Below are 114,233 nucleotides of genomic sequence, written 5' to 3'. Positions count from 1 at the left end.
ATAGGTGTGGATGTGCAGGCCGTCGAGGTCGAGGTCGGCTTCGACGGCCTCGCCGGTGGAGGCAGCCAGTGCGCGCGTGCGCGAACTCGGCAACGGCGTGCAGAACAGGTCGCCGGCGCGACGCAGCGTGGCCTGCGGGCGCAGCAGGCCGCCCAGCCGGAAGCCGAGGCGCAGCCATTGATAGCGGGCGTACAAACGAACGATCGTGCTAATTCTGGCGGGAAAAGCAGGCATGGCGCACCTCGTGGGGATACCGGGTGTGGGGACTCAGGGGGAGTTGGCGGCGATCCACCGCTCGAACGCGGCATCGCCATGGCGCCGGGCACGCGGGTAACCGAACAGGCCCGATTCGTGCAGCATCGCAAGGGGTATCGCGTAGAGTTCGAACGCGTACTGGTCGGTGTCGCCGTCGCGCAGGTGGCCGCAATCGATCGCAAGCTGCGCGGCGCGCTGCAATGCATCGCGCCAGCGTGTTTCGTTGCGCAGGACCTGGTCGCGCAGGGGGCCGGGGCGGTCGTCGTACTCGGTGACCGAACCCACCAGCACGCAGCCGCCGACCTCGAGCCGGCCCCACTCGAACCAGTTGCGCATGATCGCGCGCAGCCGCGGCAGGCCGCGCGGCTGGGCCAGCGCAGCGACCAGAACGAATTCGCCGAAGCGGGTCGCGGCGGATTCCAGCACCGCCAGCTGCAATTCCTCGCGCGAGCCGAAGTGCGCGAACACGCCGCTCTTGGACATGCCAACCGCCTGTGCCAGCGGGCCGATCGACAGGCCTTCGATGCCTGCGAAGCGGGCGATGTCGTAGGCCCGGTCGAGGATGGCCCCGCGGGTTGCGGCGCCTTTGGAGGTAGCGGTCAGGCTGGTCATGGCGTGCAAATTAGCACGATCGTTCGGTTTATTTTAACCGTTCATCGGGACAGGCCTACCAGCCAAACGAGAGAACGCGAGAAGAAGTTGCCTTATCCAATTGAATTGATTGAACTCAATTGCAAGAAGCGGCCGCGGCGGCGCCCGGAGCACGGATCCGGAAGGTCGCCAGGCCAGGCGGGCGCTAGTCGCGATAGCGCCTGAGCAGGTCACCGTAGGCGTCGATGCGGCGGTCGCGCAGGAACGGCCAGATGCGGCGCACGTGTTCGCTGCGGCCCAGGTCGACGTCGCAGACCAGCACGGTCGGGTCGCCGCCGGCTTCGGCGACGAATTCGCCCTGCGGCCCGAGCACGTGGCTGTTGCCCCAGAAGTCGATCCCCGATGCGCCCAGCGGCGAAGGCTCGTGGCCGACGCGGTTGCACGACAGCACCGGCAGGCCGTTGGCCACGGCATGGCCGCGGTGGCTGAGGATCCAGGCGTCGCGCTGGCGGTCCTTTTCGGCCTGGTCGTCGTCCGGGTCCCAGCCGATGGCGGTGGGGTAGAGCAGGATTTCCGCACCGGCCAGCGCCATCAGGCGCGCCGCCTCCGGGTACCACTGGTCCCAGCACACCAGCACGCCGAGGCGGCCGACGCTGGTGTCGATCGGTTCGAAGCCCAGGTCGCCGGGGGTGAAGTAGAACTTCTCGTAGAAACCCGGATCGTCGGGAATGTGCATCTTGCGGTACTTGCCGGCGGTCGAGCCGTCGGCGTCGAAGACCACCGCGGTGTTGTGGTACAGGCCGGTGGCGCGCTTTTCGAACAGCGAGCTGACCAGCACCACGCCGTGCTGCTTCGCCAGCGCTGACAGCCGCTCGGTGCTGGGGCCGGGAATCGTTTCCGCCAGGTCGAATTCGTCCACCGACTCGTGCTGGCAGAAATAGGCGCCGTTGTGCAGTTCCTGCAGCAGCACCAGCTTCGCGCCCTGGCGCGAGGCCTCGGCCACGCGCTGCTCGATCACGGCGAGGTTGTCTTCGGCGCCACCGTGGTTGCGTTCCTGCACCAGGGCGACGGGGAGGGTGGTCTTCTTCATGTCCACGCAGTTCCGGAGGGAACGGTCATTGTAGGTCGGGGCTACGTGCCCGACGTGAGCGTGCCGGGGAAACGGGCATGTCCGCAGTCCGGGATGCTCGGATTCGGATGTCCGGTGATCATTCCCACCGGTGTCGGGGGCGTAGCCCCGACCTACGTCAGGCCGTGCGGAAGTTGCATCGTGAGGCAGTGCAGGCTCCCGTTCTGCCAGATCAGGGGGCGGCAGGGGACGGGGACGATCTCGCGGCCGGGGAACGCTTCGCCGAGGACGCGCGCGGCCGCGGCGTCGGCATCGTCGCCGTAGGCGGGCATCAGCACCGCGCCGTTGATGACCAAAAAGTTGGCGTAGCTGGCAGCCAGGCGGCGGCCGTCGTCTTCGATCGGCTCCGGCCACGGCAACGGGAACAGCCGGTAGGGCCGTCCGTCGCGGGTCCGCAGCGCGGCGATCTCTTCGGCCATCGCCTGCAGTTCGGCGTGATGCGAGTCGGCCGGGTCGTCGCAGGCCTGGAAAACGATGGCGTCATCGGGCGCGAAGCGGGCGAGGGTGTCGATGTGGGCGTCGGTGTCATCGCCCTCGAGGTAGCCGTGGTCGAGCCACAGCACGCGGTCCTGGGCTAGCCAGCCGGCCAGCCGCTCGCTCAGTTCGGCGCGCGTGGCCTTCGGGTGGCGCTCGTGCAGGCACTGCCAGGTGGTCAGCAGCGTGCCGTCGCCATCGGTGTCGATCGCGCCACCCTCCAGTGCAAAATCAATGCTTTGCCGGTAACTGTTGAGAAATGTCTGCGCTTTGTCGAGGGACTCGACCAGACGATCATCTCGGCTGGCCTCGAACTTGCCGCCCCAGCCGGTGAAGCGGAAATCGAGCAGGCGGAAGCGATCGTCGTCGCGCAGCGTGATCGGGCCGGAGTCGCGGAGCCAGGTGTCGTCGTATGCGACCGGAAGGAATTCGACCCGGTCCATGTCGACCCGCGCCGACGCCAGCCGCGCGCGAGCGTAAGCCTCGACGTCGTCGTCGGCCACGCACACCAGCGCGCGCTGGAAGCGGGTGATCGCCGCGACCAGTGCGATGTAGGTCTCCTCGACCTCGGCGAGCCGCTCGGCCCAGTCGGTGCCGGCATGTGGCCAGGCGATGAGGATGGCGGACTGGGGCTCCCACTCGGCAGGGAAGCGCAGCCTGGAATCGGACATGGAAACCTTCTGCATGCACTCCTGCACGCAGCGATGCAGGCAGGGAGCGGGTGGGGCCGCCTCAGCGGATGGCGGGCTTGGGGCCGACCTCGTTCGGTGCGGCCTTGCGCGCGACCGCATCGATGACGCGGTTCTTCTCGAAATAGACCACGAAGCCCGGGTAGATCCAGCGGTTGATCGTGGGCCATTGGCGCTTCTGCCCGCCGCGGGCGTCGAGCTTCTCGCTGGGGGCGCCGAACCGGGCTTCGACCTGGGCCATGCTCATGCCGCGGCTGGGCATGGCGGCCTTGTTCTCCTGTTGCACGCGATCGACCAGCAGGACCTCTGCGGACGCCGCGCCGGCCAGGCACAGCAGGGCGGCAGCGGACAACGAAATCAGGATGCGCGGCATGACGGACTCCCCCAGAGGCTCGAAAGATGAATGCCGCTGCGTTTTAGCAGATTCCGGCGCGGGCGGGGGAGAACTGCGGAGCTGACTGGGCACGACGTCACGCCCAGGGCCGCGAATTCCGGCCATGCGGCAGGGATGCCGAAACCGGCGCGGGGCGCGGGGCCGATGCCTGCCTGCTCGACGGGAGACGGCAAAAGGCCGCATTTCTGCGGCCTTTCACTGCAACACGCATGCGCTGCCCGGCAAGGCCGGGAGGATGCCTCAGCGCTGGCGCGCCTTGAAGCGCGGGTTGCTCTTGCAGATCACGAAGACCTTGCCACGGCGACGCACGACCTTGCAGTCGCGGTGACGGGCCTTCGCCGATTTCAGGGAGGACAGGACCTTCATGACATACCTCTAAAGACGATTGGGACGAGCAAGCCCGCCATTCTAATGGGTATTCCCCCGTCCATTCAAGCGCTTGCGCAGGTTTTTCTCGTGCGCCGCGGGCACCTGGCGGCATGCGGTCTATAGAATGCCGCGGAATATCGCAGACATGGGGAGAGGCGAATGACGGCAGGCGAGGTTCCGGTCCTGACCATCGACGGGCCGTCCGGCTCGGGCAAGGGCACCATCAGCCGGGCCGTGGCCCGGCGGCTGGGCTGGCATTACCTGGACTCGGGCGCGCTGTACCGGGCGGTCGGCGTGGCCGCGGGCTGGGGCGACCTCGACCTGGACGACGCCAGCGCGCTGGTGCGCTGCACCTTCGACACCGCGATCGATTTCCGCGAGGTCCCGGACGGGGATCTCCGGGTACTGGTCAACGGCAACGACGCCACCGACGAGCTGCGCACCGAAACCGCCGGCGCCGCGGCCTCGGCCATCGCCGCGATTCCCGAGGTCCGGGCCGCGCTCAAGGACCGCCAGCGCGCGTTCCGCCGGCCGCCGGGCCTGGTGGCCGACGGTCGCGACATGGGCACGGTGATCTTCCCCGACGCCCGGTTCAAGGTCTTCATGACCGCCAGTGCCGAGGAAAGGGCCGAAAGACGCTATAAGCAGTTGAGTGACAAGGGAGTTTCCGTTACATTGGCCGGTCTGCTACGCGAGATTCTTGCCCGCGACGCCCGCGACGCCAGCCGCGCGGTGGCGCCGCTGCGACCGGCCGAAGACGCCGTCCGCATCGATACCACCGGCATCGGCATCGACGAAGTGGTCGAGCGAGTACTGAAAATTGTAGGCGCGTAGCGCCTACTCCGAATTCCTTCCCCTTCAAGGGGAAGGCAAGGATGGGGATGGTTTTCCGTGACGGTGCCGCGTGCTCCGTACTCAAACCCACCCCCACCCCAGCCCTCCCCCTGAGGGGGAGGGGGCAACAAGCCAGTTCTTCAGTTGAGGAAATGGTGCACCAAGGCCCCGACGGCTCGCCGCCGGGTTTTCCAACCACAACACTCACGGCCAGGCGCAATCCCGCGCAAGCCGACAACGGGTGGACCGGCAAGCGCAATCGGGCTTCCGGTCTGTGTCATCAACCGAGTATTTTCCAAATGACCGAATCATTCGCAGAACTGTTCGAACAGAGCCAGACCAACCTGGCCAAGCTCAAGCCCGGCGCCATCGTCAGCGGCACCGTGGTCGACGTCCGCACCGACGTGGTCGTCATCAACGCCGGACTCAAGTCCGAAGGCATCGTGCCGATCGAACAGTTCCGTAACGACGAAGGCGAGATCGACGTGGCCGTGGGCGACACCGTCAAGGTGGCGCTGGACAGCATCGAGAACGGCTTCGGCGAGACCGTGCTGTCGCGCGAGAAGGCCAAGCGCGCGATGGTGTGGGACGAGCTCGAGGAAGCCCTCGAGAACAACGAAACCATCACCGGCCGCATCAGCGGCAAGGTCAAGGGCGGTTTCACCGTCGACATCAAGGACGTCCGCGCATTCCTGCCCGGCTCGCTGGTCGACGTGCGCCCGGTCCGCGACCCGGTGTACCTGGAAGGCAAGGAGCTGGAGTTCAAGCTCATCAAGCTCGACCGCAAGCGCAACAACGTGGTCGTCTCCCGCCGCGCGGTGGTCGAGAGCGAGCATTCGGAAGAGCGCGAGCAACTGCTCGAGAAGCTGGTCGAGGGCGCCGTGCTCAAGGGCGTGGTCAAGAACCTCACCGACTACGGCGCATTCGTGGACCTGGGCGGCATCGACGGCCTGCTGCACATCACCGACATGGCCTGGAAGCGCGTGCGCCATCCGTCGGAAGTCGTGGAAGTCGGCCAGGAGCTCGACGTCCGCGTGCTGAAGTACGACAAGGAGCGCAACCGCGTCAGCCTCGGCCTGAAGCAGCTGGGCGAGGATCCGTGGGACAACATCGCACGTCGCTACCCGTCCAACACCCGCGTGTTCGGCAAGGTCTCCAACGTCACCGATTACGGCGCGTTCGTCGAGATCGAGCCGGGCGTCGAGGGCCTGGTGCACGTGTCCGAGATGGACTGGACCAACAAGAACGTCAACCCGTCCAAGGTGGTGCAGGTCGGTGACGAGCTTGAAGTGATGGTGCTGGACGTGGACGAAGAGCGTCGCCGCATCTCGCTGGGCATCAAGCAGGTCACGTCCAACCCGTGGGAGACTTTCGCGGCCATCCACAAGAAGGGCGACAAGGTCGAGGGCCAGATCAAGTCGATCACCGACTTCGGCATCTTCATCGGCCTGGACGGCGGCATCGACGGCCTGATCCACCTGTCCGACATGAGCTGGAACTCCACCGGCGAAGACGTCGCCCGCGAGCTGAAGAAGGGCGACACCCTCGAAGCCGTGGTGCTGGCGGTCGACCCGGAGCGCGAGCGCATCAGCCTGGGCGTCAAGCAGCTCGAGCAGGATCCGTTCGGCCAGTTCATGGCGGCGCATCCGCGCGGCAGCAAGGTCAGCGGCACGGTCAAGGAAGTCGACGCCAAGGGCGCGGTGATCGAGCTGGCCGATGGCGTGGAAGGCTACGTGGCCGCCCGCGACATCGCCGAGGAGCGCGTCGAGGACGCCAGCCAGCGGCTGAAGGTCGGCGACACGATCGAGGCCAAGTTCACCGGCATGGATCGCAAGGGTCGTTCGCTGCAGCTGTCGATCAAGGCCAAGGACGAGGCCGAGACGGCCGAGACGCTGGCCGAATACAGCAAGGCATCGTCTTCCTCCGACGCTTCCAGCGGCACCACCAAGCTCGGAGCGCTGCTGCGCGAGCAGCTCGAGAACAAGTCCGAGTAAGCGGTACTGCGGTGGCCCGGCTTCGGCCGGGCCACCGATCGGCCTGCCACCACGATGACCGTGTCCATGACCAAATCGGAACTGATCGAAATCCTTACCCAGCGCCAGGGCCACCTGAAGGCCGAGGATGTCGACATGGCCGTGAAGTCTTTGCTCGAAATGATGGGCGGATCGCTGGCCCAGGGCGAACGCATCGAGATCCGTGGTTTCGGCAGTTTTTCCCTGCATTACCGGCCGCCCCGTACCGGCCGCAATCCCAAGACCGGCGACGCGGTTGCGCTGCCGGGCAAGTACGTCCCGCATTTCAAGCCGGGGAAGGAACTGCGCGAGCGCGTCAGCGACGTCATGCCATTGCCACCGGACGAGGACTGAGCCGGCGGACTGACCGGGTCCTGCGCGTCGTCTAAGCTCTGGGCTCCCGGCGTCCACAGGCCCATGCCATGCGATTGATCCGATTCCTCATTGCCCTGCTGTGCATTGCCGCCGGCGTCGTCGTCGGGGCGCTCAATCCGCAGCCGGTTTCGCTGGACCTTGGATTCACCACGCTGCAGGGCACGCTTGGCGTTTCGATGCTGCTTGCGCTGCTGGCCGGTGCCATTGCCGGCGGCCTGGTGCTTGCCGCCTCGGTGGTGGTGCCGCTGCGGCAGCAACTGCGGCGCGAGCGTGCACGGAATGCCGCGGCACCCGGAAAACCCCACATCGGCGACTCCTGACATGGACTTCATCACCCAGTGGTTCTGGCTCTTCCTGCTGCTTCCCGTGGCTGCGCTCAGCGGCTGGGTGATCGGCCGCCGCGGCGGCGAGCGCCACAGCGACACCCAGGTCAGCCGGCTGTCGACGACCTACTTCCGCGGCCTGAACTACCTGCTCAACGAACAGCCAGACAAGGCGATCGAGCTGTTCCTGCACATCGCCGAGCTCGACAAGGACACTTTCGAAACCCAGGTCGCGCTCGGCCACCTGTTCCGCCGCCGCGGCGAGGTCGACCGTGCCATCCGCCTGCACCAGGGGCTGGTGCAGCGCCCGGACCTGAGCGACCAGCAGAAGGTGCAGGCGCTGCTGGCGCTGGGCGAGGACTACATGCGCTCGGGCCTGCTCGACCGCGCCGAGACAGTGTTCACCGACCTTGCCAAGATCGACCAGCGCGCGCCGCAGGCGCTCAAGCACCTGATCGGCATCTACCAGTCCGAACGCGACTGGCCCAAGGCGATCGAGAACGCCTCGCGCTACGAGGCCGCCACCGGCGAGCCGATGGGCAAGCTGGTCGGCCAGTTCGAGTGCGAGCTGGCCGAGCGCCTGCGCGCAGCCGGCGATGCCGACGGCGCGCGGGCAGCGGTGGCGCGCGCTTATGCCGCCGACTCCAACCTCGTGCGCGCCGGCATCATGGAAGGGCGCATCGAGGTCGACGCGGGCAACGACGTGGCCGCGATCCGCGCTTTCGAGCGCGCCGCGCGGCACGATCCTGACTTCCTGCCCGAAGTGTTGCCGCCGCTGCTGGCGGCCTACGAGCGCACCGGCGACGCGCCGGGCGCACGCAACTTCCTGTCGGAGATGAGCGAGCACTACCGCGGTATCGCGCCGGTGCTGGCGCTGACCCGGCTGGTCGAGGCCGAAGACGGCGTCGCCGAGGCCCGCGCCTATCTTGCGCGCCAGCTCAAGGACCGGCCGTCGGTACGCGGCGAGGCAGCACTGATCGACCTCACGCTCGCCGCGGGGGCCGACCCGGCCGCGACGCTCGCCGACCTCAAGCACATCACCGACCAGTTGCTGGTGCGCAATCCCAGCTATCGCTGCAGCCGTTGCGGCTTTGGTGCGCGCAGCCATCACTGGCAGTGCCCGAGCTGCAAGGAGTGGGGCACGATCAAGCCGCTGCTGAACTACGCGGTGGTCTGACACTTTTGGCCTTGCCCGTTCTACCGGTGGCCGCCTGGCTCGCGCTGCTGCTCGGCATCAGCCTGGCCGCGACGCTCGCCGCGCGCGGTTACGCACTGCGGCGCGACCTGCTCGACCACCCGGGCGAGCGCCGCAGCCACGTCGTGCCGACCCCGCGCGGCGGTGGCATCGGCATCGTCCTGTCCATGTTCGTCGCCATGGGTTTGCTCGCGTACGCGGACGACGGGCAAGTGCTGGAGATGGCGCTCGCTGCGACCGGACTGCTGCTGGTCGCCGGCATCGGCTGGCTCGACGACCATCGGCCGCTGACACCGTGGTCGCGGCTCGCGGTGCATGCAGTCGCGGCCTGCCTGCTGGGCGTCGTGGCGATCGATGCCGGCGGCCAGTTCGCGTTGGCGTTGTTTGCGTTCGTGCTGGCCATGGTGCTGGTCAACATCTGGAATTTCATGGATGGGATCGACGGCATCGCCGCGCTGCAGGCGCTGGTCGCCGCCGGTGCGTATGCGCTGCTGGCCGGCGATGCGGCCTCGCGCTGGATGGCGCTGGCGCTGGCGGCCGCGTGCCTGGGCTTCCTCCCGCTGAACCTGCCCCGGGCTCGGATCTTCCTGGGTGACGTCGGCAGCGGCGCGCTGGGATATGTACTTGCGCTGGTGGTCGTGCTGGCGGCCGCCGGCGGTGGCAGCGAGGCGTCTTCGCCGGCGGCGTGGATGCTGCTGCTCCTGCCGCCCTCGGCCTTCCTCGTAGACGCTGCGTTGACACTGGCTGCGCGCATCTTGCGCGGTGAACGCTGGTGGACACCGCATGTCGCGCACGCCTACCAGCGCTGGGCGAAGGCGCTGGGCCGTCATATGCCGGTCACTTTCGCCTATGCGGCATGGGCGGTCGCGGGTGGCTTGCTGGCCCTTGGCATTCGTGATCTGCCCGTTGCGTTTATCATGTGTGCCGGCAGCGCGTGGTACCTGGGGGGAGGGATCCTGTGGCTGCGGCTACAGTCGCATTACGGTCGTAAGTCGGGATTGCCAGGAAGACAGAGCGGATGACTGCTTGGAAAACACGGGTTGGTGCGGCGCTGCCCCGGGCGGCGATCGTGGCGCACGACCTGTTCATGGTCTGGCTGTGCTGGGTCGGGCTCAACCAGTTCCGCTACTCGATGGAGATCGTCTCCCTCGACCTGCCGTTCTGGTCGCCGGAAGTGCTGCTGATCCTGTTCGCGCAGGGCCTGGTGTTCTGGAAGGTCGGCCTGTATCGCGGCGTCTGGCGCTTCGCGAGCCTGCCGGACCTGCTCAACATCCTCAAGGCGAGCCTTGCTGGCCTGCTGGCCATCGTGCTCGCGCTGTTCCTCTACAACCGGCTCGAACTGGTGCCGCGCTCGGTGCTGGCGCTGTATCCGATCGTGCTGACGGCGCTGCTGGGCATGCCGCGGTTGCTCTATCGCAGCTGGAAGGACCACGGCTTGGCCCGTACCGACAAGGCTGCGATCCGCGTGCTGATCCTGGGCGCCGGGCAGGCCGGTGAAACCCTGGTGCGCGACCTGCGGCGCGCCGGCGCCTACCAGCCGGCCGGCTTCCTCGACGACGCCGCCAAGCTGCGCGGAAGCTACCTGCAGGGCCTGCCGGTGCTCGGCAGGATCGAGGACGTCGACAAGATCGCTCCCGAGGTCGCGGCCAAGCTGATCGTGATCGCCATGCCGTCGATCGACGCCGCCGCGATGCGGCGCGTGGTCGAGGCCTGCGAACGTACCGGCCTGCCGTTCCGCACCGTCCCGCGGCTCGACGACCTGCTCGAAGGCCGTTCGCTGCCCGGCGAACTCAAGGAAGTCGCGATCGAGGACCTGCTCGGCCGTCAGCCTGTAACGCCGGACTGGAAGTCGATTCGCGGCTGGCTGGGTGGTCGCAGCGTTCTGGTCACCGGCGCAGGCGGGTCGATCGGCCTGGAGCTGTGCCGGCAGTGCGCCAAGCACGGCGCGCGCCAGATCGCGCTGCTCGAGATCGACGAGCTGGCGCTGATTACCGCCGAGGCGGAACTGCGCCGCGACTTCCCGCAGATCCAGTACGTTCCGGTCCTGGGCGACTGCGGCGATCCCGCCGTGGCCAGGTACGCGCTGGAGCAGTCCAGGCCTGACGCCGTCTTCCACGCCGCCGCCTACAAGCACGTGCCGGTGCTCGAAACCCAGCTGCGCGAGGCGATCCGAAACAACGTGCTCGCCACCGAAACCATGGTCGAGCAGAGCCTGCAGGCCGGTGTCGGCACGTTCGTGCTCATTTCCACCGACAAGGCCGTCGACCCGGCCAACGTCCTGGGCGCGAGCAAGCGCCTGGCCGAGATGATCTGCCAGGCGACGGCCGATTCGCTGACGACCCGGTTCATCACCGTGCGCTTCGGCAACGTGCTCGATTCGGCCGGAAGCGTGGTGCCGCTGTTCCGCGAGCAGATCCGCAGCGGCGGGCCGATCACGGTGACCGATGAGGAGGTCACCCGCTACTTCATGACCATCCAGGAAGCCTGCCAGCTGATCCTGCAGGCCTCGGCGATCGGCTCGCAGCAGGCGGTCTACACCCTGGACATGGGCGAGCCGGTGCCGATCCGGTTGCTGGCCGAGCAGATGATCCGCCTGGCCGGCAAGCAGCCGGGGCGCGACATCGCCATCGTCTACACCGGCCTGCGCTCGGGCGAGAAACTGCACGAGACCCTGTTCCACGCGGACGAACGCTATCGCCCGACCGCGCATCCCAAGATCCTCCAGGCCGAGGCGCGCGAGGTCATCTCCGACCGTATCCACGGGGTTTGCGCGCGCCTGCGCGACGCAGCCGCGCGCTACGACACCGATGAACTGGCCACGCTGCTGCGCGAGGCCGTGCCCGAATTCATCCCCGCCGATTCCCCGCAGCTGCCGCGCAAGGTGGGTACGGTGGTGGCATTCCCCGCAAGAGCATCGCGCAGGACATGACGAAACGAATCAGGAAGGCCGTTTTCCCCGTGGCGGGCCTGGGGACCCGTTTCCTCCCCGCCACCAAGACAGTTCCCAAGGAGATGTTGCCGATCGTCGACAAGCCGCTGATCCAGTATGCGGTGGACGAGGCGATCGAGGCCGGTTGCGACACGCTGATATTCGTCACCAACCGCTACAAGCACGCCGTCGCCGACTATTTCGACAAGGCCTACGAACTCGAACAGAAGCTGGAGAAGTCCGGCAAGCACCGACAGCTGGACCTGGTCCGCAACGTGCTGCCCGAAGGCGTGCGCGCGGTGTTCGTGACCCAGGCCGAGGCGCTGGGGCTGGGCCACGCGGTCTTGTGCGCGAAGCCGGTCGTCGGCGACGAACCGTTCGCCGTGCTGCTGCCAGACGACCTGATCTGGAACAAGGGCGGCCCCGGCGCGCTGAAGCAGATGGCGGACCACGCCGAGGCCAACGGCGCCGGCGCGATCGCGGTCCAGGATGTTCCGCGCGAGCAGACCGCCAGCTACGGCATCGTCGCGACCGACGATTTCAGCGAGCGCTCGGGCAGGATCCGGCGCATGGTCGAAAAGCCGAGCCCGGAGACCGCGCCCAGCACGCTGGCCGTGGTCGGGCGCTATGTGCTGCCGGCGGGTATCTTCGACGCGCTGGAAAAGACCGGCCGCGGCGCCGGCGGCGAGATCCAGCTCACCGACGCGATCGCCAGCCTGCTAGACACCACGCAGATCGATGCCTATCGCTTCCGCGGCACGCGTTTCGACTGCGGCACCCATTTGGGGCTGGTCGAGGCGACGATCCGCTTCGCGCTCGACCACGAGAAGATCAGCGACGCCGCCCGCGACAGCATGGCGCGGACGCTGCATGAGCTGGGTGTGATCGACCTCGACTGACGCTCGACTCCCTCCTCTTGAAGGGGAGGGTCTGACGCTCAACTCCCTCCCCTTCAAGGGGAGGGCTGGGGTGGGGATGGGTTTGACTTCCGGCTGAGGTTGCGAAGTTACCTCGGCCTCACGGAAACCCATCCCCATCCTTGCCTTCCCCTTGAAGGGAAAGGAGTTCGTTCAGTGCAGTCGCGATACAGCCGCGACCGCGACTTTTCATCCCATCCTTGCCTGTCCGGCCACGCGCAGCGCGCGTGGTCTTCATCGTCGCGCGAGCCTGCGGCTCGCAAGCGCTCCTTTTCACCCCTTGAAGGGGAAGGAACTGAGTGCAGGCGCTACGCGCCCGCGAGTCTCAAAGGGCCTCGAAGATCCCCGCCGCACCCATGCCGGTGCCGATGCACATCGTCACCATGCCGTACTTCTGCTGGCGACGGCGCAGGCCGTGGACGATGGTGGCGGTGCGTACCGCGCCGGTGGCGCCGAGCGGATGACCCAGCGCGATCGCGCCGCCGAGCGGGTTGACCTTGTCGGGATCCAGCTCCGAATCGCGGATCACCGCCAGCGCCTGCGCGGCGAAGGCTTCGTTGAGTTCGATCCAGTCCATCTGGTCCTTCGTCAGGCCCGCCTGCTTCAGCGCCTTGGGGATCGCGGCGATCGGCCCGATGCCCATCACTTCCGGACGCACGCCGGCCACCGAGAACGACACGAACCGCGCCAGCGGCGTCAGCCCGTAGTCCTTGATCGCCTGCTCGGAGGCCAGCAGCACCGCGCCGGCGCCGTCGCTCATCTGCGACGAGTTGCCGGCGGTGACCGTGCCGCCGAACTGGCCGTTGCGGAACACGGGACGCAGCTTCGCCAGGCCCTCGGGCGAGGTGTCCGGACGCGGGCCTTCGTCGTTTTCCACCAGCAGCTTCTTCTGGCGGATGGTATTGCCGCCCAGGTCCGGCTGGCGCGAGACCACTTCGTAGGGTGTGATCTCGTCGCGGAACTCGCCGGCCTTCATCGCCGCCAGCGCCTTCTGGTGCGAAGCCAGCGCGAACGCGTCCTGGTCCTCGCGCGAGACCTTCCATTCCTCGGCCACCTTCTCGGCGGTGATGCCCATGCCGTAGGCGATGGCGACGTGGTCGTCCTTGAACACGCTCGGCGACAGCGCGACCTTGTTGCCCATCATCGGCACCATCGACATCGACTCGGTGCCGCCGGCCAGGACCAGGTCGCTGTTGCCGAGCCGGATCTGGTCGGCCGCCAGCGCCACGGCCTGCAGGCCGGAGGAGCAGAAGCGGTTGATGGTCTGCGCCGCGATCGTGTTCGGCAGGCCGGCCAGCAGCACGCCGATGCGCGCCACGTTCATGCCTTGCTCGCCTTCGGGCATGGCGCAGCCGATGATCGCGTCCTCGATGCGGTTGACGTCGATGCCCGGCGCCTGCGCGACCACGGCCTTGAGCACGTGGGCGAGCATGTCGTCCGGACGGGTGTTGCGGAACACGCCCTTGGGCGCCTTGCCCACCGGGGTGCGGGTGGCGGCGACGATGTAGGCGTCCTGGATCTGTTTCATGGCTTTCTCCGAAAGCCGGGATTTGGGATTCGGGATTTGGGATTCGAAAAGCGCATCCCGTTGTCCGAACGATCCCCCGTACCCGGCGGAATGTGGTGTTGGCGGGAATCCGGAATCCGATCTCGCGAATCCCGAATCCCCAATCCCGCGCAACGTCAGTTGCGCAAAGGCTTGCCGGTCTTGAGCATGTGCCCGATACGCGCCTGGGTCTTTTCCTGCTGCGCGAGTTCGACGAAGTGCTTGCGCTCCAGGCGCAGCAGCCATTCTTCGTCGACCACCGCGCCGCGATCGACTTCGCCGCCGCACAGCACGGTGGCGATGCGGGTGGCGATCTCGTCGTCGTACTCGCTGATGAAGCGGCCCTCCAGCATGTTGACCAGCAGCATGCGGAAGGTGGCGATGCCGACGTCGCCGGCGACGCGGATGCGGCGGGCGGGCAGGGGCGGGCGGTAGCCGCTTTCGGCCAGTGCGCGCGCCTGCTGCCTGGCGACGTAAAGCAGTTCGTGGGCGTGGAAAACCACCTTGTCCTGGTCGCGCAGCAGGCCGAGTTCCTTCGCCTCCATCGCCGACGTCGACACCTTGGCCATCGCCACGGTCTCGAACACCTTCTTCAGCTCGGCGAACACGTCGCCGTTCGGGCCGGCGGCCTGGGAAGCGCGCACGGCCAGTTCCTTCAGCCCGCCACCGGCCGGCAGCAGGCCGACGCCGGCCTCGACCAGGCCAATGTAGCTCTCCAGGTGCGCGACCGTGCGCGCCGAATGCATCTGGAACTCGCAGCCACCGCCCAGCGCCAGTCCGCGCACCGCGGCCACCACCGGCACCAGCGAGTACTTGATTCGCTGGCTGGTGGCCTGGAAGTTGGCGACCATCGCCTCGAACGCATCCACCTTGCCCGCCTGCAGCAGGCCCAGCGCGCCGGCCAGGTCCGCGCCGGCGGAGAACGGTTCCTTCGGCTGCCAGATCACCATGCCGGCGAAGTCGCGCTCGGCGCGCGCGACCGCTTCCTGCAGGCCGTCGAGCACCTGGTCGGACACGGTCTGCATCTTGGTCTTGAACGAGGCCACGGCGATGTCGTCGCCGTCCGTCCAGAGGCGGATGCCGTCGTTCTCGAACACGGTTTCGCCCTGCGGGAACGATTCGCCCAGCAGCGGATCGGGGAAGCGTTGGCGCTTGTAGACCGGCAGGGTGGAGCGGGGCAGGCGGGCATTCTTGCCGGGGCTGTAGCTGCCCTCGGCCGAATGCACGCCGTCGCGGCCGTCGAACACCCAGTCCGGCAGCGGCGCGTCGCTCATCGCCTTGCCGGCGACGATGTCGTCGGCGATCCACTGCGCCACCTGCTTCCAGCCCGCGGCCTGCCAGGTCTCGAACGGCCCCAGCGACCAGCCGTAGCCCCAACGGATTGCCAGGTCCACGTCGCGCGCGGTCTGCGCGATGTCGGCCAGGTGGTAGGCCGAGTAGTGGAACAGGTCGCGGAACACGGCCCACAGGAACTTCGCCTGCGGGTGTTCGCTGGCGCGCAGCGCGGCGAACTTCGCCACCGGGTCCTTGGTTTTCAGGATCTCGACGACTTCATCGGCGGCCTTGCGATCCGCCGGCCGGTAGTCCTGCTGTTTCAGGTCGAGGACGAGGATGTCCTTGCCGACCTTGCGGAAGATGCCGGCACCGGTCTTCTGGCCCAGCGCGCCCTTCTCGATCAGCGCCGTGAGCCACTTGGGCGACTTGAAGTACTTGTGCCACGGATCGTCGGGCAGGGTGTCGGCCATCGTCTTGATGACGTGGGCCATGGTGTCCAGGCCGACCACGTCCGAGGTGCGGTAGGTCGCCGACTTCGGCCGCCCGACCAGCGGGCCGGTCAGGGCGTCGACCTCGTCGAAGCCCAGGCCGCTCTCGGCGGTGTGGTGGATGGTCGACAGGATCGAGAACACGCCGATCCGGTTGCCGATGAAGTTGGGGGTGTCGCGGGCGTAGACCACGCCCTTGCCGAGCGTGGTGGTGAGGAAGGTTTCCAGCCCCTCCAGCACCGCCTTGTCGGTGCCCTTGGCCGGGATCAGTTCGGCCAGGTGCATGTAGCGCGGCGGGTTGAAGAAGTGCACGCCGCAGAAGCGGTGGCGCAGCTTTTCCGGCAGCACTTCGGCCAGCTTGTTGATGCCCAGGCCCGAGGTGTTGCTGGCCAGCACGGCGTGGTCGGCCACGAACGGGGCGATCTTTTCGTACAGGTCCTGCTTCCAGTCCATGCGCTCGGCGATGGCCTCGATGATGAGGTCGCAGTCCTTGAGCTTCTGCAGGCCGACCTCGTAGTTGGCCGGCACGATGGCCGCCGCCAGCGACTTCGAGGCCAGCGGCGCCGGGCTGAGCTTGCCCAGGTTGCCGATCGCCTTGAGCACGATGCCGTTCGGGTCGCCTTCCTTGGCGGGCAGGTCGAACAGCACGGTATCGACGCCGGCGTTGGTGAGGTGCGCGGCGATCTGCGCGCCCATGACGCCCGCGCCGAGCACCGCGGCCCGGCGTACAAGCAGTTTGTCAGACATTTACTCTATCTCCTTGAAAATAAAAATATTCAGGCCGCGGATAAAAGCCGCTCAACGCCGATCAAGGCGCAGGAACCAGCTTTTGATCCGTGTCATCCGTGCGAATCCGCGGCAAGTCAGCTCTTGAAGCCGGCTGCGGCAAACCGGATCAGCTCCTGCGCGGCCTTGCTCCGATGGCTGGTATCGCTGACGCCGGAGGGGCGTTTGATCAGACCGAAATCGGCCATGGCGTAGGTCAGGGCGCCGGCCAGGAAGTCCAGGCGCCAGTACAGCTGTTCCTTGGTCAGCTCGGGAACGCAGGTCGCGATGGCCCGGGCGAAATCGCGCAGCACGTGGCCGTAGCGCTCGGACAGGAACTTGCGCAGGCCGTCGTTCTTCTCGGCGTACGCCCGCGCAATGACCCGGATAAAGGCGCCGCCGCCGTTGCGGTCCTGGGCCAGCGCCAGGGCGGGCTCGACGAAGGCGGCCAGGATCGGCTCCAGTTCACCGGGCGACTGTTCCTGCGCCTGCTTCAGGAGCGCCAGGCGCTGCGCGCTCATGTCGTCCATGCGCCGCCGGAACACTTCGGTCACCAGGTTCTCCTTGCTGCCGAAGTGGTAGTTGACCGCCGCGATGTTGACGTCGGCCCGGCTGGTCACCTGGCGCAGCGAGGTACCGCTGAAGCCGTGCTGGGCGAACAGTTCCTCGGCGGCGCCGAGGATGCGGTCCTTGGTCGAGAATTGGGTGTTGGCCATCGGCTCCCCGGAAGACGAATCAAACGCTTGTTTGATCGTAGTCCCGGGGGCGCCCCCGGGTCAAACGCCGGCCTCGAATAACAGGTGCGGGGAGGCGGGCTTTCGTCTAGAATTGCCCGCAGCCAAGTCGGCTAAACCCGCGTCCGTACGCGGGTTTTTCCATGTTACCCTTTGGGTCGCACCGCCCTGCGGCCCGCCTGACCGGAGAAAATCCCATGGCGCTGGAGCGCACCCTCTCGATCATCAAGCCCGACGCCGTCGCCAAGAACGTCATCGGCGAAATCTATTCGCGTTTCGAAAAGGCCGGCCTGAAGGTCGCCGCCGCGAAGATGAAGCACCTCTCGCGCAAGGAAGCCGAAGGCTTCTACGCCGTGCACCGCGAGCGCCCGTTCTTCAACGCGCTGGTGGAGTTCATGATCAGCGGCCCGGTGATGATCCAGGTGCTCGAAGGCGAAGGCGCGATCGCGAAGAACCGCGAACTGATGGGTGCGACCAACCCGAAGGAAGCCGACGCCGGAACGATCCGCGCCGACTTCGCCGATTCGATCGACGCCAATGCGGTGCACGGTTCGGACGCGCCGGAAACGGCTGCCGTCGAGATCGCGTACTTCTTCCCCTCGACGGACGTTTACGCACGTTGATTTTTTGCCACGGATTACACGAATGAACGTGGATGGAGCAAACGCGAAGACAGGCCGGGCGCGCGACGCGCTCCGCGGTCGTCGCTTTGACTCGTGGCATTCGTGTCGATCCGTGGCAAGCGTTTTGATTTCCGAAGTCCAGTGAACGAAACAGTCGCCAAGCAGAACCTCCTGGACCTCGACCGCGCGAGGCTGGAAGACTTTTTCGCCGACACGCTCGGCGAGAAGCGTTACCGCGCGCACCAGGTGATGAAGTGGATCCACCATCGCCACGTCACCGACTTCAACGAGATGACCGACCTGGGCAAGGCGCTGCGCGCCAAGCTCGAAACGCATGCGGAAGTCCGCGTGCCGCAGGTCCAGTTCGAGAAGCCCTCCGCCGACGGCACTCACAAGTGGCTGCTCGGCATGGACGGCAAGAACGCCATCGAAGCGGTGTTCATCCCCGACAAGGGGCGCGGCACGCTGTGCGTGTCGTCGCAGGTGGGCTGCGCGCTCAACTGCCAGTTCTGTTCCACCGCCACCCAGGGCTTCAACCGCAACCTGTCCACCGCCGAGATCATCGGCCAGGTGTGGGTCGCCGCGCGCCACCTGGGCAACGTGCCGCACAAGCAGCGCAAGCTCACCAACGTGGTGATGATGGGCATGGGCGAGCCGTTGATGAATTTCGACAACGTGGTGCGCGCGATGAGCATCATGCGTGACGACCTGGGCTACGGCCTGGCCAACAAGCGCGTCACGCTGTCGACCGCCGGCATGGTGCCGATGATCGACCGGTTGGGCGAGGAGAGCGATGTGTCGCTCGCGGTGTCGCTGCATGCGCCGACCGACGAGCTGCGCAGCGAGCTGGTCCCGCTCAACCGCAAGTACCCGATCGAACAGCTGATGGACGCCTGCGTGCGCTACGCGCTGCGCAAGAAGGGCGAGTCGGTGACCTTCGAGTACACGCTGATGAAGGACGTCAACGACCAGCCCGAGCACGCGCGCGGGCTGCTGCGCCTGATGCGCGACTTCGACCGCCGCGTGCAGATGAAGGACGCGGCCAAGGTCAACCTGATCCCGTTCAACCCGTTCCCGGGCACGCGTTTCCAGCGCCCGGACGAGGAGGCCATCCGCGGCTTCCAGAAACTGCTCAACAACGCCGGCATGATCGCGCCAGTGCGGCGCACGCGCGGCGACGACATCGACGCCGCCTGCGGCCAGCTCAAGGGCCAGGTCGCCGACCGTACCCGCCGCCAGGCCGAGCACAACAAGCGGCTGCAGGCACAGGCCGCCAGTGTCCCCGCCGGAGGCGCCGATGCGGCCGCTTAGCGCCATCGCCTGCGTGGTCGCACTGGTGTTGCTGGCGAGTGCCTGTTCGCGCCTGACCTTCATCAAGCCGGACATGGGCAGCCGCGATTACGAAGACCTCACGCCTGACTACGAGTTTCGCGACACCCCTGAAACAAAACGCCGCACGGAAGTGCGCGGCCACCTCGCGCTGGCGACCAACGCGCTGCGCCGGGGCCTGCTGGACGAAGCCGCGAAGGAGGCCGGGGCGGCGCTGGAGATCGATGAGCGGTCTGCCGATGCCAATACGCTGCTGGCCGTCGTCGAGGACCGGCGCGGCAACAACGAGCGCGCAGGGGGCTACTACGCCCGCGCCGCGGAGTTGGCCCCGGAGCAGGGCACGGCGCTGAACAACTACGGCGCCTGGCTGTGCGGCAACGGCCGCGCGGCCGAGTCGCTGGCCTGGTTTGACCGGGCGCTTGCCGACCCCATCTACCGCCAGCGCGCTTCCGCGCTTGCCAACGCAGGCTCCTGCGCCCTCAAGGCCGGGCAGACGGCCAATGTCGAGCGCAATTTGCGCGAAGCGCTGTCGCTCGACCCCGTCGATGCGACCGCGCTCGAGGCGTTGGCCCGCTACCAATACCGGAACGGTCATTACATGGACGCGCGCGCGTTTTCGCAGCGGCGCCTGGCGGCTGCCCCGGCAACGCCGGCCGTGCTCCTACTTGCGTCACAAATCGAAGAAAAACTTGGCGACAGGGCAGCCGCCGCTCGTTATGTTCAGCGTTTGCGGGCGGAATTCCCGCAATCGGGGACGGTCCAATCCGGGGGAAGCAGTCAATGATGCCGCCCAACCAGAGCCTGGCGGACAATGAACACGCCTGTGGCCAGCGCCTGCGCGCCGCGCGCGAAGCAGCCGGGCTGAGCGTGGCCGAGGTCGCCTCGCGCCTGAAGACACCATCGCGCTTCATCGAGGCGCTCGAGGCCGAGGAATGGGACCGCATCGGTGCGCCGGTGTTCGTGCGGGGGCAGCTGCGCAGCTACTCGCGCCTGCTCGGCCTGCCGGTCCAGCCGGTGCAGATGGCTTCGGGGGTCGCGCCGATCGAACCGACCCCGCTGGTGTCGCGGACGCACACGCCGCGCATGCAGCGCATCGCCGACCAGGTCGGTGGGCGCCTGGTCTACATCGTCATCACCGCGCTGATCATCCTGCCGGTCTGGGTCGCCACCCAGTCGCACATGGCCGGCGTCCAGGAGGCGGCGCCGCTTGATCTGCCGGCGGACAAGCTGGCAGTGAGCGCAGAACGTCCGAAACCCGCTTCCAGCGAGCCGTCGACCGTGGTCGCCTCGATGGCCTCGCTGCCACAGCGCCACGCGGCCGCAGCACCGGCGCTGTCGCTGCGGTTCTCCGGCGACAGCTGGGTACAGGTGGTCGCGCCCGACGGCCGCAGCATCGAGCAAGCCCTGCTCACGGCGGGCGACACCCGCAGCTACGCGGCCGGCGAAGTCGGCCACCTGGTGCTCGGCAACGCTTCGGCGGTCGAACTGCGCATCAGTGGCGACGTCCAGGACCTGGAGCCCTACATGCGCGCGAACGTGGCGCGCTTTACGGTATCCTCTGACGGTTCCCTCGCGCCGGTCTCCAACTGACCCGCAAGCGGGTCCAGCGAGTTCCTGCGTTCCGGCAACGGCGCATGAATCCAGCCACGACCAGCCGGCCCCGTGCCCGGCTGGTCTGGTAGTGTCGGCCCGCCGCGGCCAGCCCCTTCCACACACGCCCTGCGCGCGTCGCCGGGCGGGAGAAACGCAGCTTCCCCATGGCAATTGACGATCTGCTCGACGAACACGAACAAAGCGAACGCGTCCTGGCCTGGTTGCGCAGCAACGGCGCCGGCCTCATCGGCGGCGTCATCCTCGGACTGGCGCTGATCATCGGTTGGCAGTGGTGGGGCAGCCGGCAGGCCCGTGCCGACATGCAGGCAGGCAACGATTACCAGGCGATGCTCGACAGCCTCGCGGCCAAGGACATCACGAAGGCGCAGTCGCAGGCCGCCGCCCTCGGGGACACGCCCTACGCGCCGCTGGCGGTGCTCGACCTGGCCAAGGCGCAGGTCGACGCCGGGCAGCGTGATGCCGCCATCGCCACGCTCCGCGGCGCGGAATCGCCGAATCCCGCCCTGCAGCAGATCCTGCGCCAGCGCCTGGCGCGGCTGCTGATCGACGCAGGCAAGGCAGGGGAAGCCCTGCAGGTGCTGGGCGACGCGGACGATCCGTCCAGCCTCGAGGTCCGCGGCGACGCCCACGTGGCGCTCGGCAAGCGCGAGGAAGCACGCAAGTCCTATTCCGAAGTCCTGGCCAAACTCGATGTCGCTTCGCCGGGACGCCGCCTGGTCGAACTCAAGCTCACCGACGTGGGCGGGTCGCCCGCCAAGCCCGAGGCGTCGATCTGATGAAGCCTGACCTGAAGAAGCATGGCCCGATGAACCATACGATGACCACGACCCGCAGCAGGGCCGCACGCGCGGCCGGGGTGCTGCTGTGCGTATTCGCACTCGCCGGCTGCAGCACGATCAAGGGCTGGTTCGACGGCAAGGACAAGGACAAATCCGCCGAGCCGTCGGAACTGACCGAATTCGCGCCCACCGCGACCGTCACCGAGCTGTGGTCCGCCAAGGCCGGCAAGGGCGAAGGGCTGCTCGGCGTCCGCCAGGCGCCGGCCATTGCCGATGGCCGCGTTTACGCGGCGGCGGTCGAAGGTGGCGTGCAGGCGTTCGACCTGCAGACCGGGGCCACGCTGTGGAGCTTCGATTCGGACCTCGCACTGTCCGGCGGCCCCGGCGTCGGCGACGGGCTGGTCGTGGTTGGCAGCCTGGAGGGCGACGTGATCGCGCTCGATGCGGCCACCGGCGCCGAGAGGTGGCGGGCCAAGGTTGCCAACGAAGTCATCGCTGCGCCTGCGGTCGGGCAGGGCATGGCTTTCGTGCGTTCCAACGATGGCCGCGTCACCGCGTTCGACGCGGCCACCGGCGAGCGTCGGTGGTTCTGGGCCCATGACATGCCGCTGCTCACCGTTCGCGGCAACGACGCACCGTCGCTCGGCCCGGGCTATCTGTTCGTCGGCAACGACGACGGCACCGTGACCGCGCTGGCCGTGGCGGACGGCCATGAAATCTGGAGCCAGGTGATCGCCCAGCCCGACGGGCGCACCGAACTCGAGCGCATGGCCGACGTCGACGGCACCCCGGTGCTGGACGGCGCGACCCTGTATGCCACCAGCTTCAAGCGCCAGACGCTGGCGATCGAAGCGCCGAGCGGGCGTCCGATCTGGGCGCACGACAGCGGCGGTCCGGGCCGGGTCGGCATCGCGCCGGACCGCGTCGTGGTGACCGATCCCGACGGCATCGTCTGGGCACTGGACAAGAACAGCGGCAGCGCACTGTGGTCGCAGCCGGCAATGGCGCGCCGCAGCCTGACCTCGCCCGCGGTCCAGGGCAACTACGCGGTCGTCGGCGACTACGATGGCTACCTGCACTGGCTCAGCCTGGACACGGGCGAACTGGCCGCGCGCACCCGCGCCTCCAGGGACGCCCTGCGTGCTCCACCGGTCGTGGTCGACGGCATCCTCGTCGCCGAAGACACCGATGGTGGGCTCAGCGCCTATCGCGTCGAGTAAAGCCGGGTATGGCGGCGGGAATGGAGAATCGAAAAAGAAGCTCCCCACCGCTGGCCCCGTGAAGGCTTTCCGCCGACCTCATTACTACCGTCAACAAGGTTCAAGCATGGGAAACAGGTAGCTGGTGCAGTCGCGAGTCGCCATCGATTCCCGATTCCCGCTCTCAATCCCGGCCCCTCCCATGCTCCCCCTCGTCGCCCTTGTCGGTCGTCCAAACGTCGGTAAATCGACGCTGTTCAACGCGCTGACGCGTACCCGCGATGCGCTCGTTCACGACGAGCCCGGCGTCACCCGCGATCGCAACTACGGCGTCTGCCGGCTGGTCGAGGACCGGCCGTTCGTGCTGGTCGACACCGGCGGCATCGCCGGCGAGAACACCCACCTCGAAAGCGGCAATCTTGCCGGCGCCACCGCGCGCCAGGCCCGCGCCGGAGCGGAAGAGGCCGACCTGGTGCTGTTCGTGGTCGACGGCCGCGAAGGGCCTTCGGCGCTGGACGACGACATCCTGCGCTGGCTGCGCAAGGCTGGCCGGCCGACCTTCCTGGTGGTCAACAAGACCGACGGCGTCGACGCGCGCGCGGCGCTGGCCGAGTTTTCCCGCTACGGCTTCGACGATGTGTTCGCGGTTTCGTCCGCGCACCGGCAGGGCATCGATCCACTGCTGGAAAAAGTACTCGAGCGACTGCCTCCCGATGGCGACGCCGCCGTGCCGGACGACGATCCCGAACGCGTGCGCGTGGCCTTCGTCGGCCGTCCCAACGTAGGCAAGTCGACCCTGGTCAACCGCATCCTCGGCGAGGAGCGGATGATCGCCTCCGACGTCGCCGGCACCACGCGCGATTCGATTGCAGTCGATCTCGAACGCGACGGCCGCAAGTACCGCCTTGTCGACACCGCCGGCATCCGCCGCAAGTCGAAAGTGGACGAGGCGGTGGAAACCTTCTCGATCATCAAGACCCTGCAGGCGATCGAACAGTGCCAGGTCGCGGTGATCATGCTCGATGCCAGCGAAGGCGTGACCGAGCAGGACGCCAGCGTGCTTGGTGCGGTGCTCGACGCCGGCCGCGCTCTGGTGGTCGCGGTCAACAAGTGGGACGGCCTGAGCGACTACCAGCGCAGCCAGGTCGAGGCCCTGCTGTCGCGCAAGCTGGCCTTCGTGCAGTGGGCCGAAGCCGTGCGCATCAGCGCCAGGCATGGGTCCGGGCTGCGCGAGCTGTTCCGCGCCATCCATCGTGCGCATGATTCGGCCACGCGCAAGTTCAGCACGGCCGAGATCACTCGCGCACTCGAGATCGCCTACGAGACCAACCCGCCGCCGGTGGTGCGCGGCCACGTCGCCAAGCTGCGCTTCGCCCATCCGGGCGCCGAGAACCCGCCGACGTTCATCGTCCACGGCACCCGCCTGAAGACCCTCTCCGAGACCTATCGCCGCTATCTCGAGAACTTCTTCCGCAAGCGCTTCAAGCTCGTTGGCACGCCGGTGCGCTTCGTGTTCAAGGAAGGCGAGAATCCGTACAAGGACAAGAAGAACGTCCTGAGCGAGCGTCAGGTGGCGAAGAAGAAGCGCCTGATCCGCCACGTCAAGCGCAAGTAGGTCGGGGCTACGCCCCCGACGACGACGCGGCTCCAGCGCAGCCGCCGGCAGGAGGGGCGGCAGCCGCGAACCCCCGACGTTCCAACGCGGCGCGAAAGCTCGCGCCTGCCGCCGCTCCTGCAGGAATCGAGGACGGCCTATCCTGTCGTCATGACTGCACACCTCGTTCCCGCCCCGCACGACGGCATCACCCTCGGCATCCTCGCCGGCGGCCGCGCCACGCGCCTGGGAGGGCGCGACAAGGCCTGGCTGGAGCGCGCAGGCAAGCCGCTGGTGCTGGCGCTGGCGCAGCGACTCGCACCGGAAGTCGTCGCCACCCTCGTCAGCGCCAATCGCAACGCCGAGCACTACCTGTCGCACGGATTGCGCCCGATCCACGACCGCATCGCGGACATCGGCCCGCTCGGCGGGATCGAAGCGCTGGCCGCCGCATGCCAGACGCCGTGGCTGCTGACGGTGCCCGTGGACGTGGTCGACGTGAACGATTGCCTGGTCCGCAGCCTGCGCGCGGCCGGCCCGCGCGGCGCATGGGCCGAGGACGACGATGGCCCGCAGCCGCTGGTCGCGCTGTGGCGCGTCGAGATCCTGCGCATCGAGGCGGCGAAAGCGCTGGCGTCCGGCGGCGACTTCGCCGTACATGCACTGCAGGCGCGCATGGGGATGGCGCCTGTGCGCCTTGCCGGACTGCGTTTCGGCAACCTCAACACGCCCGACGACCTCGCCGTCGCCGGCATCACGCCCTGATCAGGACGGCTGGACATGTTCCCGACCCGCATTTCCTTCGACCAGGCGCGCACGATCATCGAACGCGTTGCGCAAGCGCACCGCATGCCGGTCGAACGCATCGCGCTGGCGCGCGCCCACGGCCATATCCTCGCGCGCGAGGTGATCGCCGGCATCGCGCAGCCGCCGTTCGACAATTCCGCCATGGACGGTTTTGCCCTGCGGCACGCGGACCTGGGTGGCGAAGCCGGAATCACGCTGCAACTGGTCGGCGAACAGTTCGCCGGACCCACGCTCGAGCTCGGCGTCGGTGCCGGCCAGTGCGTGCGCATCACCACCGGCGCGCCGCTGCCTGCGGGCGCGGACACGGTCGTGATGAAGGAAAACACCCGCCTCGAAGGCGATCGCGTCGTCATCCTCGCCGCGCCGAAGCCCGGCCAGCACGTGCGCAGGGCAGGGGAGGACTCGCGGGCCGGCGAACGCGTGCTCGAAGCCGGCGACACGCTGACTCCCGCCCGCATCGCGCTCGCCTCGTCGCAGGGACTGGCCGAACTCGAGGTCGCGCGGCGCCCCACGGTCGCCGTGTTCACCACCGGCGACGAACTGGTCGAGCCCGGCCTGCCGCTCGAGCCGGGCCAGATCTACAACTCCAACCGCGAACAGCTGATGGGCCTGCTGCGCGCCGACGGCCTGGAGCCGGTTGCGTGGCCGACGCTGCCCGACGATCCGGCGCAGGTGGAATCCGCGCTGCGCCACGCCGGCAATGCCTTCGACGTGGTGCTGACCTGCGGCGCGGTCTCGGCCGGAGAGAAGGACCACATTCCGGCGCTGCTGCAGGCACAGGGCGACGTGCATTTCTGGAAAGTGCGAATGAAGCCCGGGATGCCGGTGCTGTTCGCAAGCGGGGGCAGTCTCGGCGACGCGCTGTTCCTCTGCCTGCCGGGCAACCCGGTATCGGTGCTGGCGACGTACCTGGCGCTTGGGCGGCCACTGCTGGACCGGATGCAGGGCAGGGCGGCGCCGCGCCCGCAGTGGCATGCGCGCCTCGCCGCGCCGTGGAACAAGGTGCATGAGCGGCTCGAGTTCCTGCGCGGGCGACTGCGCTCGTGCGCGGATGGCAGCCTGGAAGTCGAGCCGAACCCCGCCGATGGCTCGCACCGCATGCGTGCGGCCGCTGATTCGGACGCGCTGATCGTGCTTGGGGAGGGCGCGCGCGAGTATCCGGCCGGCGCGGTGGTCGACGTGCTTCCGTATTGATTCGTATTGCCCCGGGTTGACCCGCCGCGCGGACACCCGACCGGCGGTCGAACCCGGCGATGGAACACAGCGGTCCGGCCGACCACATCCACTTTTTCCGCGATAATCGCCCCATGGCGACTCCGGAAATCACTCCCCGCGAAGCACACTTGCGGCAATCGCAGGGCGCCGTGCTTGTCGACGTGCGCGAGGACCACGAGCGCGAGCTGGGCATGGCCGAGGGCGCGCGCGGCATCGCCCGGGCCGAACTCGAGGAAGACCCGACCTTCCACTTCGCCGACCACGATACCGAGCTGATGCTGATCTGCCAGAGCGGCGGGCGCTCGATGCTCGCGGCCGAAGTGCTGCAACGCCTTGGCTACCGCAACGTCGTTTCCGTGCGCGGTGGCACGCTGCGCTGGACCGCGGACGGCCTGCCGCTGACCCGGCCGGAGACGGACGTCGAGATCGACCACGACTTCCACGATCGCTATTCGCGCCACCTGCTGCTGCCGGAAATCGGCATGCGCGGGCAGCGGCGACTGGAGCTGGCGCGGGTGCTGATGATCGGCGCCGGCGGGCTCGGGTCGCCGGCCGCGTTCTATCTGGCCGCCGCGGGCGTGGGCCACCTGCGCATCGCCGACGACGACGTGGTCGACCGCAGCAACCTGCAGCGCCAGATCCTGCATGCCGATGCCGACATCGGCATGCCCAAGGTCGATTCGGCCGCGACGCGCCTGTCGGCGCTCAACCCGCGGACCGAAATCGAGACGGTGGCCGAGCGCGTGACGTCGGCCAACGTCGAGCGGCTGCTGGAGGACGTGGACGTGGTCCTCGACGGCGCCGACAACTTCCCCGTGCGCTACCTGCTCAACGATGCCTGCGTGAAGCTCGGCAAGCCGCTGGTGTACGGTGCGGTGCACCGGTTCGAGGGCCAGGTGAGCGTGTTCGACGCCGGTCGCCAGCGCGGCGTGGCGCCGTGCTACCGCTGCCTGTTCCCGGAGCCGCCGCCGCCTGAGGCCGCGCCCAACTGCAGCGAAGCCGGGGTGCTCGGCGTGCTGCCCGGCGTGGTCGGGATGCTGGAGGCCACCGAGGTGCTCAAGCTGCTGCTGCACGTCGGCGACCCGCTCACCGGGCGGCTGCTGCACTTCGACGCGCTGTCGATGCGCTTCCGCGAAACCCGGCTGCCGCCGGATCCCGACTGCCCCCTGTGCGCCCGCGGCCGCCCATTCCCCGGCTACATCGACTACGCCGCGTTCTGCAGCGGCGCCTGATTCCTCCTGGCACCCATGCCAGCGCGAACCCGGTAGGAGCGGCTTCAACCGCGAGCTCCTCCCTGGATATCGCAATCCAGAAGAACTCGCGGCTGGAGCCGCTCCCACGAGGTCGTCAAGACGTGAACGAACACGCCGGCCATCTGCATTACGCTGCGCACTGGTCAGCAGGATGCAGGCAGCAATGACGGCAGCCAACCTAACGAAACTCCTGCTCGCCTGTGCGTCATGGCTCGCGCTGGCCTTGCCGATACCGGCTGCCGCCGCCGACCCATGCCCCCTGCTGCGCGCGCAGACCGCATCCCCCGTGGTGGCCACGCGCATCGCCGCGGCGGCCTGCGAGGAGCACCAGCTCTGGTACCGCCCCTTCATCGACCTCGATGGCCACTACGCCGGCTCGCGCGTGCGCGAAGCGGAGACCGGCCTGCTCGCCAACGGCCAGCCGGCGTGGCTGCGGGTGGTGGAGTACTGGCGCGGCAGCGGCCTGCTGGGAAGCGCGGCCGGACGGCCGGGTGCGAGCGACTGCCGCTACGCCGGCATGAGCCAGTATGTCTCGCCGTCGTGCCGTGCGTTCGTGGTCGACACGCCGTGGTCGGCCGCGTTCGTCTCCTGGGTGATGCGGCGCGCGCAGGTACCCGGCTTCAATGGGTCTGCCAGCCACGTGAACTACGTGCGCGACGCCTACCGCGACCCGTCCGGCAACGCCTACCAGGTGGCCAATCCCGCATCCGCCCGCCCGCAGCCCGGTGACCTGCTGTGCTACGTGCGGGTCGCCTCGCGCATCTACGGCTTCGGTGGCCTGGCCGGACTGCTGAGCGGCAACGAGGCAGGGCTGGGCATGCACTGCGACATCGTGGTCGCAGCAGATCCCGACAACGACGGGATTGCCTACCTGGTCGGCGGCAACGTCCTCGACGGGGTGACGATGCGGCTGCTGCGGCTCACGCCGGGCGGCCAGTTCGCCGACCTGCCGATGCGCTCGGCGGGCGCGCCCGCATGTTCGCCGGACGCGCCATCGGCCTGCAACGCCAGTCGCCAGGACTGGGCGGTGCTGCTGCAGCTGCGGCCGGGGGCGCAGCTTGCGAGGCTGCCGGCGCCGCCGATGCTGGTGCCGTCCGGCAGTCCGCAGCCGCAGGCATCGCCGCAGTGCTGCGTGAACTGCGTGGTCGGCTCCGGCGTCCCGCGCTGCCCGGCCGGCACGCCCGCGCCCGTGCGTCCAGCGCCGATCCGACCCGCGCCAGCGCCGCCCGCCGCACCGGGCAAGTGCTGCGTGAACTGCGTGGTCGGCTCCAACATGCCGCGCTGTCCGGTGGGAACATCGCCAGCCCCGTAGGAGCGGTGGATGCCGCGATCGCTTGGTGCGCGACGGCTTCGCGGCTTTCCGCCGCTCCTACGAGGTGGGAGGCGGGAGGCGGTTGCGCTCAGCCCTTGCCCGACTGCAGCGCCGCGAAAGCAGCCAACTGGGCTGGCGTCGCCTCGCGTTGGTGCCTGTCCTTCCACTGCGGGAAGGGTTCCCCGTAGACCGCTTCGCGCGCCTGCTCCTTCGTCAGCCCGATGCCGCGTTCGGCGGCAGCCTCGCGGTACCAGTCGGCAAGGCAATTGCGGCAGAAGCCGGCGTCGATCATCAGGTCGATGTTCTGCACGTCCGGCCGTTCGCGCATCAGGTGCGCGAGCAGGCGGCGGAATGCGGCAGCCTCGATGGCGGTGGTGTCGGCGGGAGTGTCCTGGTCGGTCATCGCGTTCGCGTCGAAGCGGGGGAATCGGGGACAATAGCGCTTTCGCCGCACCCAGGCCGCCGCGCATGACCGAACCGACCACCGCCCGCATCCTCGACGGCAAGGGGATTGCCGAGGACCTGCTCGACTCGCTCAAGGTGCAGGTCGATGCGCGCCTGGCGGCCGGCAAGCGGAGGCCGGGGCTGGCGGTGGTGCTGGTGGGCGGCGATCCGGCCTCGCAGTCCTACGTGCGCAACAAGCGCCGCGCCGCGCAGAAAGTCGGTATCCAGGCTTTCGACCACGATTTCCCGGATGGCGCCAGCGAGGCCGAGCTGCTGGCCCTGATCGACCGCCTCAACGCCGACCCGGCCGTGCACGGCATCCTCGTGCAGCTGCCGCTGCCGGGCATCCCCGACGCCACCCGCCTGATCCACCGCATCGACCCGCGCAAGGACGTCGACGGCTTCCATCCGGAGAACGTCGGCCACCTGGCGCTGCGCCAGTTCGGCCTGCGCCCCTGCACGCCGCGCGGCATCACTACGCTGCTGGCCTACACCGACAGGCCGGTGCGCGGGCAGAGCGCGACGATCGTGGGCGTGTCCAACCACGTCGGCCGGCCGATGGCGCTGGAGCTGCTGATCGCCGGCTGCACCACCACCGCTTGCCACAAGTTCACCCCGCCGGACGTGTTGCGCCGGCACGTGGGCGAGGCCGACATCCTGGTGGTGGCCGTCGGCCGTCCCGGGCTGATCCCCGGCGACTGGGTCAAGCCGGGCGCGGTGGTGATCGACGTGGGCATCAACCGGCTCGACGACGGCCGCCTGGTGGGCGACGTCGGCTTCGCCGAGGCGGCGCAGCGGGCCAGCTGGATCACCCCGGTACCGGGCGGGGTGGGGCCGATGACCGTCGCCACCCTGATGCAGAACACGCTGGAAGCCGCCGAGGCCGCGGACGCGGGCTGACGCCTTGGGCTCTCGTGGGAGCGGCTCCCACCGTGTTTCGATGGGCTCCGCCCCCTCCGGATCGCCCCGCATTCGCGATACAATGCCGTGCTTCACCCCACCGGCACTCCCATGCTGCGCATCCAGGCTGAAGCACTGACCTACGACGACGTTTCGCTCGTCCCCGCCCATTCGACTGTCCTGCCCAAGGACGTCTCCCTCGCCACCCGGTTGACCCGCGACCTGCGCCTGAACATGCCGATCATCTCGGCGGCGATGGACACGGTCACCGAATCGCGCCTGGCGATCGCAATGGCCCAGCTCGGCGGCATCGGCATCGTGCACAAGAACATGAGCGCCCAGCGCCAGGCCGAGGAAGTGGCGCGGGTCAAGAATTTCGAGGCCGGCGTGATCCGCGAACCGTTCACGGTCGGTCCGCAAACCACGATCGGCGAAGTGCTCAAGCTCACGCGTGCGCGCAACATCTCCGGCGTGCCGGTGGTCGACGGCGGGCAGCTGGTCGGCATCGTCACCGGGCGCGACATGCGTTTCGAAAGCAAGCTCGACGATCCGGTGCGCAACGTGATGACCCGCAAGGAGCGCCTGGTCACAGTGCGCGAGGGCGCAAGCGAAGAAGAAGTGCTGCAGCTGCTGCACAAGCACCGCATCGAGAAGGTGCTGGTGGTCAACGACGGCTTCGAGCTGCGCGGCCTGATCACCGTCAAGGACATCCAGAAGGCGCACGACAACCCCAACGCCGCCAAGGACGCCTCGGAGAGCCTGCTTGTCGGCGCCGCGGTCGGCGTGGGCGGCGACACCGAGAAGCGCATCGAACTGCTCGCCGCTGCCGGCGTGGACGTGATCATCGTCGATACCGCGCACGGCCATTCGCAGGGCGTGCTCGATCGCGTGGCCTGGGCCAAGAAAAACTACCCGAAGCTGCAGGTGGTCGGCGGCAACATCGTCACCGGCGACGCCGCGCTGGCGCTGATGGATGCCGGCGCGGACGCGGTGAAGGTTGGCGTCGGCCCCGGTTCGATCTGCACCACGCGCGTGGTCGCGGGCGTGGGAGTGCCGCAAGTGACCGCGGTCGACATGGTCGCCGAAGCCCTGCAGGACCGCATCCCGTTGATCGCCGACGGCGGCATCCGCTATTCGGGCGACATCGGCAAGGCGCTGGTGGCCGGTGCGTCGACAGTGATGATCGGCGGCCTGTTCGCCGGCACCGAGGAAACCCCCGGCGAAACCGAGCTCTACCAGGGCCGCAGCTACAAGAGCTATCGCGGCATGGGTTCGCTGGCGGCGATGGAGAAGGGGTCAAAGGACCGCTATTTCCAGGACAGCAGCGACGCCGACAAGCTGGTGCCCGAAGGCATCGAGGGCCGCGTCCCGTACCGCGGTCCGCTGAGCGGCGTCGTGCACCAGCTCGCGGGCGGCCTGCGTTCGACCATGGGCTACGTTGGCTGCGCGACCGTCGAGGAAATGCGCAGCAAGCCGAAGTTCGTGAAGATCACCGGCGCCGGCCAGCGCGAGAGCCACGTGCACGACGTGCAGATCACGAAGGAACCGCCGAACTATCGCGCCGGCTGACGCCGGCCCGCGGGATTCGGGATTGGGGATTCGGGATTGGCAAAGCAACAGCAGGAACTGAGAAAAGGCATGGCGAGCGTTTCCGAATCCCGAATCCCGGCTTCCAACAGCCGAACGGCTGGTCATCCCGAATCCCGGATTCATGACGACAAGCTCCTCATCCTCGACTTCGGCGCGCAGTACACGCAGCTGATCGCGCGCCGCATCCGCGAGCTGGGCGTCTACTGCGAAATCTGGGCCTGGGACCACGACCCGGACGAGATCGCGAAGTTCGCGCCGAAGGGCATCATCCTGTCGGGCGGCCCGGAGTCGACCACCGGGCAGTGCGCACCGGCCGCGCCTGCGCAGGTCTTCGACAGCGGCTTGCCGCTGCTGGGCATCTGCTACGGCATGCAGACGATGGCCAAGCAGCTCGGCGGCGAGACCGAAGCCGCCGATGCGCGCGAGTACGGCCATGCCGAAGTGACACTGGTCGCCGCCGACCGCCTGTTCGAAGGGCTGAAGGACCACCCCGGCACGCCGCCGCGGCTGGACGTGTGGATGAGCCACGGCGACCACGTGTCGAAGGCGCCGCCGGGCTTCACCGTCACCGCGCGCACCGATCGCGTGCCGGTCGCCGCATTCGCCAACGACGACAAGCGCTGGTACGGCGTGCAGTTCCATCCCGAAGTCACGCACACCAAGTCCGGGCAGGACATGCTGCGCCGCTTCGCCGTCGACATCTGCGGCTGCGCGACGCTGTGGACGGCCGCCCACATCATCGACGACCAAATCGCGCGCGTGCGCGAGCAGGTGGGCGGGGACGAGGTGATCCTCGGCCTGTCGGGCGGCGTCGATTCGTCCGTGGTCGCGGCGCTGCTGCACAAGGCGATCGGCGACCAGCTGACCTGCGTGTTCGTCGACACCGGCCTGCTGCGCTGGCAGGAAGGCGACCAGGTCATGGCGACCATGGCCGAGCACATGGGCGTGCGCGTGATCCGCGTCGACGCGCGCGACCGCTATTTCGACAAGCTCAGGGGCGTCACCGACCCCGAAGCCAAGCGCAAGATCATCGGCAACCTGTTCATCGAGATCTTCGACGAGGAATCGGCGAAGCTGAAGAACGCCCGCTGGCTGGCGCAGGGCACGATCTACCCCGACGTGATCGAGTCGGCCGGCAGCAAGACCGGCAAGGCGCACGTGATCAAGAGCCATCACAACGTCGGTGGCCTGCCGGACAACATGAAGCTCGGCCTGGTCGAGCCGCTGCGCGAACTGTTCAAGGACGAGGTGCGACGCCTGGGCGTCGAACTCGGCCTGCCGCGCGAGATGGTCTACCGGCATCCGTTCCCGGGCCCGGGCCTGGGCGTGCGCATCCTCGGCGAGGTGAAGCCCGAGTACGCCGAACTGCTTGCGCGCGCGGACGCGATCTTCATCGACGAACTGCGCAAGGCCGACCTGTATGACAAGACCAGCCAGGCATTCGCGGTGTTCCTGCCGGTGAAGTCGGTCGGCGTGGTCGGCGACGCACGCGCCTACGAGTGGGTGATCGCGCTGCGCGCGGTGGAAACCATCGACTTCATGACCGCGCACTGGGCGCACCTGCCGTACGACTTCCTCGGCCGCGTGTCCAACCGCATCATCAACGAGGTGCGCGGCGTCTCGCGGGTGGTCTATGACATCAGCGGCAAGCCGCCGGCGACGATCGAGTGGGAGTAGTGCAATATGCCACAGCTTGTATCGTAGTAAATACAATAAATTAGCGTACTTTTCTCAAGATTTCATGAGCATTGTCGATTTTCCAGAACCTCGCTCGTCGTCCCGGTAAGAGGCGCCAATGGGGCGGGCTCAAACCAGGAGAGAGACGATGCGCGTCATGGTGTTTGTCAAAGCCACTGAAATCGGCGATATGAGCACTCCCACGCCCGAAGCGCTCGAGGCGTTCGAGGCAATGGACCGGTTCAACGAAGAGCTGGTCAAAGCCGGCGTCTTCGTTGCCGCAGCAGGCCTGAAGAATGGCGCGGAAGCGAAGCGGATCACCTACGATGGAACCGAGCTCGCAATCATCGACGGGCCGTTCACCGAGAGCAGGGAACTGGTCGCCGGCTTCGAGATTTGGGAGGTCCGGGACATGAAGGAAGCCCTGGCCTGGGTAAAGCGTGCACCGTTGACTGCGGACAGCATCATGGAAATCCTGCCGTTCTACGAGGCCGAAGACCTGACCGGGTTCGTGACGCCCGAGGAGCTGGCGACACCTCGTGGCGGAGAGCGCGGCAAGCTCGGCGTTGCCTGATGCGGTTGGCTGGCAACGTTGTCAGTCAGCATCCCGGCGGGCTGCACAACGGATTTTCCGCAAGCATGCGAACAATGGAATGGACATGGGCACCGCCTTAGACGAATCCTGGATGCGGCGGGCGCTCGAACTGGCCGATCGCGCCGAACGCGAGGACGACGAGATCCCGGTCGGCGCGGTGCTGGTCGATGCGACGGGCAACGTGGTGGGCGAGGGCTGGAACCGCAACATCGGCGAGCATGACCCCACCGCGCACGCGGAGATCGTGGCGATGCGCGAAGCGGGCAGGGCGCTGGGCAACCATCGCCTGATCGGCTGCACGCTGTATGTGACCCTGGAGCCGTGCGCGATGTGCGCGATGGCGATGGTGCATGCGCGACTGGCGCGGGTGGTCTTCGGTGCACGCGACCCGAAGACCGGCGCGGCCGGCAGCGTGTTCGACCTGCTGGCCGACCCGAGCCACAACCATCGCGTCGAGGTACTCGGTGGCGTGCTCGGCGACGAGGCCGGCAGGCGGCTGACCAACTGGTTCCGCCGCCGTCGCGGGCAGGCGCCGCTGACCTGAGCGCAGCGGCCACTGCCGACGGCGCTATGATGTCGCGTTGATTCGGCAGCAAAGGACATCCATGGCAGGCAATGGCGCTCACGACGGCAGGTTGATCTGGATCGACCTGGAAATGACCGGGCTCGACACCGATCGCGACTCGATCATCGAGATCGCAACTGTGGTGACGGATTCCGAACTCAACATCCTCGCCGACGGTCCCGAGCTTGCCATCTCCCATCCGCTGTCCACGCTGGAGGCGATGGACGACTGGAACCGGACCCAGCACGGCAAGTCGGGGCTGTGGCGCCGCGTGCTGGAAGAGAGTGTGCCGATGGCCGAGGCCGAAGCGCGCACGCTGGAATTCCTGCAGCAGTGGGTCGGGCCGGGACAGTCGCCGATGTGCGGCAACTCGATCTGCCAGGACCGCCGCTTCCTGCACCGGCTGATGCCGTCGCTGGAACGACACTTCCACTACCGCAACCTTGACGTGAGTACGATCAAGGAGCTTGCGCGTCGCTGGGCGCCAGAGGTGCTTGCGGGCGTGCGCAAGGAGTCGTCGCATACTGCGCTGAGCGACGTGCGTGATTCGATCGCGGAGCTGAAGCATTACCGCACGGCGATGGGCGTGTTCGGCGCGCCGCACTAGGCGCATCCTTGCCAAGACAGTGTGGGAGCGGCTTCAGCCGCGAGCTTTCCGCTGACAACGAATCGCCAGTAAAAGCCCGCGGCTGAAGCCGCTCCCGCAACAACAAGAGAGGCCGGCTGTTCGCCGGCCTCGCATCGGCTTCCGTCAGGCCGAAGCCTTGGACTTGGCCAGCTTCAGCCAGGTATCGACCACGGTGTCCGGGTTCAGCGACACCGACTCGATGCCCTCGTCCATCAGCCACTGCGCCAGGTCCGGGTGGTCGCTCGGGCCCTGGCCGCAGATGCCGACGTACTTGCCCTTGGCGCGCGCGGTCTTGATCGCCATCGACAGCAGCTTCTTCACCGCCGGATCGCGCTCGTCGAACAGCGAGGCGACGATCGACGAGTCGCGGTCCAGGCCGAGCGTGAGTTGGGTCAGGTCGTTGGAGCCGATCGAGAAGCCGTCGAAGATCTCCAGGAACTCTTCGGCCAGCAGCGCGTTCGACGGCACCTCGCACATCATGATGATCTTCAGGCCGTCCCGGCCCTGCTTCAGGCCGTTGTTCTCCAGCACCTCGACCACGCGGCGGCCCTCATCCAGCGTGCGCACGAACGGGATCATCACCCAGACGTTGTCCAGGCCCATGTCGTTGCGCACCTTGCGCACGGCGCGGCATTCCAGCGCGAACGCCTCGGTGAACGACGGATCGACGTAACGGCTGGCGCCGCGGAAGCCGATCATCGGGTTTTCCTCGTGCGGCTCGTAGCGCGCGCCGCCGAGCAGGTTGGCGTACTCGTTGGACTTGAAGTCGCTCATGCGCACGATCACCGGCTTGGGATGCACCGACGCGGCGATGGTGGCGATGCCCTCGGCCAGGCGGTCGACGTAGAACTCGACCGGACCGGCGTAGCCGGCGATGCGCTCGTCGATCTTCTTCCGGATCTCGGCGTCCTGGTCGTCGTATTCCAGCAGCGCCTTGGGATGCACGCCGATATGGCTGGCGATGATCATTTCCAGCCGCGCCAGGCCGATGCCGGCGTTGGGCAGCTGGCCGAAGTCGAACGCGCGCTCGGGGTTGGCGACGTTCATCATGATCTTCAGCGGCGCCTCGGGCATCGAGGTCAGGTCGGTGGTGATGCGCTCGAAGGGCAGGGTGCCGGCGTAGATGAAGCCGGTGTCGCCCTCGGCACAGCTCACGGTGACCTGCGCGCCGTCCTCGATCGTGTCCAGCGCGTTGCCGGTGCCGACCACGGCGGGCACGCCCAGCTCGCGGGCGATGATCGCCGCGTGGCAGGTGCGGCCGCCGCGGTTGGTGACGATGGCCGCGGCGCGCTTCATCACCGGCTCCCAGTCGGGGTCGGTCATGTCTGCTACCAGCACGTCGCCCGGCTGCACGCGGTTCATGTCGTCGAGCGAGCGCACCACGCGGGCCACGCCGCTGCCGATCTTCTGGCCGATGGCGCGGCCTTCGCAGACCACGTCGCCGCGATTTTCCAGCTGGAAGCGTTCGATCTGGGTCGCCTTGGCGCGCGACTTCACCGTCTCCGGGCGCGCCTGCACGATGAACAGCTTGCCGCTGACGCCGTCCTTCGCCCATTCGATGTCCATCGGGCGCTGGTAGTGCTTCTCGATCACCAGCGCCTGCTTCGACAGCTCGTGCACGTCTTCGTCGGACAGCGAGAAGCGGTTGCGCAGTTCGGCCGGCGTGTCCTCGGTACGCACGCGCTCGCCCGGCACGTCGGAATAGACCATGCGGATCTGCTTGCTGCCCAGCGCGCGGCGCAGGATCGCCGGCTTGCCCGCGGCCAGCGTCGGCTTGAACACGTAGAACTCGTCCGGATTCACCGCGCCCTGCACGACCATCTCGCCCAGGCCGTAGCTGGAGGTGACGAACACCACGTCGCGGAAGCCGGACTCGGTGTCGAGCGTGAACAGCACGCCCGAGGCGCCCACGTCCGAGCGCACCATCAGCTGCACGCCGGCGGACAGGAACACGTCCTCGTGCTTGAAGCCGTGGTGCACGCGGTAGGCGATCGCGCGGTCGTTGTAGAGGCTGGCGAAGACTTCCTTGACCTTGTGCACCACGTCGTCGGCGCCGGTGACGTTGAGGAAGGTTTCCTGCTGGCCGGCGAAGGAGGCGTCTGGCAGGTCCTCGGCGGTGGCCGAGGAGCGCACGGCGACCGCGATGTCGCCGCCGCCGTTGTCGCTGCAAAGCTGCGCGTAGGCCTTGCGGATGTCGGCGTCGAGCTCGGGCTGCAGCGGCGCATCGATGACCCAGCCGCGGATTTCCTTGCCGGCCGCGGTCAGCGCCGGCACGTCTTCCACGTCCAGCGGGGCCAGGCGGTCGAAGATGCGTTGGTGCAGGGTGTTGTGGGCGATAAAGGCCTTGAATGCGTCCGCCGTGGTCGCGAAGCCGCCCGGGACCGAGACGCCGAGCCCGGCGAGTTCGCCGATCATCTCGCCGAGCGAGGAATTCTTGCCGCCGACCTGGGCCAGGTCGGTCAGGCGCAGGTCGTGCAGCCACAGGATGTTTTTGCTGGAAGCGAGGGCGCTCAAGACGGGCACTCCGGGTTGTGCAGGCGGTGGAGGAAACGGGGAAAGGCGGGCAGGGCCGGCCGAAGTTGGCTATTTTAGCAACCCAAGACACCGCGGCGCTCGCCGCCCTGGCCAGGAAAACGTTTACGCATGTCCGATACGCGCCCGGTTTTCTACGTTTCCGACGGCACCGGCATCACTGCCGAGACGATCGGCCACAGCCTGCTGACCCAGTTCGCCGACACCCGCTTCAGCACCGACCGCATTCCCTTCGTCGACAGTCCGGAGCGGGCGCGCGAGGCCGCCGACCGAATCCGCGCCAAAGGTGAGTCGGCGGGAATCCGGCCCGTCGTGGTGAGTTCCTGCGTCGACCCGGAACTCACGAACCTGATCTCGGAGAGCGGGGCGCTGGTCCTGGACATCTTCGCGCCGTTCATCGGGCCGATGGAGCGCGAGTTGGGCCAGCAGCGCAAGTCGTCGGTCGGGCAGGCGCACGGCATGGTCGATTTCGAGACCTACCATGCGCGCATCAACGCGATGAACTACGCGCTGACCCACGACGACGGCATCGCGATCAACTACGACGACGCCGACGTGATCCTGGTGGCGGTCTCGCGCGCGGGCAAGACGCCGACCTGCGTGTACCTGGCGCTGCACTACGGCGTGCGCGCGGCGAACTACCCGCTGACCGAGGAAGATCTCGAGCACGACCGCCTGCCGCCGCGCCTGCGTCCGTACCGCGACAAGCTGTTCGCGCTGAGCATCGACCCGGTCCGCCTCCAGCAGATCCGCCAGGAGCGACGCCCGGACTCGCGCTACGCGAAGCTGGAAACCTGCAAGCGTGAGGTGGCGGCAGCCGAAGCCCTGTTCCGGGCCGAACGCATCCCGGTGCTGAGCACCACGCACAAGTCGATCGAGGAAATCGCGAGCACCGTGCTGACAACGCTCGGCATCCAGCGCGGCATGTTCTGAGGCCCGCCGCCGCGTCCACGCCTGTCGTATCGGCGTCCGGAACATGCACGCGAAGAGTACTCACGTTAGGCGCGACGCTGCATTCCGTCAATGCTGCCGCGTCCCCGCTTGTACGTGTAGCATCGGGGCATGTCCCGCGTCCCCGTCACCGATCGTGCTGCACGCATTCCGAAGCTGAGCCGCTTCGGTTGGCTGATGGGCCTGTACGCGGAAAACTTCACCCGGATGACGCGGCTGTTCGAACCGGCCGACCTTGCCCCCGGGCGCTACATGTCCTCGATCGGCGACGGCCTGGACCTGTGCGTCGACGTCATCGAGCAGCATCCGTACACCACCGAGCTGCGCCTGACCTACGGACTGCAGGACCCGGTGACCGGCGAGCCGGACCCGTCGGCCTTCCTGCGCCTGTACCGCGACGCACGCCAGGTGGAGGCAACGCACTGCTACGTCGGCCGGCGCTGGCAGGACGTGATCGGCATGTATCCGCCGCCGGCGGAAGTAGTGGGTCATCGCATGCGGATGAACACCTTCCTCGGCAAGTGGCTGCAATACCTGGCCGAAAGCGGCCACGGCGTGGCAACGCTGCGCCGGATCGATCCCGAAACCGAGGCAGCCTGAGACGCCAGTCACGGACTTAATGCTTCGTTCACGGCCTTTACGCCCCGCAAACATCCGGCTGCTAGCATCGCTCCCCAACGCGCCTGAATGCGCAGGAGGAGACACCCCGATGACCAAGCTCGACAAACCGTTGCGACGCGAAGTGCAGATCGGCGACAAGGCCTACACCCTCACCATCGACCCCGACGGCCTGAAGCTGGTCGAGAAGGGGCACCGCAAGGGTGTCGAAGTCAGCTGGGCCTCGCTGGCCAGCGGCGAAGGCGAGGGCGCATCGCAGCCTTCGATGTAGGCAGCGCAAGAGCTTGTCGTGATCCTGGAAGGCCCGCCACGCGCGGGCCTTCCTGCGTCATGGCAACCGCAAGGTTGCCCAGGCCTTCCCGCGGATCAGCGCAGGCTCCCGCGGACCGTCTGGCCTTCCCAGCCGTGCAGGGCCACGAGCACGGTTTCACCCGTGCGCAGCCGCACGCTTACGCCGCACGGTGCACCGGATGCCTGGTGCTGTTCGGCGGCCCGCCTGCTGGCGAATCCGATCGCCTCGAGTTTGCTCGGCAGGACCTGCAGCGCCCGGCCTTCGAAGCTCACCACCCAGCCGGCGAGGGCAGGTTCGATGGTCACGATCGATCTGTTCATGGAAGCGATTCCCGCAGGGAAGTGTGCCCCGGCCCAGCCTGGCGACTTGCTCAAGGTCGCGACCTTCATCCATTGCGAGCGGCATCCGCTGCCATTGCACGGTCGTGCTGCCGGGGCGCGCCCAACATGGGCGATCTCCGGTCCCGGCGCAGTCGGCGGATGCCGCGATGTGGTGTAGGGGAATTCCTACTACGTCTTCGGGACATGCCGGCAACCGCGCCGCGATGACGGAAGCTGCTTCAACTACCCGGGTCAACGTGGCCGATGCATGCGGCCGGTCACTCCGACGGGAGCAGCCGGGCCCGCCGATTCCTTCACGAAACGACCTGGTCCTTGGCACGAGGAGTGACTGCGAGCTGTGCGCCAAAACCGACAAGGGCCGCCTTGCGGCAGCCCTTGCGGTCGAATCGATGGCGTCCCCACGGGGATTCGAACCCCGGTGTCCACCGTGAAAGGGTTTGAATTGGAGTCCGCGGACGTTCCCGCAAATTCGCTGGAGTCCGGCTGTATCCCTTGTCCTGCTTGACTTTGGCGTTCATCGGCGTACGGTGGAGACCGTGGGCGTCCGGACCGGTGTTTTACCGCACTTTACCGCAGATGCCCTTACTCCACCGGTCCACGGTGGTCACCGAAACAGGGGCAGGGCGTGGCGCGCAAGCCGACCAGCAATCGCCAGACCGGGGTCCGGATCGCCACGGCCGAAGCGCGCGCCAAGCTGCCGACGAGGCGTGAGCCGTACTGGGTTGAGATCGCCCCAGGCACCGCCATCGGCTACTACAAGGGCGAGCGTGACGTCGGGTGGTTCGTTCGCCAGCGGATCGCCGGCGCCTACCGCAAGCAGCGGATCGGCACGCCAGACGACGGGGTGAAGGCAGACGGGGACGTGGTGCTTTCCTATCGGCAGGCGGTGGAGCGAGCCGTAAACCTGCAGCTGGAAGATCGGCAACCGTTGCCGCGGCACTACGGCGACGGCCTGACGATCAATCAGGTGGTCGCGGCCTACTTCGAGGAGCATCTGGCCGGGAAGGGCTCAGAGTACGATTCCAAGCGATCCTGGGCGCTCCACGGGGCCGACTCGATCGGTAAGCGACTGGTGGCCGCCACGGACGCCCCGGCGCTCAGGAAGTGGCACAGGGCGCTGGCAGCCAAGCCGCCGACCCGGCGCGGCAAGGTGCTGGAATACGACCCCGCGGACCCGGAGCAGCAGCGTGCGCGCCGGTCGACCGCCAACCGCATCCTGACGATCGTCAAGGCCGCGCTGAACTACGCTTGGCGCAACGACCAGCTGCCGGCGGACCAACCGACCTGGTGGGCCAAGGTCGAGCCGTTCGAACTCGGGGACGACCCGCCGCCGCGGATGCTCGAGCGGGACGAGATCAAGCGTCTGCTGAACGCCGCGCAGCCCGACCTCCGGAAGCTGTTGACCGGTGCCCTCATGACGGGTGGCCGGAGGGGCGAGCTCTTCGCCCTCCAGGCACGCGACTACAGCCCCGACCACGGCACGGTGCGGATCTACCAGTCCAAGACCGGGAAGACCCTCCTGCAGCCGCTGACGGCTGAAGGTGCGGCGTTCTTCGACGACGTCACAGTCGGCAAGGCACCCACAGACTTGATCTTCACCCGGGCCGATGGGTTGCCGTGGGGGCGGAATGACATCATCCGGCCGATGCGGGCCGCTGTCGAAGCAGCGAAGCTTGAGGATGTGAGCTTCAAGACCACGCGCGCGACCTACGGGAAGCTGCTGCTGCAGGCCACGAAGGATATCGAGATGGTCGCCAAAGCTTTGGGCCACAGCGATAGCCGCATCACGCGCCGGCATTACGCGCAATACCTGCCGAACGAAATCGCAAAGGCCGTGGCCAAGATGCCGCGCTTGGGCGTGTCGATCGGCGACAAGGTTTCTCCATTTACTGGTAGGAAGCGGCGGGCCGGCTAGCGCCGCCAAACCATCATTCTTGATCGCTATTACGCGAGGTGGCCTCATGAGCGCGACGATTCTTCAATTTCGGAAACCGAGCCAATCGACCAGGCCCGGACCTTCGGCGCAGCGGGAGGACAGCGAATACGCGCGCCTGCGAGAAGTGTTGTTGGGTCTGCCAGGTGTGCGTGCAGCTCGGTCTGAAGATCCGAAGGCGAATCTCCCTCGAGACGTTCTCCTAGACCAGCTGCGTCATGAGTTTCCAAATTGGACGCAGCAACGCCTCGATCGGCAGGCGAGTCTACTTCAGCGCATGAATGAAGTACTTGCACAAGCTGTCTCGATTGTTCCAGAAAGGCAGTAGGAGTGGATTCCCGTGAAACATTCGAGCCGAACGGAGCGTGTGGAGCATATTCAGGAACTCCTTTCCACCGCCACCGGGGTGGCGGAGCTGGCCATGGATGGCAACAAAGAGGCTCTCAGAATGTGGGCGGCGCTCATTGCCGACTATCTTCGGAATCAAGCTGACGGTACCAATAGCCTTCGGGGGTTCCCCGAGGGGTACGCAGAGTCCGACGCACGTGACTGCCTTTTCCAACTGGTCGAATCCCTTGAGCGCATACATCGCGGGGAGGAGCCAAACAAGGCTTTCGGATGGCGCCGAGAGCGAGCTGGCAGGCCGCCTCAGGCAGTCTCTGACCACCGCCGAGCAACGGAGGATGACGACCGCCTTGCAGAAGTTGAACACCTCATGGCACGACGCGGGCTCAGTCGGGATGCGGCGTGCGAGGAGGTCGCCAATCATTACGGGGACAGTCCAGAGCGATTGATTGGACTCGCAAAGCGCAATAAGTTGAAAAGTCAAGGCCGATAATTAGATCGGTTTGTGAACTTCACCACATACCCAACCGTGCACAGACTGCCGCCTGTGTCCTACGGAGTGCGGTGAACAAATGAAGGCAGCAGCGAACAAATCGCCCACCTCATACGGTTATGGGCCACTCGTCGTCGAGTGCAAGCGCCGCGGTATTAGCCGCACGATGGCTTACGAGCTTCGGAGGTGCGGGCTCATCGAAACCTTCAAGATCGGCGCAAGGCGCATGGTCAAGATCGATAGCCTGGAGTCGTTGCCAGATCGGCTGCAGCAAGCGGCTGCGAATGACGGCGGCTGACCGACTGTCGTTGGAGAACTGATGCAGCCCCCGCGCCCCCGGGTTGGGAATGAACGCGCGCGATCGCGCGCCTCGCGATCATCGCGGGCGTGGGGCGGAGGGCACGTCAAGGCCGGGCTTGGGTCCTCCCTGGCGACCCTCCACGGGGGTAATTCGGACCCCATTTCCGGTGTAGTTAGCACGCCGTGGAATTACTGAAACTGGAGAAATCAGCATGAGCTACAACTTCGCGAGAGATATCGACAGGTTCTATGAGGAACTGATCGCCGGACAACTCGGCGTGAGAGCGCGGCCAGCACGGACGATGGATGCTTTCGAACTCTACAGGCTTTGGGCGCATCGGAATGGGTTGCCGCCGACTTCGAGCCCGCGCCATTTCGTGACGTCATTGATAACACGGCACCCCGTCACGTCGCACAAAAAGCGTTTCGCGTTGGGTTCCACGATCGGCCAGGGGGGGGTGCTCTATCTGGCGGTGGTCAATCCGCCAGCGCGCACTGGGTTCGAAGCAGATTGGCTGGGAGAGCATGTCTTGGCATTCGCTACTGACGTTGCCGCGTACCAGGCGCGCGCACTCGAACCGGAAGCGTCCCATGAAACGCGGCAGGCATCCCATGCGTAGCGATGTGCAGCGTGGGAAGCGACGTGTGAAGCGACGTGTGAACCCAAAAACCCAAGCAGGACGGGCGATGTTCAGCGTGGGAAGCCAAATTGGCTCCCATGCGGGCGCGCGCGCGCCTGCGCCCGGGCGCCCGGGCGCCCAGGCGCGCGCGCGCCTAGGCGGAGGGTTCACATGCTTCCCACGCTGCACATCGCAGCAGTGGCGTGGGTTTGCGGGCGTCGCCTGGGTGCACACGTCGCTTCCCACGCTGCACAACCGCGCAGATCGCGCGCGCGGTTCGTTCTTTTCTCTTTTCCGAAAAGAGAAAAGGATGAAGGACGCCACTCATGCCGGCCAGCCGGCCACCGCCACAACCTGGCATTGGCTGCTTCGATGGCTGGGTTGCGTGCCGGTGAGTACAGAGTGTGAAATTGCAGCGCTTCCTCTTCAAACCCGGGGCGCGGGGCGAGAGGCGAAAGCCGCGAGCCGCTGGCCGGATGATGACCTACCCCCAGGTGGCGAGGCGCGGAAATGAGGTCGTCTGAGATGCGGGTGAATCTTCCAGCATTGCCGGATCCGGCAGTCTTCAGCAATGCCGACCACAGCGTCGTCACCGCGGATGGCGGCGCACTACTCACCTACGATCCTGCAACACGTGCTGCTTTCATCTATGCAATCGAGTCGCGGCGCTGGACTATCCAGGCGCCCATCGAGTTCGAGATGTTCGTGGCGACTGCTGCCCTTGCCGGATATCGCCTTAGCGATTCGCCTGAGACGAAACGTTGGCTGGAATGCGGGAACCGCAGCTGCCGTCCCGTCCCCACCGTGGTCAAGCACTGATCCCGGAATGGGCACGATCGTAGGCGACACGCTGGCGCGTCTGCGAGTGTGCCGAGACTCCGGTTTGGCAACACCCCCCGAACTGCGTGACGCCGCGATCGAGTGCCTGGAGCGCTACGCAGACGCGGAGCAGGTACGAGCCCAGCGAGACACCCTGATCCGTCGTGCGGCGCTACTGCTGCCGCCTGCGGCACCGTATCGAACCGCCGGTGTATTGGCCTGCGAAGCCAGAGCTATGAATCGGCGGTGGCATGAGCTGCGCACCAAGCTTCCGCAACAGCCGTTTGGATCCCCCCGCGACTACTTGCACGCCGCTAGGCTGCTGTCCGAGTTGCCGACATCCCAACGTCAATTCTACCGGGTGCTGCTGGCTGCCAACGACGCTGACATGGTGGGGGCTGGCGGTGTCAGCGAGGTTACGGCCACGATCGCTTCATGACGATAACGCTCACGTTCTACGACGAAATCCGTACCGGCGACGCCGAGCGGGTACTCGGCAAGCTTTCGGCTTACCCGGGTGAGCCAGTAGAGATGCGGATCAACTCACCTGGTGGCGATCTCCACGAAGGCCTGGCGCTCTTCAATGCTTTGAAGCCCCGCAAGCCTACCGTCTACATCGACGGCGTGGCCGCTTCTTGCGCAAGCCTGATTGCCATGGCTGGTGCCAAGATCATTGCAGCAGAGAACGCGCTGATCATGATCCACGATCCGTGGACTTCGCTCAGCGGAAATGCGGGCGACTTCCGAAAGAATGCCGAGCTTCTGGATAAGCATCGAGACGCCTCGCTCGTTGCCTATGCGCGCACCGGAATCACCAGGGACCGATTGACCGAGATGCTCGCCGCAGAGACCTGGCTGAACGCCGAAGAGGCTCTCGCATTGGGCTTCGTTGATGAGATTGCCGAGCCGCTTCGCTACGCAGCCCATTCGCCGGCGTGCTTCGCCGGTTACCGCAACACTCCCAAGGAACTGACCATGCCCGACGACAATACGCAGGGGGCGCCCGTGGCGCCTTCGACTCCATCGCACAAAGCACAGGGCGCCGACGTACAGGCCACCACAATCGACGCGCTGCGTCAGCGCAACGAAGCCATCATGGTGATGGGGGAGAGCTTCAAGGGGAATCCCGGTGTCCAGGACCTGCTAATAAAGGCGTTGGCAGATCCGGCATACACGGCCGAAAGATTCGGCCAGCGGGTGCTGATGCTGCTGGGGCAGGACGCCGAACCGCTGGCAAACTATCGCGGTGACAGCGCGGTTCCGGCGAGTGGTGATGATTTCATCGCGGCCGCAAGCGATTGCCTCGCGATCCGGGCTGGCGTGAGGATCGAGAAACCGCACCCAGGCGTCCGGGATGTCCGCGGCATGGGTATGCAGGAGATCATGCGCGCCTGCGTGAGCCGAAGCGGAAGTAGCCGCGACTTGGCCGGGGGGCAACGTTCGTTGGTCAAAGCAGCGCTGACCACGTCCGATTTTCCCTCGATCCTGGAGAACTCACTCAGCAAGATCTTGCGCGCCGGATACGAAGAAGAACCGTCGACGTTCGAGGCGTGGACGCGTTTCGTCACGGTGCCCGATTTCAAGCCGCAGTCGCGTCCAATCCTGGGTAGCGCTCCCGAGCTGCTGCAGGTCCTGGAGGGCGCGGAATATACCTATGGCTCCCTCGACGAAGACAAGGCGGTGCCATACCAGGCGCGAAAGTTCGGGCGCCTTGTCCAGCTCACGTGGGAGGCACTCGTCAATGACGATCTAGCCGCCTTCACGCGGATGACACAGGCGCTGGGACAGGCCGCTTCGCGCTCCGAAGCAGATTTCATCTACGACACCTTCGGGGAGAACTCCGGCAGCGGCCCGGAAATGCAGGACGGCACGACCCTCTTCCACGCTTCGCACGGCAACCTCGCGGCCAGCGCAGCGGCGGTGGACGCTGATGCGCTCGGGGCAGCGCGCATCTTGCTGCGGCGCCAGACCGCCATTGGCGGCGGCGCCATGAATCTGCCGCCGCGGTTCCTGCTCGTCGCCCCAGAGCACGAGCAGGATGCGGAGACTCTCTTGGCCGCGGCCGCGCGATCGCTATCGCAGGGATCGGATAACGCGCTGGTCCCTGCCTGGCTGGCGAAGCTCGAGTTGGTTGTTGAGGCGCGGCTCGCAGACTCTGCGATCTACCTGCTCACCGGCCCCGGTTCGGTCGATACGTTCGAGCGCGCCTGGCTGGAAGAGGACAACGGCCCGGTCATCTCCGAAAAGGATGGGTTCGAGACCGACAACAAGACCTACAAGGTGCGCCACGTGTTTGGTGGGCGCTGGCTCGACTGGCGCGGCGCGGTGAAGGTGCCGATCGCCTAACGCAAAAAGGATCGGCACTTGGGCGCCGATCTTCCACTGCGGATCTTCCTCTTCGTTCGATCCGTGGTGCCGGGGGAGCCCCGCGGACCAGCTGGCGGTGTCCGTAACAACACCAGCAGTCGGGGCGCCCTGTCCTCAGCGTGACTCGACAAAGAAGGCCCGGCTCTGGCCCGAAAGCTAGGCCGGGCCTTCATTCTTCAGGAGCGAGAAATGGCGACAGCCGGTCCGAATTTGCGCGTACGAATCTCCGCCGATTTGGCTGACCTGAAACAAGGCCTCGGCCTGTTGCGCGGCGAGCTGGCCAAGGTCAAGAGGCAGTCGGCGCAAGTAGCGCCGGATACTTCGAAGTGGTCGGCCGGGCTAGCTGCGGTGCGCCGCCAGTTGGTGGGCATCGCGACGGTCTACACGGCGATGCGTGCCGTGGGCAGCTTCGTGCGGATGGCAGACGAGGCCGCGAACCTGTCTGGCCGGCTGCGCCTGGTGACGAAGTCGCAGGACGAGTTCAACCGCGCGCAGCAGCAGACCTTTCGCATTGCGCAGGACACGTCGGCCGAGTGGGGGTCGATTGTCCAGCTCTATACCCAACTGGCACAGACCACGGGCATGGGGCAGGAGAGGATCCTTGCGCTCACCAAGGTCGTCAGCCAGGCATTCGTGGTGTCGGGTTCGAATGCTCAGGAAACCGCGAATGGCTTGCGCCAACTTCAGCAAGCCATGGCCGGCGGCATTCTTCGTGCCGAAGAGTTCAACACGATCAATGAAACAGGGTCGCGGATTGTCCAAGCGCTTGCGGACCACTTCGGCATCGCTTTCGGTGATGTTCGGAAGTACGTCAACGCTGGAAAGGTCAGTTCTGAGGACTTCGCCGCCGCGCTGTTGAAGGCAAGTGGCGAGATCCAAGACGATTTCAACAAGATGCCGTTGACGGTCGAGCGCGCCACCCAGCAGGTGCGCAACGCGTTGCTGAAGCTGGTCGGCGACACCGACCAGGCCTCCGGCGCCAGCGCCGATCTGGCCGAGGCGATTGCCGGTCTCGCCCGCGTCCTCGAGTCGGACGACACCAAGCGCGGCTTCGGCGAGATGGTCAATGGATTGGCCGCCATCATCACCGCCGCCACCGCCGCCGCCAACGCAGTGGGCCGGGTCTCGTCCAAGCTCGACGAGCTGACGGGGGCGAGCCTGCCCGAGTGGGTGAAAGTGCTGCTGCTTGCCGGCACCGGTAACTTTGCCGGTGCCGGCGCAGCGCTTGCTCGTGCCCGGATGCCCCAGCCCGCAACGCCCGCGGGAGCCGGTGCCGCAGGCAATGCCGGTGGCGGTGGTGGCGCCGCACAGGCGGTGCAGACCACCACCAATGCCATCGGCGGCCTCGCTGATGCCTCCGCGCTTGCGCGCGATGCCATCGCCCGCCAGATGGCGCTGCTCGAGCAGTCGCTGGAAGACGGCGAGGTCGGGCTGGTCGAGTTCTACGGACGGAAGAAGGAGCTGCAGCTCGCCGACATCGACCTGCAGATGCGCGCCGCCCAAGCCGACGCCGCCGCGGCGAAGACCAGCGAGCAGCGTGCCAAGGCACTGACCGAGCTGACCAAGCTACAACGCGAACGTGCCGCTATCGGCCCGGCCACCGCCCGCGAGTTGCAGGGAGCCCAGGAGTCGCTGGCGAAGGAGGTGGGTGACATCTACACCCGTCTGCTGGAGGCCAACGGCGAGACGGGGAGGGCGCGCATTGCCGAGCTCGAAACTGAGTTCCAGGCACTGATCGTGCGCCTCCAGGCCGAGGGTGACACCGCTGGTGTGGCTATCGTCCGCAAGCTGATCAACATCGAAGCGGCGGGGGCACAGATCGATCAATTCCAAGCCGAGATGCAGCGCATCATGGGCGGGCTCGGTGACAAGGAGACCGCTGTTGGTGAGCAGGTGGGCGCCGGCATGATGGGCTCTGTTGAGGGCGAGCAGACATTGCAGGCGGCCCGCTCGACTTCATTGGAGCAGTTGCTCGCGCTCAAGCAGAAGACCATTGAGTATCTGGCGACCCTTGACCCCGCCAGCCCTGCGGCTGCAAGCGCGCTGAGCTTCATGACGGTGCTCGATACCAACATCGCCACCGTCGCGTCGTCGATGGACAGGTTCAGGAACCAGATCAAGGACGTCGCGACTGACGCGCTCACCAATCTGTTCATGGATCTTGTCGAAGGCTCCAAGAGCGCCGGCGACGCCCTGAAGGACTTTGTGCGCGGGTTCGTGTTGGCGATGGCCCAGATCGCCGCCCGGGCCTTGGCGACGTACCTGGTTCTGCAGGCGATATCCGCAATTTCCGGCATCCCGGTCAGCGTCCTGGCGGGCACAACGGCTACCGTAAAACACGGCGGCGGCATCGTCGGCGAAGGAGGCCGCAGGCGCTACAACCTTTCGCCGCTGCTGTTCGGCGCCGCCCCGCGCTACCACAGCGGCGGCATCGCCGGCCTCGCCCCGAACGAGGTCGCGGCCGTCCTTGAGAAGGGCGAGGAAGTGCTCACGCGGAACGACCCGCGCCATCGTGACAACGGCGGCGGGCAGGGCGGCGGCGCCGTAGTCAAGCAGCCCATCGTCGCCATTGGCGATCGCGCCGTTGCCGACGCGCTGGCCGGCGCCGCGGGCGAAGACGTGATAATCACTCATGTTCGAAACAATTGGCAGTCGCTCAGCCGCGGTGCATGACCCCAAAACTGGAGAACATCGGATATGGCCAAGCCCGGCGAGTTGCTGACTGAAGTTCCGGACGCTCATGGCAATGAGCGAATCTATCTAGTCCTGCCGGATGAGAGGAAGCTGCCCCTGCCGTTCTTTTACCGAGCGGAGGAGTTCGCACTGCCGGGGAATATGGAGATCCATGACGGCGGCGAAATGTTCGCGCTTTACGATGAGCTCACGCGAACTGGCGCCATCTACAGCGGAGAGTCCTGGACTATGTGGCAGCCCGTCACCCGCGCTCAATTCTTCGGCGAGCAGGTCCCGAGCTGGCGGACCATGGCGAGCTTGCGAGCGGGCCTCTTCGGTGAGCAGTAGCGGGAATCATGCCGTGAGACTGCTATCCCGATCATGACGGAATGAATTCCGATAACGATAGACCGAGCTGGCCGACGTCTGCCAATGACCCATTGGGCCATCTGATCCCAGGTCCGGACCCGCGTACGCTTGAGGAACGCGAGGCAGCACAGCGCAAGGAGAACGCCAGGCGCAAAGGCCGGCGGACCAAGGACTGGTGGAAGAAGTACCCGCCGACAGACTTGCGGTAGGGATGCGCGGAGAGTTACCGCACCGCTACCGCAGAAACGCAAAAGGCCCCGTCTCCGGGGCCTTTTGCGTTGTAAGCCATTGAAAAATATGGCGTCCCCACGGGGATTCGAACCCCGGTGTCCACCGTGAAAGGGTGGTGTCCTAGGCCTCTAGACGATGGGGACGTGTAGCGTGTCCAGCAACGTTAACGTAAAGCGATTTGGTGGAGCCAGGCGGGATCGAACCGCCGACCTCCTGCATGCCATGCAGGCGCTCTCCCAGCTGAGCTATGGCCCCACACGCTGGAAAGCGCGCAAGTTTAGCGGCCGCTTTCGGACAGCGCAAGCCGCCCGGTGAACGATTTCATTCCAGTCGCGTCCGTCCCAGTCGCAGGGCGTTGCCGACCACCGACACCGAGCTCAGGCTCATCGCCAGCGCCGCGATCATCGGGCTCAGCAGCAGGCCGGTGAACGGGTACAGCACGCCGGCGGCAATCGGCACGCCGAGCGAGTTGTAGGCGAAGGCGAATCCGAGGTTCTGCTTCATGTTGGCCACCGTGGCTTCCGACAGCTGGCGCGCGCGCACGATGCCGCGCAGGTCGCCCTTGACCAGGGTGACCTGCGCGCTGGACATGGCCACGTCGGTGCCGGTGCCCATGGCGATGCCGATGTCGGCGGCGGCCAGCGCGGGGGCGTCGTTGATGCCGTCGCCGGCCATCGCGACCCTGTGGCCCTCGGCCTTCAGCCGCTGGACGAGGTCGAGCTTGTCCTGCGGGCGCACCTCGCCGTGCACTTCATCGATGCCCAGCCGGCGCGCCACGGCGTTGGCGGTGGCTTTGCCGTCGCCGGTGGCCATCACGATACGCAGGCCGGCTGCGTGCAGCGCGTCGATCGCCTCCTGCGTCGAGGCCTTGACCGGATCGGTCACCGCCAGCAGTCCCGCGGCCACGCCGTCGACGGCCAGGAACATCACGCTCGCACCTTCGCGGCGCTGGTTTTCCGCCAGCTCCAGGAGCGGGGCAGGGTCGCCCCCGATCTCGCGCATCAACTCGGTGTTGCCGATCGCCACGCTGCGGCCGGCGACCGTGCCGCGGACGCCGATGCCGGTCGAGGATTCGAACCCTTCCGGCGCCGCCAGGCCCAGGTCGCGGCGGTGCGCCTCGGCGACGATCGCTTCGGCCAGCGGGTGTTCGCTGGCCTGGTCGAGGCTCGCGGCCAGCCGCAGCACCTCGGTCTCGTCGAATCCGCCGACGCCGATCGCCTTGCCGAAGGCCGGGCGGCCTTCGGTGAGCGTGCCGGTCTTGTCCACGACCAGGGTGTCGATCCTGCGCAGGTTCTCGATCGCCTCGGCGTCGCGGAACAGCACGCCCGCCTGCGCGGCACGGCCGGTGGCGACCATCACCGACATCGGCGTGGCCAGCCCGAGCGCGCACGGGCAGGCGATGATCAGCACCGACACCGCGTTGAGCACCGCGTAGGTCCACGACGGCTCCGGCCCGAACAGGCCCCACACGAGCAGGGTGGCGACGGCGGCCGCCAGCACGGCGAGCACGAACCAGAACGAGACCTTGTCGGCCATGCGCTGCATCGGCGCGCGCGAGCGCTGCGCCTGCGCCACCAGCTGCACGATCTGCGACAGCACCGTCGCCGAACCGACCTTCTCGGCGCGGATGACGAGACTGCCGGTGCCGTTCATGGTCGCACCGATGACGTTGGCGCCGGCACTTTTCGCAACCGGAACCGGTTCGCCGGTCAACATCGACTCGTCGACGTTCGACTGGCCTTCGAGCACCTTGCCGTCCACCGGCACCTTTTCGCCGGGGCGCACGCGCAGGCGGTCGCCAACGTGGACGTGGCCCAGTTCGATGTCTTCCTCGGTCCCGTCGTCGCGCAGCCGGCGCGCGGTCTTGGGCGCGAGTTGCAGCAGGGCCTTGATCGCCGCCGAGGTCTTCGAGCGGGCACGCAGTTCCAGCAGCTGGCCGAGCAGGGTCAGCGAGACGATCACCGCCGCCGCCTCGAAATACACGCCGACGCGGCCGTGCTCGCGGAAAGATTCGGGGAAGACGCCGGGCGCGATCGTGGCGACCACGCTGTAGACGAAGGCAGCGGTCACGCCGATGCCGATCAGCGTCCACATGTTGGGGCTGCGGTTGCGGATCGACTGCACGCAGCGTTCGAGGAACGGCCAGCCGGCCCAGAGCACCACGGGCGCGGTGAGCGCGAGTTCGATCCAGGTCCGGGTTTCGATCGGCAGCCATGGCAGATGGTGGCCGAACATCGCCAGCATCATCACGACGGCCGACAGCGGCAGCGTCCACCAGAAGCGACGACGGAAGTCGATCAGCTCCGGGTTTTCGCCGTCGTCCAGGCTGGGCATTTCCGGCTCCAGCGCCATGCCGCAGATCGGGCAGGTGCCGGGGCCGTCCTGCACGATCTCCGGGTGCATCGGGCAGGTATGGCGGGTACCGGGTGGCGGGGGCGGCAGGGGCTCGGCCTGGTCCGGCTGCAGGTAGCGCTGCGGGTCGGCGAGGAACTTCGTCCGGCAGCCTGCGCTGCAGAAGTGGTAGTCGGTGCCGTCGTGGGTGGCATGGTGCGGGGTGGTTGCCGGGTCTACGGTCATGCCGCAGACCGGGTCGATGGCCTTGCCGGCGGCATGGACCGCGTGATCGTGCGTAGTCATGTCCGCGCGCTCCGGCCGGCCGCGTCGCTTTCGGTGGGATCGGTCGTCAGGGCGGCCATGATCGGGCAGGTCTCCAGCGGGCCGTGGCCGGGGCAGGCATCGACCAGGCCACGCAAGGCGTCACGCATCCGGGTCAGTTCGGCCAGGCGCTCTTCGACGACTTCAAGTTTCCTCGCAGAAGCATTCCGCATCTCATTCATATCATTTGAATAATTGCCACTTATCGCCATCAGTTCACCTATTTCGTCAAGAGTGAAACCAAGGGTCTTGGCACGGCGGATGAAGTTCAGGCGGGTGACGTCGTCCTGCGCGTACTGGCGGTAGCCGCTGGCGCTGCGCGCCGGCTCCGGGATCAGGCGCTGGCGTTCGTAGTAGCGGACGGTGTCGATGGGCACGCCGGCCTGGCGTGCGAGCTGGCCGATATTCATGGCGATCTCCTGAGGCAGGGCGCCATGATAGACCCTTGACCTTGGTCAAGAGTCAAGGGTTTGGCGAAAGCGTGCTCGTAAATCCCGACTCAGAACCAGAAGCGGACGCCGGCCACCCAGCCGTGCTCGCTGGCATCGCCACCCGAGGCCTCGATAGCGTCGGCGGTGCCGCCGAACCGTCGTGTCCAGACATGGCCGACATACGGCGCGAAGCGGCGGCTGAACTCGTAGCGCAGGCGCAGGCCGAAGCTGGCGTCGCTCAGGCCCTTGCCAATGTGGTTCTCGTCGTCGTCGCGGCTGTAGAGGTTGGCTTCGAGCTTCGGCTGCAGGATCAGCCGGTTGGTCAGCAGCACTTCGTACTCGCCCTCGAGCCTGGCGGCCAGGCGCCCGGACGCGCCGATGTAACCGGTCGCCTCGACCTCGAACTTGTAGGGCGCCAGTCCCTGCACGCCGATCGCGGCCCAGTCGCGGTCGCGGCCGGCGGAGTTCGAGTCGTGGCGCAGGCCGATGGTGCGGTCCCACCATGGGCCGGTGGCATGGCTCCAGAACAGCTCGGTGGTGGCGTGGTCGAGGTGGCCGTCGTGGCGCGCGCCTTCGCTGCGCAGCCAGAGCTTGTCGAAGTTGCGGCCGATGCCGGCGCGCAGGTCCCAGCCGAACATGTCGTCCTTGCCATACTCGAGTTGATCGCCACGGAACACCGCGATCAGCGGGTTGTCGTCCATGTGATCGCGCATGTCCATGGCTTCGAGGTCGGCGGGGAAGGCTGCGGCGCGCTCGGCTGCGGTGGGGGCAGGGAAGGGCGAGTACGTTTGCGGCGAGGTGGCTGGCGAGTGGTTGCCATGATGTGCGTGAGACTCGTCTTCCTGTGCCTGGGCGGCATCGTGCTTCACGTGATGCGCATGGGCATCGTGCTGTGCGACCGCGGGCAGGGCGGCTCCGGCGATTGCGACTGCCAGCAAGGCGAGGACGGGGGGCCTCATTCGACGCGTACCTCGCGGAACATGCCCAATTCCATGTGCAGCAGCATGTGGCAGTGGTAGGCCCAGCGCCCGATCGCGTCCGCGCTGACACGATAGCTGCGCACGTGCCCGGGCGGCACGCTGATCGTGTGCTTGCGCAGGTGGAAGTTGCCGGCTTCGTCCTCCAGGTCGCTCCACAGGCCGTGCAGGTGGATCGGGTGCTCCATCATCGTGTCGTTGACCAGCACGATGCGCATGCGCTCGCCGTAGTTGAGGCGGACCGGCTCGGCCTCGGAGAAGCGGATGCCGTCGAAACCCCAGACGTAGCGCTCCATGTTGCCGGTCAGGTGCAACTCGACGGTGCGCGACGGCTCGCGCGGGTCGGGATCGTCGAAGGCGCTTTTCAGATCGGCGTACGTGAGGACCTTGCGGCCATTGCCGCGCAGGCCGATGCCGGGATCATCGAGCGCGCGTGACGGAGTCATCGTCTGCATGTCGACGGCCGGGTTGCCGGTTTCGCTGGCCGGGTGCGAGATCATCGTGTTCGCGCCGCTGGCGCCGTGCATTGAATGATCCATCTGCATTGCGGCATCGCGCGGTGCTGCGTGCCCCATGGCAGCGTGGTCCATCGTCGCATGGTTCATCGAAGCCTCGTCTTTCGAAGCACCGTGGTTCATCGCGGCATGGTCGTGCGCGGAAGGCGGCGCCGGCTTTCCTGCTTCCGGCGCGTCCATCTTCATGCCGTGGTCGGACATGTCGTGACTTGCATGATCGCCATGCCCCATGTCGGCCATGGTCAGGATCGCGCGCGGATCGAGGGCGGGGACGGGCGCTTCCAGCCCGATCCGCGGCGCCAGCGTGGCGCGCGCGTAGCCGCTGCGGTCCATCGCCTGGGCGAACACCGTGTACGGCTGGTCCTCCATCGGCGTGACCACCACGTCCAGCGTTTCGGCCACGCCGATGCGGAATTCATCGATGCTGACCGGATGCACCGGCTGTCCGTCGGCGGCGACCACGGTCATCCGCAGGCCGGGGATGCGCACGTCGAAGTACGTCATCGCCGAACCGTTGATGAAGCGCAGCCTGACCCGTTCGCCGCGCTTGAACAGGCCGGTCCAGTTGCCGGCGGGCGTCGCGCCGTTGACCAGGAAGGTGTAGGTCAGGCCGTTGACGTCGGCCAGGTCGGTCGGGCTCATCCGCATCCGGCCCCAGGCGCCCCGATCTTGCAGTGCAGCATCGAGGCCATCGCGGCGTGCGTCACGGATGAAGTCGCCGACGGTGCGCTTGTAGCGGTTGTAGTAGTCGGGCTTGATCTTGAGCTTGCGCACGATCGCGTGCGGATCCTCGTCACTCCAGTCAGACAGCAGCAGCACGTAGTCCCGGTCGGCGGCGACCGGATCGGGCCCGTCGGGCTCGATCACGATCGCGCCATAGACGCCCTTGGCTTCCTGCAGGCTGGAATGGCCGTGGTACCAGTACGTGCCGGCCTGTTTCAGCGTGAACCTGTAGGCGAAGGTCTCGCCGGGCCGGATGCCGTGGAAGCTCAGTCCCGGCACGCCGTCCATGTTCGACGGCAGCAGGATCCCGTGCCAGTGGATCGAGGTATCCACGCCCAGGCGATTCGCCACCCGAAGCGTGACCGTGTCGCCCTGGCGCCAGCGCAGCAGCGGCCCGGGCACGCCACCGTTGATGGCGACGGCATTGGCCGGCCGGCCCGTGTAGTTGACCGGGAGGTGTCCGGTTCCTCAACCACGACTCTATTAAAAATCAATAAAAACAATGACATATGACACACGGGATACAACATTGCGGTTGACTTGACGGACATAAATCCGTATCCCTTTCTGCGGGTTCAGTCCGGAGCACCGCTCATGGTCGAAGCCAGTCCGCAATTCAAGCCTCGAAAGATCTCCGACGCCCAGTTCGGGCGGTCTAATGTCTTCGTAGCTTGGTCCGGCAGGCTGGATCGTCGGGTGCAACTCATTGGTCCTGCCCAGTACGATGCTTGGCTGGTGCTCGAATTCGACCCAGACGTCGCATGGTTCTGCGAGCGGCCGCCTATTGACATTGAACTGATGCCCTTGGAGGGCAAGCGGCGCCCCCTGGATTTCTGGGCACGACGGCGTTCCGGCAAGCAATTCGGGGTCGCGCTTCATGACGCAGCGCTGGCTCGCGACAAAAAATGTCCTCTCGACCTTCTCAAACGTTCGATCGAGGCGTCCAAGCTGAAATGCGAGATTTGGCAGGCGTCAGATATGCGCAGCCGACTCATCTATGTGCGCAACCTCAAGGAGCTGCAGCCGTTCATCGCCATGAATCAGCCCGCAGACGAGCAGTTAGCGACGGCCCTGATAACACACTTGGAACGCGTCAAAAGAGCCAGTTGGTCGGAGGTCATGACGCTATTCACGTCCAGGTTCGAAGGGGTCGTCAACACGGAAATTGCCCGGCTGATCCATTCGGGTCGGATTACAGCCAATCTCGCAGACCACGCCTTGGCATCCAACACGATATTGAGCGTGCCATGAGCGTCGCCGAGCGCCTTGCCATCGCTCCGGAGCTTCGGGATACAACCCTTTGGGAGAAACCGCGCGATAAAGATATTGCCGCGGAAGACCTAGCCGAATACAGGCGTCGCAAGAAGGCGGTGACGGCTTACCTTAACGGCACATCGTTCGCCGCGATCGCCAAGGATCATCGCTATACCAAGAGCCAGATCTATCGCATGCTGGAACGATGCCTTACGGTTCGACCAAGCGGGAACATGTATGGATTCCATGCGCTGATCCCAGGGGTTTCGATCGCCCCCTACAAGCGCAAGTCGCCGGTCAACCCAGAACTGGCGGCGCAAACCAAGGGCTTGGCCGGGGCGTTCATGCAGCTTATGGCCGAACACGAGATCTTATATCGTTATGTCGAGAAACACGCCCTTAGCGCGGGGGGCAGATCAGCGACGGTGATCGCTCGAGCGATTCGTGCAGAATTCTTGAAAAAATGCGCCAAGGTTCGCGCTCCAAATCAATACCCATTCAACACCGACGATCAGGGTGCCCGGGCACTCGTGCGCTTCATCGATCGAATGCGTGAGGAACATTATTCGGCGAAAAGTGGGAACGAAGAAGAAAGTTCAGGTGCATTCTCAGGGCCTCTAACAGCCCAGCCATCGGGGGCGCAGCAATTGCGACCCTTTGAAGAAACCGAACATGATGGCCACAACGGTGATTTCTATTTCGTCATCAAGGCGCACGGGCGGCGCGGCGAGTGGGTCTACACGACCCCGATGCGATTGTGGCTTCTGCTCTTGATAGACCGTTCAAGCCGCGCAATTCTTGGTTATTCCTATCGCCTTGGAAGCACGAACTACCCCGCAATTTCAGTTATGCGCTCGTTCGTCCATGCACTGATCCCATGGGAGCCAAAGATCCTGACATTGCCGCATTTGTCCTACAAGGAAGGAGCGGGATTCCCTTCTGGCATTGGGCCGCGCGCCCGCGGTCGTCTAATTGATCTTGTGTGCTTCGATAATGCGAAGGCAAATACCGCCAAGCTGACGATGCGAGGGCTCACGACTGTTCTTGGTGCCACCCTCAACTATGGCCGTGTTCGCCATCCCATCGCCCGCCCCTTCATTGAGCGTCTTAACCAGTCGCTGGAAACCCATGGGTTCCGTCGCTTACCGATTGGCTTCAACCCCAAAGGCCCAAAGGAAGACCGCGACCGTGCCCTGAAGGCTGCGGTCGAGCATGCAATTACCATTGATGAGTTGGATCAGGTAATTGACGTCATGTTGGCAAATTCGAATGCAGATCCACATTCCGATCTGGTGAATCGCAGTCCCAATGAATATATTCGGATGTGGGATGGACAGACGGTATCGCCGCTGAGACGTATCGAGGATCCCCAGGAGGTTGCTCGACGGCTCTTGCAACTGGAGTACATCAAGACCGTTCGCGGTGGGGGCGAGTCTCACCGTGCGCCCTATGTTGAGCTGTGGGGTGCCCGTTACACGAACGATGTTCTGCGGAAGATGACGGATTCGATCGGGAAAAAGGTGCGAATCGTCGTTGATATCGACGGAGATATTCGTTTGATCCGTGCTTACTTGCGACGCGGGCACCGCGAGCTCCCGTTGGGAATCCTGAAAGCGGGTCCGCCTTGGCATTTGACGCCCCATACGCTGGAACAGCGACAGATCGTTCGTCGTGCCAACAAGGTTGAGAAGCTTGTCGTCAAGCCGGGAAGTGACATGCTGCAAACCTTCAAGCACCTAAGGCAACGTGAGGCGGGAGAGCGTAAGTCGGCAGCGAATCAACTGGCCAAGGCCGGCAAGATTTCAGATCCTCCTTTTCCAAACCGAGAACGGGATGCGAAGGATCGAGTGGCTAAGAAGAATTGGATCAAGCTCAAGTAGGAGATCCAGATGCATCCGGTAGAACTCGACAATTACGTAATGCCGACCAATGCGCTGGAATCCTTCGTCAACGTATGCGTGGGCTGGATCAATTCGAACCTCGTCGGCGCTCTGGTGCCGGGTCTCCAGCGCATAGGCAAGAGCCATGCCGTTGATTACTTCATGGCGAACTATCGCCAATGGTTAGGCAATAGCGTTGGGGTCGTGTCGGCCGAAGTTCTACCCCACAAGCAGATATCGGAAGGCATCTTCTGGGGTGACCTATTGACGTCGATGAAGCGACCGACGAAGAAGCGAAGTCCGGAAGAACGGCGCCAATTGTTCGTTGGACGCCTGGTAGAGGCTGCGTCCAGATCGGAGAAGAAGAAGGTAGTCATCTTCATTGACGAAGCCCAACTACTAGAGGATGCATTGTATAAGCTACTGATCGGCGTTCATAACGAAATGTGGCGGCTGTATCGCATTAAATGCGTCTGGCTTCTTGTAGGGCAGCCGGAACTCGAAACTGTCATTTCGACATACATTGCCGAAGGTAAGCGTCAAATCGTTGGCCGATTCATGGCGGATACCTACGTTTTCCAGCCGCTAACCGGCATCACGGATTTCAAGGCCGCGGTTGAATGCTACGACTTGTACCTGCACTATCCCGGCAATGGGCCGTCCTTCACTGAGCATTTCGCGCCCATACCTTGGGGCGCCGGGTATCGCCTAGCTTCCGATGCCGACATGATCTTCCAACGTATCGCTCAAGCACGCACCGACAACGGCCTGCCTGATGGATCGGGCATGACAATGCAGGGGTTTACCACTCTGATGAACCACATCCTGACCCATTTACTGCCAAACCTGACGGCGGGTGAGGAGCTTAGTCCCAATGACATCGATGAGGCCATTGTCGCTACGAACTGCATGATCTTCGAGCAGCAGGAAGCACTATTGGCGACAGCCTGATTCTCAAAGGCGGCTTAACGCCGGGCGAGGGAGAGTTCGCTTTGGATGAGTGTTTCGACGCTTGGCCATCCCGTCCAGTACAGAAGGCCCAGTTTTGTCAGATGGTGGACGAAGCCCCGCCCCAGAGCATTGTCGGGCTGTGGGTTATGTGGAGGGAACGAGCATCCGCCCCAGACGCCTCTGGCGACGGAAACGGCCCGGCATCGAATCTCTTGGTAAATTGCTTCCCGCAAGCCTTCTGCCTGTGGGCTCTGCTGCAGCGCCATGGATGCACCGCGCCGGACCGCAGCCCAAGCGCAATAACGCCACTGGGCGATCGTCAGTGTCGGCGTTTTCTCTCGGTATGCGAAGGCCATGTCCTGCGCCCACTCTGCAGGAAACTTGTGCTTGACCAACTGCTGCTCGAAGAAATGCTCCGCTTCGGCTGATCCTAGTTCTGTCCACAGGCGTAGCCGAACAGCAGTCAGGTAATCATCGCGCTCGAGGGTATCAAAGTAGTCCTCAAGCGCGGTCGTAAGCAGGCGAGGCTCGTAAACCGTCCAGGTCAAACGCCATTGAAAGCCTTCGATCGGAGAGATTCGGACATCGGGTTTGAGTTCCCAGTCGCTGTCGGCATCGGCGACGGCGATGACGCCGCATTCGTGAAGCGCAGCCAGTACGACCAACGCCATCCGCCGGGTGGGGGCGACCGGCAGCCTGCGATCCTGAGCGGTCAGGAGTGCCCATAGGTAGAGGCAGCCTTGGAGACCAAGTTCATCGACTGTCGCCGGCGCTTGTGTCACTACCGCTTCTCCAGCTCGGTTGTTCCGAAACTAAGAATAACTTAGTATCCAAGCCTAGGTCACTTCCGCCATCCTTAGGGCTTCTCTGGGGAGCGGCAGTGGCCAATAGCGCGGCAAAACATCCAGTCTTCGCCCTCCGGCTGGCTCAGGCGCGGAAGCGCGCGGGCCTGACTCAGGCCGAACTGGGCGTGAAAGCCGGCCTGGATCCCGCCGTGGCCTCTCCCCGAATCAATCAGTACGAACGCGGCAAGCACGAACCCCAGCTGGCTACAGCCAAGCGTCTGGCGAAGGCTCTCAACGTCCCGGCGGCGTTCCTCTACGCTGAAGACGAATTGCTCGCCAAACTTTTGTTCCGGTGGAACGAGCTGTCTCTCCCCGAGCGCAAGGCGTTGCTCAAGCAAGCTGAACAAGCTTTGGGAGGGGCAGGGCGCGCCAAGACGTCGAGGTAACAAGGCGGTTGGAGCGAATTCGTTCGGTTGGTATCGATGAACCCTAGACCTTGTTCAGAGTTCACAATCGCTATACCCAAGCCACGGATATCCCGGTTAGAGTAGGCATATGTCGGTTTGGTCTATCCTGCTGCGGGTGTTGCTCAGCTTGTCTCTTGCCCTGAATGGGGTGAGCGCAGCTGCGGCAGCCGTGCATATGCCGCTAATGCTTAAAACGGCAACGCAAGCGGCCTCGGCTGGTGTGCAGGATGTCGCAGGTCCGGGGATGCCCTGCCATGGGCACCACAGAGCGAGCACAGAAATTGCCCAGGGCGTGGCGCCCGCCGCCGCTCCAGATCCAGCGCCGGTGAAGTCGCCATCTCCTGATTGCTGCAAATCCGGGCTTTGCCGTTGCGCGTGCGTGCATGGCGTTCAAGCGACTCTGGTGGCGGATATCAGCACGCCAGCAATTCTCGAGCATGACCGCAGCGTCCGCCCTTTGTTGCTGGGTCATGCGGAGCCTGCAGCACCTCATCTCATTCGACCTCCGATCGGCTAAGCGTCTCTACGCGCCCACGGCGCGCTTTGAGTTGCCCGCGCACGGTGTCTGCGCCGCGGGTACGGCGGTTCCTCATGGGGAACCGGCTTTCTTGATGCTTACACGGAGCTCCCATGTCTTCCGATTCTCTCGGCCGCAACGGCGGCGGGCCTTTCAGGCCGTCGCGGCGTCGCTTTGTACAAGGCCTCGCGGCAGGTGGGGCTGTTGCCAGCCTCGGTCTGTGGGCGAAGCCTACCTGGGCACTGCAGTCCCTCGGCAACACAAACGTCCTCTCGGGTACCGAGTTCGATCTCACCATCGGTGAGACCCCGATGAACTTCACCGGCCGGGTCCGTTCGGCGATCACTGTCAACGGTTCGATCCCGGCGCCGCTGCTGCGCTGGCGCGAGGGCACGACGGTCAATCTACGGGTCTCAAACGCGCTACCGGCCGGCTCCATCCACGGCCATGAAACCTCAATCCACTGGCACGGCATTTTGCTCCCCGCAAACATGGACGGCGTGCCCGGCCTGAGCTTCGCCGGCATCGGTCGCGGCGAGACCTACCACTACCGCTTCACCGTCCGCCAAGGCGGTACCTACTGGTATCACAGTCACTCGGCATTCCAGGAGCAGGCAGGCCTTTACGGACCACTGGTGATCGATCCTATCGAGCCTGCGCCGTTCGCTTTCGACCGTGACTACGTCGTGATGTTGACCGATTGGACGGATCTGGATCCAACCGCGCTGTTCTCACGGCTCAAGAAGATGGCCGGCTATGACAACTACTCCAAGCGCACGGTCGGCGACTTCTTCCGGGACGCGCAGCGGCAAGGCTTGGGCGCCACGATCGAGGATCGCAAGATGTGGGGCGAGATGCGGATGACCCCGACGGACCTGTCGGACGTCAACGCGAACACTTACACCTATCTGATGAACGGCACCACGGCGCTGGGCAACTGGACAGGGCTGTTCCGCTCCGGAGAAAAAGTGCGCTTGCGCTTCATCAACGGCTCGTCGATGACCCATTTCGACGTGCGCATTCCCGGTTTGAAGATGACGGTGGTGGAAGCCGATGGTCAGTACGTGCACCCGGTCACAGTCGACGAATTTCGCATCGCCACGGCCGAAACCTTTGACGTCATTGTCGAGCCCAGCGGCCAGGATGCGTTCACGATCTTCGCCCAGGACATGGGCCGTACCGGCTATGTCAGCGGCACGCTGGCGGTGCGTGAAGGCTTGCGCGCGCCGGTACCGTCGGTGGATCCGAGACCAATTCTGACCATGGCCGACATGGGCCACGGCGGAATGGGAAGCGGCCACGGCATGGGTGCCATGAAGGGCATGGAAGGTGGCTGTGGGGCCAATATGGGCCACGACATGTCGGCGATGTCAAAGCCGCCAGCAACAGCTGCGGAGCACAGCGGCCACGAGATGGCCGGGATGGCGGGCGCTTCGATGGGCGGCATGGACCATGGCGCCGCCGGCATGCTGACCCATCCGGCCAGTGAGACGGGCAACCCCTTGGTCGATATGCAAACGATGGCGCCGGTTCCCAAACTCGAGGACCCGGGCATTGGTCTGCGCGACAACGGTCGCACCGTGCTGAGTTACGCGATGCTCAAGAGCACGTTCGAAGATCCCGACGGCCGCGATCCGGGGCGCGATATCGAACTGCATCTCACAGGGCACATGGAGAAGTTCGCGTGGGGCTTCAATGGTCAGAAGTTCTCCGAGGTCGAACCGCTGCGCTTCAACTACGGCGAGCGTCTCCGCATCGTGCTGGTGAACGACACGATGATGACGCATCCCATTCATCTGCATGGGATGTGGAGTGACCTGGAGGATGAGCAAGGTCAATTCCTCGTGCGCAAGCACACCATCGACATGCCGCCTGGCAGCAAGCGCAGCTACCGCGTACGAGCCGATGCCCTAGGAAGCTGGGCGTATCACTGCCATCTGCTCTACCACATGGAGGCCGGGATGATGCGGCAAGTGCGGGTGGAGGAATGAACATCATGACCGCACCCCACAGTCTCCGTGCCGGCGTGTTGAACGCGGCCATCGCTTTGGCGCTGCTGCCCAGTGCTGTCTCTGCTCAGGAGATGGACCACTCCAAGATGCAGATGCCAATGCCGGCGGAGCCGACAACTCAGGCCAAGCAGAAGGCCGGCGAGAAGCCTGCGAGCTCAACGCATGCGGGCCATCAAACGACGTCAGCACCCGCGAGCACCGCCGAGCCGAAACCCCCTACGGAAACGGATCATTCCGCCATGGATCATTCCGCCATGGGACATGACATGCCGATGCCTGCTAACCAACAGGAGCCAGTCGACCATTCGGCAATGCAGCACGACATGAGTGCAATGCCGAGTGAGGCTGCCCCGGTGGACCACGCCGCTATGGGGCATGGCACCGAGGAGAAGGCACCCGCCGAGCCGCGCACGCCAATTCCCGTCATCACTGACGCGGACCGTGCTGCCGCAGTGCCGCCGCCGAGCGATCATCCCGTACACGACAACAGCATTCAATACTACGTGTTGCTCGACCGACTCGAAGCCTGGGACGCGGATCCGGGCACTGGCTTGGAATGGGAAGGGCAGGGCTGGATCGGCACGGATCTCAATCGCCTCTGGCTGCGCACCGAGGGCGAGCACGTCGACGGCCGAACCGAAAGCGCCAATCTGGAAGTGTTGTATGGCCGCAGCATTGCCCCCTGGTGGGATTTGGTTGCCGGCGTTCGTCATGACTTCAAACCGGGTGCTTCGCAAGACTTTGCCGCGATCGGCGTGATGGGTTTGGCTCCGTACAAATTCGAGATCGAAGCGACCGGCTACATCGGCCAGTCAGGTCAAACCGCAGCCCGGTTCGAGGTCGAGTACGAAACGCTGCTCACTAATCGCTTGATCCTGCAGCCTCTGGTCGAGATAAATTTCTACGGACAGAACGATGAACGCCGCGGCATTGGCTCAGGACTGAGCACAGCAGAGGCCGGCTTGCGTCTTCGCTACGAGATCACCCGCCAATTTGCGCCCTACATCGGCGTCATCCACGAGCGCGCCTTCGGCCGAACTGCGGATCTTCGCCGCTCAGAGGGCGAGGACATCAACGACACCCGTGTGGTCGCGGGCTTCCGTATCTGGTTCTAACCAGGAGAAATCACCCATGCCGATCGTCACACGCCATTCGCTCATCACTGTCGTTGTACTTGCCTTGCTATCGCTGCTGATCATTGGTCTTTTCATCTGGTCCGGGCTCTACAACATCGGTGCCGATGACACACATACGCGGCCGGTGTACTCAGTCCTGCAAACCTTGCGTGAACGGTCCATTGCAGCCCGTGCCAATGATCTGCAATTGCCCGACCTTGCGGATCCAGCACGAATCAAGCAGGGCGCCGGCAACTACAACGCCATGTGCACGGGCTGCCATCTCGGCCCGGGCATGACTGAAACCGAACTCAGCAAGGGTTTGTACCCGGCGCCCCCGGACCTTACGCAACACATGGTCGACCCGCGAGAAGCATTTTGGGTGATCAAGCACGGCATCAAGGCGTCGGGCATGCCGGCTTGGGGCAAGAGCATGGACGATGAGTACATCTGGAACATGGCGGCCTTCCTGCAAACCCTGCCCAAGCTCAATGCCGAGCAGTATCAGGCACTGGTCGCGAGTAGTGGAGGCCACTCCCACGGCGGTGGTGAAACCGGCGGTCATGCGCATGCGGCAGGCGAAGCGAACGATCATCACGAAGAGGGCGATGAACACGGCCAGATGGAAAGCATGCCGAACGACGAAGCCAGGCCGCATGCGCATCCGCCCGGCACTCCCCCACACCAGGACAAAGCCGTCGACCCGCATGTCGGCATGGATATGGACGCTGACGAAGCCGGCGGCGAGACCAAGCCGCATTCGCATGCCTCGGGCACACCACTCCACGACGACAAGGCGCCTGCTGCGAAAAAGACCACCGAACCGGCACTGACAGTGGACGAGCACGCCGGCATGCAGATGCCAGATCCGGCCCCGGCCGAGCACGCCGACGACGGCCATCAGCACTAGCTCTTCCTTTCTTCAACGACAGGATCACTCCGAATGAAATCCCACTTCAACGCCTCGTGGTGGCTGGCGGTTCTGATGGCCTTGCCGATGCTCGCACTGGCACACGACCCGAAACCCGCCACGCCTGCGGCGCCGGTCGTCACCGTCAGCGATCAGGCCAAACCAGTCGTGGCAGTGGTCGAGCAGTTCTCGGCCGCGATGCACGCCGGCGACCTGGATCGTGCGGGTGCATTGTTGGCCGACGACGTACTCATTCTTGAAAGCGGCGGTGCGGAGCATTCACGTGCCGAGTACCTCGGCGGGCACGCCATCCACGATGCAGCTTTCCTCAAGACTGCACATAGTCAGGTCAAGCAACGGGCTGCGCGGGTAGACGGCGGCATGGCTTGGGTCGGCACGGAAACTGAGTTTCACACTACGAAAGATGGGAAGGCCATGATCTTGCTCAGCACGGAAACCATGGTGCTGAAGCAGACATTGGCTGGCTGGAAAATCGTTCACATCCATTGGTCATCGCGACCCAAACATTAAGCAGGAAGGTGATATGAGCATCCGAAATCTTCTCATGACGCTGGGAGTCCTGGCTGGGGCCACCACGATGATGGCCTGCGCGCGGTCACCCGAAGCTACGTCACCGATGGTGGAATCGGCGTCGCCTTCGACCCAGGCCATCGCCGAAAAGGCACAGGCATGGCCAGCCATGATCGTGCACAAGAGCCCGAGATGCGGCTGTTGCGAACTCTGGGTCACGCATTTGCGTGATGCTGGTTTCGCTGTGGAAGTGCGCAATGAAGACAACCTCAATCCCATTAAGGAACACGTCGGCGTGCCCTACGGCAAGGGCTCGTGTCACACCGCAGAAGTCGCCGGCTACTTCGTGGAAGGCCATGTCCCGGCTCAGGATATTCAGCGCCTGTTGACTCAACGCCCCGACGCCAAGGGGCTGGTGCTGCCGGGTATGCCGGCCGGTTCCCCTGGCATGGAAATGCCAGACGGCACTCAGCAGGCCTATACGGTGGAGTTGGTCCAACGCGACGGAACCACTGTCCCGTTTGCCCAGCATTTGTAGGGTAGGGTGAAGTCGAGCACAGCCGGAACCGCAACAAGTCGAAGATCCGGGCGCGGGTGGAACACGAGTTTTCGGTGGTGAAGCGTTGTAGGGCTTTGCCAAGGCACGCTACCGCGGGCTGGAGAAGAATGCCAACCGCAGCTTCGTGACGCTGGGGTTGGCGAACCTGTGCCTGGCACGTGTCCGGTTCGTGGGATAGCTGCGCCCAGCGGTGCCGTGTGGCCGCACAAGCGGCCCGGGGCGCCCGAAACGAGAACTCGATACTGCCTTGGATCACACCAGCAAGGTCGTTCGAACCAGATCGGTCGACCACGCAGGTGCCGCGGCTACATGATCAGCGCTGCCCTAACGCAAACAGTACGATTGAGAGGGCCACATGGTCAGGCCAATGGACGTGCGCTCTTTGCCGTCGCAAGTTGATAGACCAAGCGGGCCGCAACTCGGGCAGTAGCATTGTCGATATCCAGCCGTGGACATAGTTCTGCGATGTCGCAAACCTTGAGTCGGTCAGTCGCTGAGATGGCAGAGATGAGCGGCTCAATGACCTCCAACGGAACCCCCCGGGGACTTGGTGCGCTTACGCCTGGAGCGACGTAACCCGGTAAGACGTCAAGACAGATGGTGAGGTAGATGGAATCCGCCGGTTCGAGCCAACGCAATACTTGATCGATGTTGCTGTCCAAGCTCGACTGCGTCATTTCATGGTCCATTAACAGGTGTATCTCAGCCTCTTGTGCGTTACGAAACAACCGTTGAGTGTTCGAGGATGCGCTTACTCCGAGGCAGATGTAATCCAACGAAATTTCGTGCGCGCGGGCATGTTGTATGGCCTGCCGGAAGGATGTTCCCGACGTCCCCGCTGGCTCATCGCGCAAATCCAGATGGGCATCCAGATTGACGATGGCGATGCGACCCGGGCGATCGCTCCTAGCTAGCCCCAGATAGCTCGCAAAGCCGATCTCGTGACCGCCCCCCATGCCTAGGGGAAAATGACCCTTCGCAAGCAGATGGCTTACACGATCGGCATACCGACTCTGCGCACCGTCGAGATCGCCGTCGAGGCAAGTGATGTCACCCGTGTCGTATACGGAGCAAGAATTAATCGCCGGCAGGTTCGATAGAGCCTTTCGCAACGCCGATGGTCCTTCCACGGCTCCCGCACGGCCATGGTTGCGTCTTACGCCTTCGTCGCTGGCAAAACCAACCAATGCGATTCCCGGCATCGCCAGATTGTCGAAGGGGCGAACAACCTGGTGCCATCGGAATGTTTCAAGGTCTCCCGGGTCGTCGACACGACCATGCCAACCTTCCATCATCAGTCCAGCTGGTCTGGGAATTCAGTGCGCAAGAGTGCAGCAAGTTGACCAGATCCGATCAAGGAATCCGATGCAGCTATTTCCGGTGCGAAGTAGCGGTCCTCGTCGTACTTGGGGACCGCCATGCGGATCAGGTCGAAAACCTGCTCAAGTCGTTCCGATGAATGCAAGGGTCGCCGAAACTCGATGCCCTGGCAGGCGGCCAGCAACTCGATGGCGACGATGAGGCGTACGTTGGTAACGACATCGCCGGATTTCCTGGCAGCGAACGTGGCCATGCTGACATGGTCTTCCTGATTGGCTGAAGTCGGCATCGAATCAATGCTGGCAGGATGTGCGAGGGTCTTGTTTTCGCTGGCCAGTGCCGCAGCGGTCACATGGGCGATCATGAACCCTGAGTTGATGCCCGGGCTGCTGACCAGGAACGCAGGCAAGCCGGAGAGGTGGGCGTCGACAAGCAATGCAATACGCCGCTCGGAAAGCGCACCGATCTCCGAGGCGGCAATGGCGATTTGGTCGGCAGCAAATGCAACCGGTTCGGCGTGGAAGTTGCCACCAGACAACACTTCCCCGGTATCCGGGAACAGCAACGGATTGTCGGAAACCGCATTGGCCTCGATCAGCAGCGTCCTGGCCGACTGGCCCAGCACATCCCAGCACGCACCCATGACTTGGGGCTGACAACGCAGGCTGTAGGGGTCCTGGACGCGGGAATCCTCGAAGCGGTGGGACTCACGGATGGCGCTGCCATCGAGCAGATCCCGATACAGCCTGGCCACGTAGATCTGACCGGGTTGGCCGCGTAGCGCGTGGATGCGTTCGTCGAAGGGCGTATCGGAGCCGCAAGCAGCATCGACGGTAAGGGCGCCGGCGAGCACGGCAGCAGCGAACGCCTGCTCGGCAGAGAACAGCGACATCAGCGCGATGCCGGTGGAGACCTGCGTGCCATTGAGGAGGGCCAAACCCTCCTTCGCCCCCAGTTGTATCGGTCGCAGGCCCGAGCGCCGCAAGCCTTCGCTTGCTGGCATCACCTCGCCGCCGACCCGGACCGATCCCTCGCCCATCGCTGCCAGGGCGAGATGGGCCAGGGGAGCCAAGTCGCCAGAGGCCCCCACCGATCCTTGCGAAGGAATGCATGGCCAAACCTGCGCGTTGTAAAGACCGACCAAGCTTTCCAGCAGTTCCCAGTGCACGCCGGAATGGCCGCGTGCGAGGGATGCGATCTTCAGCGCGAGGATCAGGCGAACCGTTGCATCGTCCAGCAAGGGGCCTGTGCCCGCGGCGTGGGACCTCACGAGGTTGGTTTGGAGCTGCTCGAGTTGGTTTTCCGGGATGTGAATCCTGGCAAGCAGTCCGAAGCCGGTATTGATCCCGTAGGCCGGTTTTCCTGCAGCGACGATCGATGCGACGGTGCGCGTCGCCGCATCCACCTCCAGCTTGCTCGCAGGAGGTAAGCCGATCGCAGTGAACTGGGTTGCGATCGACCGCAACTGGGACAGCGAAAATTGTCCTGGCGTCAGCGTCAACATTGAGGTGTCATCCGGTGATTGAAGGTAGGTTGAGGCCATGGTCCTCGGCGCATTGAAGTGCCAGGTCGTAACCGGCATCGGCGTGACGCATGACGCCTGTCGCCGGGTCGTTCCACAGCACGCGCTCGATCCGTCTGGCGGCCTCGTCCGTGCCATCGCACACGATCACCACGCCCGAATGCTGGGAGAACCCCATCCCCACACCGCCGCCGTGATGCAGGCTGACCCAGGTGGCGCCGCCGGACACCGCGAGCATTGCGTTGAGCAACGGCCAGTCCGACACGGCATCGGACCCATCCAGCATCGCTTCGGTTTCCCGGTTCGGGCTGGCCACGGACCCGCAGTCAAGATGGTCGCGACCCACCACTACCGGAGCCTTCAGTTCGCCCGAGCGCACCATCTCGTTGAACGCCATGGCGGCAAGGTGGCGCTGGCCCAATCCCAGCCAGCAGATGCGTGCAGGCAAGCCTTGGAACGCGATGTGCTCGCGCGCCTGGTCGAGCCAGCGATGGAGCGGGGCGTCATCGGGAAAGAGCTCCTTGACCTTGGCGTCCGTCCGGTAGATGTCCTCGGGATCGCCGGACAGAGCAACCCAGCGAAACGGCCCCTTGCCCTGGCAGAACAGCGGCCGGATGCATGCAGGTACGAAACCGGGAAAATCGAATGCATTGGCGACGCCCTGGTCGAGGGCGACCTGGCGGATGTTGTTGCCGTAATCGATCGTGGGCACACCCATGTCATGGAAATCGAGCATGGCGCGAACGTGGTCGGCGCATGAGGTCGCCGCGGCGGCTTGCAGGGTCTTGTGCTGCGAGGAGTCGGCGCGTGCGGCATCCCACCGATCGACGGACCATCCTGCAGGCAGGTATCCGTTGACGAGGTCGTGGGCGGAGGTCTGGTCGGTCACCGCGGCCGGCCTGGCGCAGCCCTGACGTGCCAGATCGACGAAGCGGGGCAGCAGCTCCGCCGCATTGCCAAGCAGGCCGACCGACACGGGCGACCCGGCGTTTTTCACCAGCGCGAGGGCTTCTTCGATCGAATGCGCCTTCTTGTCGAGGTAGCGCGTGCGCAAGCGGAAATCGATCCGCGATTCCTGGCATTCAATGACGATGCAGCTGGCGCCGGCAAGCTTGGCTGCAAGGGGTTGTGCGCCGCCCATGCCGCCCAGGCCCGCCGTGAGGACCCATTTGCCCGACCAGTCGCTGTCGTGATGCTGGCGGCCAAGCTCGACGAACGTTTCATAAGTGCCTTGTACGATGCCCTGAGAGCCGATGTAGATCCAGGAGCCTGCCGTCATCTGGCCGTACATCATCAAGCCCTTGCGATCGAGCTCGTTGAAGTGATCCCAGTTGGCCCAATTCGGCACGAGGTTGGAATTGGCCAGTAGGACGCGAGGCGCGTCGGGATGCGTGCGGAAGACGCCAACCGGCTTGCCCGACTGGACCAGCAGGGTCTCGTCGGCTTCCAGTGATCGCAGTGAAGACAGGATGCGGTCGAAGCTCGCCCAGTCGCGGGCCGCCTTGCCGATGCCGCCGTAGACGACCAAGTCGTCAGGACGCTCCGCTACCTCGGGGTCGAGGTTGTTCTGAAGCATGCGATAGGCCGCTTCCACCAGCCACGACTTGCAGGAAAGCGAGCCTCCCCGGGGAGCGCGGACGACACGCGGGCCGGAGACGGCGGGATTGATGCCAGTGTCCATGGGAACTCCGTCAGGAATGTTGGTTGCTACCCACCTGGAATGCGCCAACGAAACGGTAGATGGCGGCGGGATGGGTCAGGCGGACAAGGCTGGCGACACGGCCTCGCGACCAGGTGCGTCGGCTCAGGATGAGCAACGGGTCGCCAGCTTCGATGCGAAGTATCCTGGCGATCTTCGCGTTGGCCACGTCGGCCTCGATCTCGTGTTCGGTCCGTTCGAGCGGGGCGATCCGCGTCAGGTACTCGTGAGGAGTCTCGACAGTGAAGTCGACGTCGAGATAGTCGGGTGCGCATGCGGGGTTGACGAAGCGGTCCTCAAGCTGCAACGGCTTGCCGTCCGCCAAGTGCAGGAGACGCGAATGGAACAGGTTGCTGCCGACGGGCAGGTCGAATCTTCGCGTCGTGACCGCGCGCGAAGCGACCAGCTCACGAACGAGGACGTTGACCACATGGACCTGTCCGCGTGCATGGATCTCGTCGCGGATGCTGCGTACCTCGAACATCGGCGAGTCGACTTTCGGCACTGCGACGAACGAACCGACGCCCTGCACCCGGCTCACCGCGCCCGAATCGCTGAGCTCGCGCAATGCACGGTTCACGGTCATCCGCGAAACGTTGAACTGGGCCACCAGGTCGTTCTCGCTGGGGATCTGGCTGTGGGGCGGCCATTTCCCGCTGGTGATCTGGTGAAGGATGTAGTGCTTGAGCTTGACGTACTGCGGTTTTGGCTTCTCCATGCCCCAGAGCATGACATGTCTATACAAGCCATGGAAGATGGCTGATCGCCCGGTTCTCGCATGAAGGGGCAGGGAGTCGCCTGTGGTTGACATTGCGTTTATTACCGTGGTATCTGGTGGTATAGACAACCTGGAAGCGCCGGCGCATCCCGATGTTCAAGCTCCCGTCCATGCTTCGCTACCTGCTGGTCCTGGCGTTCTGCCTCGACGGCAGCGCGGGGCTGTGGAAGGCCAGCGCGATGGCCACGAGTGCCGTACAGCACCTGCATGCCGGCGATCATGAGGCGGGCGACCCGCACCATGGCGCGACCGAAACAATCGCAACGACCGTAACGACCGCATCAGCCCCCGATTGCCCGGATGTCGAAACCCCGGGGCAGGGCGACGACGGGCATGAGGGTTGCGATTGCACGGATGCCGGGTGTAGCTGTACCTGCGATCTCCTCAAGGTTTCGGTTGCCCACAAGGTGCCGCCGGCTGGCACGGCTTGGCTTGCCTACATCCCTGTATTGCCCGATCCGACAACGGTCGGGAAAAGCTCACTCTCATCCGTCTTTCGACCTCCCATCGGTTGAACTTGTCCGGCTGCCGGCAAGGCGGCCTTCATTGCCGTGAGCACTCGTCGTACGCATGCGTATCGCGTTGCTTGGGCATTCTCCGACAAGTTCAAATGACAACCGTTTGAGGAGTTCCCCATGTTCTGTAACCGCAGCCAACTCACGTTGGCGATCGGCACACTGCTGTCTGCCGGCATCGTGACCAACGTCTTTGCCCAGTCCTCGGATGAAGCGGCAACCAAGGCAACCACCCTCGACGCCGTCACCGTGACTGGCAGCCACATCAAGGGTGCGGCCATTTCAGGCGTCGGTCCCGTATCCGTCATCGATGAAGAGATGATCGAGCGATCGGGCGCAACTTCTGTCGAAACATTGCTGCAACGTTTGCCGGCCTCGGCCGGGTTTGCAGGCAACCAGACCAATGCATACTGGGCGGACAACGGCTATGGCACAACCCAGGTCAACCTGCGTGGCCTCGGCATCAGCCGCACGCTGGTCCTGCTCAACGGTCGTCGCATCGTCAACGGGGGCACAGGCGCAAACAGCTCGGTCGACCTCAACATCATTCCGGTCGCATTGATCTCGCGCATTGAAGTGCTCAAGGACGGCGCCTCCGCCATCTACGGTGCGGATGCGGTGGCGGGCGTGGTGAACATCATCACCAAGAAGAAGTTCGACGGCGCCGAAGTCTCGGTGCGTTATGGCCAGACGTTCCAGCAGGACGGAGAGGATGGCGCCGTCGACGTTGCGTGGGGCGTGTCCAATGACCGCGGGTCATTGATGACCGCCATCAACTACTCCCAGGGCGGCACGGTCAACATGGCAGATCGCGCCCCGTGCGGCCTGGGCGAAGTTGACGGCAAGCTCCAGTGCGTCGGCAGCTCAAGCACGATCGGCGGCCGCGCCTTGCTTCCTGACGGAAGCCGCATCAACTTCAACCAGGAGATTGGCGGAGATGGCGATTTCTACGAGCCATACTCGCCCGAAAAGCACAACCAGAACTCGTACTCGATGCTCAATGCGGTCAATCCGATCAAGCGCCTCAGCTTCAGCGCGTTCGGCAACTTCTCCCTGACCGATAACGTCACCGCATTCACCGAGTTGATGTACACCAACCGCCAGTCGGACCAGCTGGCGACGCCCGGCACATTGGGCATCTATCGGCCGATCAACATCGCTGCCAACCAGCCGACCAACCCAACCGGCCAGGACCTGCTGCTTCAGCGCAGGAGCCTCAAGGAGGCCGGCCCACGCGAGTTCTACCAGGACGTCGACACGTTCCGCACGGTGCTGGGCCTGGAAGGCATGTTCGGCGATTACTGGAACTGGTCGGCCGCGGTGAACTGGGGCCGCAATACCGGCCAGGATGGCTCGACCAAGGTCGCCAACCTCGACCGCGTCGACGACACGCTCAATACCGCGATCTGCAGCAATGCGGCGGGCGCCGCCATCCCGTGTGCGGACTACCTGGGCTACGGCGACGTGACTCAGGAAGTCCTCGACTACATCCTGTACACGACCCGTGACGTCGGCGGGAACGAACAGAAGAGCTTCACCGCCAACCTGAGCGGCCAACTGTTCGAACTGCCGGCAGGGTGGGTGGGCGTGGCGACCGGCATCGAAGTGCGCAAGGAGCGCGGCTGGCGCGATCCGGATCCGCTCACGGTGCTGGGGATCGCCAACACCAACCAGCAGGATTCGATTGCCGGCGAGTACACGGCAAAGGAAATCTTCGCCGAGGTCGCCATCCCGTTGCTACAGGACAAGTTCCTCGCCCAGTCTCTGGCGCTGAACGCGGCAGTGCGCTACTCCGACTACGACCTGTTCGGCGGTGACACCAACTACAAAGTGGGCCTGGACTGGCAGATCGTGCCATCGCTGAAGCTGCGCGCGAACTATTCCACGGCGTTCCGCATTCCCAACGTGCCGGAACTGTTCGGCGGTGTCTCCGAAGGAGGCCTGACCACGACCGACCCATGCAGCGGCTGGGCCAGCCTGCCGAGCTCGTCGGTCGTCTATCAAAACTGTCAGGCGTCCGGGGTTCCTGCCGGCTATACCCAGCTCGGCAAAGCCATCCAGACGACGGTCGGCGGAAATCCCAACCTTGAGCCGGAGGACGCCGAGACGTTGACAGTGGGTGCGGTCTGGACCCCGACGTTCGCCGAAGGCCTCACGCTGACTTTCGACTACTTCAACATCAAGATCGACAACGCGATCCAGCGCATCGACGGATCGACGAAGCTGGCGGTCTGCTACAACACGCCGGGGCTGGCACACCAGTTCTGTTCACCGTCGAACTTCACCCGAAATCCGCTGACCGGAGAAATCAACTACCTGTCCGCGCAGCCGGTCAACGCGGCCAGCGAGCGGGTCTCCGGCATCGACCTGGGCGCGATTTACCAGTTCGGTATCGGCGGGATCGATGCCACGCTCAACTGGGATTTCTCCTACCTCAAGAACTACGATGTGAGGCCGTTCCCGCAGGCGGAAGAGATCCACTATGCCGGCAACATCACCGGCGGCCGCGGCAGCTTCACGCACTGGCGTTCGTTCGGTGCGCTGACGCTGGTGCAAGGCCCGTGGTCGGGGTCGTACAGCATCCAGTACATCGGCTCCGCAGACGACATCAATGCCGCCAAGGGCGATATCGGCGATCACGTGTCAAGTCTGACCTACCACAACGTCCAGGCGAAGTATGCCGTCAACGAGGCAATGGACATCGCGTTTGGAATCGACAACCTCTGGGACAAGGAAGCGCCCTTCATCCAGAGCTATACCGATGCCAACACCGACACCATGACCTACGACCTGCTCGGCCGTCGCTGGAACGCGAAGCTGACCTACCGCTGGTAACCGGCTTGGTTCCTTCCCGGTGAGTGTGCCGGGGAGGAACCAGGTTTCCCTTTCGGCCTGTACCGGCAGGAACCACTTATGAAACCCGCATTCTGGGCACGTCGTGCCCACAAATGGATTGCCTTGTTCATCGGCGCACAGGCCCTGCTGTGGACGGTGAGTGGGCTCTACATGACCGCCATGTCGATCGACTACATCCACGGCGACCATCTGGCGCATTCGAAAGCACCCGCGCTTGCACGAGACTCTGCACTGATCGATCCGGGCGTGATCGGTAAGCGTTATCCAGGCATGGACGGCTTTCGTCTCAGGCAGTTGCTGGGGCGCGAAATCTACGAGGTGCACCATGGCGCCGGCATCGAACTGGTCGATGCACGCACCGGCACGACGATCGGACCGATCAACGAGTCTGCGGCGCGTCGGCTGGCCCTGGCTACCTACCAGGGCGAAGCACCGATGCAGTCGCTGCAGTTGATACACAAAGCGCCGAGGGAAGTTGCGACCCGCGCGCTTCCCATGTGGCAAGCCAGATTCGGCGATCGCATCAACACCGCCTTGTATTTTTCCCCGCAGACGGGCGAACTGCTGGCCACGCGGCATGATTTCTGGCGGTTGTTCGATTTCCTCTGGATGCTCCACATCATGGATTACGAGGAGAGAACGGACGTCCACAACACGTTGTTCCGGGTTGCGGCATCGGTAGGTTTTCTGTTCGCGCTCAGCGGCGTGTGGTTGCTGTTCTACAGTTTCCGCAAGAGGGTGGACGCATGACGCCCTGGATCCGGAAGCTGCACAAGTGGATCGGCCTGGCCGTTGCATTGCAATTTACGATCTGGCTGGGCAGCGGGTTGACCATGAGCCTGCTCGACAAGAATGCCGTGGAGAACGTGCATCACCGCGCGCCGGCTGGCGACACGCCCGACTGGCCCGGGAGCGCCGTCTCCCCGGCGGCCATCCTTGCAGCGGCCACGCGTCCGGTGCAGGTGATCGAAACCCATTGGCTGGGAGATCGGCCGGTGTACCGGCTCAGCGACAAGGACGGAAGCTGGCTTGCCAGCGTCGACGACGGACAGCCTGTGCCGGTGACCGCGGATGCGATCGCGGCGATCGCGGCGGCGGATTACGTGGGCGAGGGACGGGCGTCGTCGCCGGAGTTCATGAAAGAGACGATCTGGGAGGCGCGCGGTCATGCCGGCCCACTCTGGCGCGTGGCGTTCGCCGACGACGACGGTACGACGCTGTACCTGTCCGGACAGGACGGCCGCATCCTCGAACGGCGCAGCAGCACGTGGCGGATCTTCGACTTCGCCATGATGCTGCACTTCATGGATTACACCCGGCAGCAGGATTTCAACAATCCGCTGATCGTGATGGCCGGTGCAGGCGGATTGTGGATTGCGCTGTCGGGCATCTGGCTGCTGGTGACCAGCTTTCGCCTGGGTGAGTTCATCCCATCGCGCTGGCGGCCGCGCCATGAGTTGACCGTGTTTGCTGCCGGCGGCGCGAGGCTGCGTTCGGTGGAATCGCATTCGGGCGACACTGTCTACCTTGCACTGGGCAGGAATGGCCTGCAGCTGCCGTCCAATTGCGGCGGGGGCCAGAGCTGTGGCCTGTGCGAAGTGCGCGTGCGCGGCGATGCGCCCAAGCCGACCAGCGCCGACCGCGAGCACCTGGACAAGAGCCGGTTGGGGTTGGGTTATCGCCTTGCGTGCAACGTGCCGGTGCGCTCGGATACTCAGGTCGAAGTCGCGGGTGGCGCCGCGCTGTGGACCGAACGCACAGGTACAGTGGCCAGCGTGGAGGCGGTGACGCCTTTCCTGCGTGAAATCGTGCTCGAACCGGATGCCGCGTTGGCGTCATCGGAATTCCAGCCGGGCGCCTATCTGCAGGTGCACGTGCCGGGGTACTCCCTGCAGCGGCACGATCTCGATCATCCCGAGCACCATCGCCCGGATTGGGCCGCGCTCGACTTGCCGCCGACGTTGACATCCAGGGAGCCGGTACGGCGATCGTACTCGCTGTCCCTGCCGGTGGAGAAAGCCGGCGGGAAGGTCACCCTGCTTGTCCGCTTCAGCCCGGGCGGGCAGGGGAAGAAGCGCCAGCCCGCTGGCAAGGGTTCGACTTACCTGTATTCGCTCAAGCCTGGGGACCGTGTGCATTTCAGCGGGCCGTTTGGCGACTTCGCGCTCAAGCCGGGGACGAAGGAGAAGGTGTTCATCGGTGGCGGCGCCGGCATGGCCCCGCTGCGCGCCATGATCCATTCGCTTCTCGACCGCGACGCAAGCGAGCGCATCCACTTCTGGTACGGCGCACGTAACTTGCGCGAAGCACCTTATGTCGATGAGATGGCCGAGCTGGCGAACACCCATCCGAACTTCACATGGCACTTGGTGTTATCGGATGCTGCCGAACATGGTGCTGGATTGATACAAGGGCTGGTGCATGAGGCCACGCATGAGGGACTGCTGCAAAGTCATCCAGATATCCATACCTGTGAATTCTATCTTTGCGGACCCCCAGCAATGCTTTCAGCGACACGCAATCTCCTTGATAGGCTCGGAATCCGACAAGGGCAAATCGCCTATGACGACTTTAAGATATAGCTCACACAAGGAACTCGGCATGATCGTCAAGCAGGTCAATCCCAGATCCGAAGTCGTGAGGTGGTGACCTTTGATGCGAGAGTTCTTTCCTGGCAACCTGCAACCGTTGGCACGTGCTCGATGACGTGGCGTCACTAGTCGGCCGCGGTCGCCCATCTTCGGGGGGCTCCGCAGTCGCCAGCATCGCGTTCGATCATAGGCCGACGGAACTGGCCGACGTCCGGAAGCCGCAAGTTCTCGCGTGACGCGTAGGCTCACGCGGGGGCGGGGCGTGAATTCGCCGAATATGTCCCTGAGGTGTTTGCCAGGCCCATTGGGACCTCCGCGAGCGACGGCAGCTTCGATTCGCCACGTGAAATTGTGTAACCCCTATCCGACCGGTATCCTGCGCGGCCATGATCCATTTTCGCCCCCATCGTTGGCAGCCGTTCCTGCGCATTTTTGTGCTGGGGTTGTTTGCGCTGGGGTTGGTGCTGCAGCCGGTTTTGGCAGCCGCCGGTGCGATGCACGACGAACTTGCTCACGATTCCCCCGGCACGCATGTCCATGACCTGCATGCCGACGATGTGGATGCCGACCTGGTCGTGGCCGGTGAACAGGATGAGGACGGGGCCACAACCCTGCACGTGCTGTTGCACTTCGTGCACTGCTGCGGCGGGGCTGCGGCGACTCCACCCATCTTGGACACTCTCCCGGCCGTGGCGCCGACCGGCTTCCTGGCAATTGCGATAACGCCGATTCCGCTGCAAGCACGGCTGACCTCACCGTTCAAGCCTCCGATTTTCGGGTGACTGCGACGCCGGCATGACGTCGGCCCCTGTCTCTCGAACAATTCGGAGCAATCCCCATGCGTTTGCGACTCTCGGCTTTGGCCGTGCTCGTCGTCGTGTGTGCTGTGGCCTTTCCCACGCACGCCGCCGACTCTTTGACCCTGGACGACGCCTTTCGACGCGTCGCCAACACCCATCCCAACTTGCGCCTGTTCGACACCCACCGGGACGTGCTGGAAGCCGAACTGGACCGCGCCGCGCTGCGTCCAGCGCTGATTGCCGGTGCCAGTATCGAGAACGCGTTTGGCACCGGTGAGGCCAGTGGCCTGCAACGTGCCGAGCTGACCCTGACTCTGGCCTCGGTGCTGGAGCGCGGCGGCAAGCTCGACGCACGTCGGACCTTGGCGCAAAGCCGGATCGATGCGCTGGCCGTCGAGCGTGAGGCACAGCGGCTGGATCTGCTGGCCGAGGTGGCGCGTCGGTATCTGGCAATCGTCGCCGCACAGCGCCAAAGCGAAATTGCTCAACTTGATATCGAGCAGCGCGAACGCACTGTCGCTGAAGCCCGCAAACGGCTGCAGGCCGGCGCCTCCCCTGAGTCGGTGGTGCTGACTGCGCAAACTGCGCTGGCCCGGGCCGAACTCGACCGGGCGCGGGCACAGCAGCGCGAGGCGGCCGCCCGCCAGCACCTGGCCGCATTGTGGGGCGAGCGTGCCCCCACGTTTGAGGTGGCCGGCGGGGACCCCTTGGCATTGCCCGCCGTCGCCGAGTTTGCGGTGCTCGCTAATTGGCTGGCGCGGACGCCGGAACTGGCGCAGTTCGTCGGCGAGGCGCGCATTCGCGAGGCCCGTTTGCAACTCGCCCGTAGCCAAGCCACGCCCGACTTGGACTGGCAACTCGGCGTACGCCGGCTGCAGGGCAGCGATGACTTCGGCCTGATCGGCAGCGTCTCGATTCCGCTGGGTAGCGCGAGCCGCGCCCAGCCCGGCATCCGCGCCGCGCAGGCCGAACTGGCCGGGCTGGAAATCGAACGCGAAGCCAAGGGCTTGTCGCTGTACTCGACGCTGGCCGAAGCGCACGGTCGCTACCGTATCGCCGAGGTCGAGGTCGAGCGTCTGCAGGATGACGTGTTGCCTCGGCTGGACAAGGCCGAGGCCGCCACGCGAAAGGCTTACCGCGCCGGCGCGGCGAGCTACCTGGAATGGGCGACGTTGCAGGCCGAGCGCACCGCCGCACGCTGCCAACAACTGGAAGCTGCGCTGGAGGCCCAGCGCGCCCTGATCGAAATCCAGCGGCTGACCGGCCAGGCGTTCGTCGCCGCCGATACCGCGCCTACCGAACAAGGAGTTTCACCGTGAAGCCAATCCACCTGATCGGCGTTCTGGCGCTGGTATTGTCACTGGCTGCCTGCGGTAGCCATTCCAACGAAGACGGGCACGGCCATGAAGGCACCGACGAGCACGCCGGGGCCGAGGCGCCGGAACAAGGCGCGCACGGCGGCCGCCTGCTCAAACAGGACGGCTACGCCGTTGAGCTGGCCATCGCCGAGGACGGCACGCCGCCGAAGTATCAGGCGTGGCTGTACAAGGGCGATGCACCACTGCCGGCCACCGCCGGCACGGTGGAGGTGCGGCTGACCCGGCTGGGCAACGTCGCCGAGAACCACAGGCTCGAGCCGATGCCCGATGGCAGCCTGATGGCCGACAGCGTCGTCGGCGAACCGCACTCGTTCGATGTCGAAGTGCTCGCCACCGTCGCTGGCGCCCGGTTGCGCTGGACCTACCCGAGCTACGAAGGCCGCACGGTGATCGCCGCCGAAGTGGCCACGCGGTCCGGCATCAAGGTCGAACCGGCCGGGCCGGGTGTGATTGCCGACCAGCACGAGGTGCAGGGCCTGCTGACCCCGATCGAAGGCCGCGTGGCCGAGGTCACCGCGCGCTTCCCCGGCCCGATACGCTCGCTGCGTGCCAATGTCGGCGACGAGGTGAGCGCGCGCCAGGCGCTGGCGACGATCGAGAGCAACCTCAGCCTCAGCAACTACACCGTCACCGCGCCCATTTCCGGTGTGGTCACTGCACGCAACGCGTCGGTCGGCGGCATCGCGAGCGCGGACACCGCGCTGTTCGAGATTGCCGATCTGTCGCAGCTATGGGTGGACCTGCACATTTTCGGTGCCGATGCGCAGCACATCCGCCCCGGCGTGCCGGTCACGGTCACTCGCATGAGCGATGGTGCGACCGTCGAAACCACCCTAGAACGCGTGCTGCCCGGTACCGCCACCGCCAGCCAGAGCACGGTTGCCCGCGCCACCATCGACAACAGCGACGGCCTGTGGCGGCCGGGCACCGCGGTGAAGGCGCGGATCACGGTCGAGCGCAAACCTGCGGAGCTGGTGGTGCCGCTGTCGGCATTGCAGACCTTCCGGGACTGGGACGTGGTGTTCGTGCGCGTGGGCGACACCTACGAGGTGCGGCCGGTTGAGTTGGGCAAGCGCGACGGCGAACGGGTGGAAATCCTGTCGGGTCTGGACAAGGGCGATCAGGTCGTGAGCGAGCAGAGCTATCTGATCAAGGCCGATATCGAGAAATCGGGGGCTTCCCATGACCACTGACCACCGACCTGGGGGGATCAAGTTGCTCGAAAGAATCATACGGTTCGCCATCGCGCACCGATGGCTGATGCTGGTCGCCACACTGGGCCTGATCGCGGTGGGCATCTGGAGCTTCACCAGGCTGCCGATCGACGCAACGCCGGATATCACCAACGTCCAGGTACAGATCAACACCGAAGCGCCGGGCTACTCGCCGCTGGAATCAGAGCAGCGCGTGACCTATCCGATCGAGACCGCCCTGGCCGGGTTGCCGGGGCTGGATTACACCCGCTCGATCTCGCGCTATGGGCTGTCGCAGGTCACCGTCGTGTTCGAGGACGGCACCGACCTGTACTTCGCCCGCCAGTTGGTGGCGCAACGCCTGCAGCAGATCCGGTCGCAGATTCCCGAAGCGCTGGAGCCCGAGATGGGGCCGACTGCGACGGGTCTGGGCGAGATCTTCATGTACACCGTCGATGCCGATCCGCAGGCGCGCAAGCCCGACGGCACACCGTGGACGGCGACCGACTTGCGCACCTTGCAGGATTGGGTGATCCGTCCGCAGCTACGCAACACGCCGGGGGTGACCGAGGTCAACACCATCGGCGGCTATGCCCGGCAGATCCACATCACGCCCAATCCGGCCAAGCTGGTCGCCCTGGACTTCACCCTGCATGACGTGGTCGCCGCGGTCGCGGACAACAACCAGAACGTGGGAGCGGGCTACATTGAGCGTAACGGCCAGCAGTTCCTGGTGCGGGTGCCCGGCCAGGTCGGCGGGCTCGATGAGATCCGCGACATCGTGCTCGACCGCCGCGAAGGCGTGCCGATTCGTGTGCGCGACGTCGCCGAAGTGGGCGAAGGGCCGGAACTGCGCGGTGGCGCGGCGACCCAGAACGGCCGGGAGGTCGTGCTGGGCACTGTGTTCATGCTGGTCGGTTCCAACAGCCGCGAGGTCGCGCAGGCGACCGCGGCGAAACTGGAGGAGGCCGCCGCCAGCCTGCCGCCCGGCGTGTCGGCCAACGCGGTCTACGACCGCACCGACCTGGTCGATCGCACCATCGCGACGGTGTCGAAGAACCTAGTGGAGGGCGCACTGCTGGTGATAGTGGTGCTGTTCCTGCTGCTGGGCAATTTTCGCGCGGCGCTGATCACCGCCGCGGTGATTCCCCTGGCCATGTTGTTCACCGTCACCGGCATGGTGCGTGGCGGCGTGTCCGGCAACCTGATGAGCCTGGGCGCCCTCGACTTCGGCTTGATCGTCGACGGCGCAGTGATCATCATCGAGAACTGCCTGCGTCGTTTCGGCGAAATGCAGCACCGTCTCGGCCGGGTGCTGACCAACGAGGAGCGCCACGACCTGACTGCCTCGGCTACCGCGGAGGTGATCCGGCCGAGCCTGTTCGGCCTGGGCATCATCGCTGCCGTATATCTACCGATCTTCGCGCTCACCGGCATCGAAGGAAAGATGTTCCATCCGATGGCGATCACCGTGGTGCTGGCCCTGACTGGCGCGATGGTGCTATCGCTGACGTTCGTGCCCGCCGCAGTTGCGATCCTCCTTGGCGGGCGCGTCGAGGAGAAGGAAAACCGGATCATGCAGTGGGCCAGGCGACGCTACGCGCCCGCGCTGTCGTGGTCGCTGCGGCACCGGCCGTGGGTGCTAGGAGGTGCTCTGGCGCTGGTGGTGCTGTCCGGGCTGCTTGCCGCGCGGATGGGGACCGAGTTCATACCGACCCTGGATGAGGGCGACATCGCGGTGCATGCGTTGCGCATTCCAGGCACGGGACTGGGACAGGCGGTGGAGATGCAGATCGCGCTGGAAGAGCGGCTTGTGCAGTTTCCCGAGGTCGAGCGCGTATTCAGCAAGATCGGCACCGCCGAGGTCGCCACCGACCCGATGCCACCGTCGGTCGCCGATACCTTCCTGATCATGAAACCGCGCTCGGAATGGCCGGACCAGCGCAAGGCCAAGGAGCAATTGATCGCAGAAATCAGTGCGGCACTGAGCGAGATCCCGGGCAACAAGTACGAGTTCACCCAGCCGATCCAGATGCGCATGAACGAGTTGATCTCCGGCGTACGCGCGGAAGTGGCGATCAAGGTCTTCGGCGATGATCTGGAGACGTTGGTCGAGGTCGGCGAGCGGATCGAGGCGGTGACCGCGCAGGTCCAGGACGCCGCCGATGTCAAGCTGGAACAGACCACCGGGCTGCCGCTGTTGACGGTGATTCCCGATCGCGCGGCATTGGCCCGCTACGGGCTCAACCCCGGCGCCGTGCAGGAGACAGTGTCTACCGCGGTGGGTGGTGAGGTCGCCAGCCAACTGTTCGACGGCGATCGCCGCTTCGACATCGTCGTCCGTCTGCCGGAAAAGATGCGCGAGGACCCCGCAACGTTGGCCGACCTGCCGGTTCCGCTGATGCCGAATGTCAACCAGGATGAGTCGGGACGCCCGGCGGCCTGGACTGTGGGTGCACCGAATGCGGTCCCGCTGCGTGAAGTCGCCGCCATCGAACGCGTGCTCGGGCCGAACCAGATCAACCGTGAAAACGGCAAGCGCCGTGTGGTGGTGACGGCGAATGTGCGTGGCCGCGACCTGGGCGGCTTCATGGAAGAGTTGCGGCAACGGATCGACGCCGAAGTTCAGTTGCCTGCCGGCTACTGGGTCGACTATGGCGGCACGTTCGAACAGTTGATCTCGGCGAGCAAGCGCCTGTCTCTGGTCGTACCACTGACCCTGGTCGTGATCTTCGGCTTGCTGTTCATGGCGTTCGGCTCGGCGAAAGATGCGGTGATCGTCTTCAGCGGCGTGCCCCTGGCACTGACCGGCGGCGTGATCGCGCTCATGCTGCGGGGCATCCCGCTGTCGATCTCGGCCGGCGTAGGCTTCATTGCACTGTCGGGTGTGGCGGTGCTCAATGGCCTGGTCATGATCGCTTTCATCCGCAAGCTGCGCGAGCAGGGGGATCCGTTGGACAATGCGATCGTGGACGGTGCGCTGGGCCGCCTGCGTCCGGTGCTGATGACGGCGCTGGTGGCCTCATTGGGCTTCCTGCCGATGGCGTTCAACGTCGGCGCGGGTTCGGAAGTACAACGGCCGCTGGCGACGGTGGTGATCGGCGGTATCGTGTCCTCGACCCTGCTCACGCTGCTGGTGTTGCCCACGCTTTACCGCTGGTTGCACCGGGGCGAGGAGAATCGTCAGACATTGCAGGAGACTTAGCGCATGGGCGATTCATGCTGCAGCGGCACCGTCGACATCCGCGCCCTGGAGGCGCGGCAGCGTCGGGTGTTGATGATCGTGCTGGCGATCAACATCGCCATGTTCGTGATGATGTTGATGGCGGCGATCTACAGCGGTTCATCTTCTCTGCTGTCGGGCGGGCTGGACAGCCTCGGCGATGCGCTCACCTACCTGCTGAGCCTGGCGGTGATCGGCGCCAGCGGTCGGGCCAAGGCCCGGGTGGCGCTGTTCAAAGGCGTGTTGATCCTTGGCGCCGCAATTGCGGTCGCGATCCAGATCGGCTGGCGTCTTACGCACCCGGGTGTGCCGATCTTCGAGGCCATCGGCATCGCAGCGATGGTCAATCTGGCCTTCAACGGCATCTGTCTGTGGCTGCTGACCCCATACCGCCATGGCGACGTGAACATGGCCTCGGCGTGGGAGTGCTCACACAATGACGTGTGGGAGGGCTGCGCGGTGTTGCTTGCGGCGATCGGCGTCTGGTTGTTCGACGCCGGCTGGCCGGACCTGGTCATTGCCGCGGCGCTGCTGATGATGTTTCTGCGCTCGGCCTGGCGGGTGCTTCGTGCAGCGCTGGTTGAACTCAGGCAAACATCCTGAGGCAGGAGAGTCATGGACCCGTTCAAGACCATAGGACTGTTCGCGATCACTGCCGTTGCCGAGATCGTCGGCTGCTATTTGCCCTACTTGTGGTTGCGCGACCGCGCCGGCGTCTGGGTGCTGGTGCCAGCAGCGGTGTCATTGGCGGCGTTTGTCTGGTTGTTGAGCCTGCATCCACAAGCTGCCGGACGGACGTATGCAGCTTACGGCAGTATTTATGTCGCGATGGCGCTGGTCTGGCTGTGGGCGGTCGATGGAATCCGACCGGATCGCTGGGATGTCTTGGGCGCCAGCCTTGCCTTGGGCGGCATGGCCATCATTGCCTTTGCCCCGAGGCCGTGATCACGCAGCGGAACTGGCGGACGAGTGCGCACACTCTGGTTGTGGGCAACTCACAGCTGGTTCGGCACAGAAGTGATTCACTGGAATGCTCTCGATGATCGATGTTCTACGGCACCCCGGTTTCCGGCGATTGTTCCTGGCGCAGGTCGTAGCGCTGGTCGGCACCGGCTTGGCGACGGTAGCGCTGGCACTGCTGGCCTACGACCTGGCCGGCGAGCGCGCCGGCGCGGTGCTCGGCACGGCGCTGGCGATCAAGATGGCGGTCTATGTGCTGTTGGCGCCGCTAGCCGCCTCGTTTGTACCACTGGCGCATCGCAAAGCCGTACTGATCACGCTGGACATCGTCCGTGCATGCATTGTCTTGGCGCTGCCGTTCGTCACCGATATCTGGCAGGTATACCTCCTGGTCGCACTGCTGCAATCCGCCTCGGCCTGCTTCACTCCATTGTTCCAGTCTCTGATCCCGGAGATCCTTGTCGAGGAGCGTGACTACACGCGTGCCTTGTCATTGACGCGGTTGGCCTACGACCTGGAGAACCTGCTCAGCCCGGCCATTGCGGCAGGACTGCTGACCCTGGTTAGCTTCCACGTGCTCTTCGGTGGAACCTCAGCGGGCTTTGCGGTATCCGCGTTGCTGGTGTTCACCACCGTGTTTCCGCAAGCCGCGGCCCCTGTCTCTCAACAGCGGCCCTATGCCAGAGCGTTCCGCGGCATGCGCATCTACCTGCATACGCCGCGACTGCGCGGACTGCTTGCATTGCACCTGTGTGCCGCCGCCGGCGGTGCGATGGTGCTGGTCAACACCGTGGTAATCGTGCGCGGCACGTTAGATGGCGGCGATCCACAAGTCGCCTGGGCCCTTGGAGCTTTCGGAGGTGGCTCCATGCTGGTGGCGTTGCTGCTGCCGAAGCTGCTGGACCATGTCCCGGATCGAGGGGTGATGCTGACCGCGGCACTGACGATGACGCTCGGGCTGTTCGCCACGACGTTGCTATGGATGATGGCGCCGAACTGGCTTGGCTGGTGGACCCTACTGCCTGCGTGGACAGTTCTCGGGATGGCGTACTCGGGGCTGCAGACGCCCGGTGGGCGCCTGTTGCGCCGTTCCGCCAGGACCACCGATCTGCCGTCAGTATTTGCCGCGCAGTTCTCACTGTCCCACGCCTGCTGGCTGGTCGCTTATCCGCTGGCCGGCTGGCTGGGAGCCGCGCTCGGGCTCGGCGCGGCGTTGGCAGCCTTGAGCATCGTGGCGTTGGCGGGGCTGCTGGTTGCGTGGCGGGTGTGGCCGAAGCATGACCCGTCGGTGGTCTCCCACCATCATCCGGAATTGCCGCTGGATCATCCGCACTGGAGCGACCAGGCGGGCGGCACTGACGCAGGTCACGCGCACGTCTACCGCATCGACGAACTGCACTCGCGCTGGCCATAGCGATGAACCGATAGATCTACTCGACGACTGATTGATTCTCTTGAGCACTGGTACTGGTCGTCTGGCACTGGACGCGCTCTTGATCGTCAATGGCAGGAATAGCTTTAGCTTCTCTCGCGTTGTCTTGTACCGTCGGCTCGCCAGGCAGTATGCGGTGACCGGAGGGCTCTCGCCGGACAGTCCCGAGCGGCGTGTCGAGCCCGACTGCGGGGGCAATCGACGTTCGGACGTGGCGGACGATCGAACCGCCGTGCGCGGGCGCGCTCAGGCCTGAACGTCGATCGACGAAGACAGCCAACCCCACAGTGCCGCGGCGGTGGTCACCGCAGGTATCACCAGCTTCGCCTTCGACGCAAACAGCGCTGTCAGCACCAGTGCGAACAGGATCACCGCCTCCAGCCCGGTCAGGCTGACCTTGAGCAACGCCAGCGTGGTGCCGGCGATCAACCCGACCACACCGGCGGTGAGCCCTTCCAGGAACAATCGGATACGCGGCTGGTGCACCAGCCGCTCCAGCGCATCGTGGCCGATCAGGGTGAACGAGAACGCCGGCAGGAAGATGCCGACGGTCATCGCGACCGCGCCCCAAGGTCCGCCCCCCAGATAGCCGACGAAGGTCGAGAAGATGATCAGTGGCGCCGGTAGCAGGCCCGACAGCGCCAATCCGTCGAGGAACTGCGTGTTGTTCATCCACGCGCCCTGTGTGACCGCATCGCGCTGCAGGAACGGGATCACCGTGTAGGCACCGCCGAAGGTCAGCAAACCGGCTTTCAGGCCAGACCAGAACAACGCCAGCAGCGGCATGCCGTCGCGACGCACGGGCTCGGCGTCGGCCACGCTGCCGCTCAGGACCGCGAAGCCGGTCAATCCGTCCATGACTACTGTGTAGCCGATTACCCCGGCCACAGCCACTGCGACCAATGCCCACGCCAGTAGTTGGAACTGCCGTTGCGCCAGCAGGTAGACCCCGCCGGCGACGGTCAGGATGATTCCGAAGTGGATGTCCGCCAACTTCGCCGCGGTCGCGCCGACGGCGATGCCCCACAGCCAGCGGTCGGTCACCACGTGCTCGCCGATGCGCACTACCGCGCGCACGATCAGTGCGGCGACCGCGACCTGCACCGCCGCGAACACCGCTGCCACGCCCTGCGTCTGCAGGCCGTAGCGTACATAGGCCCACGACAGCGCGAACATCAGCACGAACCCGGGCAGCATGAAGCCGAGCCCGGCCAGCACGCCGCCCCAGCGGCCGCGCGAGCGCATGCCGAAGTACACGCACAGCTCGTGCGCCTCGGGGCCGGGCAGCACCTGGTAGACCGCCAGCACGCGATTGAAATGCGCGCTGCTGACCCAGCGCTGTTCGTCGACCAGCTCCTGCCGGATCATCGCGATCTGCGCGACCGGGCCGCCCCAGGCCAACGCGCCGAAGCGCAAAAAACGCAGGAACAGCCGCAGCCACGGCTCGCGTGGCACCGCATAGCCAGCGGCGTCGCCGTTGGACAGTGGCACGTCACTGATCGGTGTCGTCATGGTTCGGCCGCCTTCACGGAATCGCGTCGTGGCGACAGGATCAATGAGTCGTGTGCGGCGCTGCCGCCTCGTCGACAGCAGCCTGGGCGTCCAACGCGCTGCGGAAGCCGCGCGCCAGTTCCGCCGCCGGCCCCTTGCCCCAGACATGGGTGAAGTAGAACCCGGGCTGCTCGCCCATCATGTGGTTGTGCAGCGCGACGACATGCAGCCCGGCCTTGCGCAGGGCGCGCAGCACCGGCTGCACCTCGTTGCCGGTCATGATGAAGTCGCCGTCGATCGCGGCCAGCACATCGCCGCCGCTGAATGCCGCCCAGGTCGTCAGCCCCATCGAGGCGCCGATCGCCTGGCCGTGCATGCGCCCCCCGCGCCCGATCGTGATCTTGACCACGCCATCATTGACCGATGCGGGATATCCCACGATCTCGGCAAGCGCGTCGGCGTCGAATTCGCCGGCCACCGGCGTGTCGCCACCAAAACCGGTCGCCGGTTGCGGCCGCGCCGTGCGGACGGCGCGAATCGCGTCCCACACCGCCTTGACGCCGGCCGCCAGCGACTCGGCTTCGCCCACACCGCCGATGTGCATGAAGTAGACCTTGGGCGAATCGTAGAAGAAGTGGTTGTGCAGCGCGGTGACGTCGAGACCGTGCGCGAAGGCCGCGTCCATCGCGGCATCCACCTCATCCTGGAACACCACCGTGTCGCCCATGACCATCGCCCCGGTATCGGTCGCGGTGAACGCCGCCCACGAACCCAGGCCGGCCGCAGGTGGCAGCGGCATCCCGTCGACGGTGACCTCGACATCGTTGCGACTCCAACCGATCCGGACCACGCCATCGTCGGCGACGGTCGGCTTGGTGCCGCTCGCCTCGGCGATCATTTGCGGATCTACGGGTTTCGCAGCGAATGCAGGCGCCGCACCAACGGCCCAAGCCAGCATCGCGGCCACGGAAAGCATGGAGCGGAATTGACGGCAGTTCATCGCAGATCTCCAATCGAGTGGGAGGGTGGCGTTTACCGGCGCGGGCACTCACGGCTCCGGTACGGCGTTTTCATTTAGCTTGGTGCTCGACGTATCTGATCGGCTTGGTTGTCCATAGCTCGCGTAGAGGCTGTCGAGCACGGTCGACATCGCCGCCAGCAGCGCGTCGTCGTCGGTCGCCTGGGCACGGGCGCCGGTCAGGATGGCGGTGAACCCGGCCGCTTCCGGCACCGGCGCGCCGCCCACGTCCAGGTAATGCACCAGCGCGCCGAGACGGGCCAGGCCCTCGTCGCTGTCCAGCGCGAAGCTGGCGACCAGTACCTCGAACGTGACCCGCGGCCCGACGTGGCTGAACCGAGCACCGTCGAAGTCGAATCCCAACGCCAATGCCGGGCAGTCCTGCGGATGCTCCAGCCAGAGAAAGCGGGCTTCGGCATCGATGAAACGGCGGATCAGCCACGCCGACGCGACCCGATCGACCCACAGCCGCCGTCGCGTCGCCCAAGTGCGGCCCTGGAACTCGACACGGTTGCACGAGGTCACGTGGCCGGAGGCCGCGTGGGGCTCGTCGGGCGAGAAGCGCCGGTTGGCGAGGGCCTCGGCGTCGGCGAGCGCCTGCTCGATCTGGAGCCGCGCCGGCCCCGGAAAATAGTCGATCGCTGCCAGTGCGGCGGCTTCGCGTCGCATGGCCGCCAGCTGCCGCCGCGCTTCGATTTCGTCGACTGTCGCGAGCCCGGACTTGATCGCGTCGAGCTTTCCGAACAGCGCGGCGTAGTCCTCGCTGTGATCGAACAGGCGCTCCAGTTCGGCTTGCTGGCTCGGATCCGTGCTGTCGAAGCTGACGATCTGGGCGGTGCCGCCGATCGCGGCCACCGCCCGCGCCTGTTCCTCGAACATGGCAGTTGCGGCCCCGGAACGCGGCAACACATACACCCCGTCGCGCAAAGCGCAGGCGCCGCTGGCCTTGAGCGCTCGCCAGATGCGCATCCGTGCGGCCGGATTGGAGCCGGGGGCGCTGCTCACCAGCATCAGCCAAGCGTTCATGTAGAAGATATAACACACAGAATGTAGGAATTACGACAATAGTGTCGACATCGCCGTGGGGGCAGTTCGCCGCAGGCCCGCACCAGGAGAAGTTGCCATGAGGTCCCGATCAATCACGTATGTGTTTGCGGTTCTTGCGCTCGCTGTTTCATCGGCGCGCTCATCTCCCCAGCAGGAGACGCGCCTGTCAGAGAACTGGTTGCCCACCACGTGCGAGGAACTGGATCGCCTTAGTGAAGAGAGGTCTAGCCGCGTAGTGCCCCGATCACGAGCGGCTCGATACGCGGCCAAGTCAATGCACCCCCCAGCGCCAACGTTGCTGTCCCCATCAGCCAGAGCGTTGTGGAAGCCGGCCACGCCTTGGACTTCAAGGACTGCCGCCAAGTCCAGAGCCAACCGGCCAGAACCAGCACGACCGCCAGCCCTGTCGCCCAGGCATGAGCGCTCCCCAGCCAGGCCAGCACGCTTCCTGCGGTCGTCAGCGCGATCGCCGGCAGTGCGATCGGCAGCACACAGCAGACACCGCAGGCGAGGGCAGCCATGGCGGCGGTCGCGGCAGTTGCTCCGATAGTCCGCCCGCTTTTAACTGATGAAGGTGTCAAGTCAGCATGCTCCGCAGCATGATGAGGCGTCAGACGCTTCTTGCGCGGCGTGAAACGGAGCCAGCAGGGCGTCGGCGTTGTCTTCCTGGCCGTTTGGAACCGTGATGCCCAATTCCACAGTCTCGGCGGCTTTTCGCAGGTCGAACCGCAGGAAGGCGCAGCAGTCCTGCTCACGGGCGACCATTTCCTGAACCTCGGGGAACGCTTCTCCGGCATAGGTGAGGATCAAGGTCGCACCTTGGCGGCGATGGCCACGCAAGGATCTGGCGTTCAATGTCGCAATCCAGGCCACACGCTCCTTGAAATCGCGTGCTTCCAGGGAGCACACGGGCGGAGAAGAAATCTGGCTCATGGGAGTTTCCTTGTTGCGGGATGCGGACTAGCCTAGACCTTCAAGTAACTTGAAGTTCAAGAGGCATTTCATGGTCGCGTCAGGACTGAAGATCGGGAGTCTCGCCAAGGCGGCGGGCACGAGCACACCTACCGTTCGCTATTACGAGCAGATCGGCCTGATGCCGCGCCCCACCCGCGATGCCGGCAGCCAACGGGCCTATGGGGAAGCCGACCTGCGCCGGTTGATTTTCATTCGCCGCTGCCGCGATTTTGGATTCCCCATCGACCAGGTGCGGCTTCTGGTCTCACTGGTACAGGACCGCGAGCGCTCCTGTCTGGAAGCGCGTGATCTAGCACACGACCATTTGCGGGAGATCCGCAGGAAACTTGCTGAGCTGCGGGAACTCGAACGCAGCGTTGCGGGGTTCGTAAAAAGTTGCGATCAGCTCTGTGCGGGCGGTCCCGGGGCGGAGTGCGTGATACTGGAAGAACTCGCAGATGGCGGGTCGGGTTCGACGCTGAAACCATCAGCGCAGGCGTCGCGGAGCCGCTGACCTTTCCCGCGCTCCGGCCACACAAATGTTACGGACAGTCTGGTGCGCAACGGACCAGCTGCCCGAGAGGAATGTCATGGAACCGATCAGAACCTTCGGATTGTTCATGCTCACGGCGGTGGCAGAAATTGTCGGCTGTTACCTGACCGCCGTGCAAGAGTATTCTAGTTGTCTGCACCCGTCTGGTGAAGCGCGCATGACTGCAGGTGAACCGAATGATCGTGCCGCTCACTGGGAAGCGGTGTATCAGCAGAAGGCACCCACGGCCGTCAGTTGGTATCGGGGGCACCTCGATACCTCCCTGGCTCTTCTGGAGCAAGCCGGAATGGGTCCGGACAGCCGCGTCATCGACGTGGGCGGTGGCGCGTCGACCTTGGTCGACGATCTGCTCGACCGGGACGTGCGCACCGTGGCCGTGCTGGACCTGTCCGCCAAGTCGCTGGACGTGGCCCGGGCCCGGCTGGGACCGCGCGCCGGTCGGGTAACTTGGCTCACAGGGGATGTGACCCGGTTGGCGCTCCCAACGGCGGCCTACACTCATTGGCATGATCGAGCGGTCCTGCATTTCCTGACCAAGCCCGACGACGTGCAGGCCTACGCCGCACAGGCCGCGCATGCGATCGTGCCGGGCGGCCATGCCGTGATCGGCGGGTTCTCGCCGGACGGTCCTGAGCGGTGCTCGGGTCTGCCGGTGACGCGGCGCTCGGCGCACGAAATCGCGGCCGCGCTGGGTCCGTCCTTCGCCCTTGTCACGTCCGTGTCAGAGCAGCACCGCACGCCGGACGGAGCCGAGCAGTCCTTCGCCTATGCCTTGCTCAGACGGGAGCCGTAACGGCAGCGCAGGGGTTTGACGTTCGTCGTTTCTCGACGCCTGCCTCTCTCATCTCGCCTCGACGACCGGCTGACTGCGGGCAACTTCCTTGGCAGCGTTCTGAAAATGCACCCAGTGACACGACAGGACGGGTGTATCCGTTCGCATCTTGCCTTCACGCCATCGTAATCGGTTTACGATATTGTTATCCAATATGACTACCGAACTGCTGTCCGGGCTGATCCCACTGCACATCCTGCATCACGCGGCCCAGGAGGACATCTACGGCCAGTGGATGATCGAAGAGCTGCGCCACCATGGATACCGCATCGGCCCCGGCACGCTGTACCCCATGCTCCATCGACTGGAGGAGCGTGGCTATCTGCAGGTGCGGGAGGAGCGAAACGGCCGCACGATGCGGCGCTATTACCGGGCGACTGCCAAAGGCAAGGCGGCGGTCACGACAGCCCGGCATCACGTCGCCGAGCTGTTCGGTGAAATGGCGGACGCCGACATCAAGAACAAGCGCACTGGCGCGCGGAGAGGGCGCAAGACATGAAATCCTGGCAACCGACGAACGACAGCGGCGCGGTCATCCTGATCCGGATCGCCGTCGGGCTGGCGGTGTTCTTTCCCGAAGGGCTGCAGAAGCTGATATTCCCGGAGATCCTCGGTACCGGCCGTTTCGTGAACATCGGCATTCCGTGGCCGGAGTTCTTCGGGCCGTTCGTCGGGGTCGTCGAGACGGTGTGCGGTCTGTTGATCGTTCTGGGATGGTGCACCCGAGTGGCCGCGGTTCCGCTGATCGTCATCATGATCGTGGCGTTGCTCTCGACCAAGCTGCCGATCCTGCTCGGACAGGACTGGTGGATATTCAACCTGCGCGAGCTGGACCGTTACGGGTTCTGGAGCGCCCAGCACGAAGCCAGAACGGACATGGCGATGCTCCTGGGTTCGCTGTTTCTCTTGATGGTCGGCGGCGGGCGCTACTCCGTCGACCACTGGCTGCAGCGTCGCCGAGTGGCGCCGGCAAAGGTCAACTGAGGCTCGCCGATGACCCGTCTGTCTCATTGAAGGGGGAACCGATTTCGGAATGGTGCGCCACTCCGAATGCAGCGTGGCTGCATGACAGCCACTCACCCAACTGGCCCTTGCGGTTCAGGAGAAATCGAGATGAACGACCGTATGCAATATCCCGAAAGCGACCCCCGCCACCACACGCTGAAGATCAAGAACATGCTGCACGACTCGATGCAGCACATCCGCGAGGACACCGCCAAGGTGTCGGACCCGAAGGCACAGGCGCTGTTCGAAACCTCGGCCGAGGTATTGAACGGACTCATCACGGCTTACAACCATTTCGAGCAGCGCAGCGAGAGCGCGTGGAAACAGTAAGCAACTAACGAAACGACAAGTCGGAGGTGCCCCATGGCCAGCCATTCCAATCATTCCTGCGATTCCGACCGTCGGCGCTGGATGGTCGCCGTCGGCGTGAGCACATTTGGCTTGGCCTTGGGGCCGCCGTTCGCTCGCGCAGCGCAGGGCGGGCCGACGCAAGAGCATGGCGAAGAGATGGCGGTGACCGCCGCCGAAGACTTGATGCGGGAGCATGGCGTGCTGCGCCGGGCTCTGCTGGTCTATTCGGAGGCTGCGGCGCGGCTGACGCAAGGCAGGGACGAGGTGCCGGCCAGCGCTCTGGGCCAGATGGCCGATCTGTTCCGCCGATTTGGCGAGGACTACCACGAGCGCAGCCTGGAGGAGGCGCATGTGTTCCCCGCCTTGATCAAGGGCGGTGGTCGCAATGCCGTGCTCGCCAAGACATTGATCAGCCAACACGAGCGCGGGCGGGAGATCACGGACTTCATTGCCGCGTCCACTCGCGGCGGCCACATCGCCAGCGGCGCCGCTGCGCCTCTGGCAGCGACACTGACGGACTTCGTGCGCATGTATCAGCACCATGCCGCAATCGAGGATACGGTCATCTTCCCGGCCTGGAAGCAGGGGATCACGCCGGCGCGCTATCGCGAACTGTCGGAGGAGTTCGAGGAACTCGAACACAAGTTGTTCGGGGAGGATGGCTATGACGATGCCGTGAAGCAGGTTGCCGAAGCGGAGCGGGCGTTCGGGCTTGCGGATCTGAGCGCGCTGACCGCCCCGAAACCTCCAGGGATTTCGGCACCCACTGCGCCTCCTTCGGTCGATTGATCCCATAGGAAAGCAGTACGCGGGAGGCGTTCGGTAGTGAACGGCGCTGTGATGATCTTCCTCACGAGGTCGCCTGCATGGCTTGCCAAACGGCGGAGGGCATGGAATTCATGAACGACCAGCCGCTGTTCCGCGCCGATCTTCCGATTCCGCCGGCAGGTGCCCACGCCAGTGATGGGGCTGGAGCCACGGTCCAATGACCACGCCAGCTCAGGCCAGTCCCGCCGAGCCGACCCGGCTGGCACGCAAGCTCCACACGTTCGACGCAATCGTGATCGGGTTGGGGGCAATGATCGGCGCCGGTGTATTCGCCGTCGTCGGGCCGGCGGCGCAGGCCGCCGGCACCGGCTTGCTGGCGGCGCTGGCGATCGCCGCCCTGGTGGCTTACTGCAACGCGTTGTCCTCGGCGCAGTTGGCGGCGCTCTATCCTGAGTCGGGCGGTGCCTACGTCTACGGCCGTAAGCGGCTCGGCGGGCTGTGGGGCTTTCTGGCCGGATGGGGTTTTGTGGTTGGCAAACTGGCCAGTTGCGCGGCGATGGCACTCACGTTCGCGAGCTATGCCGCTCCTGAACGGACGCGGCCGCTCGCGGTCACCGCGGTGCTGGCAATGACCGCGGTGAATTACTTCGGCATCAAGAAGACCGCCATGCTGACGCGTGCCATCGTGCTCGTGGTGCTGGTCTCGCTGGCGGCGGTGATCGCCGCAACGCTGTATGGCGGGCAGATCGAGCCTGAGCGCCTGCAGCCCTGGACCGGTACCAGCCCCTACGGCGTCCTGCAAGCGGCCGGCCTCTGGTTCTTTGCTTTTGCCGGTTACGCGCGACTGGCAACGCTGGGGGAAGAAGTGATTGACCCGGCACGAACGATCCCGCGCGCAATTCCGATCGCACTCGGTATCACCCTGCTGGTCTACGCCACAGTCGCGATTGCTGCCATGCTGGCAGTCGATCTCGACACGCTTTCGGGTGCGGTCGCGCCCTTGGCTGCCGCCGTCGCAGCCGGAGGCATGCCGGAGTGGGAGCCTGTGGTCCGTATCGGCGCCTCGATAGCCTCACTCGGGGTGCTGCTGTCACTGGTCGTCGGTGTCAGCCGCACCGTATTCTCGATGGCCAACAATCGCGATCTGCCGCACTTCTTCGCGGCCGCCCATGCACGTTATCGTGTGCCGCATCACGCGGAACTGGGCGTGGGTCTGCTGGTTGCGCTGGCCGTTGCGTTTGTCGACCTTCGCTCGGCAATCGGATTCAGTTCATTTACCGTGCTTACGTATTACGCGGTGACCAACTCGGCAGCCTTGACCTTGAATGCCACGGAGCGCCGCTGGCCACGATGGTTGGCCGCAGCCGGCTTGGCAGGCTGTGTGGTGCTCGCGTTCTCCTTGCCCGTGGAATCAGTGATTGTCGGCTCCGCAGTACTGGCAGCCGGGGTGGCGGTCTTCACGCTGCGGGCAAGGTTTGCACCTGGCACAAGGGAGTGAGCGCTAGCTCCAGCGCTGTCGGTGGCCGATAGCTGTAGACGGCGGGCCATATCTCTGCAGTGCGCCTCCAACGGGCTTTTGAGGCGATTATCCGCAGCAGGGCTTCTGCTGCTGGATCGGCGGGCACGGCACGGTGCCGTACGAACAGAACACACAGCAGTCCCCCTCTTTCGGGTGCAGTACGGCTCCGCAGCCGGGGCATTCGTAGAAGAACTGGCAGGCCGTCGTAGGCATCGCCTCCGTCGCCTGGTGGCTGCACTCCGGACAGGTCAGGGTGCTTTGCAACTGCAGGTCAGTCACCGTTCGTTCTCGCCTTGGCCGCGAAGCCGGCATTGGTGACGGCATCTGCTATGGCCGGAATGCTCGTGCGTTCCGAATCGAACGTTACCGTCACGGTGCCGGCCTCGGTGTCGACCTGCGTATCGGTCACACCTGACACCTTCTCAAGTGCCTTCTCGATCGTGATGCTGCACGCCGGACAGGTCATGTTCTCGGCGTCGAGCACAACCTGCTCAGGCGCGGCCACAACGACGCCGGCCCACATGATGCCCAACACGGCCAATACCCACTTGCTCATCGAGCGTCTCCTAAAGAAACCAGACCACGTAGTAGGGAAACAGCAACAACAAGCCGCTCATCACCGCGGCCAGCCACAGCCAGCGCCGCCGGCGTTTCAGGGTGTGCGGGTTGGTGCACTCGCCATCGGCGCGACATCTGGAGGAAGGCCCGTACAGGCTCCAGAAGGCCAGCCCGAGCAGCAGCAGGGTGGCTGCAGTGAACCAAGGCCGCCATGGGTCCAGCGCGGTCAGGTTGCCGATCCAGGCACCACTGATTCCCAGGAGAACCAGCGCCAGCGGCACGACACAGCAGACCGACGCGCCAATGGCGGCAATGCTGGCACCCACGATGGCGGCAACAGGCGATTTGGCTGAGGGCGTTTCCACGGGCGCATACTAGCCTCCGTACCCGAGTACGGAGTCAAGCGATGGGCCCCTCTACGTTCACCATCAGCCGACTGGCGGCCTCCGCCGGCGTGCACATCGAGACGGTGCGCTACTACCAGCGTCGTGGACTGCTGTACGAGCCCGACCGTCCCGCCCGCGGCGTGCGCCGCTATGGCCCAACCGATGTCGCGCGGCTTCAGTTCATTCGGCGTGCCCAGGCGATGGGCTTCGCCCTGGATGAGATCGCGGATCTACTGAAACTCACAGGTGAACGCTCCTGCGAACAGACCCGAAAACTGACCGAGCGCAAGCTTGCCGATGTCCGGCTGCGACTCGACGAGCTCCGGCAGCTGGAGCGTGACCTGGAGCGGCTGGTGACGGAATGTAGCCGGGTACCTGCAGGAGAGTATTGCCCTACGCTTGACCTGCTGATGCATGCTCCAGCGGCTCATCTATAAGATCGCTAGGGGCCAGGCGGCTCAACGCGCAGTTTTTTCCGGCACGAGACGGCGTGCCCACAGCTTCACCTGCGCTTTACGCCTTCAATGCCGCCGGCACTGCGTCGCCCGAGCTGCCTCATCTGATCCGACCCGATCGGCTAAGTGTCGGGAGATTGAGCAGATGGACGCCATTCTGGAGCGGTAACCGCATCGAGAGGGTCCGGCCCGGCTTGATCAGGATCAAGCATTCGCGTGCTGCCAGGGCGTCCACCATGCGAAGGATCGTTTCCCGGCGTAGCATACTGACCATGCATTCTCGCAGTCGCCACCGCCGATGGATCGCCCTCGCGGTCATCCTGTGCCTGCTGTTCCAGCAGGTGGCAATGGCGGCTTACACGTGCACCCTGCCGAGCATGCCGCCCGATCCGGCCGAGATGACCGACGAGTGCAGCCAGATGGGCATGAAGATGGTGCAGGAAGCGCCAGCGCTCTGTGCCGAGCACTGCTCGCCCGACCGCGCGGTTGCACCCGATTCGGGTTTCGCGCATGTGCCGCCATTGGCATTGCCGCCGATCAAGTTCGAACCCCGTCTCGCACTGGCACCGACGCACCATGCGTTGGCAGGGCAAGTGCCGGTGGATCGCTCGGATCCTCCACCACGACTGCGCTATTGCAGCCTGCTGATCTAGACCTCAGACGCCGTTGATCCTGCGCCGGCGCGCCGCGCCGTGCGTGTTGACGTGTGTTCTGGAGGTCTCATGTTTTCCTTCTTGTCGAACGCCTGCCCGGCGCGGCTGCCAGCCCGTGCCGCAAGCCTCTGCCTGCTGCTGTCGCTGCTTGCTTGGTCCACTTCCGGCCTTGCCGCGCCCGCTGCGTTGTCCCTTGAAGAAGCCGTGCGAATGGCAGTCGAGCGTGCACCCATGCTCGATGCCCGTCGCGCCCAGGTCGACGCCGCCCGACAGGAGTTCCAGCGCGCTGGCGCCTTGCCCGATCCGATGCTGATGGTCGGCATCGACAACCTGCCGGTGACCGGTCCCGATGCGTTCGATCCATCGGCCGACTTCATGACCATGAAGCGGATCGGCATCCGCCAGGAGGTCCCAGCCGGCGCAAAGCGCGAAGCGCGTCGGGATCTCGCGGCCCGGACCGTCGACGAGCGCCAGGCACGGGCGCGTGCGGAGCGCCTCGAAATCCGTCGCAGCACCGCTGAAGCATGGATCGCGCTCTGGACCGCCGAGCGCAAGCTCGATGAGGTCACGGCGCTGCGCGAACAGGCCGAGTTGGCCAGCGACCTTGCCCGTGCACGCGTTGCGGGTGGCAGCGAACTTGCCGTCGACGCGTTGGCGGCCAAGGCAGCAGTTCTGGAGCTGGTCAACCGGATCGAGGCGGCTCGGGCCGAGGTCGAGGCGGCGCAGATCGGGCTGGCCCGGTGGATCGGCGCCCCCGCGTTGCACGTCACCGCCGACATGCCGGACTTCAGCGAGCTGCCGGTGCAAAAGACGCGCCTGCTGAGTGCAGTCGACAAGGTAGGGCCGCTGTTGGCGGCGGAAGCACAGGTCGAGACCGCGGCGGCGGCAATTGATCTGGCGCAGGCGGAAAAGCGCCCGGATTGGAGTGTCGCCGCCTCTTACGGCCAGCGCAGTGACGGCCGGGACGACATGTTCATGCTGGAGTTCGGCGTCGAATTGCCGCTGTTTACTGCCAACCGTCAGGACCGCGGCATCGCCGCGCGACGGGCCGAGTACGACGCGGCGCTGGCCGTCCGCGAGGACGCGCGTCGGGAGCAGGCGGCCCGGATCCGCGTCGACCTGGCCCAATGGGAAGCGCTCAAACGGCAGGTGGCACGCGACCGTTACGCGCTGCTGCCGCTGGCCGGCGATCGTAGCGCTACCGCGCTGGCCGCCTATCGGGCCGGAGCGCCGATCCGTCCCTGGCTGGACGCCCGAAGTGACGAACTGAAGCTGGTGATCGAACACACGCAACGCCTGGAGGCGCTCGGGCGCTCCTGGGCCGCACTGGCCTACCTGCTGGCCGAGGAGCCGCAGCCATGAATCACAGGCAAGCCTTTCTTCTGGCCGGCGCTGCGCTGGTCGTGCTGATGGCCGGCGTCGGCCTGGGGTGGTGGTGGGCAGGCGATGCGTCCGCACCTGCGGCCGCGGACTCCGCCGGGGCTCCCGACGGGGGCGAGCGCGAAATCCTGTACTGGTACGACCCGATGGTGCCCGACCAGCACTTCGATAAGCCCGGCAAGTCGCCCTTCATGGACATGCAACTCGTGCCCAAGTACGTCGACGAGGCAAGCGGCGCCGGCATTTCGATCGCTCCCGGCGTGCGCCAGAACCTAGGCGTCCGCACGGTGCAGGTCGAGCGTGGCCGTTTGCCCGGGTCGATCAGCGTGCCCGGCACGATCGGCTGGGATCTGCGCCTTGAGGAGGTCGTGAGTGCGCGGGTCGACGCAATCATCGATCGCGTTTTCGTCAAGGCGCCATACCAGCGCGTGCAGGCAGGCCAGCCGCTCGCCAGCATCCTCGCGCCGGCCTGGAGTACGGCCTTGGCCGAGGCACAGGCGCTGCGCAATTCCGACTCGGCTGCCGCGCAAACGCTGCAATCAGCGGCACAGGAGCGCCTGCGCGTGCTTGGCGTGCCTGCAGGCGCGAGTACCGGCAATGGCCGCATCGCGCTGAGCGCACCGGTCGACGGGGTGGTTACCGAGATCGCCACGCGTGAGGGGGCCACCGCATCGGCCGGAACGCTGTTGTTCCGCATCAACGGCACCGGCACGGTGTGGCTGGAGGCGGCGATTCCTCAAGCCGGTGTCGGCGAAATCGTGCCCGGCACGCCGGTGGAGGCGACCGTCAGCACCTTGCCAGGTCAGGTGTTCGAGGGCCACGTGGAAACCTTGCTGCCACAGATCGAGGCCGGCAGCCGCACGCAGCAGGCGCGGATCGTGCTCGAAAACCCTAGTGGCCTGCTGACGCCGGGAATGTTTGCCCAGGTCACCCTCGATCCGACGGGGGGTGAAGCGCACCCGCTGGTGCCCGCGGATGCCGTGATCGGCGGTGGCGACCAGACGCGGGTGATCATGATGACGCCCGAAGGCCGGTTCCAACCCGTTGCAGTCCAAACCGGGCGCAGCGGCGGTGGCTTCACCGAAATTCTGTCCGGACTGGACGGTGGCGAGCGGGTGGTGGCGTCGGGCCAGTTCCTGATCGATTCGGAAGCGAGCCTGTCGGGCGCGCTGGATCGGCTCAATGCCGGCGGACCCGAGCGCGATGCGCCGCCGATGCAAGGCATGGAAACCAGCACCCCCCGTCCGGACGCGAAAGGCGAACGCGAAGTCCTGTACTGGTACGACCCGATGCGGCCGGAAGTGCACTTCGACAAGCCGGGCAAGTCGCCGTTCATGGACATGCAACTAGTGCCGAAATACGCCGGCGAGGCGACGGCCGAAGACGTGGAGCCGGCGCCATGATCGCCGCCATCATTCGTGCCTCCATCGCCAACCGCGGACTGGTGCTGTTGGCTGCGCTGGCGCTGGCGGTCTGGGGCGTGCTGTCGGTGTTCCGCACACCGCTGGACGCACTGCCGGACCTGTCCGATACCCAGGTCATCATCCGCACCGAATGGCCTGGCCAGCCGCCGCGTATCGTCGAGGACCAGGTCACCTATCCGCTGAGCACGACCATGCTCGCGGTGCCGGGCGTGAAGGCCGTGCGCGGCTACTCATTCTTCGGCGACTCGTTCGTCTACGTGCTGTTCGACGACAACACCGACCTGTACTGGGCCCGCTCGCGGGTGCTGGAGTACCTGAGTCAGGCACGCGACCAGTTGCCCCAAGAGATATCGCCCACGCTGGGGCCCGATGCCACCGGGCTGGGATGGGTCTACCAATATGCGCTGGTTGACCGCAGCGGCCGGCACCACCTTGGCGAACTGCGGGCGCTGCAGGACTGGTTTCTGCGTTACGAACTCAAGACCATCCCCGACGTGGCCGAGGTCGCTACCGTCGGCGGCATGGTGCAGGCGTGGCAGGTCGTGCCCAATCCGCAAGCGCTTGCGGTGCGCGGCGTCACGGTCGAGCAACTGATTGAGGCAATCCGCGCTGCCAACGGTGCCACCGGCGGCTCGGTGATCGAGCAGGCCGGGGCCGACGTGATGGTGCGTAGCACCGGATACCTGCAGACCCGCGAGGATTTCGAAAGCGTACCGGTGACCACCGGCGGCGTGCCGGTGCTGCTCGGCGAGGTGGCGCGTGTGCGGCGCGGGCCGACCCTGCGTCGCGGTATCGCCGAACTGGACGGAGAAGGGGAGGCCGTCGGTGGCATCGTCGTGTTGCGCTCGGGCAAGAATGCGCTGGCGGCGATCGAGGCGGTCGAGGCCAAACTTGAGAAGTTGCAGGACAGCCTGCCACCTGGCGTCGAGGTCGTGACCGTGTACGACCGCTCCGATCTGATCCTCGATGCGGTGCACAACCTCACCGAAAAGCTGGTCGAGGAGTTCATCGTCGTGGCGCTGGTCTGCGCCTTGTTCCTGTGGCACCTGCGCTCGGCACTGGTGGCGGTGATCAGCCTTCCGCTCGGCGTGCTCGCCGCGTTCATCGTGATGCGCTACCAGGGTGTCAGTGCGAACCTGCTGTCACTGGGTGGCATCGCGATCGCGATCGGCGCAATGGTCGATGCCGCGGTGGTCATGATCGAGAACGCGCACAAGCATCTGGAGGACTACCGCGACCGCCATGGAGCCGATGTGCAGGGGCGTGCGCGCTGGGAGCTGATGGCGCAATCGGCGATCGAAGTCGGCCCGGCACTGTTCGTCAGCCTGCTGGTGATCACCCTGTCGTTCGTGCCGGTGTTTGCGTTGGAGGCGCAGGAGGGCCGGCTGTTCGCGCCGCTGGCGTTCACCAAGACCTACACGATGGCCGCGGCCGCGGGGTTGGCGATCACATTGGTTCCGGTCCTGATGGGCTATCTGATCCGCGGGCGCATTCGGTCGGAGAAGAGTAATCCAATCAACCGTGGGTTGATCCGGGCCTACCGCCCGGCGTTGGAGGCTGTGTTGCGATACCCGCGCCTGACCTTTGCGATGGCAGGCGCAGCGCTGCTGCTGACGCTGGTTCCGCTGTCGCGCCTGGGCAGCGAATTCATGCCGCCACTCAACGAAGGCACCTTGTTGTACATGCCGACCGCGTTGCCTGGACTGTCGGCCGGCGAGGCCGCGCAGCTGCTGCAGCAGACCGACCGCATGCTCAAGACCGTGCCCGAGGTTGCGCACGTGTTCGGCAAGGCCGGGCGGGCCGACACCGCAACGGACCCGGCGCCGCTGGAGATGTTCGAGACCACGATTACCTTCAAGCCGAAGCGCGAGTGGCGGCCCGGCATGACCATGGAGAAGCTGGAGCAAGAGCTGGACGCGGCCGTGCAGGTGCCGGGCCTGACCAACCTGTTCGTGCCGCCGATCCGCAACCGCATCGACATGCTCGCCACCGGCATCAAGAGCCCGATCGGCATCAAGATTTCCGGGCCGGACATCGACGTGCTGGCGCGGCTTGGCGCCCGGATCGAGAGAGTCACCGCCGATGTGCTCGGCGTGAGTTCGGCGGTCGCCGATCGTGCCGCCGGCGGCCGCTACCTTGATGTCGAGGTCAAGCCTGCGATTGCCGCACGCTACGGGCTGACCCAAGCGGATGTGCAGCGGTTGATCGTCACCGTGGTCGGCGGCCAGCCGGTCGCACAGACCATCGAGGGCCGCGAGCGGTATCCGGTGGTAGTGCGCTATCCGCGATCGCAGCGCGACTCGATCGCCAAACTCGCGCAGCTGCCGTTGATCGCACCCAATGGGGTGCAGCTGACGCTAGGGCAGGTTGCCGACCTTTCGTACACCACCGGTCCGCCCATGCTCAAAAGCGACAACGGCCAGCTGACCAGCTACGTCTACGTCGACGTGGCTGGACGCGACCTGGGCTCGGTGGTCGAGGACCTGCAACGAACGGTTGCCGAGCAGGTGCAACTGCCGGCGGGCTACTCGTTGGCCTGGTCCGGCCAATACGAGTACCTGCAGCGCGCCACCGAGCGTCTGCGCGTCGTTGTGCCAGCGACCCTCCTGATCGTTTTCCTCCTGATCTACCTCGTATTCCGGCGTTTCGCCGAAGCCACGATCATCATGCTGAGCCTGCCGTTCGCGCTGATCGGCGGCCTGTGGCTGGTCTGGCTGCTGGGCCATGTCGTCTCGGTGGCGACGCTGATCGGCTTCATCGCGCTCGCCGGCGTCGCGGCCGAGTTCGGAATCATCATGCTGCTGTACCTGCGCCAGGCTTGGGAGCGCCAGTTGGTTGCCAACCCGAATGCCGGCGAAGTCGAACTCGACACCGCCATCCGCGAAGGTGCGGTACAGCGCGTGCGACCGAAGGCCATGACCGTGGCCGTGATCCTCACCGGTCTGTTCCCGATCCTGATTGGCGGCGGCGCCGGTTCAGAGGTCATGCAACGCATTGCCGCGCCGATGGTCGGCGGCATGTTGACTGCGCCGTTGCTGTCGATGCTGGTGATTCCTGCAGCCTACCGCTGGCTGCGTCGACGCGAACTCACTCGCACCCGATCCATCAACACCAGGAGGATTCCTTGAAAAACATGACCTTGCTCCTCATCGACGGATAAGCAGGCCGGCTTTACACGAATCCCTGCCGACCCTCAGTAGCGATTTCGCGTCCGATGTCAGAGCGGCGCCATGGCTGCTCTGAGCGAGGCCGCGCGGCGCGATTGACGCCGAAGGATCGGGCAGGTATCGGCCGGCAGTGCTCGGTCCCGCGCGGCCCTGGCTTGCAGCGCCAGGGCGTACATCTCAGGGGTGTGCTCAAGCAGCCAAGCGCGGATGGATTCGATGGGCGGCGGCACCGCCGTCAGGATTGGCGTTGCGAGAAAGCGCAAGGGCGCCGATGGAGAGGTCGTAGTCGCTGCCCGTCTTTGTTGAATTTACATAATAGGCATTATGCGAAATTAAAGATGGAGCCTCACTCCGGGCTAGGCCCACCAGCCCCAACGCCGGCGCGGCCGCCAGCCCTGCCACGAATCGACGTCGGGAAATTCTGTCCATCCCGGAAGCCTAGCAACCCTGGAGCAAGGTCCATGCAAGAAAAACGCACCATTGTCTGCTGGCTGGTCGCGAACTGGTGTCCCCGGACGGCGACAGGGTCACGGCACGGCGTCTCGCCGGCATTCTCTGGGCCGAATGTTCGCGCCGACGGATGCTGAAGACCGTGCCGTTGCCGTCGTCGTCGGTGATCCTCCTGCCGGCGCGGGAATCGTTCACCGACATCTCCTGAAAGAGCGGCGATCCGGTCGTCAGTCACCAGCTATCCAGGCATCCCGGCCACGGGCGGCAAGGCGACCACCTACTTGCAGGCGTCATAGACGCGGTGGCTCCAGCGCGACAGTTCGTCCATGGTGATCTTGATCCCGCGACGGCGCTGGAAGTCGTCACGCGCCTTCTTTGCACTCCTGCACGGATCCTTGCGACTGCGGGTGCGCTTGCTTCGCGACTTGCCACTGCCGCGGCTGGCGTAGGCGCGATTCGACCGGCTGCGCTTCGATCCCTGCGCAGTCCGCGACTGGCTCGACGGTGATTCCGCGGCAGCGCGTCGCCGTGCCTGCGGCGGGTCCGCAACGGGTTCGAGGACCGCGACCAGGGTTTCGCCGGACAAGCAGCCCTTGCTGCGGTAGGCGGTGGCCCCGCCCTCGCCGCGGCACTTCTGGAAGTCTTCGGCGTGCAGCGGGAATGCGCACGCAAGCGCGAACAGCAGCGTGATCCATCTCATCGTCGACATCTCCTTGTCGTCTGCGGACGGGACAAGGATGGCGAGCGCTGGCGGGCGATGGAATCGGTCGGGGCCTTCGCGTCATGTCACGGAAGCACTTGCGATCGGGTAAGGATTTCCTCACGGGGTGGCCACGGTTCGCAGCGATCCGGAAGACACCCCTCCCCAGCCCGCCCGGCCCGCCAGCGCAGCTGGGGGGCGTTCGTCGACGCGCGAGCCAGTGGCTCGCAAACGCGCCTCCTCACCCCCTGCCTCCGCAGGGGAGGGAGTCAAGGGCTCGCGGCTTCCGCCGCTCTTGCAAAATGATGGTGCGCGGGATCAACCAGCCTGTGGCAACCACAGTTCCACGGCGTGCTGCGCACGGTCATCAAGCAGCGGCACCGCCAGCCCCGGTTGTTCGACGCCATCGACCAGCAGCCGCGGCGGCGTGCCCTGCCCGGCCTCCTGGCGCACGTGGATGCTGTACACGGTGTCGCGGAAGCGGTAGCGCACACGGTATTCGGGCCAGTCGCCGGGAATGCACGGCGACAGCTGCAGCGTGCCGCCTTCCAGGCGCAGCCCGAGCAGCGATTCGAGGACCAGGCGGTACATCCAGCCGGCCGAGCCGGTGTACCAGGTCCAGCCGCCGCGGCCGACGTGCGGTTGCACGGCATAGACGTCGGCGGCGACCACGTACGGTTCGACCTTGTAGGTCGCGATGCGCTCGGCGGTGTCGCCGTGGTGGATCGGGTTGATCATGCGGAACAGTTCCCACGCGCGCGCGTGGTCGCCGAGTTCGGCGAAGGCCATCGTCGCCCACACCGCGGCGTGCGTGTACTGGCCACCGTTCTCGCGCACGCCGGGCACGTAGCCGCGGATGTAGCCGGGGTCCTGCGCGGTCCTGTCGAATGGCGGGTCGAGCAGTTGGATGAGGCCGGCGTCACGCCGCACCAGGTGCTTGTCGAGCGCATCCATCGCCTGCCTGGCGCGCAGCGGGTCGGCGGCTCCCGACAGCACCGACCAGCTCTGGGAGATCGAATCGATGTTGCATTCGTCGCTCGCCGTCGAACCCAGCGGCGCGCCGTTGTCGAACCAGGCGCGCCGGTACCAGGCGCCGTCCCAGGCTTCGCCTTCCAGCGATTCGCGCAGCCGCGCGGCGCGTTCCACGCAGCGTTCGGCGAACAGCAGGTCGCCCCGTTCGCGCGCCAGTACGTTGAAGCGATTGAGCACGTCGTACAGGAAGAAGCCCAGCCACACGCTCTCGCCGCGGCCGCCCTCCCCCACCCGGTTCATGCCGTCGTTCCAGTCGCCGGTGCCGATCAGCGGCAGGCCGCGTTCGCCGAACCGGTCCAGCGCGCGCTGCAGCCCGCGCACGCAGTGCTGGTACAGCGTTTCGCGCAGGCCCGAACGCGACGGCAGGTCGTAGTACGACTCTTCGTCCGGATCGACCTGGCGGCCTTCGATGTAGGTCACGCGTTCGTTGAGCACCTCGCGGTCGCCGGTGGCCTCGACGTAGCGGCAGGTCGCCAGCGGCAACCACAGGTAGTCGTCCGAGCAGCGCGTGCGCACGCCGCGGTCCAGCGGCGGATGCCACCAGTGCTGCACGTCGCCGTCGGTGAACTGGTGCTCGGCGCACAGCAGCAGGTGCTCGCGCGCGAGCTTCGGTTCGGCATGCAGCATCGCCATCGTGTCCTGCAGCTGGTCGCGGAAGCCGAACGCGCCGCCGGACTGGTAGTAGCCGCTGCGCGCGAAGTAGCGGCAGCCGATGGTCTGGTACAGCAGCCAGCCGTTGGCGAGCAGGTCGACGGCCGGCTCCGGCGTTTCCACCTGCACCGCGCTGAGCGTGCGCAGCCAACCGGCGCGCACTTCGTCCAGCGCTTCGGCGGCCGTATCGCGGCCGCGCGTCTCGCGCAGCACGGCCAGCGCGTCGGCATGCGTGCGGCCGGCGCCGAGCCGGAACACCACCTCGCGCGACTGTCCCGGCGCGAGGTCCAGCGGTACCTGGATCGCGGCGCAGGGATCGAGCCCGGCGCCCAGCCGTCCGGACAACCGTTCGCGCGCCATGGCAGCCGGCGCGCGCAGGCTGCCGTTGCGGCCGATGAACTCGACGCGATCGCCACCGATGCTGCGGCGCGCCTCCTCGCCATGCCAGCCGGCCGCATCGACGTCCGCGTCGAAGAACGCAACCCGGCCGCCGAACTCGGCGTTGTAGGCATTGCGCGCCAGCACGGCGCCGTCGGGATGGTCGGGTTCGGACGAGGTGACCACGTGCATCTGCGTCCGTGCATGCAGGTCGCCGAGGATCCATTCGACGTAGCCGGTGGCGCTGAGCCTGCGCGTGGTGTCGCCGGTGTTGCGCACCCGCAGCACGCTGAACTTCACCGGCGCTTCGCGCGCCACATACACCCACAGCTCGCTGGCAATGCCGTCCTGTTCGTGCTCGTAGACGCTGTAGCCGAATCCGTGGCGCACGCGGTAGGCGCCGTCCCCGGCAGCTGGCAGCGGCGTCGGCGACCAGAACCGCCCGGTCTGCTCGTCGCGGATGTAGAACGCCTCGCCACCGGGATCGCTGACCGGGTCGTCGTGCCAGGGCGTGAGGCGGAACTCGTGCGCGTTCTCCGCCCACGTGTAGCCGGTGTTCGATTCGCTGGCCACGCAGCCGAACCGCGGATTGGCGAGTACGTTCGACCACGGTGCCGGTGTCGCCTGGCCCGTCCCAAGGTCGATCACGTACTCGCGACCGTCGGCGGAGAACGCGCCGAAGCCGTTGCCCTCGCGCAGTGGCGTGGCGGGTGGATCGAACGGCCATGGATCAGCGACCGCGTCGTGGTGGCCAGCTTCTTCGTGTTCCACGTGCGCCATCAGTTCGTACTGCGTCGGCTGCGGCTGCAGCGGCGGCATCACCGGCTCCGGCGGCGGCCGGCGCGCAACCTGCTCGGCCAGCGTGCCGTCTGCGTCGCTGACGATCACGCGCGCCACCGACTGCAGCAGGATGCGGTCCTCCTGCGGCAGCTGGTGCGCCGGGCGCACGAAGATGCCGCCCGGGCGGTCGATCACGTTGGCTTCCACGCCCGCCGAGATCAGGCCCATGATCTGGTCGTGCAACTGCTGGCGATAGCCGCCCTGCTCGTCGTTCCAGATCAACAGGTCGGTGGCCAGACCCTTCAGGCGCCAATAGGCGTAGGCCTGCACCATCTGCCGCACCAGCTCGATGTTCTGCGCATCGGCGATCTGCACCACCACGATCGGGTAGTCGCCCGAGATCGCCTGCCCCCACAGCCCCGACTGGCCGCGCCGGTTCTGCAGAAGCACGGCCTGTTCCGCGCGCAGCGCCGGGTGCGCGTGCAGCACCAGGCCGGCGAGGCGTTCGTACAGCTGCGCGTCCGTCTGCGAGGCGTTGATCTGCCGGCGCACCACCTGGCTATGGGTCCAGGCCAGGTCGAACACGCGGTCGGCCAGGCGCCGGTCGCGGTATTTGTCGATCAGCGTGGTGCATTCGTCGCGCGCCGCGCCGATGCCGCTGACCATGTCGATGGTGGCCGTCTGGTCTGGCGCCAGGGTGATGCGGCTGCGGATCGCCACGATCGGGTCCAGCACCGAACCCTGGCTGCCGGACAGCGCTTCGCGTTCGACCATCGCCCGCGGCGCGCGCGCGTCACGGCCGCGGCCGATGAAGCGCGAACGGTCGGTTTCGTAGGAAATCTGCTCGATGTCCGCCTCGTGCACGGCCACCAGGTGGAACATCCACGGCGGCACTTCGTCCTGCGAGCGTGCGCGCCGGGTGCACAGGATCGCCTGCCGTTCTGGCACCAGCTCGGTCTGCACGAACAGGTTGCTGAAGGCCGGGTGCAGCTCGTCGGAGATCGCCGGCGCCAGCACCACTTCGGCGTAGGTCGTGATCTCGATCGTGCGAGCGCTGCGCGACTGGTTGCTTACGTGCAGGCGGCGCAGCTCGATGTCGTCCTCGGGCGAGACCGCGATCTCCAGGTGGGTCTCGAAGCCATGCCGGCGGCCGCGGAACTCGGCCTTGGCATCGGAGAAGATCGCCTCGTAGCCCGAGACTTCCACGCCCGTTGGCTGGTACGACGCCGACCAGAACTCCCCGCTGTCGACGTCGCGCAGGTAGCACCAGTTGCCCCAGCGGTCGCAGGTGCCGTCCTCGCGCCAGCGGGTCATCGCCATGTCGTGCAGCCGGCTGTAGCCGCCGCCTGCGCTGGTGAGCATCGAATGGAAGCGGCCGTTCGAAAGCATCTGCACCGCCGGCCGCGGCGAGGATGCATTGCGGAAGATCCGCAGCCGCGTTTCCGTGGCGTCGGGCGCCAGCGCCACGCCGGCCACTTCGGCCGTGTGCGGATGGAAGGCGCCGGTGCGCGGGATGCGTTCCTGCAGCAGCAGCAGCGTGGCCTGGAACTCGGGGTCGGCCAGGAAGCGGCGCTGCATCGGCTGGCCGTGCAGCAAATAGTCCAGCGCCAGCAGGCCCATGCCCTGGTGGTGGGCCATGAACGAGCGCACCAGCGCGGACGACTGGCCGCGCGGCAGCCGGGCCGGCGTGTAGTCGATCGCCTCGTACATGCCGTAGCGCCCGGCGAAACCGGCCTGCGCCATCTGCCGCAGGTTCCGGCTGGCTTCCACCGGCGCGACCATCAGCGCCATCATGCTGGCGTACGGCGCGATCACCAGGTCCTGCGCCAGCCCGCGACGCAGGCCCAGGCCGGGCACGCCGAAGGCGCGGTACTGGTAGTTCATGCGCGCGTCGACGGTGTTGTAGCCGGACTCGGAAATCCCCCAAGGCACGTCGCGCTGGCGGCCGTACTCGATTTGCCGCGCCACCGTGGCCTTCGCAGTCTGGTCGAGCAGCGAGCCCTCGTAGCTGGGCATCACCAGCTGCGGCATCAGGTACTCGAACATCGAGCCGCTCCACGAGAGCAGCGCCGGGTCGCCGTCGACGTCGGTCAGCAGGCGCCCCAGCGCGAACCATGCGTCCTGCGGCAGCTGGCCCCAGGCAATGCCGATGAAGCTGCACAGTCGCGCCTCGGACGCCAGCAGGTCGTAGTAGCCCGGGTCTGCGCGATGCTCGTCGACGTTGTAGCCGATGGTGAGCAGGTGGCGGCCGCGGTCGTAGAGGAAGTCCAGCTCCATCTGCGCGCACTGGCCGGCGACGTGCGCCAGGCGTTCGAGCTCGGCGATGCGTGCGCGCGCCGCTGCCTGCACGCCTTCGCCGGACGCGATGTTCGCGAGTTCGCGCAGCGTCGGGATCCGCTCCGAAGAAAGCGACTGCGGAAGCCACGCCAGCGCCGCCGCGGCCGCGCGGCACTGTTCGAACAGCTTGCCGCCCCAGTACGCAGCTTCGTCCGCGGGTTCCTCGAGATCTTCGACGGGATCCGCGCCGGACGACGGCTGCGCCAGCGCGACCAGTTCGGCCAGCACCTCCAGCGCTTCGACACAACCCGGCGGCGGCGCGGCGGACAGCGCATCGAGCCTGGTGCGGAACGCCTCCGGCATCGCACCACCCGCTTCTTCCAGCAGCGCCAGCGTGTCACGCAGGCCTTGCCAGGTGGCGGGCGCGAGCACCGGTGCATCGGGCTGTGCGAGCAAGCCCTGGCGCAGCGTCAGCAGGTGTCCGGCGAGGTTGCCGCTGTCGACGGTCGACACGTACAACGGCGGCAATGGGCGCAGTGTCTCCGTGTCGTACCAGTTGTAGAAGTGGCCGCGATGCCGTGGCAGCGACTCCAGCGTCGCCAGGGTCCTGCCCACGCGTTCGACCAGGCCGTCGCCGTGCAGGTAGCCGAAGTCGTGCGCTGACAGGTTGGCCAGCAGCGCCAGCCCGATGTTGGTCGGCGAAGTTCGCCGCGCGACCAGCAGCGAAGGGTGTTCCTGGATGTTGTCCGGCGGCAGCCAGTGGTCGGCTTCGGTGACGAAATCCTCGAAGAACGCCCACGTGCGCCGCGACAGGCGACCGAGGAATCCCAGCTGCGAAGCCGACAGCGCACTGACCTTGCGTTCGCGCGGGCGACCGGTCCACCACGCCAGCCACGGCGACAGCAGCCACAGCGCCAGCAGCGGCGCAGCCACCGGCAATGACGCCGGATGCAGGTGCATCAGCGCGAACGCAGTGGCAAGCGCGAACGCCGGCCCGAACCACATCGTGCGCAGCGACGCCGCCAGCCCGCTGCCGAGGGTCTTCTCGACCTCGCTCGACGGACTCCACTGCAGCATTCGCCGCCGCGAGACCAGCATCCGCCACAGCGTCCGCACGATCGCGTCGAGGCTGTAGAACGCTTCATACGGCAGGAAGGCGGCGGCCAGCGCAATCCGTGCCAGGTCGCGGCCAGCGGCCTGGGCACGATGCAGCAGGTGCGCGCGCCAGGGCAGTTCGCGCGGCTTGTCGAGCAGCGCCGTCAGCGCCGCCAACAGCGGCGCCACCAGCAGCGTCGACAGCACCCAGAGCGTCCAGCCCAGCGCGTGCGGCGCCAGCAACCAGCCGAGCACGAACAGCGCGGTGGTCGCCGCCGGCACCAGGCTGCGACGCAGGTTGTCGAGCAGCTTGCCGCGCGACAGCCACGACAGCGGATTGCCCTCCCAGCGGCCGCCGCCGAGCGGCACCCAGGGCAGCAGCCACGGCAGCAGCTGCCAGTCGCCGCGGATCCAGCGGTGGCGGCGCTTCACGTCCAGCGCGTAGCGGCCCGGATAGTCCTCGTACAGCTGCACGTCGCTGACCAGTCCTGCGCGCGCGTAGCAGCCCTCGAGCAGGTCGTGGCTCAGGATCTGGTTGTCGGGGAAGCGGCCGTCGAGTGCCTGCTCGAACGCCGCGACCTCGTAGATCCCCTTGCCGACGAACGAGCCCTCGCCGAACAGGTCCTGGTACACGTCGGACACCGTGCGCGTATACGGATCGATGCCCGGTTCGCTGCCGTACAGACGCGCGTACCACGAGCGTGTCCCGCCGCCCATGCTCGCGCCGACCTGCGGCTGCAGGATGCCGTAGCCGCCGCTGACCACGCGCCGCTCCGGGTCCAGGCGCGCACGGTTGAGCGGGTGCGCCAGCGTGCCGACCAGTTCGCGTGCGGCGTCGCGCGGCAGCCGCGTGTCGGTATCCAGCGTGATCACGTAGCGCACGCCCTGCAGCGATCGCAGGTCGCCGACGATGGCGGAAAAGGCCGTCGCGTCGCGATCGTGCAGCAGATCGTTGAGCGCGGCGAGCTTGCCGCGCTTGCGCTCGTTGCCCATCCACCTGCGTTCGCGCGGGTTCCAGCTGCGCGGCCGGTGCAGCAGGAAGAACAGGTCCTGTTCGCCGGTGTGACGCGCGTTGAGGGCATCGATGCCGCGCCGCGCTTCGTCCAGCAAGGCTGCATCGCCGGGCAGCGTCTCGGCGTCGGCATCGAGGAAGTCGGTCAGCAGCGCGAAGCGCAGGTTGTCGTCCCGGTTGGCGAGGAAGCGCACCTCGAGCGCATCGACCAGCGAGCGCGCGCCAGCCACGTCGCCGATCATGGTGGGCACCACCACAAGCGTCCGCGCTTCGCCCGGGATGCCGGCGGAGAAATCCAGCCTGGGCAACGCACGCGGCAGAACCAGGATGGTGGCGAACCAGTTCACCAGCACCACGCCCAGTTCGCTGAACGCGATCACCGCGAGCACGCCGACCAGCCACAGCAGGCCGCGCTGGTCGAGGATCGCGCGCGCATCGCTCATCAGGCCGGTGGAGAACAGCGCCACCACTGCCGCGATCGGCAGGATGTAGGCCAGCAGCGGCGTGTGCCGCCAGCCGCTGCGCATCGATGCCAGCGGCCCGCGCCGCAGGCCCAGGTCGCGTTCCAGCTGCGGAACGCCGGCGTCGGCGAGGTAGTAGCCGACGTGCGCGCTGATGTCGTCTCCGCCTTCCTTTTCGGTCGCCTCGCGCGCAAGCCGTAGCGCACCGCGGGCGACGTCGCATTGGTCCAGCTTGCCGCGGCGGGCAAGGCGCTCGACCACGTGCCGGTAACGATCGCGGGTGGCGAAGTCCATCCGCCCGTAGGTGGCGGCAGGATCGTCGCGCAGCGTCTTCTCGACCACGCTCATGGTCTCGACGAACTCGCGCCAATCGGTCATTGCCAGCAGGCGCAGGCTGCCGATGCTGTTGCTGATCGAGACCTGGTCCGCGGCCTGCTGCCGGTTCTCGAGCTGCACCATCTGCGCGATGTCCTGCTCCTGGTCGGCCAGCCACTGTTCCAGCCAGGTCAGCGGCAGGCTCAGCGCCGCGCCCTGCCCCTGCAGGCGGCGCACGATCTCGGCCACGAACGCGCTGCTGTGCCGCGGCTGCGAGCGCGCCATGTCGGCGATCACCAGCACCACGTTCTTGGGGTCGGACTCGGCCATCTCCGTGAAGCGGTCGCCCCACAGGTCGGCAAGGTCCCGGTCGATGCGGCCGGCGATCACCTGCGCGCTGACCCGGCGCAGGTTCTCGATCAGCGCCAGCCGCAGCATGATCGGGATCGCCCAGAGTTCGCCAAGCGTCAGCGGTGTCACCGACTGGTAGGCGGCGATGAACCTGCCCAGGCTTTCGACGTCGACGCGCCCGTCCCCGTGCGAGATCGCGTTGAGCGCGATGTCGTACACGCGCGGCAGCTGGTCGGACGGGCCGCCCTCCAGGCGCGGAAGTTCGCGGCTGTAGCCCTTGGGCAGGTGGCGCCGCGCGATGCGCACCTGTTCCTCGAT

General features: G+C 65.8%; 100 protein-coding genes, 2 tRNA genes and 2 pseudogenes (2 of these 104 only partly in view). 70 read left to right on the top strand and 34 right to left on the bottom strand.

Annotated features, from left to right (window positions below; translation table 11 throughout):
* The 6 genes from ACFONC_RS05680 to ykgO all read right to left on the bottom strand — a co-directional run.
* On the bottom strand, positions 1-234 hold the 5' portion of the coding sequence (locus tag ACFONC_RS05680) for an alpha/beta hydrolase (RefSeq protein WP_386742740.1). It extends 693 nt beyond the left edge of the window; the window shows 234 of its 927 coding nt (coding positions 1-234); the start codon lies at positions 232-234; its stop codon lies beyond the left edge, outside the window.
* 33 nt (positions 235-267) lie between these two features.
* On the bottom strand, positions 268-867 hold the full coding sequence (locus ACFONC_RS05675) for a TetR/AcrR family transcriptional regulator (protein WP_386742739.1): 600 nt from the start codon (positions 865-867) through the stop codon (positions 268-270).
* A 184-nt stretch (positions 868-1,051) separates the two neighbouring features.
* A complete protein-coding gene (locus tag ACFONC_RS05670) occupies positions 1,052-1,936 on the bottom strand; it encodes a carbon-nitrogen hydrolase (RefSeq protein ID WP_386742738.1) in 885 nt (294 codons plus the stop codon).
* Positions 1,937-2,088: 152 nt separating this feature from the next.
* Positions 2,089-3,120 (bottom strand): agmatine deiminase family protein, encoded by a 1,032-nt coding sequence (locus tag ACFONC_RS05665; RefSeq protein ID WP_386742737.1) that lies wholly within the window; start codon positions 3,118-3,120, stop codon positions 2,089-2,091.
* A 61-nt stretch (positions 3,121-3,181) separates the two neighbouring features.
* Complete coding sequence (locus ACFONC_RS05660) at positions 3,182-3,511, bottom strand: hypothetical protein (RefSeq protein WP_386742736.1); 330 nt, start codon at positions 3,509-3,511, stop codon at positions 3,182-3,184.
* Positions 3,512-3,772: 261 nt separating this feature from the next.
* Positions 3,773-3,898: a type B 50S ribosomal protein L36 gene (gene ykgO, locus ACFONC_RS05655; protein ID WP_010342887.1), complete on the bottom strand. Its 126-nt coding sequence runs from the start codon at positions 3,896-3,898 to the stop codon at positions 3,773-3,775.
* Positions 3,899-4,060: 162 nt separating this feature from the next.
* Here ykgO and cmk point away from each other — a divergent pair, with 162 nt between their 5' ends.
* The 8 genes from cmk to galU all read left to right on the top strand — a co-directional run bounded on the left by cmk (position 4,061) and on the right by galU (position 12,468).
* Entirely contained in the window at positions 4,061-4,735 is a 675-nt protein-coding gene (cmk, locus tag ACFONC_RS05650; RefSeq protein ID WP_386742735.1) for a (d)CMP kinase, read from the top strand.
* Positions 4,736-5,034: 299 nt separating this feature from the next.
* Complete coding sequence (gene rpsA / locus ACFONC_RS05645) at positions 5,035-6,729, top strand: 30S ribosomal protein S1 (protein ID WP_386742734.1); 1,695 nt, start codon at positions 5,035-5,037, stop codon at positions 6,727-6,729.
* A 66-nt stretch (positions 6,730-6,795) separates the two neighbouring features.
* On the top strand, positions 6,796-7,101 hold the full coding sequence (locus ACFONC_RS05640; RefSeq protein WP_386742733.1) for an integration host factor subunit beta: 306 nt from the start codon (positions 6,796-6,798) through the stop codon (positions 7,099-7,101).
* A gap of 68 nt (positions 7,102-7,169) precedes the next feature.
* Positions 7,170-7,442 (top strand): lipopolysaccharide assembly protein LapA domain-containing protein, encoded by a 273-nt coding sequence (locus tag ACFONC_RS05635; RefSeq protein WP_386742732.1) that lies wholly within the window; start codon positions 7,170-7,172, stop codon positions 7,440-7,442.
* A 1-nt stretch (position 7,443) separates the two neighbouring features.
* Complete coding sequence (lapB, locus tag ACFONC_RS05630; RefSeq protein ID WP_386742731.1) at positions 7,444-8,622, top strand: lipopolysaccharide assembly protein LapB; 1,179 nt, start codon at positions 7,444-7,446, stop codon at positions 8,620-8,622.
* Between the two features lie 26 nt (positions 8,623-8,648).
* Positions 8,649-9,662, top strand: a complete 1,014-nt coding sequence (locus ACFONC_RS05625) for a hypothetical protein (RefSeq protein WP_386742730.1) — start codon at positions 8,649-8,651, stop codon at positions 9,660-9,662.
* On the top strand, positions 9,659-11,569 hold the full coding sequence (locus tag ACFONC_RS05620) for a polysaccharide biosynthesis protein (protein WP_386742729.1): 1,911 nt from the start codon (positions 9,659-9,661) through the stop codon (positions 11,567-11,569). Before ACFONC_RS05625 ends, ACFONC_RS05620 begins: the two co-directional genes overlap by 4 nt.
* The gene (galU, locus tag ACFONC_RS05615) at positions 11,566-12,468 is read left to right on the top strand and encodes a UTP--glucose-1-phosphate uridylyltransferase GalU (protein ID WP_386742728.1); all 903 of its coding nucleotides are present in this window, start codon (positions 11,566-11,568) and stop codon (positions 12,466-12,468) included. Before ACFONC_RS05620 ends, galU begins: the two co-directional genes overlap by 4 nt.
* 343 nt (positions 12,469-12,811) lie before the next feature.
* Here galU and ACFONC_RS05610 read toward each other — a convergent pair whose 3' ends face one another.
* From ACFONC_RS05610 to ACFONC_RS05600, 3 genes are all read right to left on the bottom strand, one after another.
* A complete protein-coding gene (locus ACFONC_RS05610) occupies positions 12,812-14,014 on the bottom strand; it encodes an acetyl-CoA C-acyltransferase (RefSeq protein WP_386742727.1) in 1,203 nt (400 codons plus the stop codon).
* Between the two features lie 155 nt (positions 14,015-14,169).
* Positions 14,170-16,542: a 3-hydroxyacyl-CoA dehydrogenase/enoyl-CoA hydratase family protein gene (locus ACFONC_RS05605; protein ID WP_386742726.1), complete on the bottom strand. Its 2,373-nt coding sequence runs from the start codon at positions 16,540-16,542 to the stop codon at positions 14,170-14,172.
* 116 nt (positions 16,543-16,658) lie between these two features.
* Entirely contained in the window at positions 16,659-17,276 is a 618-nt protein-coding gene (locus tag ACFONC_RS05600) for a TetR/AcrR family transcriptional regulator (RefSeq protein ID WP_386742725.1), read from the bottom strand.
* A 215-nt stretch (positions 17,277-17,491) separates the two neighbouring features.
* On the opposite strand from ACFONC_RS05600, the gene ndk reads away from it, so the two are divergent.
* From ndk to ACFONC_RS05545, 11 genes are all read left to right on the top strand, one after another.
* Positions 17,492-17,917, top strand: coding sequence for a nucleoside-diphosphate kinase (ndk, locus tag ACFONC_RS05595; RefSeq protein ID WP_386742724.1), 426 nt, complete (start codon positions 17,492-17,494; stop codon positions 17,915-17,917).
* Positions 17,918-18,058: 141 nt separating this feature from the next.
* The gene (rlmN, locus tag ACFONC_RS05590; RefSeq protein ID WP_386742723.1) at positions 18,059-19,228 is read left to right on the top strand and encodes a 23S rRNA (adenine(2503)-C(2))-methyltransferase RlmN; all 1,170 of its coding nucleotides are present in this window, start codon (positions 18,059-18,061) and stop codon (positions 19,226-19,228) included.
* Positions 19,215-20,030 (top strand): type IV pilus biogenesis/stability protein PilW, encoded by an 816-nt coding sequence (gene pilW, locus ACFONC_RS05585; RefSeq protein WP_386742722.1) that lies wholly within the window; start codon positions 19,215-19,217, stop codon positions 20,028-20,030. Before rlmN ends, pilW begins: the two co-directional genes overlap by 14 nt.
* Positions 20,027-20,836 carry a helix-turn-helix domain-containing protein gene (locus ACFONC_RS05580; RefSeq protein WP_386742721.1) on the top strand — a complete coding sequence of 270 codons (810 nt, stop codon included), beginning with the start codon at positions 20,027-20,029 and terminating at the stop codon, positions 20,834-20,836. The genes pilW and ACFONC_RS05580 overlap by 4 nt, the downstream gene beginning before the upstream one ends.
* 167 nt (positions 20,837-21,003) lie before the next feature.
* Positions 21,004-21,636 carry a YfgM family protein gene (locus ACFONC_RS05575; protein ID WP_386742720.1) on the top strand — a complete coding sequence of 211 codons (633 nt, stop codon included), beginning with the start codon at positions 21,004-21,006 and terminating at the stop codon, positions 21,634-21,636.
* A gap of 41 nt (positions 21,637-21,677) precedes the next feature.
* Positions 21,678-22,859, top strand: coding sequence for an outer membrane protein assembly factor BamB (gene bamB / locus ACFONC_RS05570; RefSeq protein WP_386742719.1), 1,182 nt, complete (start codon positions 21,678-21,680; stop codon positions 22,857-22,859).
* Between the two features lie 181 nt (positions 22,860-23,040).
* Positions 23,041-24,453: a ribosome biogenesis GTPase Der gene (der, locus tag ACFONC_RS05565; RefSeq protein ID WP_386742718.1), complete on the top strand. Its 1,413-nt coding sequence runs from the start codon at positions 23,041-23,043 to the stop codon at positions 24,451-24,453.
* Positions 24,454-24,603: 150 nt separating this feature from the next.
* Positions 24,604-25,197: a molybdenum cofactor guanylyltransferase gene (gene mobA / locus ACFONC_RS05560; protein ID WP_386742717.1), complete on the top strand. Its 594-nt coding sequence runs from the start codon at positions 24,604-24,606 to the stop codon at positions 25,195-25,197.
* A gap of 9 nt (positions 25,198-25,206) precedes the next feature.
* Positions 25,207-26,433, top strand: coding sequence for a molybdopterin molybdotransferase MoeA (locus ACFONC_RS05555; protein WP_386743074.1), 1,227 nt, complete (start codon positions 25,207-25,209; stop codon positions 26,431-26,433).
* Between the two features lie 113 nt (positions 26,434-26,546).
* Positions 26,547-27,686, top strand: a complete 1,140-nt coding sequence (gene moeB / locus ACFONC_RS05550; protein ID WP_386742716.1) for a molybdopterin-synthase adenylyltransferase MoeB — start codon at positions 26,547-26,549, stop codon at positions 27,684-27,686.
* 184 nt (positions 27,687-27,870) lie between these two features.
* Positions 27,871-29,019 (top strand): DUF2272 domain-containing protein, encoded by a 1,149-nt coding sequence (locus tag ACFONC_RS05545; protein ID WP_386742715.1) that lies wholly within the window; start codon positions 27,871-27,873, stop codon positions 29,017-29,019.
* Positions 29,020-29,107: 88 nt separating this feature from the next.
* Here ACFONC_RS05545 and ACFONC_RS05540 read toward each other — a convergent pair whose 3' ends face one another.
* The gene (locus ACFONC_RS05540) at positions 29,108-29,422 is read right to left on the bottom strand and encodes a DUF1244 domain-containing protein (RefSeq protein WP_386742714.1); all 315 of its coding nucleotides are present in this window, start codon (positions 29,420-29,422) and stop codon (positions 29,108-29,110) included.
* Between the two features lie 65 nt (positions 29,423-29,487).
* Between ACFONC_RS05540 and folD the strand changes: the two genes are divergently transcribed.
* The 6 genes from folD (at position 29,488) to orn (ending at position 35,397) form a co-directional block, all read left to right on the top strand.
* Positions 29,488-30,363, top strand: coding sequence for a bifunctional methylenetetrahydrofolate dehydrogenase/methenyltetrahydrofolate cyclohydrolase FolD (gene folD, locus ACFONC_RS05535; RefSeq protein ID WP_386742713.1), 876 nt, complete (start codon positions 29,488-29,490; stop codon positions 30,361-30,363).
* A gap of 111 nt (positions 30,364-30,474) precedes the next feature.
* Positions 30,475-31,932, top strand: a complete 1,458-nt coding sequence (gene guaB, locus ACFONC_RS05530; protein ID WP_386742712.1) for an IMP dehydrogenase — start codon at positions 30,475-30,477, stop codon at positions 31,930-31,932.
* 69 nt (positions 31,933-32,001) lie between these two features.
* Positions 32,002-33,630: a glutamine-hydrolyzing GMP synthase gene (gene guaA / locus ACFONC_RS05525; protein ID WP_386742711.1), complete on the top strand. Its 1,629-nt coding sequence runs from the start codon at positions 32,002-32,004 to the stop codon at positions 33,628-33,630.
* Positions 33,631-33,778: 148 nt separating this feature from the next.
* Positions 33,779-34,204, top strand: coding sequence for a YciI family protein (locus tag ACFONC_RS05520; protein WP_386742710.1), 426 nt, complete (start codon positions 33,779-33,781; stop codon positions 34,202-34,204).
* 85 nt (positions 34,205-34,289) lie between these two features.
* Positions 34,290-34,769, top strand: coding sequence for a tRNA adenosine(34) deaminase TadA (gene tadA / locus ACFONC_RS05515; protein WP_386742709.1), 480 nt, complete (start codon positions 34,290-34,292; stop codon positions 34,767-34,769).
* A gap of 61 nt (positions 34,770-34,830) precedes the next feature.
* Entirely contained in the window at positions 34,831-35,397 is a 567-nt protein-coding gene (gene orn / locus ACFONC_RS05510; RefSeq protein WP_386742708.1) for an oligoribonuclease, read from the top strand.
* Between the two features lie 144 nt (positions 35,398-35,541).
* On the opposite strand, the gene ppsA is transcribed toward orn, so the two are convergent.
* Positions 35,542-37,932: a phosphoenolpyruvate synthase gene (ppsA, locus tag ACFONC_RS05505; protein ID WP_386742707.1), complete on the bottom strand. Its 2,391-nt coding sequence runs from the start codon at positions 37,930-37,932 to the stop codon at positions 35,542-35,544.
* 129 nt (positions 37,933-38,061) lie between these two features.
* Between ppsA and ppsR the strand changes: the two genes are divergently transcribed.
* The 3 genes from ppsR (at position 38,062) to ACFONC_RS05490 (ending at position 39,790) form a co-directional block, all read left to right on the top strand.
* A complete protein-coding gene (gene ppsR / locus ACFONC_RS05500) occupies positions 38,062-38,883 on the top strand; it encodes a posphoenolpyruvate synthetase regulatory kinase/phosphorylase PpsR (protein WP_386742706.1) in 822 nt (273 codons plus the stop codon).
* Positions 38,884-39,012: 129 nt separating this feature from the next.
* Entirely contained in the window at positions 39,013-39,501 is a 489-nt protein-coding gene (locus ACFONC_RS05495) for a DUF1249 domain-containing protein (RefSeq protein WP_386742705.1), read from the top strand.
* 109 nt (positions 39,502-39,610) lie between these two features.
* The gene (locus ACFONC_RS05490; protein ID WP_386742704.1) at positions 39,611-39,790 is read left to right on the top strand and encodes a hypothetical protein; all 180 of its coding nucleotides are present in this window, start codon (positions 39,611-39,613) and stop codon (positions 39,788-39,790) included.
* Between the two features lie 95 nt (positions 39,791-39,885).
* Here the strand turns inward: ACFONC_RS05490 and ACFONC_RS05485 are convergent, their stop codons facing one another.
* Entirely contained in the window at positions 39,886-40,131 is a 246-nt protein-coding gene (locus ACFONC_RS05485; protein WP_386742703.1) for a hypothetical protein, read from the bottom strand.
* Positions 40,132-40,777: 646 nt separating this feature from the next.
* Between ACFONC_RS05485 and ACFONC_RS05480 the strand changes: the two genes are divergently transcribed.
* The 8 genes from ACFONC_RS05480 to ACFONC_RS05445 all read left to right on the top strand — a co-directional run bounded on the left by ACFONC_RS05480 (position 40,778) and on the right by ACFONC_RS05445 (position 50,050).
* Complete coding sequence (locus tag ACFONC_RS05480) at positions 40,778-42,067, top strand: tyrosine-type recombinase/integrase (protein ID WP_386742702.1); 1,290 nt, start codon at positions 40,778-40,780, stop codon at positions 42,065-42,067.
* A 935-nt stretch (positions 42,068-43,002) separates the two neighbouring features.
* Positions 43,003-43,221, top strand: coding sequence for a hypothetical protein (locus ACFONC_RS05475; protein WP_386742701.1), 219 nt, complete (start codon positions 43,003-43,005; stop codon positions 43,219-43,221).
* A 214-nt stretch (positions 43,222-43,435) separates the two neighbouring features.
* Entirely contained in the window at positions 43,436-43,843 is a 408-nt protein-coding gene (locus tag ACFONC_RS05470) for a hypothetical protein (RefSeq protein ID WP_386742700.1), read from the top strand.
* Positions 43,844-44,374: 531 nt separating this feature from the next.
* Positions 44,375-44,662: a hypothetical protein gene (locus ACFONC_RS05465; RefSeq protein WP_386742699.1), complete on the top strand. Its 288-nt coding sequence runs from the start codon at positions 44,375-44,377 to the stop codon at positions 44,660-44,662.
* Between the two features lie 7 nt (positions 44,663-44,669).
* Positions 44,670-45,101, top strand: a complete 432-nt coding sequence (locus ACFONC_RS05460) for a hypothetical protein (RefSeq protein WP_386742698.1) — start codon at positions 44,670-44,672, stop codon at positions 45,099-45,101.
* Complete coding sequence (locus ACFONC_RS05455; protein ID WP_386742697.1) at positions 45,098-47,008, top strand: head maturation protease, ClpP-related; 1,911 nt, start codon at positions 45,098-45,100, stop codon at positions 47,006-47,008. The genes ACFONC_RS05460 and ACFONC_RS05455 overlap by 4 nt, the downstream gene beginning before the upstream one ends.
* A gap of 210 nt (positions 47,009-47,218) precedes the next feature.
* Complete coding sequence (locus ACFONC_RS05450) at positions 47,219-49,702, top strand: tape measure protein (RefSeq protein ID WP_386742696.1); 2,484 nt, start codon at positions 47,219-47,221, stop codon at positions 49,700-49,702.
* Positions 49,703-49,726: 24 nt separating this feature from the next.
* A complete protein-coding gene (locus tag ACFONC_RS05445) occupies positions 49,727-50,050 on the top strand; it encodes a hypothetical protein (RefSeq protein WP_386742695.1) in 324 nt (107 codons plus the stop codon).
* Positions 50,051-50,369: 319 nt separating this feature from the next.
* On the opposite strand, the gene ACFONC_RS05440 is transcribed toward ACFONC_RS05445, so the two are convergent.
* The 6 genes and pseudogenes from ACFONC_RS05440 to ACFONC_RS05415 all read right to left on the bottom strand — a co-directional run.
* Positions 50,370-50,445 (bottom strand) — tRNA-Glu (locus ACFONC_RS05440).
* A 36-nt stretch (positions 50,446-50,481) separates the two neighbouring features.
* Positions 50,482-50,557 (bottom strand) — tRNA-Ala (locus ACFONC_RS05435).
* Between the two features lie 66 nt (positions 50,558-50,623).
* Positions 50,624-52,879 carry a heavy metal translocating P-type ATPase gene (locus ACFONC_RS05430; RefSeq protein ID WP_386743073.1) on the bottom strand — a complete coding sequence of 752 codons (2,256 nt, stop codon included), beginning with the start codon at positions 52,877-52,879 and terminating at the stop codon, positions 50,624-50,626.
* A 56-nt stretch (positions 52,880-52,935) separates the two neighbouring features.
* Positions 52,936-53,367, bottom strand: coding sequence for a MerR family transcriptional regulator (locus tag ACFONC_RS05425; RefSeq protein WP_386742694.1), 432 nt, complete (start codon positions 53,365-53,367; stop codon positions 52,936-52,938).
* An 89-nt stretch (positions 53,368-53,456) separates the two neighbouring features.
* Positions 53,457-54,101: a copper resistance protein B gene (locus ACFONC_RS05420; protein WP_386742693.1), complete on the bottom strand. Its 645-nt coding sequence runs from the start codon at positions 54,099-54,101 to the stop codon at positions 53,457-53,459.
* Between the two features lie 242 nt (positions 54,102-54,343).
* Positions 54,344-56,065, bottom strand: a pseudogene (locus tag ACFONC_RS05415) (copper resistance system multicopper oxidase); the annotation flags it as partial.
* 132 nt (positions 56,066-56,197) lie between these two features.
* Here ACFONC_RS05415 and ACFONC_RS05410 point away from each other — a divergent pair.
* Genes ACFONC_RS05410 through ACFONC_RS05400 form a run of 3 tightly spaced genes read left to right on the top strand, consistent with a single transcriptional unit; the run spans position 56,198 to position 59,688 of the window.
* Positions 56,198-56,854 (top strand): hypothetical protein, encoded by a 657-nt coding sequence (locus ACFONC_RS05410; protein ID WP_386742692.1) that lies wholly within the window; start codon positions 56,198-56,200, stop codon positions 56,852-56,854.
* Entirely contained in the window at positions 56,851-58,737 is a 1,887-nt protein-coding gene (locus tag ACFONC_RS05405) for a hypothetical protein (protein WP_386742691.1), read from the top strand. The genes ACFONC_RS05410 and ACFONC_RS05405 overlap by 4 nt, the downstream gene beginning before the upstream one ends.
* A 9-nt stretch (positions 58,738-58,746) precedes the next feature.
* Entirely contained in the window at positions 58,747-59,688 is a 942-nt protein-coding gene (locus ACFONC_RS05400; protein ID WP_386742690.1) for an ATP-binding protein, read from the top strand.
* A gap of 14 nt (positions 59,689-59,702) precedes the next feature.
* Here ACFONC_RS05400 and ACFONC_RS05395 read toward each other — a convergent pair whose 3' ends face one another.
* Positions 59,703-60,470: a hypothetical protein gene (locus ACFONC_RS05395; RefSeq protein WP_386742689.1), complete on the bottom strand. Its 768-nt coding sequence runs from the start codon at positions 60,468-60,470 to the stop codon at positions 59,703-59,705.
* 98 nt (positions 60,471-60,568) lie between these two features.
* Between ACFONC_RS05395 and ACFONC_RS05390 the strand changes: the two genes are divergently transcribed.
* From ACFONC_RS05390 to ACFONC_RS05355, 8 genes and pseudogenes are all read left to right on the top strand, one after another.
* Positions 60,569-60,919, top strand: coding sequence for a helix-turn-helix domain-containing protein (locus tag ACFONC_RS05390; RefSeq protein ID WP_386742688.1), 351 nt, complete (start codon positions 60,569-60,571; stop codon positions 60,917-60,919).
* Positions 60,920-61,028: 109 nt separating this feature from the next.
* A complete protein-coding gene (locus ACFONC_RS05385) occupies positions 61,029-61,457 on the top strand; it encodes a CopL family metal-binding regulatory protein (RefSeq protein WP_386742687.1) in 429 nt (142 codons plus the stop codon).
* Positions 61,458-61,570: 113 nt separating this feature from the next.
* Positions 61,571-63,448: a copper resistance system multicopper oxidase gene (locus ACFONC_RS05380; protein ID WP_386742686.1), complete on the top strand. Its 1,878-nt coding sequence runs from the start codon at positions 61,571-61,573 to the stop codon at positions 63,446-63,448.
* Complete coding sequence (locus tag ACFONC_RS05375; RefSeq protein WP_386742685.1) at positions 63,445-64,584, top strand: copper resistance protein B; 1,140 nt, start codon at positions 63,445-63,447, stop codon at positions 64,582-64,584. Before ACFONC_RS05380 ends, ACFONC_RS05375 begins: the two co-directional genes overlap by 4 nt.
* Positions 64,585-64,600: 16 nt before the next feature.
* Positions 64,601-65,494 (top strand): c-type cytochrome, encoded by an 894-nt coding sequence (locus ACFONC_RS05370; protein WP_386742684.1) that lies wholly within the window; start codon positions 64,601-64,603, stop codon positions 65,492-65,494.
* A 33-nt stretch (positions 65,495-65,527) separates the two neighbouring features.
* Complete coding sequence (locus ACFONC_RS05365) at positions 65,528-66,025, top strand: YybH family protein (RefSeq protein WP_386742683.1); 498 nt, start codon at positions 65,528-65,530, stop codon at positions 66,023-66,025.
* A gap of 13 nt (positions 66,026-66,038) precedes the next feature.
* On the top strand, positions 66,039-66,563 hold the full coding sequence (locus ACFONC_RS05360; RefSeq protein ID WP_386742682.1) for a DUF411 domain-containing protein: 525 nt from the start codon (positions 66,039-66,041) through the stop codon (positions 66,561-66,563).
* 8 nt (positions 66,564-66,571) lie between these two features.
* Positions 66,572-66,762, top strand: a pseudogene (locus ACFONC_RS05355) (transposase); the annotation flags it as partial.
* A gap of 181 nt (positions 66,763-66,943) precedes the next feature.
* On the opposite strand, the gene hutG reads toward ACFONC_RS05355, so the two are convergent.
* Genes hutG through hutC form a run of 4 tightly spaced genes read right to left on the bottom strand, consistent with a single transcriptional unit; the run spans position 66,944 to position 71,855 of the window.
* The gene (hutG, locus tag ACFONC_RS05350) at positions 66,944-67,879 is read right to left on the bottom strand and encodes a formimidoylglutamase (protein ID WP_386742681.1); all 936 of its coding nucleotides are present in this window, start codon (positions 67,877-67,879) and stop codon (positions 66,944-66,946) included.
* Positions 67,879-69,408, bottom strand: coding sequence for a histidine ammonia-lyase (gene hutH / locus ACFONC_RS05345; protein WP_386742680.1), 1,530 nt, complete (start codon positions 69,406-69,408; stop codon positions 67,879-67,881). Before hutH ends, hutG begins: the two co-directional genes overlap by 1 nt.
* Before the next feature lie 7 nt (positions 69,409-69,415).
* Positions 69,416-71,107 carry a urocanate hydratase gene (gene hutU, locus ACFONC_RS05340; protein ID WP_386742679.1) on the bottom strand — a complete coding sequence of 564 codons (1,692 nt, stop codon included), beginning with the start codon at positions 71,105-71,107 and terminating at the stop codon, positions 69,416-69,418.
* Between the two features lie 10 nt (positions 71,108-71,117).
* Entirely contained in the window at positions 71,118-71,855 is a 738-nt protein-coding gene (hutC, locus tag ACFONC_RS05335; RefSeq protein WP_386742678.1) for a histidine utilization repressor, read from the bottom strand.
* 140 nt (positions 71,856-71,995) lie between these two features.
* Here hutC and ACFONC_RS05330 point away from each other — a divergent pair, with 140 nt between their 5' ends.
* The 11 genes from ACFONC_RS05330 to ACFONC_RS05280 all read left to right on the top strand — a co-directional run bounded on the left by ACFONC_RS05330 (position 71,996) and on the right by ACFONC_RS05280 (position 86,834).
* On the top strand, positions 71,996-72,418 hold the full coding sequence (locus tag ACFONC_RS05330; RefSeq protein WP_386742677.1) for a CopL family metal-binding regulatory protein: 423 nt from the start codon (positions 71,996-71,998) through the stop codon (positions 72,416-72,418).
* Positions 72,419-72,538: 120 nt separating this feature from the next.
* A complete protein-coding gene (locus tag ACFONC_RS05325) occupies positions 72,539-75,253 on the top strand; it encodes a TonB-dependent receptor (protein WP_386742676.1) in 2,715 nt (904 codons plus the stop codon).
* 78 nt (positions 75,254-75,331) lie between these two features.
* A complete protein-coding gene (locus tag ACFONC_RS05320) occupies positions 75,332-76,024 on the top strand; it encodes a PepSY domain-containing protein (protein ID WP_386742675.1) in 693 nt (230 codons plus the stop codon).
* Positions 76,021-77,856 carry an NADH:ubiquinone reductase (Na(+)-transporting) subunit F gene (locus tag ACFONC_RS05315; protein ID WP_386742674.1) on the top strand — a complete coding sequence of 612 codons (1,836 nt, stop codon included), beginning with the start codon at positions 76,021-76,023 and terminating at the stop codon, positions 77,854-77,856. The genes ACFONC_RS05320 and ACFONC_RS05315 overlap by 4 nt, the downstream gene beginning before the upstream one ends.
* Before the next feature lie 395 nt (positions 77,857-78,251).
* Positions 78,252-78,647 carry a hypothetical protein gene (locus ACFONC_RS05310; RefSeq protein WP_386742673.1) on the top strand — a complete coding sequence of 132 codons (396 nt, stop codon included), beginning with the start codon at positions 78,252-78,254 and terminating at the stop codon, positions 78,645-78,647.
* A 56-nt stretch (positions 78,648-78,703) separates the two neighbouring features.
* Complete coding sequence (locus ACFONC_RS05305) at positions 78,704-79,984, top strand: TolC family protein (RefSeq protein ID WP_386742672.1); 1,281 nt, start codon at positions 78,704-78,706, stop codon at positions 79,982-79,984.
* Positions 79,981-81,237 carry an efflux RND transporter periplasmic adaptor subunit gene (locus ACFONC_RS05300; RefSeq protein WP_386742671.1) on the top strand — a complete coding sequence of 419 codons (1,257 nt, stop codon included), beginning with the start codon at positions 79,981-79,983 and terminating at the stop codon, positions 81,235-81,237. Before ACFONC_RS05305 ends, ACFONC_RS05300 begins: the two co-directional genes overlap by 4 nt.
* A gap of 22 nt (positions 81,238-81,259) precedes the next feature.
* Positions 81,260-84,442, top strand: coding sequence for an efflux RND transporter permease subunit (locus ACFONC_RS05295; protein ID WP_386743072.1), 3,183 nt, complete (start codon positions 81,260-81,262; stop codon positions 84,440-84,442).
* A gap of 3 nt (positions 84,443-84,445) precedes the next feature.
* Positions 84,446-85,063 carry a cation transporter gene (locus tag ACFONC_RS05290; RefSeq protein ID WP_386742670.1) on the top strand — a complete coding sequence of 206 codons (618 nt, stop codon included), beginning with the start codon at positions 84,446-84,448 and terminating at the stop codon, positions 85,061-85,063.
* 12 nt (positions 85,064-85,075) lie between these two features.
* Positions 85,076-85,405: a YnfA family protein gene (locus tag ACFONC_RS05285; protein WP_386742669.1), complete on the top strand. Its 330-nt coding sequence runs from the start codon at positions 85,076-85,078 to the stop codon at positions 85,403-85,405.
* An 85-nt stretch (positions 85,406-85,490) separates the two neighbouring features.
* Positions 85,491-86,834: an MFS transporter gene (locus ACFONC_RS05280; RefSeq protein WP_449284278.1), complete on the top strand. Its 1,344-nt coding sequence runs from the start codon at positions 85,491-85,493 to the stop codon at positions 86,832-86,834.
* A gap of 264 nt (positions 86,835-87,098) precedes the next feature.
* Here the strand turns inward: ACFONC_RS05280 and chrA are convergent, their stop codons facing one another.
* From chrA to ACFONC_RS05255, 5 genes are all read right to left on the bottom strand, one after another.
* Positions 87,099-88,364, bottom strand: a complete 1,266-nt coding sequence (gene chrA, locus ACFONC_RS05275) for a chromate efflux transporter (protein WP_386742668.1) — start codon at positions 88,362-88,364, stop codon at positions 87,099-87,101.
* A 40-nt stretch (positions 88,365-88,404) separates the two neighbouring features.
* The gene (locus tag ACFONC_RS05270; protein ID WP_386742667.1) at positions 88,405-89,391 is read right to left on the bottom strand and encodes a DUF1259 domain-containing protein; all 987 of its coding nucleotides are present in this window, start codon (positions 89,389-89,391) and stop codon (positions 88,405-88,407) included.
* Entirely contained in the window at positions 89,392-90,387 is a 996-nt protein-coding gene (locus ACFONC_RS05265; protein WP_386742666.1) for a chromate resistance protein ChrB domain-containing protein, read from the bottom strand.
* 245 nt (positions 90,388-90,632) lie between these two features.
* Positions 90,633-90,929: a hypothetical protein gene (locus ACFONC_RS05260; RefSeq protein ID WP_386742665.1), complete on the bottom strand. Its 297-nt coding sequence runs from the start codon at positions 90,927-90,929 to the stop codon at positions 90,633-90,635.
* A 61-nt stretch (positions 90,930-90,990) separates the two neighbouring features.
* Positions 90,991-91,341, bottom strand: a complete 351-nt coding sequence (locus ACFONC_RS05255) for a hypothetical protein (protein ID WP_386742664.1) — start codon at positions 91,339-91,341, stop codon at positions 90,991-90,993.
* Between the two features lie 49 nt (positions 91,342-91,390).
* Between ACFONC_RS05255 and ACFONC_RS05250 the strand changes: the two genes are divergently transcribed.
* From ACFONC_RS05250 to ACFONC_RS05220, 7 genes are all read left to right on the top strand, one after another.
* A complete protein-coding gene (locus ACFONC_RS05250; protein ID WP_386742663.1) occupies positions 91,391-91,876 on the top strand; it encodes a MerR family transcriptional regulator in 486 nt (161 codons plus the stop codon).
* A gap of 76 nt (positions 91,877-91,952) precedes the next feature.
* Positions 91,953-92,708 carry a methyltransferase domain-containing protein gene (locus tag ACFONC_RS05245; RefSeq protein ID WP_386742662.1) on the top strand — a complete coding sequence of 252 codons (756 nt, stop codon included), beginning with the start codon at positions 91,953-91,955 and terminating at the stop codon, positions 92,706-92,708.
* A gap of 193 nt (positions 92,709-92,901) precedes the next feature.
* Entirely contained in the window at positions 92,902-93,246 is a 345-nt protein-coding gene (locus ACFONC_RS05240; RefSeq protein WP_386742661.1) for a PadR family transcriptional regulator, read from the top strand.
* Positions 93,243-93,731, top strand: a complete 489-nt coding sequence (locus ACFONC_RS05235; RefSeq protein WP_386742660.1) for a DoxX family protein — start codon at positions 93,243-93,245, stop codon at positions 93,729-93,731. The genes ACFONC_RS05240 and ACFONC_RS05235 overlap by 4 nt, the downstream gene beginning before the upstream one ends.
* Before the next feature lie 129 nt (positions 93,732-93,860).
* On the top strand, positions 93,861-94,082 hold the full coding sequence (locus ACFONC_RS05230; protein WP_386742659.1) for a hypothetical protein: 222 nt from the start codon (positions 93,861-93,863) through the stop codon (positions 94,080-94,082).
* 33 nt (positions 94,083-94,115) lie between these two features.
* Positions 94,116-94,892, top strand: a complete 777-nt coding sequence (locus tag ACFONC_RS05225) for a hemerythrin domain-containing protein (protein ID WP_386742658.1) — start codon at positions 94,116-94,118, stop codon at positions 94,890-94,892.
* Positions 94,893-95,088: 196 nt separating this feature from the next.
* Positions 95,089-96,369: an APC family permease gene (locus ACFONC_RS05220; RefSeq protein ID WP_386742657.1), complete on the top strand. Its 1,281-nt coding sequence runs from the start codon at positions 95,089-95,091 to the stop codon at positions 96,367-96,369.
* A gap of 87 nt (positions 96,370-96,456) precedes the next feature.
* Here ACFONC_RS05220 and ACFONC_RS05215 read toward each other — a convergent pair whose 3' ends face one another.
* From ACFONC_RS05215 to ACFONC_RS05205, 3 genes are read right to left on the bottom strand one after another with little or no spacing between them, the layout of a single operon-like run.
* Positions 96,457-96,702 carry a GDCCVxC domain-containing (seleno)protein gene (locus ACFONC_RS05215; protein WP_386742656.1) on the bottom strand — a complete coding sequence of 82 codons (246 nt, stop codon included), beginning with the start codon at positions 96,700-96,702 and terminating at the stop codon, positions 96,457-96,459.
* Positions 96,662-96,946, bottom strand: a complete 285-nt coding sequence (locus ACFONC_RS05210) for a heavy-metal-associated domain-containing protein (RefSeq protein ID WP_386742655.1) — start codon at positions 96,944-96,946, stop codon at positions 96,662-96,664. Before ACFONC_RS05210 ends, ACFONC_RS05215 begins: the two co-directional genes overlap by 41 nt.
* Positions 96,947-96,956: 10 nt before the next feature.
* Positions 96,957-97,313 carry a mercuric transporter MerT family protein gene (locus tag ACFONC_RS05205; protein WP_386742654.1) on the bottom strand — a complete coding sequence of 119 codons (357 nt, stop codon included), beginning with the start codon at positions 97,311-97,313 and terminating at the stop codon, positions 96,957-96,959.
* Between the two features lie 41 nt (positions 97,314-97,354).
* On the opposite strand from ACFONC_RS05205, the gene ACFONC_RS05200 reads away from it, so the two are divergent.
* The 5 genes from ACFONC_RS05200 (at position 97,355) to ACFONC_RS05180 (ending at position 104,374) form a co-directional block, all read left to right on the top strand.
* On the top strand, positions 97,355-97,771 hold the full coding sequence (locus tag ACFONC_RS05200) for a MerR family transcriptional regulator (protein ID WP_386742653.1): 417 nt from the start codon (positions 97,355-97,357) through the stop codon (positions 97,769-97,771).
* A 290-nt stretch (positions 97,772-98,061) separates the two neighbouring features.
* Positions 98,062-98,442 carry a hypothetical protein gene (locus ACFONC_RS05195; RefSeq protein WP_386742652.1) on the top strand — a complete coding sequence of 127 codons (381 nt, stop codon included), beginning with the start codon at positions 98,062-98,064 and terminating at the stop codon, positions 98,440-98,442.
* Positions 98,443-98,511: 69 nt separating this feature from the next.
* Positions 98,512-99,804 (top strand): TolC family protein, encoded by a 1,293-nt coding sequence (locus tag ACFONC_RS05190; RefSeq protein WP_386742651.1) that lies wholly within the window; start codon positions 98,512-98,514, stop codon positions 99,802-99,804.
* 47 nt (positions 99,805-99,851) lie between these two features.
* Complete coding sequence (locus tag ACFONC_RS05185) at positions 99,852-101,225, top strand: efflux RND transporter periplasmic adaptor subunit (RefSeq protein WP_386742650.1); 1,374 nt, start codon at positions 99,852-99,854, stop codon at positions 101,223-101,225.
* Positions 101,222-104,374: an efflux RND transporter permease subunit gene (locus ACFONC_RS05180; protein ID WP_386742649.1), complete on the top strand. Its 3,153-nt coding sequence runs from the start codon at positions 101,222-101,224 to the stop codon at positions 104,372-104,374. The genes ACFONC_RS05185 and ACFONC_RS05180 overlap by 4 nt, the downstream gene beginning before the upstream one ends.
* 228 nt (positions 104,375-104,602) lie before the next feature.
* On the opposite strand, the gene ACFONC_RS05175 is transcribed toward ACFONC_RS05180, so the two are convergent.
* The 3 genes from ACFONC_RS05175 to ACFONC_RS05165 form a co-directional block, all read right to left on the bottom strand.
* Complete coding sequence (locus tag ACFONC_RS05175; protein WP_386742648.1) at positions 104,603-104,842, bottom strand: twin-arginine translocation signal domain-containing protein; 240 nt, start codon at positions 104,840-104,842, stop codon at positions 104,603-104,605.
* 298 nt (positions 104,843-105,140) lie between these two features.
* On the bottom strand, positions 105,141-105,572 hold the full coding sequence (locus ACFONC_RS05170; RefSeq protein ID WP_386742647.1) for a hypothetical protein: 432 nt from the start codon (positions 105,570-105,572) through the stop codon (positions 105,141-105,143).
* 309 nt (positions 105,573-105,881) lie between these two features.
* A protein-coding gene (locus tag ACFONC_RS05165; RefSeq protein WP_449284280.1) for a GH36-type glycosyl hydrolase domain-containing protein crosses the window boundary here: on the bottom strand, positions 105,882-114,233 show its 3' portion. Its footprint extends 192 nt past the window's final position; 8,352 of the gene's 8,544 nt are visible here — the last part of the coding sequence; its start codon lies off the right edge, out of view — the gene reads right to left on this strand; its stop codon occupies positions 105,882-105,884.

Origin of the sequence: Luteimonas soli (assembly GCF_042648865.1) — a bacterium.
Classification (GTDB): Bacteria; Pseudomonadota; Gammaproteobacteria; order Xanthomonadales; family Xanthomonadaceae; genus Luteimonas; species Luteimonas soli.
Note: the sequence above shows the minus strand (reverse complement) of the source record. Positions and strands in the feature narration are given on the sequence as shown.

Excerpts from the sequence above, each read along its gene's own strand:
- galU (WP_386742728.1), top strand. The coding sequence starts at position 11,566 with ATGACGAAACGAATCAGGAAGGCCGTTTTCCCCGTGGCGGGCCTGGGG.
- ACFONC_RS05220 (WP_386742657.1), top strand. The coding sequence starts at position 95,089 with ATGACCACGCCAGCTCAGGCCAGTCCCGCCGAGCCGACCCGGCTGGCA.
- bamB (WP_386742719.1), top strand. The coding sequence starts at position 21,678 with ATGACCACGACCCGCAGCAGGGCCGCACGCGCGGCCGGGGTGCTGCTG.
- ACFONC_RS05225 (WP_386742658.1), top strand. The coding sequence starts at position 94,116 with ATGGCCAGCCATTCCAATCATTCCTGCGATTCCGACCGTCGGCGCTGG.
- ACFONC_RS05470 (WP_386742700.1), top strand. The coding sequence starts at position 43,436 with ATGAGCTACAACTTCGCGAGAGATATCGACAGGTTCTATGAGGAACTG.
- hutG (WP_386742681.1), bottom strand. The coding sequence starts at position 67,879 with ATGATGGAAGGTTGGCATGGTCGTGTCGACGACCCGGGAGACCTTGAA.
- ACFONC_RS05545 (WP_386742715.1), top strand. The coding sequence starts at position 27,871 with ATGACGGCAGCCAACCTAACGAAACTCCTGCTCGCCTGTGCGTCATGG.
- ACFONC_RS05325 (WP_386742676.1), top strand. The coding sequence starts at position 72,539 with ATGTTCTGTAACCGCAGCCAACTCACGTTGGCGATCGGCACACTGCTG.
- ACFONC_RS05175 (WP_386742648.1), bottom strand. The coding sequence starts at position 104,842 with ATGGACAGAATTTCCCGACGTCGATTCGTGGCAGGGCTGGCGGCCGCG.
- ACFONC_RS05255 (WP_386742664.1), bottom strand. The coding sequence starts at position 91,341 with ATGAGCCAGATTTCTTCTCCGCCCGTGTGCTCCCTGGAAGCACGCGAT.
- ACFONC_RS05475 (WP_386742701.1), top strand. The coding sequence starts at position 43,003 with ATGAAGGCAGCAGCGAACAAATCGCCCACCTCATACGGTTATGGGCCA.
- ACFONC_RS05360 (WP_386742682.1), top strand. The coding sequence starts at position 66,039 with ATGAGCATCCGAAATCTTCTCATGACGCTGGGAGTCCTGGCTGGGGCC.
- ACFONC_RS05170 (WP_386742647.1), bottom strand. The coding sequence starts at position 105,572 with ATGTCGACGATGAGATGGATCACGCTGCTGTTCGCGCTTGCGTGCGCA.
- ACFONC_RS05670 (WP_386742738.1), bottom strand. The coding sequence starts at position 1,936 with ATGAAGAAGACCACCCTCCCCGTCGCCCTGGTGCAGGAACGCAACCAC.
- ACFONC_RS05260 (WP_386742665.1), bottom strand. The coding sequence starts at position 90,929 with ATGGCTGCCCTCGCCTGCGGTGTCTGCTGTGTGCTGCCGATCGCACTG.
- ppsR (WP_386742706.1), top strand. The coding sequence starts at position 38,062 with ATGTCCGATACGCGCCCGGTTTTCTACGTTTCCGACGGCACCGGCATC.
- tadA (WP_386742709.1), top strand. The coding sequence starts at position 34,290 with ATGGGCACCGCCTTAGACGAATCCTGGATGCGGCGGGCGCTCGAACTG.
- orn (WP_386742708.1), top strand. The coding sequence starts at position 34,831 with ATGGCAGGCAATGGCGCTCACGACGGCAGGTTGATCTGGATCGACCTG.
- ACFONC_RS05610 (WP_386742727.1), bottom strand. The coding sequence starts at position 14,014 with ATGAAACAGATCCAGGACGCCTACATCGTCGCCGCCACCCGCACCCCG.
- ACFONC_RS05445 (WP_386742695.1), top strand. The coding sequence starts at position 49,727 with ATGGCCAAGCCCGGCGAGTTGCTGACTGAAGTTCCGGACGCTCATGGC.
- ACFONC_RS05195 (WP_386742652.1), top strand. The coding sequence starts at position 98,062 with ATGCATTCTCGCAGTCGCCACCGCCGATGGATCGCCCTCGCGGTCATC.
- ACFONC_RS05665 (WP_386742737.1), bottom strand. The coding sequence starts at position 3,120 with ATGTCCGATTCCAGGCTGCGCTTCCCTGCCGAGTGGGAGCCCCAGTCC.
- ACFONC_RS05380 (WP_386742686.1), top strand. The coding sequence starts at position 61,571 with ATGTCTTCCGATTCTCTCGGCCGCAACGGCGGCGGGCCTTTCAGGCCG.
- hutU (WP_386742679.1), bottom strand. The coding sequence starts at position 71,107 with ATGGACACTGGCATCAATCCCGCCGTCTCCGGCCCGCGTGTCGTCCGC.
- ACFONC_RS05375 (WP_386742685.1), top strand. The coding sequence starts at position 63,445 with ATGAACATCATGACCGCACCCCACAGTCTCCGTGCCGGCGTGTTGAAC.
- ACFONC_RS05215 (WP_386742656.1), bottom strand. The coding sequence starts at position 96,702 with ATGCCGGCTTCGCGGCCAAGGCGAGAACGAACGGTGACTGACCTGCAG.
- rpsA (WP_386742734.1), top strand. The coding sequence starts at position 5,035 with ATGACCGAATCATTCGCAGAACTGTTCGAACAGAGCCAGACCAACCTG.
- ACFONC_RS05455 (WP_386742697.1), top strand. The coding sequence starts at position 45,098 with ATGACGATAACGCTCACGTTCTACGACGAAATCCGTACCGGCGACGCC.
- ACFONC_RS05210 (WP_386742655.1), bottom strand. The coding sequence starts at position 96,946 with ATGAGCAAGTGGGTATTGGCCGTGTTGGGCATCATGTGGGCCGGCGTC.
- pilW (WP_386742722.1), top strand. The coding sequence starts at position 19,215 with ATGCGGCCGCTTAGCGCCATCGCCTGCGTGGTCGCACTGGTGTTGCTG.
- ACFONC_RS05635 (WP_386742732.1), top strand. The coding sequence starts at position 7,170 with ATGCGATTGATCCGATTCCTCATTGCCCTGCTGTGCATTGCCGCCGGC.
- cmk (WP_386742735.1), top strand. The coding sequence starts at position 4,061 with ATGACGGCAGGCGAGGTTCCGGTCCTGACCATCGACGGGCCGTCCGGC.
- ACFONC_RS05365 (WP_386742683.1), top strand. The coding sequence starts at position 65,528 with ATGAAATCCCACTTCAACGCCTCGTGGTGGCTGGCGGTTCTGATGGCC.
- ykgO (WP_010342887.1), bottom strand. The coding sequence starts at position 3,898 with ATGAAGGTCCTGTCCTCCCTGAAATCGGCGAAGGCCCGTCACCGCGAC.
- ACFONC_RS05240 (WP_386742661.1), top strand. The coding sequence starts at position 92,902 with ATGACTACCGAACTGCTGTCCGGGCTGATCCCACTGCACATCCTGCAT.
- ACFONC_RS05660 (WP_386742736.1), bottom strand. The coding sequence starts at position 3,511 with ATGCCGCGCATCCTGATTTCGTTGTCCGCTGCCGCCCTGCTGTGCCTG.
- ACFONC_RS05485 (WP_386742703.1), bottom strand. The coding sequence starts at position 40,131 with ATGAACAGATCGATCGTGACCATCGAACCTGCCCTCGCCGGCTGGGTG.
- ACFONC_RS05200 (WP_386742653.1), top strand. The coding sequence starts at position 97,355 with ATGGGCCCCTCTACGTTCACCATCAGCCGACTGGCGGCCTCCGCCGGC.
- hutC (WP_386742678.1), bottom strand. The coding sequence starts at position 71,855 with ATGCTCTGGGGCATGGAGAAGCCAAAACCGCAGTACGTCAAGCTCAAG.
- ACFONC_RS05580 (WP_386742721.1), top strand. The coding sequence starts at position 20,027 with ATGATGCCGCCCAACCAGAGCCTGGCGGACAATGAACACGCCTGTGGC.
- ACFONC_RS05280 (WP_449284278.1), top strand. The coding sequence starts at position 85,491 with ATGCTCTCGATGATCGATGTTCTACGGCACCCCGGTTTCCGGCGATTG.
- folD (WP_386742713.1), top strand. The coding sequence starts at position 29,488 with ATGACCGAACCGACCACCGCCCGCATCCTCGACGGCAAGGGGATTGCC.
- ACFONC_RS05370 (WP_386742684.1), top strand. The coding sequence starts at position 64,601 with ATGCCGATCGTCACACGCCATTCGCTCATCACTGTCGTTGTACTTGCC.
- ACFONC_RS05450 (WP_386742696.1), top strand. The coding sequence starts at position 47,219 with ATGGCGACAGCCGGTCCGAATTTGCGCGTACGAATCTCCGCCGATTTG.
- ACFONC_RS05310 (WP_386742673.1), top strand. The coding sequence starts at position 78,252 with ATGATCCATTTTCGCCCCCATCGTTGGCAGCCGTTCCTGCGCATTTTT.
- ACFONC_RS05425 (WP_386742694.1), bottom strand. The coding sequence starts at position 53,367 with ATGAATATCGGCCAGCTCGCACGCCAGGCCGGCGTGCCCATCGACACC.
- ACFONC_RS05675 (WP_386742739.1), bottom strand. The coding sequence starts at position 867 with ATGACCAGCCTGACCGCTACCTCCAAAGGCGCCGCAACCCGCGGGGCC.
- ACFONC_RS05185 (WP_386742650.1), top strand. The coding sequence starts at position 99,852 with ATGGCCGGCGTCGGCCTGGGGTGGTGGTGGGCAGGCGATGCGTCCGCA.
- ACFONC_RS05285 (WP_386742669.1), top strand. The coding sequence starts at position 85,076 with ATGGACCCGTTCAAGACCATAGGACTGTTCGCGATCACTGCCGTTGCC.
- ACFONC_RS05265 (WP_386742666.1), bottom strand. The coding sequence starts at position 90,387 with ATGAACGCTTGGCTGATGCTGGTGAGCAGCGCCCCCGGCTCCAATCCG.
- ACFONC_RS05190 (WP_386742651.1), top strand. The coding sequence starts at position 98,512 with ATGTTTTCCTTCTTGTCGAACGCCTGCCCGGCGCGGCTGCCAGCCCGT.
- ACFONC_RS05410 (WP_386742692.1), top strand. The coding sequence starts at position 56,198 with ATGGTCGAAGCCAGTCCGCAATTCAAGCCTCGAAAGATCTCCGACGCC.
- ACFONC_RS05520 (WP_386742710.1), top strand. The coding sequence starts at position 33,779 with ATGCGCGTCATGGTGTTTGTCAAAGCCACTGAAATCGGCGATATGAGC.
- mobA (WP_386742717.1), top strand. The coding sequence starts at position 24,604 with ATGACTGCACACCTCGTTCCCGCCCCGCACGACGGCATCACCCTCGGC.
- ACFONC_RS05620 (WP_386742729.1), top strand. The coding sequence starts at position 9,659 with ATGACTGCTTGGAAAACACGGGTTGGTGCGGCGCTGCCCCGGGCGGCG.
- ACFONC_RS05290 (WP_386742670.1), top strand. The coding sequence starts at position 84,446 with ATGGGCGATTCATGCTGCAGCGGCACCGTCGACATCCGCGCCCTGGAG.
- ACFONC_RS05490 (WP_386742704.1), top strand. The coding sequence starts at position 39,611 with ATGACCAAGCTCGACAAACCGTTGCGACGCGAAGTGCAGATCGGCGAC.
- ACFONC_RS05330 (WP_386742677.1), top strand. The coding sequence starts at position 71,996 with ATGTTCAAGCTCCCGTCCATGCTTCGCTACCTGCTGGTCCTGGCGTTC.
- ACFONC_RS05460 (WP_386742698.1), top strand. The coding sequence starts at position 44,670 with ATGGGCACGATCGTAGGCGACACGCTGGCGCGTCTGCGAGTGTGCCGA.
- ACFONC_RS05495 (WP_386742705.1), top strand. The coding sequence starts at position 39,013 with ATGTCCCGCGTCCCCGTCACCGATCGTGCTGCACGCATTCCGAAGCTG.
- ACFONC_RS05180 (WP_386742649.1), top strand. The coding sequence starts at position 101,222 with ATGATCGCCGCCATCATTCGTGCCTCCATCGCCAACCGCGGACTGGTG.
- lapB (WP_386742731.1), top strand. The coding sequence starts at position 7,444 with ATGGACTTCATCACCCAGTGGTTCTGGCTCTTCCTGCTGCTTCCCGTG.
- guaB (WP_386742712.1), top strand. The coding sequence starts at position 30,475 with ATGCTGCGCATCCAGGCTGAAGCACTGACCTACGACGACGTTTCGCTC.
- ACFONC_RS05430 (WP_386743073.1), bottom strand. The coding sequence starts at position 52,879 with ATGACCGTAGACCCGGCAACCACCCCGCACCATGCCACCCACGACGGC.
- ACFONC_RS05235 (WP_386742660.1), top strand. The coding sequence starts at position 93,243 with ATGAAATCCTGGCAACCGACGAACGACAGCGGCGCGGTCATCCTGATC.
- ACFONC_RS05575 (WP_386742720.1), top strand. The coding sequence starts at position 21,004 with ATGGCAATTGACGATCTGCTCGACGAACACGAACAAAGCGAACGCGTC.
- ACFONC_RS05640 (WP_386742733.1), top strand. The coding sequence starts at position 6,796 with ATGACCAAATCGGAACTGATCGAAATCCTTACCCAGCGCCAGGGCCAC.
- hutH (WP_386742680.1), bottom strand. The coding sequence starts at position 69,408 with ATGTTGACGCTGACGCCAGGACAATTTTCGCTGTCCCAGTTGCGGTCG.
- ACFONC_RS05305 (WP_386742672.1), top strand. The coding sequence starts at position 78,704 with ATGCGTTTGCGACTCTCGGCTTTGGCCGTGCTCGTCGTCGTGTGTGCT.
- ACFONC_RS05245 (WP_386742662.1), top strand. The coding sequence starts at position 91,953 with ATGGAACCGATCAGAACCTTCGGATTGTTCATGCTCACGGCGGTGGCA.
- moeB (WP_386742716.1), top strand. The coding sequence starts at position 26,547 with ATGGCGACTCCGGAAATCACTCCCCGCGAAGCACACTTGCGGCAATCG.
- ACFONC_RS05540 (WP_386742714.1), bottom strand. The coding sequence starts at position 29,422 with ATGACCGACCAGGACACTCCCGCCGACACCACCGCCATCGAGGCTGCC.
- ACFONC_RS05315 (WP_386742674.1), top strand. The coding sequence starts at position 76,021 with ATGACGCCCTGGATCCGGAAGCTGCACAAGTGGATCGGCCTGGCCGTT.
- ACFONC_RS05420 (WP_386742693.1), bottom strand. The coding sequence starts at position 54,101 with ATGCGCGATCACATGGACGACAACCCGCTGATCGCGGTGTTCCGTGGC.
- ACFONC_RS05320 (WP_386742675.1), top strand. The coding sequence starts at position 75,332 with ATGAAACCCGCATTCTGGGCACGTCGTGCCCACAAATGGATTGCCTTG.
- chrA (WP_386742668.1), bottom strand. The coding sequence starts at position 88,364 with ATGACGACACCGATCAGTGACGTGCCACTGTCCAACGGCGACGCCGCT.
- ACFONC_RS05385 (WP_386742687.1), top strand. The coding sequence starts at position 61,029 with ATGTCGGTTTGGTCTATCCTGCTGCGGGTGTTGCTCAGCTTGTCTCTT.
- der (WP_386742718.1), top strand. The coding sequence starts at position 23,041 with ATGCTCCCCCTCGTCGCCCTTGTCGGTCGTCCAAACGTCGGTAAATCG.
- ACFONC_RS05405 (WP_386742691.1), top strand. The coding sequence starts at position 56,851 with ATGAGCGTCGCCGAGCGCCTTGCCATCGCTCCGGAGCTTCGGGATACA.
- ACFONC_RS05400 (WP_386742690.1), top strand. The coding sequence starts at position 58,747 with ATGCATCCGGTAGAACTCGACAATTACGTAATGCCGACCAATGCGCTG.
- ACFONC_RS05600 (WP_386742725.1), bottom strand. The coding sequence starts at position 17,276 with ATGGCCAACACCCAATTCTCGACCAAGGACCGCATCCTCGGCGCCGCC.
- ACFONC_RS05230 (WP_386742659.1), top strand. The coding sequence starts at position 93,861 with ATGAACGACCGTATGCAATATCCCGAAAGCGACCCCCGCCACCACACG.
- guaA (WP_386742711.1), top strand. The coding sequence starts at position 32,002 with ATGGCGAGCGTTTCCGAATCCCGAATCCCGGCTTCCAACAGCCGAACG.
- ACFONC_RS05605 (WP_386742726.1), bottom strand. The coding sequence starts at position 16,542 with ATGTCTGACAAACTGCTTGTACGCCGGGCCGCGGTGCTCGGCGCGGGC.
- ndk (WP_386742724.1), top strand. The coding sequence starts at position 17,492 with ATGGCGCTGGAGCGCACCCTCTCGATCATCAAGCCCGACGCCGTCGCC.